106 protein-coding genes and 1 pseudogene (2 of these 107 running past the window's edge) are annotated in these 109,542 nt (G+C 70.2%); 71 read left to right on the forward strand and 36 right to left on the reverse strand.

Features of this window, described 5'->3' with window-relative positions:
- Positions 1-99, reverse strand: partial view of an Lrp/AsnC family transcriptional regulator gene (locus AC07PU_RS21845; protein WP_057589770.1) — the 5' end (the start) only. The gene continues 396 nt to the left of window position 1, outside the view; only the first 99 of its 495 coding nucleotides appear in the window; its start codon is at positions 97-99; the stop codon falls past the left edge of the window.
- A gap of 118 nt (positions 100-217) precedes the next feature.
- Between AC07PU_RS21845 and AC07PU_RS21850 the strand changes: the two genes are divergently transcribed.
- The 16 genes from AC07PU_RS21850 (at position 218) to AC07PU_RS21925 (ending at position 17,677) form a co-directional block, all read left to right on the forward strand.
- Complete coding sequence (locus AC07PU_RS21850; RefSeq protein WP_495320448.1) at positions 218-3,727, forward strand: indolepyruvate ferredoxin oxidoreductase family protein; 3,510 nt, start codon at positions 218-220, stop codon at positions 3,725-3,727.
- Between the two features lie 16 nt (positions 3,728-3,743).
- Complete coding sequence (locus AC07PU_RS21855; RefSeq protein ID WP_495320450.1) at positions 3,744-4,082, forward strand: YciI family protein; 339 nt, start codon at positions 3,744-3,746, stop codon at positions 4,080-4,082.
- A 62-nt stretch (positions 4,083-4,144) separates the two neighbouring features.
- Positions 4,145-4,678: a MarR family winged helix-turn-helix transcriptional regulator gene (locus tag AC07PU_RS21860; RefSeq protein WP_057589773.1), complete on the forward strand. Its 534-nt coding sequence runs from the start codon at positions 4,145-4,147 to the stop codon at positions 4,676-4,678.
- Positions 4,679-4,867: 189 nt separating this feature from the next.
- Entirely contained in the window at positions 4,868-5,872 is a 1,005-nt protein-coding gene (locus AC07PU_RS21865; protein ID WP_495320453.1) for a Bug family tripartite tricarboxylate transporter substrate binding protein, read from the forward strand.
- A gap of 15 nt (positions 5,873-5,887) precedes the next feature.
- Entirely contained in the window at positions 5,888-6,952 is a 1,065-nt protein-coding gene (gene hppD / locus AC07PU_RS21870) for a 4-hydroxyphenylpyruvate dioxygenase (RefSeq protein WP_495320455.1), read from the forward strand.
- A 4-nt stretch (positions 6,953-6,956) separates the two neighbouring features.
- Positions 6,957-7,280 (forward strand): YciI family protein, encoded by a 324-nt coding sequence (locus tag AC07PU_RS21875; RefSeq protein WP_495320457.1) that lies wholly within the window; start codon positions 6,957-6,959, stop codon positions 7,278-7,280.
- A gap of 7 nt (positions 7,281-7,287) precedes the next feature.
- A complete protein-coding gene (locus tag AC07PU_RS21880; RefSeq protein WP_495320459.1) occupies positions 7,288-8,466 on the forward strand; it encodes a homogentisate 1,2-dioxygenase in 1,179 nt (392 codons plus the stop codon).
- Positions 8,463-9,443, forward strand: a complete 981-nt coding sequence (locus AC07PU_RS21885; protein WP_495320461.1) for a fumarylacetoacetate hydrolase family protein — start codon at positions 8,463-8,465, stop codon at positions 9,441-9,443. Before AC07PU_RS21880 ends, AC07PU_RS21885 begins: the two co-directional genes overlap by 4 nt.
- A complete protein-coding gene (locus AC07PU_RS21890; protein WP_495320463.1) occupies positions 9,440-10,819 on the forward strand; it encodes an FAD-binding oxidoreductase in 1,380 nt (459 codons plus the stop codon). The genes AC07PU_RS21885 and AC07PU_RS21890 overlap by 4 nt, the downstream gene beginning before the upstream one ends.
- A 38-nt stretch (positions 10,820-10,857) precedes the next feature.
- On the forward strand, positions 10,858-11,823 hold the full coding sequence (locus AC07PU_RS21895) for an ABC transporter substrate-binding protein (RefSeq protein ID WP_495320630.1): 966 nt from the start codon (positions 10,858-10,860) through the stop codon (positions 11,821-11,823).
- Positions 11,824-11,841: 18 nt separating this feature from the next.
- Entirely contained in the window at positions 11,842-12,768 is a 927-nt protein-coding gene (locus AC07PU_RS21900) for an ABC transporter permease (protein WP_495320465.1), read from the forward strand.
- Positions 12,762-13,556, forward strand: coding sequence for an ABC transporter ATP-binding protein (locus tag AC07PU_RS21905; protein ID WP_203207860.1), 795 nt, complete (start codon positions 12,762-12,764; stop codon positions 13,554-13,556). The genes AC07PU_RS21900 and AC07PU_RS21905 overlap by 7 nt, the downstream gene beginning before the upstream one ends.
- Positions 13,557-13,681: 125 nt before the next feature.
- Positions 13,682-14,857 (forward strand): alpha-hydroxy acid oxidase, encoded by a 1,176-nt coding sequence (locus tag AC07PU_RS21910; protein WP_495320468.1) that lies wholly within the window; start codon positions 13,682-13,684, stop codon positions 14,855-14,857.
- On the forward strand, positions 14,854-15,213 hold the full coding sequence (locus AC07PU_RS21915) for a RidA family protein (RefSeq protein ID WP_495320470.1): 360 nt from the start codon (positions 14,854-14,856) through the stop codon (positions 15,211-15,213). The genes AC07PU_RS21910 and AC07PU_RS21915 overlap by 4 nt, the downstream gene beginning before the upstream one ends.
- Positions 15,214-15,237: 24 nt before the next feature.
- A complete protein-coding gene (locus AC07PU_RS21920) occupies positions 15,238-16,542 on the forward strand; it encodes an MFS transporter (RefSeq protein ID WP_495320472.1) in 1,305 nt (434 codons plus the stop codon).
- A gap of 25 nt (positions 16,543-16,567) precedes the next feature.
- Entirely contained in the window at positions 16,568-17,677 is a 1,110-nt protein-coding gene (locus tag AC07PU_RS21925) for a M14 family metallopeptidase (RefSeq protein ID WP_495320474.1), read from the forward strand.
- Positions 17,678-17,681: 4 nt separating this feature from the next.
- Here AC07PU_RS21925 and AC07PU_RS21930 read toward each other — a convergent pair whose 3' ends face one another.
- On the reverse strand, positions 17,682-18,575 hold the full coding sequence (locus AC07PU_RS21930) for an SDR family oxidoreductase (RefSeq protein WP_495320476.1): 894 nt from the start codon (positions 18,573-18,575) through the stop codon (positions 17,682-17,684).
- A 93-nt stretch (positions 18,576-18,668) separates the two neighbouring features.
- On the opposite strand from AC07PU_RS21930, the gene AC07PU_RS21935 reads away from it, so the two are divergent.
- The gene (locus AC07PU_RS21935; protein ID WP_495320478.1) at positions 18,669-19,505 is read left to right on the forward strand and encodes a helix-turn-helix transcriptional regulator; all 837 of its coding nucleotides are present in this window, start codon (positions 18,669-18,671) and stop codon (positions 19,503-19,505) included.
- Positions 19,506-19,515: 10 nt separating this feature from the next.
- Here the strand turns inward: AC07PU_RS21935 and AC07PU_RS21940 are convergent, their stop codons facing one another.
- Positions 19,516-20,469 carry a LysR family transcriptional regulator gene (locus AC07PU_RS21940; RefSeq protein WP_495320480.1) on the reverse strand — a complete coding sequence of 318 codons (954 nt, stop codon included), beginning with the start codon at positions 20,467-20,469 and terminating at the stop codon, positions 19,516-19,518.
- Between the two features lie 149 nt (positions 20,470-20,618).
- Between AC07PU_RS21940 and AC07PU_RS21945 the strand changes: the two genes are divergently transcribed.
- The 4 genes from AC07PU_RS21945 to AC07PU_RS21960 all read left to right on the forward strand — a co-directional run bounded on the left by AC07PU_RS21945 (position 20,619) and on the right by AC07PU_RS21960 (position 23,165).
- On the forward strand, positions 20,619-21,296 hold the full coding sequence (locus AC07PU_RS21945) for a polysaccharide deacetylase family protein (RefSeq protein ID WP_495320482.1): 678 nt from the start codon (positions 20,619-20,621) through the stop codon (positions 21,294-21,296).
- Between the two features lies 1 nt (position 21,297).
- Positions 21,298-21,762, forward strand: coding sequence for a cupin domain-containing protein (locus tag AC07PU_RS21950; protein WP_495320484.1), 465 nt, complete (start codon positions 21,298-21,300; stop codon positions 21,760-21,762).
- 83 nt (positions 21,763-21,845) lie between these two features.
- Entirely contained in the window at positions 21,846-22,163 is a 318-nt protein-coding gene (locus AC07PU_RS21955; RefSeq protein WP_093353100.1) for an NIPSNAP family protein, read from the forward strand.
- Between the two features lie 27 nt (positions 22,164-22,190).
- Entirely contained in the window at positions 22,191-23,165 is a 975-nt protein-coding gene (locus AC07PU_RS21960) for a Bug family tripartite tricarboxylate transporter substrate binding protein (protein WP_495320487.1), read from the forward strand.
- A gap of 16 nt (positions 23,166-23,181) precedes the next feature.
- On the opposite strand, the gene AC07PU_RS21965 is transcribed toward AC07PU_RS21960, so the two are convergent.
- On the reverse strand, positions 23,182-24,093 hold the full coding sequence (locus tag AC07PU_RS21965; protein ID WP_495320489.1) for a bestrophin family protein: 912 nt from the start codon (positions 24,091-24,093) through the stop codon (positions 23,182-23,184).
- A gap of 128 nt (positions 24,094-24,221) precedes the next feature.
- Here AC07PU_RS21965 and AC07PU_RS21970 point away from each other — a divergent pair, with 128 nt between their 5' ends.
- Complete coding sequence (locus AC07PU_RS21970; RefSeq protein WP_495320491.1) at positions 24,222-24,677, forward strand: hypothetical protein; 456 nt, start codon at positions 24,222-24,224, stop codon at positions 24,675-24,677.
- A gap of 21 nt (positions 24,678-24,698) precedes the next feature.
- Here AC07PU_RS21970 and AC07PU_RS21975 read toward each other — a convergent pair whose 3' ends face one another.
- The 5 genes from AC07PU_RS21975 to AC07PU_RS21995 form a co-directional block, all read right to left on the reverse strand.
- Positions 24,699-24,992, reverse strand: a complete 294-nt coding sequence (locus tag AC07PU_RS21975) for a YciI family protein (protein ID WP_495320493.1) — start codon at positions 24,990-24,992, stop codon at positions 24,699-24,701.
- 13 nt (positions 24,993-25,005) lie between these two features.
- Positions 25,006-25,974, reverse strand: a complete 969-nt coding sequence (locus AC07PU_RS21980; RefSeq protein WP_495320495.1) for a tripartite tricarboxylate transporter substrate binding protein — start codon at positions 25,972-25,974, stop codon at positions 25,006-25,008.
- A gap of 39 nt (positions 25,975-26,013) precedes the next feature.
- Positions 26,014-26,931, reverse strand: a complete 918-nt coding sequence (locus AC07PU_RS21985) for an SMP-30/gluconolactonase/LRE family protein (protein WP_495320497.1) — start codon at positions 26,929-26,931, stop codon at positions 26,014-26,016.
- Positions 26,932-27,093: 162 nt separating this feature from the next.
- Positions 27,094-27,807, reverse strand: a complete 714-nt coding sequence (locus AC07PU_RS21990; RefSeq protein ID WP_495320499.1) for a hypothetical protein — start codon at positions 27,805-27,807, stop codon at positions 27,094-27,096.
- Positions 27,808-27,877: 70 nt separating this feature from the next.
- Positions 27,878-29,377, reverse strand: coding sequence for an MFS transporter (locus AC07PU_RS21995; RefSeq protein WP_495320501.1), 1,500 nt, complete (start codon positions 29,375-29,377; stop codon positions 27,878-27,880).
- 138 nt (positions 29,378-29,515) lie between these two features.
- Between AC07PU_RS21995 and AC07PU_RS22000 the strand changes: the two genes are divergently transcribed.
- Entirely contained in the window at positions 29,516-30,436 is a 921-nt protein-coding gene (locus AC07PU_RS22000; protein WP_495320503.1) for a LysR substrate-binding domain-containing protein, read from the forward strand.
- A 172-nt stretch (positions 30,437-30,608) separates the two neighbouring features.
- Positions 30,609-31,349: an SDR family NAD(P)-dependent oxidoreductase gene (locus AC07PU_RS22005; protein WP_093353122.1), complete on the forward strand. Its 741-nt coding sequence runs from the start codon at positions 30,609-30,611 to the stop codon at positions 31,347-31,349.
- A 3-nt stretch (positions 31,350-31,352) separates the two neighbouring features.
- Here the strand turns inward: AC07PU_RS22005 and AC07PU_RS22010 are convergent, their stop codons facing one another.
- A complete protein-coding gene (locus tag AC07PU_RS22010; RefSeq protein WP_490876173.1) occupies positions 31,353-31,760 on the reverse strand; it encodes a winged helix-turn-helix transcriptional regulator in 408 nt (135 codons plus the stop codon).
- 56 nt (positions 31,761-31,816) lie between these two features.
- On the opposite strand from AC07PU_RS22010, the gene AC07PU_RS22015 reads away from it, so the two are divergent.
- The 5 genes and pseudogenes from AC07PU_RS22015 to AC07PU_RS22035 all read left to right on the forward strand — a co-directional run bounded on the left by AC07PU_RS22015 (position 31,817) and on the right by AC07PU_RS22035 (position 35,356).
- Complete coding sequence (locus tag AC07PU_RS22015) at positions 31,817-32,203, forward strand: YybH family protein (RefSeq protein ID WP_495320506.1); 387 nt, start codon at positions 31,817-31,819, stop codon at positions 32,201-32,203.
- Between the two features lie 307 nt (positions 32,204-32,510).
- Complete coding sequence (locus AC07PU_RS22020) at positions 32,511-33,032, forward strand: hypothetical protein (protein ID WP_495320508.1); 522 nt, start codon at positions 32,511-32,513, stop codon at positions 33,030-33,032.
- Between the two features lie 159 nt (positions 33,033-33,191).
- Positions 33,192-33,427: pseudogene (locus tag AC07PU_RS22025) on the forward strand (5'-nucleotidase C-terminal domain-containing protein); the annotation flags it as partial.
- A 230-nt stretch (positions 33,428-33,657) separates the two neighbouring features.
- Complete coding sequence (gdhA, locus tag AC07PU_RS22030) at positions 33,658-35,001, forward strand: NADP-specific glutamate dehydrogenase (RefSeq protein WP_093353132.1); 1,344 nt, start codon at positions 33,658-33,660, stop codon at positions 34,999-35,001.
- Between the two features lie 67 nt (positions 35,002-35,068).
- Positions 35,069-35,356 (forward strand): type II toxin-antitoxin system Phd/YefM family antitoxin, encoded by a 288-nt coding sequence (locus AC07PU_RS22035; protein ID WP_495320510.1) that lies wholly within the window; start codon positions 35,069-35,071, stop codon positions 35,354-35,356.
- 52 nt (positions 35,357-35,408) lie between these two features.
- Here AC07PU_RS22035 and AC07PU_RS22040 read toward each other — a convergent pair whose 3' ends face one another.
- The 3 genes from AC07PU_RS22040 to AC07PU_RS22050 form a co-directional block, all read right to left on the reverse strand.
- Entirely contained in the window at positions 35,409-35,984 is a 576-nt protein-coding gene (locus tag AC07PU_RS22040) for a dihydrofolate reductase family protein (protein WP_490876170.1), read from the reverse strand.
- A 105-nt stretch (positions 35,985-36,089) separates the two neighbouring features.
- Positions 36,090-36,500 (reverse strand): hypothetical protein, encoded by a 411-nt coding sequence (locus AC07PU_RS22045; RefSeq protein ID WP_495320512.1) that lies wholly within the window; start codon positions 36,498-36,500, stop codon positions 36,090-36,092.
- A gap of 77 nt (positions 36,501-36,577) precedes the next feature.
- A complete protein-coding gene (locus tag AC07PU_RS22050) occupies positions 36,578-37,477 on the reverse strand; it encodes a LysR family transcriptional regulator (RefSeq protein ID WP_495320514.1) in 900 nt (299 codons plus the stop codon).
- A gap of 99 nt (positions 37,478-37,576) precedes the next feature.
- Between AC07PU_RS22050 and AC07PU_RS22055 the strand changes: the two genes are divergently transcribed.
- The 3 genes from AC07PU_RS22055 (at position 37,577) to AC07PU_RS22065 (ending at position 40,281) form a co-directional block, all read left to right on the forward strand.
- A complete protein-coding gene (locus AC07PU_RS22055; RefSeq protein WP_495320516.1) occupies positions 37,577-38,743 on the forward strand; it encodes a mandelate racemase/muconate lactonizing enzyme family protein in 1,167 nt (388 codons plus the stop codon).
- 118 nt (positions 38,744-38,861) lie between these two features.
- Positions 38,862-39,194 (forward strand): hypothetical protein, encoded by a 333-nt coding sequence (locus tag AC07PU_RS22060; RefSeq protein WP_495320518.1) that lies wholly within the window; start codon positions 38,862-38,864, stop codon positions 39,192-39,194.
- A gap of 82 nt (positions 39,195-39,276) precedes the next feature.
- On the forward strand, positions 39,277-40,281 hold the full coding sequence (locus AC07PU_RS22065; protein ID WP_093353164.1) for a LacI family DNA-binding transcriptional regulator: 1,005 nt from the start codon (positions 39,277-39,279) through the stop codon (positions 40,279-40,281).
- Positions 40,282-40,296: 15 nt separating this feature from the next.
- On the opposite strand, the gene AC07PU_RS22070 is transcribed toward AC07PU_RS22065, so the two are convergent.
- The 3 genes from AC07PU_RS22070 to gcvA all read right to left on the reverse strand — a co-directional run bounded on the left by AC07PU_RS22070 (position 40,297) and on the right by gcvA (position 43,170).
- Complete coding sequence (locus AC07PU_RS22070; protein WP_495320520.1) at positions 40,297-41,277, reverse strand: Bug family tripartite tricarboxylate transporter substrate binding protein; 981 nt, start codon at positions 41,275-41,277, stop codon at positions 40,297-40,299.
- Positions 41,274-42,167, reverse strand: a complete 894-nt coding sequence (locus AC07PU_RS22075) for a TauD/TfdA dioxygenase family protein (protein ID WP_296787261.1) — start codon at positions 42,165-42,167, stop codon at positions 41,274-41,276. Before AC07PU_RS22075 ends, AC07PU_RS22070 begins: the two co-directional genes overlap by 4 nt.
- A gap of 106 nt (positions 42,168-42,273) precedes the next feature.
- Entirely contained in the window at positions 42,274-43,170 is an 897-nt protein-coding gene (gcvA, locus tag AC07PU_RS22080; RefSeq protein ID WP_093353172.1) for a transcriptional regulator GcvA, read from the reverse strand.
- A 99-nt stretch (positions 43,171-43,269) separates the two neighbouring features.
- Between gcvA and AC07PU_RS22085 the strand changes: the two genes are divergently transcribed.
- From AC07PU_RS22085 to leuB, 4 genes are read left to right on the forward strand one after another with little or no spacing between them, the layout of a single operon-like run.
- On the forward strand, positions 43,270-44,256 hold the full coding sequence (locus tag AC07PU_RS22085; RefSeq protein ID WP_495320523.1) for a Bug family tripartite tricarboxylate transporter substrate binding protein: 987 nt from the start codon (positions 43,270-43,272) through the stop codon (positions 44,254-44,256).
- Between the two features lie 41 nt (positions 44,257-44,297).
- Positions 44,298-45,722 carry a 3-isopropylmalate dehydratase large subunit gene (gene leuC / locus AC07PU_RS22090; protein WP_495320525.1) on the forward strand — a complete coding sequence of 475 codons (1,425 nt, stop codon included), beginning with the start codon at positions 44,298-44,300 and terminating at the stop codon, positions 45,720-45,722.
- Positions 45,723-45,755: 33 nt separating this feature from the next.
- Positions 45,756-46,373, forward strand: a complete 618-nt coding sequence (leuD, locus tag AC07PU_RS22095) for a 3-isopropylmalate dehydratase small subunit (RefSeq protein ID WP_093353179.1) — start codon at positions 45,756-45,758, stop codon at positions 46,371-46,373.
- A gap of 23 nt (positions 46,374-46,396) precedes the next feature.
- Positions 46,397-47,470, forward strand: a complete 1,074-nt coding sequence (gene leuB, locus AC07PU_RS22100; protein WP_495320527.1) for a 3-isopropylmalate dehydrogenase — start codon at positions 46,397-46,399, stop codon at positions 47,468-47,470.
- 34 nt (positions 47,471-47,504) lie between these two features.
- On the opposite strand, the gene AC07PU_RS22105 is transcribed toward leuB, so the two are convergent.
- Positions 47,505-47,726 (reverse strand): hypothetical protein, encoded by a 222-nt coding sequence (locus AC07PU_RS22105; protein WP_143129320.1) that lies wholly within the window; start codon positions 47,724-47,726, stop codon positions 47,505-47,507.
- 374 nt (positions 47,727-48,100) lie between these two features.
- Between AC07PU_RS22105 and AC07PU_RS22110 the strand changes: the two genes are divergently transcribed.
- From AC07PU_RS22110 to AC07PU_RS22135, 6 genes are read left to right on the forward strand one after another with little or no spacing between them, the layout of a single operon-like run.
- On the forward strand, positions 48,101-48,946 hold the full coding sequence (locus AC07PU_RS22110) for an STAS domain-containing protein (RefSeq protein WP_490877921.1): 846 nt from the start codon (positions 48,101-48,103) through the stop codon (positions 48,944-48,946).
- 11 nt (positions 48,947-48,957) lie between these two features.
- Entirely contained in the window at positions 48,958-49,332 is a 375-nt protein-coding gene (locus AC07PU_RS22115) for an STAS domain-containing protein (protein ID WP_093353189.1), read from the forward strand.
- Positions 49,322-49,726 (forward strand): anti-sigma regulatory factor, encoded by a 405-nt coding sequence (locus AC07PU_RS22120; protein WP_490877919.1) that lies wholly within the window; start codon positions 49,322-49,324, stop codon positions 49,724-49,726. Before AC07PU_RS22115 ends, AC07PU_RS22120 begins: the two co-directional genes overlap by 11 nt.
- The gene (locus AC07PU_RS22125; RefSeq protein ID WP_495320533.1) at positions 49,717-50,754 is read left to right on the forward strand and encodes an ATP-binding protein; all 1,038 of its coding nucleotides are present in this window, start codon (positions 49,717-49,719) and stop codon (positions 50,752-50,754) included. Before AC07PU_RS22120 ends, AC07PU_RS22125 begins: the two co-directional genes overlap by 10 nt.
- The gene (locus AC07PU_RS22130) at positions 50,751-51,713 is read left to right on the forward strand and encodes a sensor histidine kinase (RefSeq protein WP_093353196.1); all 963 of its coding nucleotides are present in this window, start codon (positions 50,751-50,753) and stop codon (positions 51,711-51,713) included. Before AC07PU_RS22125 ends, AC07PU_RS22130 begins: the two co-directional genes overlap by 4 nt.
- Positions 51,710-53,692 carry a response regulator gene (locus AC07PU_RS22135; protein ID WP_495320536.1) on the forward strand — a complete coding sequence of 661 codons (1,983 nt, stop codon included), beginning with the start codon at positions 51,710-51,712 and terminating at the stop codon, positions 53,690-53,692. The genes AC07PU_RS22130 and AC07PU_RS22135 overlap by 4 nt, the downstream gene beginning before the upstream one ends.
- A gap of 10 nt (positions 53,693-53,702) precedes the next feature.
- On the opposite strand, the gene AC07PU_RS22140 is transcribed toward AC07PU_RS22135, so the two are convergent.
- Genes AC07PU_RS22140 through AC07PU_RS22160 form a run of 5 tightly spaced genes read right to left on the reverse strand, consistent with a single transcriptional unit; the run spans position 53,703 to position 58,441 of the window.
- Positions 53,703-54,734 carry a 2Fe-2S iron-sulfur cluster-binding protein gene (locus tag AC07PU_RS22140; RefSeq protein WP_495320538.1) on the reverse strand — a complete coding sequence of 344 codons (1,032 nt, stop codon included), beginning with the start codon at positions 54,732-54,734 and terminating at the stop codon, positions 53,703-53,705.
- Positions 54,731-55,708, reverse strand: coding sequence for a PdxA family dehydrogenase (locus AC07PU_RS22145; protein ID WP_495320540.1), 978 nt, complete (start codon positions 55,706-55,708; stop codon positions 54,731-54,733). Before AC07PU_RS22145 ends, AC07PU_RS22140 begins: the two co-directional genes overlap by 4 nt.
- On the reverse strand, positions 55,705-56,169 hold the full coding sequence (locus tag AC07PU_RS22150; RefSeq protein ID WP_093353204.1) for an aromatic-ring-hydroxylating dioxygenase subunit beta: 465 nt from the start codon (positions 56,167-56,169) through the stop codon (positions 55,705-55,707). Before AC07PU_RS22150 ends, AC07PU_RS22145 begins: the two co-directional genes overlap by 4 nt.
- A gap of 24 nt (positions 56,170-56,193) precedes the next feature.
- Positions 56,194-57,447 carry an aromatic ring-hydroxylating dioxygenase subunit alpha gene (locus AC07PU_RS22155; RefSeq protein ID WP_495320542.1) on the reverse strand — a complete coding sequence of 418 codons (1,254 nt, stop codon included), beginning with the start codon at positions 57,445-57,447 and terminating at the stop codon, positions 56,194-56,196.
- Between the two features lie 7 nt (positions 57,448-57,454).
- On the reverse strand, positions 57,455-58,441 hold the full coding sequence (locus AC07PU_RS22160) for a Bug family tripartite tricarboxylate transporter substrate binding protein (protein WP_495320544.1): 987 nt from the start codon (positions 58,439-58,441) through the stop codon (positions 57,455-57,457).
- 81 nt (positions 58,442-58,522) lie between these two features.
- On the opposite strand from AC07PU_RS22160, the gene AC07PU_RS22165 reads away from it, so the two are divergent.
- Both AC07PU_RS22165 and AC07PU_RS22170 read left to right on the forward strand, forming a co-directional pair.
- Complete coding sequence (locus tag AC07PU_RS22165) at positions 58,523-59,326, forward strand: IclR family transcriptional regulator domain-containing protein (RefSeq protein ID WP_495320546.1); 804 nt, start codon at positions 58,523-58,525, stop codon at positions 59,324-59,326.
- A 26-nt stretch (positions 59,327-59,352) separates the two neighbouring features.
- The gene (locus AC07PU_RS22170) at positions 59,353-59,784 is read left to right on the forward strand and encodes an energy transducer TonB (RefSeq protein WP_495320548.1); all 432 of its coding nucleotides are present in this window, start codon (positions 59,353-59,355) and stop codon (positions 59,782-59,784) included.
- A 12-nt stretch (positions 59,785-59,796) separates the two neighbouring features.
- Here the strand turns inward: AC07PU_RS22170 and AC07PU_RS22175 are convergent, their stop codons facing one another.
- The 3 genes from AC07PU_RS22175 to nikR form a co-directional block, all read right to left on the reverse strand.
- Positions 59,797-62,598: a hybrid sensor histidine kinase/response regulator gene (locus AC07PU_RS22175; protein ID WP_495320550.1), complete on the reverse strand. Its 2,802-nt coding sequence runs from the start codon at positions 62,596-62,598 to the stop codon at positions 59,797-59,799.
- 76 nt (positions 62,599-62,674) lie between these two features.
- The gene (locus AC07PU_RS22180) at positions 62,675-64,759 is read right to left on the reverse strand and encodes a TonB-dependent receptor (RefSeq protein WP_495320552.1); all 2,085 of its coding nucleotides are present in this window, start codon (positions 64,757-64,759) and stop codon (positions 62,675-62,677) included.
- A 93-nt stretch (positions 64,760-64,852) separates the two neighbouring features.
- A complete protein-coding gene (gene nikR / locus AC07PU_RS22185; protein WP_093355885.1) occupies positions 64,853-65,323 on the reverse strand; it encodes a nickel-responsive transcriptional regulator NikR in 471 nt (156 codons plus the stop codon).
- Between the two features lie 235 nt (positions 65,324-65,558).
- Between nikR and AC07PU_RS22190 the strand changes: the two genes are divergently transcribed.
- From AC07PU_RS22190 to AC07PU_RS22245, 12 genes are all read left to right on the forward strand, one after another.
- Positions 65,559-66,821, forward strand: coding sequence for an aminotransferase class III-fold pyridoxal phosphate-dependent enzyme (locus AC07PU_RS22190; protein ID WP_495320555.1), 1,263 nt, complete (start codon positions 65,559-65,561; stop codon positions 66,819-66,821).
- An 84-nt stretch (positions 66,822-66,905) separates the two neighbouring features.
- Positions 66,906-67,655, forward strand: a complete 750-nt coding sequence (locus AC07PU_RS22195; protein ID WP_093355890.1) for a GntR family transcriptional regulator — start codon at positions 66,906-66,908, stop codon at positions 67,653-67,655.
- A complete protein-coding gene (locus AC07PU_RS22200; protein ID WP_495320558.1) occupies positions 67,652-68,539 on the forward strand; it encodes a transketolase in 888 nt (295 codons plus the stop codon). The genes AC07PU_RS22195 and AC07PU_RS22200 overlap by 4 nt, the downstream gene beginning before the upstream one ends.
- Entirely contained in the window at positions 68,536-69,582 is a 1,047-nt protein-coding gene (locus AC07PU_RS22205) for a transketolase family protein (RefSeq protein ID WP_495320560.1), read from the forward strand. The genes AC07PU_RS22200 and AC07PU_RS22205 overlap by 4 nt, the downstream gene beginning before the upstream one ends.
- Positions 69,579-71,036, forward strand: coding sequence for an amidase (locus tag AC07PU_RS22210; protein ID WP_495320562.1), 1,458 nt, complete (start codon positions 69,579-69,581; stop codon positions 71,034-71,036). Before AC07PU_RS22205 ends, AC07PU_RS22210 begins: the two co-directional genes overlap by 4 nt.
- A 52-nt stretch (positions 71,037-71,088) precedes the next feature.
- Positions 71,089-73,359 (forward strand): penicillin acylase family protein, encoded by a 2,271-nt coding sequence (locus tag AC07PU_RS22215; protein ID WP_495320564.1) that lies wholly within the window; start codon positions 71,089-71,091, stop codon positions 73,357-73,359.
- A gap of 208 nt (positions 73,360-73,567) precedes the next feature.
- On the forward strand, positions 73,568-75,166 hold the full coding sequence (locus tag AC07PU_RS22220) for an ABC transporter substrate-binding protein (protein WP_490875576.1): 1,599 nt from the start codon (positions 73,568-73,570) through the stop codon (positions 75,164-75,166).
- 12 nt (positions 75,167-75,178) lie between these two features.
- On the forward strand, positions 75,179-76,114 hold the full coding sequence (locus AC07PU_RS22225) for an ABC transporter permease (protein WP_495320567.1): 936 nt from the start codon (positions 75,179-75,181) through the stop codon (positions 76,112-76,114).
- Between the two features lie 10 nt (positions 76,115-76,124).
- Complete coding sequence (locus tag AC07PU_RS22230; protein ID WP_495320569.1) at positions 76,125-77,000, forward strand: ABC transporter permease; 876 nt, start codon at positions 76,125-76,127, stop codon at positions 76,998-77,000.
- A gap of 10 nt (positions 77,001-77,010) precedes the next feature.
- Entirely contained in the window at positions 77,011-78,093 is a 1,083-nt protein-coding gene (locus AC07PU_RS22235) for an ABC transporter ATP-binding protein (protein WP_495320571.1), read from the forward strand.
- Positions 78,090-79,082 (forward strand): ABC transporter ATP-binding protein, encoded by a 993-nt coding sequence (locus AC07PU_RS22240; protein ID WP_495320573.1) that lies wholly within the window; start codon positions 78,090-78,092, stop codon positions 79,080-79,082. The genes AC07PU_RS22235 and AC07PU_RS22240 overlap by 4 nt, the downstream gene beginning before the upstream one ends.
- Before the next feature lie 34 nt (positions 79,083-79,116).
- Complete coding sequence (locus AC07PU_RS22245) at positions 79,117-80,565, forward strand: amidase (protein WP_495320575.1); 1,449 nt, start codon at positions 79,117-79,119, stop codon at positions 80,563-80,565.
- A 22-nt stretch (positions 80,566-80,587) separates the two neighbouring features.
- On the opposite strand, the gene AC07PU_RS22250 is transcribed toward AC07PU_RS22245, so the two are convergent.
- Positions 80,588-82,750: a LamG-like jellyroll fold domain-containing protein gene (locus tag AC07PU_RS22250; protein WP_495320577.1), complete on the reverse strand. Its 2,163-nt coding sequence runs from the start codon at positions 82,748-82,750 to the stop codon at positions 80,588-80,590.
- Between the two features lie 118 nt (positions 82,751-82,868).
- Positions 82,869-83,702 carry an AraC family transcriptional regulator gene (locus AC07PU_RS22255; protein WP_495320579.1) on the reverse strand — a complete coding sequence of 278 codons (834 nt, stop codon included), beginning with the start codon at positions 83,700-83,702 and terminating at the stop codon, positions 82,869-82,871.
- A 121-nt stretch (positions 83,703-83,823) separates the two neighbouring features.
- On the opposite strand from AC07PU_RS22255, the gene AC07PU_RS22260 reads away from it, so the two are divergent.
- The 5 genes from AC07PU_RS22260 to AC07PU_RS22280 are packed head-to-tail and all read left to right on the forward strand — an operon-like array spanning position 83,824 to position 87,999.
- Positions 83,824-85,482, forward strand: coding sequence for an FAD-dependent monooxygenase (locus AC07PU_RS22260; RefSeq protein ID WP_495320581.1), 1,659 nt, complete (start codon positions 83,824-83,826; stop codon positions 85,480-85,482).
- The gene (locus AC07PU_RS22265) at positions 85,479-85,880 is read left to right on the forward strand and encodes a VOC family protein (RefSeq protein ID WP_495320583.1); all 402 of its coding nucleotides are present in this window, start codon (positions 85,479-85,481) and stop codon (positions 85,878-85,880) included. Before AC07PU_RS22260 ends, AC07PU_RS22265 begins: the two co-directional genes overlap by 4 nt.
- Positions 85,877-86,707, forward strand: a complete 831-nt coding sequence (locus tag AC07PU_RS22270) for an alpha/beta fold hydrolase (RefSeq protein ID WP_495320585.1) — start codon at positions 85,877-85,879, stop codon at positions 86,705-86,707. Before AC07PU_RS22265 ends, AC07PU_RS22270 begins: the two co-directional genes overlap by 4 nt.
- A 12-nt stretch (positions 86,708-86,719) precedes the next feature.
- A complete protein-coding gene (locus tag AC07PU_RS22275) occupies positions 86,720-87,691 on the forward strand; it encodes a Bug family tripartite tricarboxylate transporter substrate binding protein (RefSeq protein ID WP_495320587.1) in 972 nt (323 codons plus the stop codon).
- Positions 87,692-87,693: 2 nt separating this feature from the next.
- Positions 87,694-87,999: a chorismate mutase gene (locus AC07PU_RS22280; protein WP_495320589.1), complete on the forward strand. Its 306-nt coding sequence runs from the start codon at positions 87,694-87,696 to the stop codon at positions 87,997-87,999.
- A gap of 30 nt (positions 88,000-88,029) precedes the next feature.
- On the opposite strand, the gene AC07PU_RS22285 is transcribed toward AC07PU_RS22280, so the two are convergent.
- Together AC07PU_RS22285 and AC07PU_RS22290 are read right to left on the reverse strand one after the other, a co-directional pair.
- Positions 88,030-88,764 carry an SDR family oxidoreductase gene (locus tag AC07PU_RS22285; RefSeq protein WP_495320591.1) on the reverse strand — a complete coding sequence of 245 codons (735 nt, stop codon included), beginning with the start codon at positions 88,762-88,764 and terminating at the stop codon, positions 88,030-88,032.
- A gap of 37 nt (positions 88,765-88,801) precedes the next feature.
- A complete protein-coding gene (locus AC07PU_RS22290; protein WP_208507990.1) occupies positions 88,802-89,056 on the reverse strand; it encodes an Atu4866 domain-containing protein in 255 nt (84 codons plus the stop codon).
- Between the two features lie 222 nt (positions 89,057-89,278).
- Here AC07PU_RS22290 and AC07PU_RS22295 point away from each other — a divergent pair, with 222 nt between their 5' ends.
- On the forward strand, positions 89,279-90,166 hold the full coding sequence (locus AC07PU_RS22295; protein WP_495320594.1) for a LysR family transcriptional regulator: 888 nt from the start codon (positions 89,279-89,281) through the stop codon (positions 90,164-90,166).
- Between the two features lie 88 nt (positions 90,167-90,254).
- Complete coding sequence (locus AC07PU_RS22300; RefSeq protein WP_093355932.1) at positions 90,255-90,803, forward strand: TetR/AcrR family transcriptional regulator; 549 nt, start codon at positions 90,255-90,257, stop codon at positions 90,801-90,803.
- 9 nt (positions 90,804-90,812) lie between these two features.
- Here the strand turns inward: AC07PU_RS22300 and AC07PU_RS22305 are convergent, their stop codons facing one another.
- Positions 90,813-91,670, reverse strand: coding sequence for a LysR family transcriptional regulator (locus AC07PU_RS22305; RefSeq protein ID WP_495320596.1), 858 nt, complete (start codon positions 91,668-91,670; stop codon positions 90,813-90,815).
- Between the two features lie 174 nt (positions 91,671-91,844).
- On the opposite strand from AC07PU_RS22305, the gene AC07PU_RS22310 reads away from it, so the two are divergent.
- The 3 genes from AC07PU_RS22310 (at position 91,845) to AC07PU_RS22320 (ending at position 95,838) form a co-directional block, all read left to right on the forward strand.
- Entirely contained in the window at positions 91,845-92,360 is a 516-nt protein-coding gene (locus AC07PU_RS22310; protein ID WP_490875584.1) for a hypothetical protein, read from the forward strand.
- Between the two features lie 27 nt (positions 92,361-92,387).
- Positions 92,388-93,191 carry a helix-turn-helix domain-containing protein gene (locus AC07PU_RS22315; protein WP_495320599.1) on the forward strand — a complete coding sequence of 268 codons (804 nt, stop codon included), beginning with the start codon at positions 92,388-92,390 and terminating at the stop codon, positions 93,189-93,191.
- 88 nt (positions 93,192-93,279) lie between these two features.
- Entirely contained in the window at positions 93,280-95,838 is a 2,559-nt protein-coding gene (locus tag AC07PU_RS22320) for a penicillin acylase family protein (RefSeq protein ID WP_495320601.1), read from the forward strand.
- A 26-nt stretch (positions 95,839-95,864) separates the two neighbouring features.
- On the opposite strand, the gene AC07PU_RS22325 is transcribed toward AC07PU_RS22320, so the two are convergent.
- A complete protein-coding gene (locus tag AC07PU_RS22325) occupies positions 95,865-96,914 on the reverse strand; it encodes a LacI family DNA-binding transcriptional regulator (protein ID WP_495320603.1) in 1,050 nt (349 codons plus the stop codon).
- A gap of 162 nt (positions 96,915-97,076) precedes the next feature.
- Here AC07PU_RS22325 and AC07PU_RS22330 point away from each other — a divergent pair, with 162 nt between their 5' ends.
- Both AC07PU_RS22330 and AC07PU_RS22335 read left to right on the forward strand, forming a co-directional pair.
- Positions 97,077-98,081 (forward strand): Bug family tripartite tricarboxylate transporter substrate binding protein, encoded by a 1,005-nt coding sequence (locus tag AC07PU_RS22330; RefSeq protein ID WP_296787326.1) that lies wholly within the window; start codon positions 97,077-97,079, stop codon positions 98,079-98,081.
- 17 nt (positions 98,082-98,098) lie between these two features.
- A complete protein-coding gene (locus AC07PU_RS22335; RefSeq protein WP_495320605.1) occupies positions 98,099-99,823 on the forward strand; it encodes an N-acyl-D-amino-acid deacylase family protein in 1,725 nt (574 codons plus the stop codon).
- 15 nt (positions 99,824-99,838) lie between these two features.
- On the opposite strand, the gene AC07PU_RS22340 is transcribed toward AC07PU_RS22335, so the two are convergent.
- From AC07PU_RS22340 to AC07PU_RS22355, 4 genes are read right to left on the reverse strand one after another with little or no spacing between them, the layout of a single operon-like run.
- A complete protein-coding gene (locus AC07PU_RS22340) occupies positions 99,839-101,557 on the reverse strand; it encodes a tannase/feruloyl esterase family alpha/beta hydrolase (RefSeq protein ID WP_495320607.1) in 1,719 nt (572 codons plus the stop codon).
- 41 nt (positions 101,558-101,598) lie between these two features.
- Positions 101,599-102,408 carry an enoyl-CoA hydratase/isomerase family protein gene (locus AC07PU_RS22345; RefSeq protein WP_495320609.1) on the reverse strand — a complete coding sequence of 270 codons (810 nt, stop codon included), beginning with the start codon at positions 102,406-102,408 and terminating at the stop codon, positions 101,599-101,601.
- A complete protein-coding gene (locus tag AC07PU_RS22350) occupies positions 102,405-104,249 on the reverse strand; it encodes an AMP-binding protein (protein WP_495320612.1) in 1,845 nt (614 codons plus the stop codon). Before AC07PU_RS22350 ends, AC07PU_RS22345 begins: the two co-directional genes overlap by 4 nt.
- 38 nt (positions 104,250-104,287) lie before the next feature.
- Positions 104,288-105,268 (reverse strand): Bug family tripartite tricarboxylate transporter substrate binding protein, encoded by a 981-nt coding sequence (locus AC07PU_RS22355; RefSeq protein ID WP_495320614.1) that lies wholly within the window; start codon positions 105,266-105,268, stop codon positions 104,288-104,290.
- 147 nt (positions 105,269-105,415) lie between these two features.
- Here AC07PU_RS22355 and AC07PU_RS22360 point away from each other — a divergent pair, with 147 nt between their 5' ends.
- Entirely contained in the window at positions 105,416-106,201 is a 786-nt protein-coding gene (locus tag AC07PU_RS22360) for a helix-turn-helix transcriptional regulator (RefSeq protein ID WP_490875592.1), read from the forward strand.
- On the opposite strand, the gene AC07PU_RS22365 is transcribed toward AC07PU_RS22360, so the two are convergent.
- Complete coding sequence (locus tag AC07PU_RS22365; RefSeq protein ID WP_495320617.1) at positions 106,198-106,812, reverse strand: DUF4337 domain-containing protein; 615 nt, start codon at positions 106,810-106,812, stop codon at positions 106,198-106,200. The genes AC07PU_RS22360 and AC07PU_RS22365 overlap by 4 nt on opposite strands.
- A 167-nt stretch (positions 106,813-106,979) precedes the next feature.
- On the opposite strand from AC07PU_RS22365, the gene AC07PU_RS22370 reads away from it, so the two are divergent.
- Both AC07PU_RS22370 and AC07PU_RS22375 read left to right on the forward strand, forming a co-directional pair.
- Positions 106,980-107,705 carry a TetR/AcrR family transcriptional regulator gene (locus AC07PU_RS22370; RefSeq protein WP_490875594.1) on the forward strand — a complete coding sequence of 242 codons (726 nt, stop codon included), beginning with the start codon at positions 106,980-106,982 and terminating at the stop codon, positions 107,703-107,705.
- Positions 107,706-107,866: 161 nt separating this feature from the next.
- A protein-coding gene (locus AC07PU_RS22375; RefSeq protein ID WP_495320619.1) for an indolepyruvate ferredoxin oxidoreductase family protein crosses the window boundary here: on the forward strand, positions 107,867-109,542 show its 5' portion. The gene runs 1,852 nt beyond the window's last position; only the first 1,676 of its 3,528 coding nucleotides appear in the window; the start codon lies at positions 107,867-107,869; its stop codon lies off the right edge, out of view.

Here is a 109,542-nt window from a genome sequence, read left to right on the forward strand (position 1 = left end):
GGCCAGCGCCTGCACCGTCATGCGGCCGTCGGCCTGCAGCAGGTCGAGGATGCGGCGCGTGGGCGCGTCGGACAGCGGCGTCGAATCGGTCTTTCCCATAGCGGCGTTCTCCGGAATGAAACATGCCGGGTTGTCACCAACGCCGCATGGATCGCAATTATATATGCTGTCCAGACGGATTAATATTTGATCTTCCCCCGATGGACGGATCCACACCATGCAGACAGAAGAAGCAGCGCCCGCGCTGGAGACAGGCTACCGGCTCGAAGACAACCGCACCGCGCGCGCAGGCCGCGTGTTCCTCACCGGCACGCAGGCGCTGGTGCGCCTGCTGTTCCGTCAGCAGCAGGAGGACAAGGCCCGCGGCTGGAACACCGCCGGCTATGTGAGCGGCTACCGCGGTTCGCCGCTCGCGGGCGTCGACACCGAGCTGTGGCGCGCCAAGTCGGACCTGGCCGAGCACGGCATCCGCTTCCTGCCGGCGATCAACGAGGACCTCGCGGCCACCGCGGTGATGGGCACGCAGCAGGTCGGCCTGGACCCCGAGCGCGAGGTCGATGGCGTGTTCGCCATGTGGTACGGCAAGGGGCCGGGCGTGGACCGCGCGGGCGACGCGATCCGCCACGGCAACGCGGCCGGCACCTCGCGCCGCGGCGGCGTGCTGATGGTGGTGGGCGACGACCATGCGGCCACGTCCTCGTCGATTCCCAATGCCAGCGACCTGTCGCTGATGGGCTGGGGCATCCCGATCGTGCATCCGGCCTCGGTCGACGAGTACGAGGCCTTCGGCCTCTGGGGCTGGGCCGCCTCGCGCCATGCCAGCACCTGGGTCGCGTTCAAGGCGATCTCGGAGACGGTCGAGAGCGCGCGTTCGGTCGAGGCCTCCTCGGGCGCGGCACTCGCATTGCCCGAAGCGTCCGAGTTGCCCGACACCTCCGCGCTCGAATACCGCACCAGCGACTTCCTCACGCCGGCCGTCGAGCTGCGACTGGCCGCCAAGCTCGAGGCCTTCAGCGCCTTCGCGCGCGGCAATCCGCTCGATCGCCTGGTGGTGCCGGCGCCCGGCGCCACGGCCGGCATCGTGGCGGTCGGCAAATCCTTCCATGACCTGATGGAGGTGCTGCAGCGCTGCGGCCTCGGCGCCGACGACCTGCCGGCGCTCGGCCTGCGGCTCTACAAGCCGGGCCTGGTGTTCCCGCTCGATGCCGAGGGCGCCGACCGCTTCTGCGAAGGGCTGTCGCATGTGCTGGTGATCGAGGAGAAGGCCTCGGTGGTCGAGCAGCAGCTCAAGGACCGGGTGTTCAACCGCGCGCGCCGGCCCACGGTCTGCGGCAAGCAGGACCTCGAGGGCCATCCGCTGCTGGCCTGGACCGGCCAGCTCTCGCCCGCGAGCATCGCCGCTGCGCTGCGGACGTGGCTGCGCGCCGTCGACCACCCATTGGCCGCGCGCATCGACAGCGCGCGCTTCGCCGCGCGCGCGGCGCTGTCGAACGAGGCCGACGGCATGCGGCGGCTGCCGTACTTCTGCTCGGGTTGCCCGCACAACAGCTCGACCAAGGTGCCCGAGGGCAGCCAGGCGCAGGCCGGCGTTGGCTGCCACTACATGGCGAGCTGGATGGACCGCGGCACGGGCGGCCTCACGCAGATGGGCGGCGAGGGCACCGACTGGCTCGGGCGCGGCGCCTTCACGCGCGTGCCGCACGTGTTCCAGAACATGGGCGAGGGCACCTACTTCCACTCGGGCTACCTCGCGATCCGGCAGGCGGTGGCGGGCGGTGCCAACATCACCTACAAGATCCTGTTCAACGACGCGGTGGCGATGACCGGCGGCCAGCCCGTCGACGGCCAGACCAGCGTGCCGCAGATCTGCACCCAGGTCGCGAGCGAAGGCGCGCGCAAGGTGGTGGTGGTGACCGACGAACCGCAGCGCTACCACGGCGTGGCGCTGGCCGCGGGCGTGCAGGTGCGGCACCGGCGCGAGCTCGACATGGTGCAGCGCGAGCTGCGCGAGATCGCGGGCGTCACGGTGCTGGTCTACGACCAGACCTGCGCGGCCGAGAAGCGCCGCCGCCGCAAGCGCAAGAGCTATCCCGATCCGGCGCGGCGCGTGCTCATCAACCCCGAGGTCTGCGAAGGCTGTGGCGACTGCGGCACGCAGTCGAACTGCCTGTCGGTCGCGCCGCTCGAGACCTCGTTCGGCCGCAAGCGCCAGATCGACCAGTCGAGCTGCAACAAGGACTTCTCGTGCGCCGAGGGCTTCTGCCCCAGCTTCGTGAGCGTGCTCGGCGGCAGCCTGCGCAAGGGCACGGCGGCCGCGCCCGCGCAGGACCCCGAGGCGCTCGCGGCCGCGCTGCCGCTGCCCGCGCTGCCTTCGCTCGCGCAGCCCTTCGACCTGATGATCGCGGGCGTCGGCGGCACCGGCGTGATCACGCTCGGCGCGCTGATCGCGATGGCCGCGCACCTCGAGGGCAAGGGCATCTCGGTGCTCGACTTCACCGCGCTCGCGCAGAAGGGCGGCTCGGTCGTGAGCCACGTGCGCCTGGCCGACACGCCCGATCGCCTGCATGCGGTGCGTCTGCTGCCGGGCACCGCGCGCACCCTGATCGCCGCCGACCTCGTGGTAGGCGTGCTGCCCGACGTGCTGGGCGTGATCGGCGAGGGCCGCACGCGCGTGGTGGTCAACACCCACCTGCAGACCCTGGCCGAGTTCACGCGCCAGCCCGACCTGCCCTACCGCGAGGACGCGCTGCTCGCCAAGATCGAGGCCGCCGCGGGTGCCGGGCAGGTCGAGCGCATCGATGCGAACGCCACCGCCAAGGCGCTGCTGGGCGACGCCATCGGCGCCAACATGCTGATGCTCGGCCATGCCTGGCAGCAGGGCGGCGTGCCGGTGAGCCTGGCAGCGCTGATGCGCGCGATCGAGCTCAACGGCGTGGCCGTGGCCGCCAACAAGCGCGCCTTCGCGGCCGGCCGGCTCACGGCCGCCGATCCGCAATGGCGCCAGACGCTGATGGGCGACCGGGGCAGCGTCGTCACGCTGAACCTGCCGCAGTCCTTCGAGAAGCTGCTCGACGAGCGCGTGCGCTTCCTCACCGACTACCAGGACGCGCGCTATGCGCGCCGCTACCTCGACACCGTGCGCCGCGTGGAGGCCGCCGAGCGCGCCGTCGCGCTCGGCGCGCGGCGGCCGCGGCTGGCGGAGGCGGTGGCGCGTTCGCTGTTCAAGCTGATGGCCTACAAGGACGAGTACGAGGTCGCGCGGCTGCATGCGCGGCCCGAGTTCCTGCAGAACCTGCGCAGCCAGTTCGAGGGCGACTTCAAGCTGCAATTCCACCTGGCGCCGCCGATCTTCGAGAAGCGCGGTGCGGATGGAAAGGTGCTAAAGCGCAGCTTCGGCGCCTGGATGCTGCCGGTGTTCCGCACGCTCGCGGCGCTGCGCGGCCTGCGCGGCACGCCGCTCGATCCCTTCGGCTGGCTGGCCGAGCGACGCGAGGAGCGTGCGCTGGTGGTCGAGTACGAAGGGCTCGTCGGGCGCCTGCTCGACGGGCTGACGAGCGAGCGCATCGGCAGCGCGGTGGCGGTCGCGGCGCTGCCCGAGAAGATCCGCGGCTACGGGCACGTGAAGGCATGCGGCATCGCCGAGTACCGCCGCAATCTGCCGGTGCTGCTGGCGGCGCACGATGCACCGCCGCCCGCGATGCAGCCGCCCGCGCTGAAGACCGCCTGAGCCAGGAGCGCCCGCCATGCCCATCGCTCTCGATTGCCGCTATCGCCCCGGCGGCGCGCAGGACCGCCTGCCGATCCGCGCGGTCCACCTCGACTACATGATCGCGAACCAGGCGCGCGTGCTGCACGGCGGCCCGTCGCTGGCCGACGGCGAGCTGGTCGGCATGTACCTGCTGCTGGCCACCGACGACCCCGCGCAGGCCGACGACTTCCTGGCCGGCGAGCCCTATGCGCGCGCCGGGCTCTTCGCCGAGGTGCGGCGCACGCTCTTCACGGGCTACCTGCCAGAGCCGCGCGAAGGCTTCCTGCACGAACTGCGGCGCGAGGCGGCGCGCGGGGTCTCGGCATTGGACTGAGGCCGCGCGGCGTGCCTGCGCTAAAGTCCCCGGCCATGCCGTCCAAAGAGAGTGCCTCCCCCATGCCCCGCGATGCCGCCAGCGTTCAACCCGACGGCATCCTGCGCCTGAACGACTGGCTGCCCTACCAGTGCTCGGTCATCACGAACCGCGTGAGCGGCATGCTGGCGCGCATGTACTCGGAGGAACTCGGCATCGGCGTGGTCGAGTGGCGCGTGCTCGCCAACCTGGTCGCGTTCTCGCCGATGTCGGCGACCGAGCTGTCGGAGAGCACGGCCATGGACAAGGTCAGCATCACGCGCGCGCTGAACCTGCTCGTGACCAAGAAGCTGGTCTCGCGCCGCGTCGATGCCAAGGACCGCCGCAAGGTCGTGCTGCGCCTCACCAAGACCGGCGCCGACGCCTACGAGCGCGTGATGCCGCTGGCGCGCGCCATCGAGCAGGAGCTGACCAGCGCGCTCACGCCGCAGGAGCTCAAGACCGTGCAGGCGGCGATGCAGGTGCTGGTGGCGCGCGCCAATGCCACGCTGGACGACACGCGCGACTGGCGCGAGCTCGCGCCGGCCGACGCACTACCGGCGGCCGCGGCAGTCTGAATCCCCGCGCGGCCGGCGCCACGCCTTTCCCCCCGTTGCGATCGATCCGCGCGTCGCGGAGGCACGCGCACGCCCGCTTGCTAGCGAGCCCACGGGCAGAAGCAAGAAATCAATTTCCAAAGGAAACAGTTTCACAATGAAATGAATAGGCCTAGAATCCGGCGCACCCCATAAAAAAGGAGACAAGCCATGATTCGACGCCGCGACATCCTTGCCGGTTCGGCCTGCGCCGCAGCGGGTGCGCTGATCCCGGTCTTCCCCCTGGCGGCCGCCGCCGAAACCCCGCCCACGCTGTCGAAGACGGCGCGCATCGTGATGGGCTTTCCCGCGGGCGGCTCGGGCGATTCCATCGCGCGGCTGCTGGCCGAACGCATCAAGGGCAGCTACGCGCCGGTGGTGCTGGTCGAGAACCGCGTGGGCGCGGGCGGACGCCTCGCGATGGACCACGTGAAGGCGGCGGAGGCCGACGGCAGCGCGCTGGTGCTGGCGCCCGCCTCGGTGATGGTGATCTATCCGCACGTCTACAAGCGGCTGTCGTACGACCCGCTCAAGGACTTCGCGCCGGTGTCGACCGTGTGCACCTTCCAGTTCGGCCTCAGCGTGGGGCCGGCGGTGCCGCCCGAGGTACGCACCGTGCAGCAGTTCGCGCAGTGGTGCAACGCCAATCCCTCGAAGGCCAGCTTCGGCTCGCCGGGCGAGGGCACGATGGCCCACTTCGCGGGCGTGGTGATCGGCAAGGCCGCGGGCATGAACCTCACGCACGTGCCCTACAAGGGCGGCGCGCCCGCCATCCAGGACGTGGTGGGCGGCCAGATCGCGGCCTCGGTCAACGTGCTGAGCGAGCCGTTGCCGTTCGCGAAGGAAGGGCGCATCCGCGTACTGGCCACCACCGGCTCCGCGCGCTCGCCCGATCTGCCCGAGGCGCCCACCATGCGCGAGGCCGGCTTTCGCGACTTCGACATCCAGGAGTACTTCGCCGTCTGGGCGCCCGCCAGGACGCCGCCCGCCGTCGTGAACGCACTGGCCGCGCAGATCCGCGACGCCGTGGCCACGAAGGAACTGCAGGAGGCCTATGCCGCGCGCGCCTTCCTGCCGAGCGCGGTCACGCCGCGCGAACTCGACGCCATGGTGCGCGCCGACCTCGCCAAATGGGCGCCGATCGTGCGGTCCACCGGTTTTTCCATCGACAGCTGAAGCCAGGAGAATTCAATGACCCAGAAGGAACGTGCAGAGGTGCTCGGCACCGCGTTCATGGAGTTCGCAAGTCCCGACCCGCAGGCGCTGGCCGCCGTGCTCGAGCGCATGGGCTTTCGCACCGTCGCGCGGCATCGCGCGGGGCATGCGCTGCTGATGCGGCAGGCCGGTGTCGAGTTCATCGTCGGCACGCGCCAGGATGGGCATGCGATGCGATTCGCCGCCCACCACGGACCGTCGTGCGCAGGCATGGCCTTTCGCGTGGCCGACAGCGCGCGTGCGATGGCGCTGGCCCGCGAGCGCGGCGCGCAGCCGCTCGACGCGGCGGCGACGTCGCTGCTGCCGGACTGCGCGCTGCAGGGCATCGGCGGCAGCGCGCTCTACCTGGTCGACGACGCGGCGCTCGCGGCGCTGCACGCGCAGTTCGACTTCGATCCGGCCGCCGTGCCCGACACCGGCGCGGACTTCGCTCCCTTCGTGCGCGTCGACCACGTCACGCACTGCGTGCACCCGGGCAACATGCCCCAGTGGGTGGACTTCTACAAGAACATCTTCGGCTTCGAGGAAGTGTTCAAGTTCGTCGCCGGCGACGCCAGCAACGGCTTCGACACGATCGCGGTGCGCGACCCCGCGAGCACCGCCTGCGTGACCGTGGTGTCGCCCATGGGCCGCTGCTCGCAGATCCAGGAGTTCATCGACGAGTACAACGGCGAGGGCATCCAGCACATCGCGCTGTTCAGCGACGACCTCTACACCAGCGTGGAGCGGCTGCGCGGTGCCGGCGTGGAGTTCCTGCCCACGCCCTCGGCCTACTACGACGCGCTCGACACCCGGCTGCCGGGCCATGGCGAGGACGTGGCGCGCATGAAGTCGCTGGGCATGCTGCTCGACGGCGCCGCCACCGGCGAGAACCCCGACGCGCGTGCGCGCTTCCTGCTGCAGATCTTCACGCGCAAGATGATCGGGCCGATCTTCTTCGAGGCCATCCAGCGCAAGGGCGACACCTCGTTCGGCGAGGGCAACGCCAAGGCGCTGTTCGAGGCCATCAAGCGCGAGCAGGCCGGCGCGGACGCGCACTGAGACCATGGCCTGGCTCATCCGCTGCCTCTATCGCCCCGGCGGCGCGCAGGACCGCTTGCCGGTGCGCGCCGACCACATCCGCCACATGCTGGCCTGGCTGCCCCGCACCGTGTTCGGCGCGGCGCTGCTCGACGCCGATGCGCGCGAGCCGATCGGCATGGTGGTCGCGCTGTCGGTCGCCTCGCGCGCCGAGGCGCGGCGCTTCATCGACACCGAGCCCTACAGCCGCGCGGGCCTGTTCGCCAGCGTCGAGCTCACGCCGCTGGTCCAGATGACCCCGCCCCACACGCCCGAATTCCTGCAGGCCGAACTGCGCAAGTGCCAGTGAACCGTCCATGAACAAACCCATCGTCCTTCCCATGCGCGCCGGCATCGCCTCGCGCCAGGCCCACGCGGACATCCCGCCCGGCACCTACGAGCGCGAGATCGGCCGCGAGGGCTTCGGCGGCCAGGCCACGCACATGTACCACCGCCATGCGCCCACGGCCTGGCTGCGCTGGGACGGCCCGCACCGCCCGCGCGCCTACGACCTCAACCAGCTGCCCGCCGCCGCGCAAGGCCTCGACTGCCCGCTCGACGCGCCGCTGGTCGCGGGCAATGCCCACATGCGGCTGCGCTGCTGGAAGCCCTCCGCGCCCATGCGCCACCTGGCGCGCAACGCCGACGGCGACGAGCTGCTGTTCGTCCACGAGGGCGGCGGCGATCTCTACTGCGACTACGGCCACCTGCGCCTGCGCGATGGCGACTACCTGCTGCTGCCGCGCGGCACCGCCTGGCGCTACGAGCCCGCGGCACCGTCCTTCCTGCTGCTGCTCGAAGCCACGGGCGACAGCTTCCGCCTGCCCGAGCGCGGGCTGCTCGGCGAGCATGCGCTGTTCGACCCCGGCGTGCTCGACGTGCCGCAGCTCGACGAGGCCTTCGTCGCGCAGCAGCACGCCGCGCCGCGCGAGTGGGCCGTGCGCATCCAGGCGCGGCACCGCGTGTCCACGCTGACCTATCCGCACGACCCGCTCGACGCGCTGGGCTGGAAGGGCACGCTCGCGCCGGTGCGCCTCAACTGGCGCGACATCCGGCCCGTGCTCAGCGCGCGCTACCACCTGCCGCCCTCGGCCCACACCACCTTCCTCACGCAGCGCGTGGCGGTCTGCACCTTCTGCCCGCGGCCGGCCGAGACCGACCCGGGCGCGCTGAAGGTGCCGTTCTTCCATTCGAACGACGACTACGACGAGCTGCTGTTCCTGCACGCGGGCCGCTTCTTCAGCCGCGACGGCATGGGGCCGGGCGCGATGACCTTCCATCCCGCCGGCTTCCCGCACGGGCCGCATCCCGCGGCCTATCGCAACAGCCTGTCGGCACCGCGCACCGAGCTGCACGAGGTCGCCATCAACATCGACGCGCGCGATCCGCTCGACATCGGCCCGGGCATGGCGGCCTTCGAGCGCGCGGAGCATGCCGATTCCTGGCGCGGCTACCTCGATGCGCCCGAAGACAAGACCGAACAGGTGACCGCATGAGGCTCGCGACGCTGAACAACGGCCGGCGCGACGGCCAGCTCGTGGTGGTGTCGGCCGATGCGCGGCGCTGCCTCGCCGTGCCCGAGGCCGCGCCCACCTTGCAGGCCGCGCTCGACGACTGGGAGCATGCGGCGCCGCTGCTGCGCGCGGCCGCGGCCCGGCTCGACGCCGAGCCCGCCGCGGGCCAGCCGCTCGAACTCGCGGCGCTGCTGGCGCCGCTGCCGCGCGCCTACCAGTGGGTCGATGCCAGCGGCTACCTGTCGCACATGGAGCGCGTGCGCCGCGCGCGCGGCGCCGAGATGCCGCCGTCGGCGCGCACCGAGCCCGTCATCTACCAGGGCTTGTCGGACCGCAACCTCGCCTGGTGCGATGACATTCCCGCCGACCCGGCCTGGGGCGCCGACCTCGAGGGCGAACTCGCCGTGATCGTCGGCGACCTGGGCCCCGCGCCCACGCCCGAGCAGGCGCTGGCCCAGGTGCGGCTGCTGGTGCTGGTCAACGATGTCTCGCTGCGCGCGCTGATCCCGGGCGAACTGGCCAAGGGTTTCGGCTTCTTCCACGGCAAGCCCGCGAGTGCCTTCGGCCCCTTCGCCGTCACGCCCGACGAGCTGGGCGCCGACTGGCGCGAGGGCCGCGCCTTCGGCCGCCTGCGCGTCGAGGTCAACGGCCAGGTGCGCGGCGAGCTGCGCACCGGCGATGACCAGGACTTCAGCTTCGTCGACATCCTGCGCTATGCCACCCGCACGCGCGGACTCGGCGTGGGCAGCATCGTCGGCGCCGGCACGGTCTCCAACCGCGATGCTTCGCGCGGCGTGGCCTGCATCGTCGAGCAGCGCACGCTGCAGCAGCTCGCGGGGCAGGGGCCCGATGCGCTGGCGCCGTACCTGGTGCCGGGCGACACCGTGGGCCTGTCGTTTCATACCGACGACGGGCGCGAGCTGTTCGGCCGCATCGAGCAGAAGGCGGTGGCCGCATGAACGACGCGACCCTGGCCTGCATCGACGACCTGCGCGGCTGGCTCGGCGAGCGGCTGTCCACGGCGCCGGCCGTGCGCGACCAGCATGGCCGCGACACCACCTTCCATCCGGTGATGCCGCCCGATGCGGTCGCGTTTCCGCAGACCGTGGCCGAGGTGCAGCGCATCGTCGCCACCTGCGCCGCGCGGCGCGTGCCGCTCGTGGCCTTCGGCACCGGCACCTCCTGCGAGGGCCACATCGCGGCGCTGCGTGGCGGCATCAGCCTGGACACGCGCGGACTCGACCGCATCCGCGACGTTCGCGCGGCCGACATGGACGCGACCGTCGAAGCCGGCGTGACCCGCAAGAGCCTCAATGCGCACCTGCACGGCACCGGCCTGCAGTTCCCGGTCGATCCGGGCGCGGACGCCTCGATCGGCGGCATGGTGTCCACGCGCGCCTCGGGCACCAACGCCATGCGCTACGGCACCATGCGCGAGAACGTGATGGCGCTCGAGGTGGTGCTGCCCGACGGCGAACTGATCCGCACCGGCACGCGCGCGCGCAAGTCCGCGGCCGGCTACGACCTCACGCGCCTGTTCGTCGGCGCCGAGGGCACGCTCGGCATCGTGACGGCGGCGACCGTGCGCCTGCATGCGCTGCCCGAGCACGTGGCGGCCGCCACCTGCGCCTTCGGCACCTTGCGCGCCGCGGTCGACACCGTGATCGAGACGCTGCAGGGCGGCGTGCAGCTCGGCCGCGTCGAACTGCTCGACGCGCTGCAGGTGGAGGCCGTGAACCGCTATTCGCGGCTCGGCATGGCGGTCGCGCCCACGCTGTTCTTCGAGTTCCACGGCAGCGAGCCCGAGGTCGCGCACCAGGTGAAGGTGGTGCGCGAGATCGCGGCCTCGCACGGCGGCCAGGACTTCGCATGGGCGCACCGGCCCGAGGACCGCAGCCGGCTGTGGCAGGCGCGGCACGACATCTGGTGGGCCAACAAGGGCCTGCGCCCGGGCGCCGAAGGCCTGCCCACCGACGTCTGCGTGCCGATCTCCGAGCTGGCCGACCAGATCGAGGCCGCGCAGCAGGACGTGCGGGCCGAAGGACTGATCGCGCCGATCTGCGGCCATGTCGGCGATGGGAACTTCCACCTGTGCTTCATGGTAGACCCGTCGGACGCCGCCGAGATCGCGCGCGTGAAGGCCGCCTATGCGCGGATGATTCGGCGCGCGCTCGCGGTCGGCGGCACCTGCACCGGCGAGCACGGCATCGGCCACGGCAAGGTCGAGTTCCTGCGCGAGGAGGCCGGCGGGGGCTTTCGCGTCATGCAGGCGCTGCGCGCCGCGCTCGATCCGCTCGGCATCCTGAATCCCGGCAAGGTCACCGGGTTCTTCTGAGTTCGTCGACCCCCTCAACCCCTGGAGATCCTCCCATGATGAAACGCCCCTTCCGGGTGGCGCTGCTCGCGCTCGTCCTCGCTCCTTTCGCCGCGCTGCCGGCCCACGCCGCCGATGCGCGTGTCAGCGTCACGGCCATCGTCGACCACCCCGCGCTCGATGCGGCGCGCCAAGGCATCGTCGAGGAGCTCGCCGCGGCCGGCTACGTGGTCGGAAAGAACTTGCGGCTCGACTACCAGAGCGCGCAAGGCAACACCGCGACCGCGGCCCAGATCGCGCGCAAGTTCGTCGGTGACCGGCCCGACGTGATCGTCGCGATGTCCACGCCCTCGGCGCAGACCGTGGTCGCGGCGACGCGCGAGATCCCCATCGTGTTCAGCGCCGTGACCGATCCGGTCGCCGCGAAGCTGGTCAAGTCGTGGGAGGCCACGGGCGGCAACGTCACGGGCGTGTCGGACCTGCCGCTGCTGGACAAGCACCTGGCCCTGCTGCGCCAGGCGCTGCCGGCCGCCAGGCGCATCGGCGTGGTCTACAACCCCGGCGAGGCCAACTCCGTCGCCGCGATCGCGCAGCTGAAGAAGCTCGCGCAGCCGGCTGGCCTTAGCGTGCTCGAAGGTGCCGCGCCGCGCACCGTGGACGTGGCGAGCGCGGCCCAGAGCCTGGTGGGCAAGGTCGATGCGATCTACGCGCCGACCGACAACAACGTGACCTCGGCCTTCGAGGCCCTGGCCAAGGTGGCGGACCAGGGCCGGGTGCCGCTGATCGCGGCCGACCCCTCGCTCGCGGCGCGCGGCGCGGCGCTGGGCATCGGCACCAACTACCACGACCTCGGCCGCCAGTCGGGCAAGCTGGTGGTGCGTGTGCTCAAGGGCGAGTCGCCCGGCAGCATCGCATCGCAGGTCAGCCCGACGCTGGAGCTGCTCGTGAACCAGGCCGCGGCGCGGCGGCAGGGGCTGGCGCTGTCCGATGCGCTGCTCAAGTCCGCGACCCGCGTGATCGACTGAGCACCGGCCGGAGCATCGATGTCCCTCATCGCTTTCCAGGGCTCGCTCGAGGTGGGCCTGATCTTCGCGCTGGTCGCGCTCGGCGTCTTCATCTCGTTCAGGGTCGTGAACTTCCCCGACCTGACCGTCGACGGCAGCTTCCCGCTCGGCGGCGCGGTGGCCGCGACCCTGCTGGTGGGCGGCTGGCATCCGCTGGCCGCGACGGCGGCCGCCTTCGCCGCGGGCGCGCTCGCGGGCCTCACGACCGGCTGGCTGCACGTCAAGCTCAAGATCATGCAGCTGCTCGCGGGCATCCTCGTGATGATCGCGCTCTACTCGATCAACCTGCGCGTGATGGGCAAGCCCAATGAGCCCTTGCTGGGTGCGTCGACGGTGTTCAACACGCCGCCGCTCGAGGCGCTGCCGGGGCCGTGGACCACCGCGCTGGTGCTGCTGGCCGTCACCTTGGCGGTCAAGTTCGCGCTCGACCGCTACTTCGGATCGGAGGCCGGCCTGGCCATGCGCGCCACCGGTGGCAACGCGCGGATGGCGCGCGCGCTGGGCGTGTCGACCGACCGGCTGTCGCTGTTCGCGCTCGCGCTGTCCAACGGCATCGTGGCGCTGGCGGGCGCGCTGTTCGCGCAATCGCAGGGCGGGGCCGACGTGTCGATGGGCATCGGCACCATCGTGATCGGGCTGGCGGCCGTGATCATCGGCGAGACCCTGCTGCCCATGCGCAGCATCGCCTGGGCCACGCTCGGCTGCGTCGTCGGCGCGGTGCTCTACCGCATGCTGGTGGCGCTGGCGCTCAACAGCGAATTCATCGGCCTGAAGGCGCAGGACCTCAACCTCGTCACGGCCGTGCTGGTGACGCTCGCGCTCGTGATGCCGGCCTCGAAGCGCTTCCTGGCCCGGCGGCGCGGCGCCCTCGGCGCATCGAAGAAGAAGGAGGCCGGCGCATGCTGAAGGCACTGGACCTGCGCGTGACCTTCCATGCGGGCACGCCGATGGAGAACCGCGCGCTGCGCGGGCTCGACCTGACGATTCCGCGCGGCGAGTTCGTCACCGTCATCGGCTCGAACGGCGCCGGCAAGTCGACCTTGCTTAATGCGCTCAGCGGCGACCTGCTGGTCGACAGCGGCCGCATCTTCATCGACGAGGTGGAGGTCACGCGCCTGAGCGCCTGGCAGCGCAGCGCGCTCGTGGCGCGCGTGTTCCAGGACCCGATGGCCGGCACCTGCGAGGCGCTGACCATCGAGGAGAACCTCGCGCTGGCCTGGCGGCGCGGCGAGCGGCGCGGACTGCGCGCGGCGCTGCGAGGCGAACTGCGCGAGCTGTTCCGCGACCGGCTGCGCAGCCTCGACCTGGGGCTCGAGCAGCGGTTGAACGACCGCATGGGCCTGCTGTCGGGCGGGCAGCGGCAGGCCGTGAGCCTGCTGATGGCATCGCTCAAGCCCTCGCGCATCCTGCTGCTCGACGAGCACACGGCCGCGCTCGATCCGAAGACCGCGGCCTTCGTGCTCGCGCTCACGCAGCGGATCGTGGAGGAACAGCAGCTCACCGCGATGATGGTCACGCACAGCATGCGGCAGGCCCTGAGCCATGGCTCGCGCACGCTGATGCTGCACGAGGGCCGCGTCGTGCTCGACGTGAGCGGGCCGCAGCGCGCCGGCATGGACGTGCCCGACCTGCTGCAGCTGTTCGAGCGCACGCGCGGCGAGACGGTGGCCGACGACGCGCTGCTGCTCGGATGAACCCTGCGCGCATCGGGCTTTCGCGCGCCGCCGGCGCGGCGCATGAAACATGCCGCGGCTTCCTCGGCGACGCCCAAAGCGCCATTAAATATGCCGACTGGACGGCTTAATATTTTCCTTCGACCATGACCCACTACCTGCAAGCGCACTGCATCGACGACTTCCGCGAACTGGCCCGGCGCGCGCTGCCGCGCATGGTGTTCGACTACATCGATGGCGGCGCGGGCTCCGAGTCGAGCGTGCGCGGCAACCGCAGCGCCTTCGACCGCATCCGGCTGCTCGGGTCCGCGCCGGTCGACGTCTCGCAGCGCAGCACCGCGATGCGGCTGTTCGGTCGCTCGTGGACCCTGCCGCTGATCATCGGGCCCACCGGGCTGGCGGGCGCGGCCTGGCCGGGCGCGGACCGCTGCCTGGCGCGGGCCGCCCGCGCCTTCGGCATTCCGTTCGTGATGAGCACGGCCGCCACCGCGACCATGGAAGCCGTGGCCGAGGCGGCGCAGGGCAACGCCTGGTTCCAGCTCTACGTGTTCCGCGACCGCGCGATGAGCGCGCGCCTGATCGACCGGGCGCGCGACCTCGACTTCGCGGCGCTCGAGGTGACCGTGGACAACCCCGTCGCGGGCCGGCGGCTGCGCGACGAGCGCAACGGCTTCAGCCTGCCGCTGCGCTGGACCCCGCGCAAGCTCGCGAGCGTGCTCGCGCGGCCCGGCTGGGCCTGGCGCTCGCTGCGAGCCGGCGCGCCACGGCTCGAGCTGATGGCCGGCGAGCTCGGCCTGCAGGCCACCCACACCATCGCGCAGACCATGCAGGCCCAGCTCGATCCCTCGCTGGGCTGGGACGACATCGCCTGGGTGCGCGAGCGCTGGCCCGGCAAGCTGATCGTCAAGGGCCTGCTCGATCCCGCGCAGGGCCGCCGCGCGCAGCAGCTCGGCGTCGATGCCATCGTGATCAGCAACCATGGCGGGCGGCAGCTCGACGGCGCCGTCGCGCCGATCGAGATCCTGCCCGAGTTCGCGAGCGAGACCGGTGGCCGCCTCCCGCTGCTGCTCGACAGCGGCGTGCGCACCGGCAGCGACATCGCGCGCGCGCTCGCGCTCGGCGCCACCGCCGTGCAGATCGGGCGGCCCACGCTCTACGCGGTCTCCTCGGGCGGCGAGCCGGCCGTTGCCAGGGCGCTGGCCCTGCTCAAGGAGGAATTCGAGGTCTGCCAGTGCCTGATGGGCGCCGGCAGCGTGGCGTCGATCGGCGCCCACATGGTGCGCGGGGCCGCGCCCGTGGCGCCGCAAAAGGAGACGGCATGAACATCGAGCGACTGCACACCGACGAACGCATGAGCCAGGCCGTGGTGCATGGCGGCATCGTCTATCTCTCCGGCCAGGTGGACCTGGTGCAGCCCGCGGCGACCGTGGGCGAGCAGATGGCGCGCATCCTGCGGCGCATCGACACGCTCTTGGCGGAGGCAGGTTCGGGCAAGTCGAGGCTGCTGAGCGCGACCATCTGGCTCGCCGACACCGACGACTTCGCCGAGATGAACCGCGTGTGGACCGACTGGCTGCCACCGGGGTGCGCACCGGCGCGCGCGACCGTGGGTGCGCGACTCGCGCTGCCCGCGCTGCTGGTCGAGGTGGCCGTGATCGCCGCCACCGGCACCGACTGACATTCCTTCCCTCCCTCGACGCCCATGAGCACAACCCCCGCGCATACCGCCATCAGCCGGCGCCAGACCATCGTCGCCACCACCATCGGCAACGGCCTCGAGATCTTCGACTTCACCGTCTACGGTTTTCTCGCGCTGGTGATCGGCAAGCTGTTCTTTCCCACCTTCAGCGGCTACGGCCAGCTGCTGCTCACGGTCGCGACCTTCGGCGTCGGCTTCATCATGCGGCCGCTGGGCGGCATCGTGATCGGCGCCTATGCCGACCGCGCGGGCCGCAAGAAGGCGATGACGCTCACCATCTTCCTGATGGCGCTGGGCTGCGCAGTGATCGCCTTCACGCCCACCTACGCGAGCATCGGCGTCGCGGCGCCGGTGCTGATCGTGCTGGCGCGGCTGATCCAGGGCTTCTCGGCCGGCGGCGAGGTCGGTGCTTCCACCACGCTGCTGGTGGAGCACGCCACGCCGCGCAACCGCGGCTACATGGCGAGCTGGCAGTTCGCGAGCCAGGGCCTGGGCGTGATGCTCGGCGCGGTGGTGGTGGGCACGCTGACCTTCACGCTGTCGCCGCAATCCATGGAAAGCTGGGGCTGGCGCGTGCCCTTCTTCATCGGCATGCTGATCGCGCCGGTGGGCATGTACATCCGCCGCCACCTTCACGAGTCGCTCGAGATCGCGCCCGATGCGAGCGCGAAGCCGCGCGAGAGCAGCCTGCGGATCGTCTGCACGCAGCATGGCGGCACGGTGCTCGCGGCCATCCTCACCATGGTGGGCGGCACCACGGCCGCCTACGTGATCACCTTCTACATGCCGACCTATGCGGTGCGCGAGCTGGGGCTCGCGCCCTCGGTGGCGCTGTTCGGCGCGGCGATCACGGGCCTGATCCTGTTCGTGGTGTCGCCGCTGGTCGGTGCGCTGTCCGACCGCGTGGGGCGCAAGCCGCTGATCCTGTGGAGCCGTGTCTTCCTCGTGCTGCTGATCTACCCGGGCTTCCTCTGGCTCAATGCCTCGCCCACGCCGGCGGTGTTGTTCACCGTGCTCGGCGTGCTGAGCCTGGGCCTCGTGGGCCAGACCGCGCCGAGCATCACGATGTTGCCCGAGATGTTCCCGAAGGCGGTGCGCGCCAGCGGCATGTCGCTGGTCTACAGCGTGGGCGTGGCGCTGTTCGGCGGCTTCGCGCCCTTCATCAGCACCTGGCTGCTCAACGCCACCGGCAGCAAGCTCGCGCCGGCCTGGTACCTGGTCGCGATGACCGCCGTCTCCTTGCTGGGGCTGATCTGGCTGCGCGACCATACGGGTCGCGACATCGACGCGGCCGGTGCGCACGCCTGAACGATCGCCTCTTCCGAAGCTTTCCATGACCATCTCCAATCACAGCAGCGCCGCCACGCGGCATTTCTCGGGCACCTACGTCGAGGCTCGCGCCAAATTCCTCGAGGCCGCGCGCGCTCGCGGCGCTTCGATCGAGTCCTTCGTCAATGAAGCGCATCGCGGCGCGCTCGGCGAGGAACTCGCGACCGACGTCGCGCTGCTCGGCGCCATCGACGCGAAGAAGCTGCTGCTCGTGACCTCGGGCACGCACGGCCCCGAAGGCTTCTGCGGCTCGGGCACGCAGGTCGCGACCCTGCACGACGAGGACCTGCTCGCGCGCCTGCAGCAGGCCGGCGTGGCGCTGCTGCTGGTGCATGCCGTCAATCCGCACGGCTTCTCGCACCTGCACCGCACCAACGAGGACAACATCGACCTCAACCGCAACCACATCGACTTCGGCGCGCCGCTGCCGGTGAATGCCGAGTACACCGATGTCGAACCGCTGGTGCTGCCCGCAAGCTGGCCGCCGACGCCGGCCGACGAGGCGGCCGTGGCCGCCTACATCGACAAGCACGGCATGCGCGCCTTCCGCGCCGCCGTCACCAAGGGCCAGTACGTTTCGCCCGACGGCCTGTTCTACGGCGGCACCGCGCCTTCGTGGAGCAACAGGACCATCCGGTCGATCCTGCGCAAGTACGCGGCCTCGGCCACGCACATCGGCTGGATCGACGTGCACACGGGCCTGGGCCCCTACGGCCACGGCGAGAAGATCTACCCGGGCCGCAACACGCCCGAGGACCTCGCGCTCGCGCGCGCCTGGTGGGGTGCCGACGTCTTCGCGCTGTTCGGCGAGGACTCCGTGTCCGCGCATGTGTCGGGGCCGGTGGTTTCCGCCGCCTACGACGAATGCCCACGGGCGCGCATCGCGCCCATGGGCCTCGAGTTCGGCACCATCCCCATCGACGACATGCTGTTGCGGCTGAGCGCCGACACTTGGCTGCGTCGCCATCCGGAAGCGACCGAGTCGCAGCGGCGAGAGATCCGCCAGCAGCTGCGCGATGCCTTCTACTGCGACAACGACGAGTGGAAGGGCATGGTGCTGGGGCAAACGCGCGTGGTGCTGCTGCAGACCTTGCAGGGCTTGCGCAAGGCCTGATCGTTCAGGCCGTCCGCAGCCGCTCCAGGTCGGCGATCAGCGTCGGCCCCGACGGTTGCCATCCCAGGGTCTCGCGCGTCCACGCGCTCGAGGCGGGCAGGTCCATCCCCGCGAACATCGCGAGCCAGCCGAAGAAGCCCGGTGCTTCGTCGGCCGTGAGGGAGCGGACCGGCAGTTGCAGCCGACGCCCGAGCGCCTCGGCGATCTCGCGCATCGCCACGCCTTCCTCGGCCACCGCGTGGTACTTCGCGCCCGGCGCGGCCTTCTCGAGAGCGAGCCTGAAGAGCCGCGCCACGTCGAGCACATGCGCCGCGGGCCAGCGGTTGAGGCCGTCGCCGACATAGGCGCAGGCGCCCTTGTCGCGGTACATCTCGATCAGCGGGCTGATCAGGCCCTGGCGCGCCGTGTCATGCACCTGCGGCAGCCGCACGATCGACACGTTCATGCCATGCGCCTTGGCGGCGGTATTGGCCGCTTCCTCCGAGGCCGCGCGCGGATGCGTGTCGGCGCCCACGGTCGGATGGTCTTCCTTCGCCGGCTGGCCCGCCACCGTGTTGGCGATGCCGGTGCCGGAAGTCACGACCAGCGGCCGCTCGGAGCCCGCGAGCGCCGCGGCCAGCGCATCGATGACCCGGCGGTCGTCCTCGCAGTTCTGCACGAAGCGCGAGAAGTCGTGGTTGAAGGCCAGGTGGATCACCCCGTCGGCGCGCTCCACGCCGGCGCGCAGGCTGCCGGCGTCCTCCAGGGTGCCGTGCAGCACCTCGGCGCCGGCGGCCTTCAAGGCGGCCGCCTTCTCCTGTGAGCGGCTCAGGCCGATCACCTGGTGGCCGGCCGCCACCAGTTCCTTGACGACGGGCAGGCCGATGAAACCGGTCGCGCCGGTGACGAACACTCGCATGGGAAAGATCTCCAGGTTGGGTTGGAGGCCAGTCTCGGACCGCGAGCCATCCCGGTAAAGTAGTGACGTTATCGTGGTATGGCGGCTAACAGCATGAGCGCAATGGCAAACGGCAATCCGGCAGACGGCAATGCCCTGGGCAACTACCTGAAGGATCGCCGCGCCCGGCTCGATCCAACGGTCTTCGGCTATTCGCCAGACCGTCGTCGCACGCCTGGCCTGCGCCGCGAGGAGGTCGCGCAGCGCGCCCACATCAGCGCCACCTGGTACACCTGGCTCGAGCAGGGCCGTGGCGGCGCGCCTTCGGCCGAGGTGCTCGAGCGCATCGCCCAGGCGCTGATGCTCACCGAGATCGAGCGCGAGCACCTCTACCTGCTGGGCCTGGGCCGGCCGCCCGAGGTGCGCTATCGCCAGCCCGAGGGCGTCACGCCGCGGCTGCAGCGCGTGCTCGATGCGCTGCATCCCTGTCCCGCGCTGATGCGCACCGCGACCTGGGACGTGGTGGCATGGAACCGCGCCTCGAGCGTGATGCTGGTGGACTACGGCCTGCTGCCGCCCGGGCAGCGCAACATCCTGCGCTTCATCTTCCTCGACCCGCGCGCACGTGCCGCGCAGTACGACTGGCAGAGCGTGGCGCGCTTCGCGCTCGGAGCCTTCCGCGCCGACGCCACCCGCGCCGGCGCCGCGGCGCTGGTGCAGCCGCTGGTCGAGGAGCTGTGCCGGCTGAGTCCCGAGTTCGACGCGATGTGGCGCGACAACGACGTGGTCGGCGTGCACGGCGAGGCGGTCAAGCACATCCGCCATCCGGTGCTCGGGCCGCTGGCCTTCGAGTACTCGTCGTTCGCGGTCGATGGGCGGCCGGACCTCAGCCTGGTGGTCTACAACCCGACGACGCCGGGGGATGCGCAGAGGATCGGGGCGTTGGTCTGAAGGGGCGGCTTCATCGCGCGGCTGCGGAGCGAGGCTTCCTGCGCGGCGGCTGCGTGTCCTGCAAGGCCTGCTCGACGGCCTCGCGCACGAAGGCTGTGAAGCTGCGCACCAGGGGCCGGATCATGCTGCGGTGGGGCAGCACCGCGTAGATCGTCTTGGCGCGCAGCGGGTTCCGGGGCAGTACCTCCACGAGCGTGCCGCGCGCCAGATGCTCGGCCACATGGAAGCGGTAGAAGTTGCCGATGCCCGCGCCGGCCACGCAGGCGCTGCGCAGCGCATCGCCGTTGTCGGACAGCAGCACGGCCTGCGGCCGGATCGATTGCCACTGCCCCTTGACATCGAGGTGCCAGGTCTCTGCGACCTCCGAGAAGCGCGGGCACAGGCAGCGATGCCGCGCGAGATCGTCGACCGAGCGCGGCGTGCCGTGCGACTTCAGGTACTGGGGCGATGCGCACAGGACCTGCGGGCTCTGGGCCAGTACCAGCTGCGCCTGCTTGGTCGGCAGCTCCTCGCCGATGAACAGCGCGAGGTCGACCCGCTCGCGCACGAGATCGGGCACGTTGCTGTTGACCACCAGGTCCACGGTGGCCCCGGGATGGCTCTCGAGGAATTTAGGCAGGGCCGGCGCGACGACCGCGGAGGCGAAGGAGGGCGGTGCCGTCACGCGCAGGTGGCCGCCGGCGGCCTGCTCGCCCGCGATACCGGCCACGGCGCCCTCGAGCTGCTCGAGGATGTCCACGCAGCGCGCGTAGAAGGCCTCGCCCGCATCGGTGACGCTGATGCGCCGCGTGGTGCGGTGAACCAGCGCGGCGCCGGTCGCGCGCTCTAGGAGTTGCAGATGCTTGGTGACCGAAGAGGGCACCATGCGCAATTGGCGCGCGGCGGTCGTGAAGCTGTTGGCGTTCACCACCGCCACGAAGCAGCGCAGCGACAGCACGCTGGCCTGGTTCAGGAAGTCGGGCATGGCCGATCATTGCATCGAATCTGGAAAAAGTATCTTCTTTCGTTTCCATATTGTGCGGAACGAGCCCGATGCCGATCATTGCGCCAGCTTCCCCGCGATACCGAAGGAGACAAGAGATTGAACCCCCACCGCGCATGCGCGCCCGGCCGATGAGCCGCTCGATCACGCTCACGTTCGACAACGGCCCGGCCTCGGCCGTGACGCCGCACGTGCTGGACGTGCTGGCGCGCCACGGCATCCGCGCGACCTTCTTCGTGCTCGGCCAGAACCTGGCCTCGAAGGAAGGCCGTGCGCTCGCCTGCCGGGCGAGGGAGGAAGGCCACTGGATCGGCAACCACACCTACACGCACGATGTCCCGCTCGGCGCATCGTCCGACTCGTTCGCGCCGCGGCAGGAGATCGGCCGCACGCAGGACCTGATCGGCGAGCTGTCGCATCCCGACAGGCTGTTCCGGCCCTTCGGCGGCGGCGGCGTCCTCGGGCCCCATCTGCTGAGCCGCGCGGCACTCGCGTTCCTGCGCGAGGGGCGATTCACCTGCGTGCTCTGGAACTCGATCCCGCGCGACTGGGACGACCCCGAGGGCTGGCCGCGGACGGCGCTCGCGCAGGCACGCGAACAGGACTGGACCCTCAGCGTGCTGCACGACTACGAGACGGGCGCGATGACGCAGCTGGAGCCCTACATCGAACAGGCCCTGGCCGAAGGCTTCCGCTTCCGGCAGGAGTTTCCGCCGGACTGCGTGCCGCTGGTGCGGGGCGTGCCCGTGCATTCCATGGAGGCCTTCGTGTCGAACGGCCAGCCCTCTTCATTTCCCCAGGAGACATGACATGCAGAACGAACCCTTGAAGACCGGCGCGGTCATCGTCACGCCCGAGGAGGCCGAGGCGATCCGTCCCTTCGGCCTCGACATGCAGGTGCTGCTCGGCAGCGAACAGACGGGCGGCAGGCTCTCGGTGATCATGGCCTGCCACGGGCCTGGCGAGGGCCCGCCCGACCATCTGCACTTCACGCAGGAAGAGTGCTTCTTCATCGTCGAAGGCAGCTACGAAGTGACCGCTGGCGACACCACGCGCACGGTCGGCGCCGGCACCATCGTCTATCTGCCGCGCGGCGTCGTCCATCGCTTCCGGAACGTCGGAACCACCACGGCGCGCATGCTCGACTGGAGCGTGCCGGGCGGGCAGGAGCGCTACTTCAGGGAAATCTCCGCGCTGGCGGGCCCCGGCTTTTCGGGCGAGAAGGTCGCGCTGATCAGCGAGAAGCACGACACCAACTTCCCCGCCCCGCACTGACGCAACCCGCGTCGTCCCTGCAGCGATGCCAGGCCTCGCGCCGGCGTCGCCGGGACACGCACGCCCCGAGAAAAGGACCACCGATGATCGTCGAACAACGCACCTACCGCGTGCGCGCGGGCACCGTGCGCGACTACCTCCACACCTACGAGCACGAGGGTGGACTGGCGCTGCAGCGCCAGCACCTGGGCCGCATGGTCGGTTACTTCCACACCGAGTTCGGACCGCTCAACGAGATCGTCCACCTGTGGGCCTACGACGACCTCGCGGACCGCGACCGGCGCCGCGCCGCCCTGTCGGCCGATCCGCAGTGGCAGGCGTACGCGCCGAAGATCTTCCGCTTCATCGAGACGCAGGAGTCGAAGCTCCTGAAACCCGCGGCATTCAGCCCGAGCTATTGAGCGGCCACCAGAGCCCAGGAGACAGACATGAGCCATTCCCTTTCCATTCGGCGGCTGCTGGTCGTGGGCGTGCTCGCGCTGGCGAGCGTCACGGCCGCCGCCCAGGCGAACTGGCCGACACGGCCCATCCGCATCGTCATCGGCCTGCCCGCCGGCCTGGCCGCGGACGTCATCGCGCGCATGTACGGCGAGAAGCTGTCGAAGGCGCTCGGGCAACCGGTGGTGGTGGACAACAAGCCCGGCGCCACCGGCAACATCGCGCAGGACACGGTGGCCAAGGCGCCGGCAGACGGCTACACGCTGCTCTACGCGGTCTCGAATTCCTTCGTGAGCAACCCCCACGCCTTCGCCAGGCTGCCCTTCGATGTCGACAAGGACTTCGCGCCCGTCGCGCAGACGGTGCGCAACGGCCTGTACCTCGTGACCGCCAAGGACTTCCCGGGCAGGACGCTGCAGGAAGCGATGGCGCTGGCGCGCGCGGCGCCCGGCAAATACAGCTACGCCTCGTACGGGCTCGGTGGCTTTCCGCACCTGGTCATGGAGCTGGTGCTGGCGCAGGAGAAGGTCGAGATGCTCCACGTGCCCTACAAGGGCGGCGCGCTGACCGACGTGGCGGCCGGCACCGTTCCGCTGGTCTGGGAGCCGGCCGCGAATGCCATCCCTTTTATGAAGGAGGGCCGCGTGCGGGCGCTGGCGGTCTGGGGCTACGGCCAGCGAAACCCCGCGACGCCCGAGGTGCCGAACATCGCCGAGCTCGTGCCCGGTGCCGACGTCGCGAGCTTCCAGGGCTTCTGGGCGCCCGCGAAGACACCGCGCGAGATCATCGTCCGCCTGAACGAGGAGATCACCCGGGCGAGCCGCGATCCCGCGCTGATCGAGAAGCTCCGGCTCGCCTATGCCGAGCCCGTGGTCTCGACGCCCGAGCAGATGGCGGCGGAGGTCCGGCGCGAGTCGGTGCGCTGGCGCCAGCTGATCCGCGACAAGAACATCCGCCTCGATTGAGCGAAGGGCCCGTCGCTTAGGTCTGCACGTACCCGGTGCCCTTCGCGCTCGGCACCGGCAGCGTCTCGCCCATCATCTCGCGCACGCTCGCCTCGATGGTGTGCGACATCGCATCGAGCGCGAGGTCGTTGGGTTCCATGCCGAAGGGCTCCTCGATCTCCGCGCCGAGCGCCTCGAGCGCGAAGAAGGTATAGGCGATGAAGGCCACCACCACCGGCGTCATCGCGCCGATCGCATCGACCAGCCCGAAGGGCAGCAGCACGCAATAGAGGTAGATGGTGCGGTGGATGATGACCGCATAGGTGAACGGGATCGGCGTGCCCGCGATGCGCTCGCAGCCGCCGAGCGCCTCGGTGAGCCGGCCCAGCGGCAGCTCGATGGCCTGCGCGAGCTCGGGCGCGAGCCGGCCCTGCAGGCGCTGCGCCTGCAGCCATTCGCCGACCATCAGCAGCAGCACGGCGGGCTTGAAGCGCACCGTTCGCAGGCGTGCGCAGTCCTCTTCCGGCAGCAGGCGTGCGAGGTCGGCCGCGGCATCGGTGCCGCGCAGCTGATGCCGCAGCGCATGCACGAAGGCGATGAGCCGCGCGACCGGCAGCGCGATGCCTTCGCGCGAAGGCAGCAGCGTGATCAACTGGCGCACCAGCGTGCGCGTTTCGTTGAGCAGCGTGCCCCAGAGCGTGCGCGCCTCCCAGTAGCGCGCGTAGCTCGTGCCGTTGCGAAAGCCCAGGAAGATGGCGAGCGTGAGGCCGATCAGCGAGAAGGGCACGAAGTTCAGCGGCACCTTCCACTGGAACAGCCGGCCATGCAGCACGGTCACGAGGATCGCGAAGCCGGTGGTCCACAACAGCTGCGGCACGATCGACGACAGCACCGAGCCGTGCCAGACGAACAGCATGCGCAGCCAGTGGGGACGGGGGCGGACGATCATGGGGCGGCCATTATCGCCAGCGCCGCGGCCCGTGCGTCGTCGGCCTACAGGCGGCCCGCGGGGTGTTTGCAAGAATGCACCCGGCGATCTGTTCGTCGACCGATGAATGAACCAGGAGGAAGATTCGCATGCAACACCGTCTCTCATGGCCGGTTTCCGGCCTCGCCCTGCTCGGCGCTCTCGTCGCCGTCCAGGCCCGCGCGCAAAGCGATGCCCAGGTCTATGACAACGCGATCGAGCAGGCGGGGCTCGTGTGTCCGGGCCACTCCGCCGAGCGCACCCGGCCCGGCATCCGCGCCGTGGGCGTCGGTGCCTTGCGTGTGCTCGCGCAGCGCCGCATCACGATGTGCCCCGACCGCCGCCTCGACGCCGCCACGCCGGTGGTCTGGTATGGCCGTGCGGGCGTCTTCGCGTGGAATCCCGAGGTCAAGGAGGCCGTGGCGCTGGTCGCGTCCAGGGTCGATGCGATGACGCGCAAGGACGAGTTCCCGGCCGACACGCTGGTGTGGAAGGCCGACGGCAGCGAGGCCAAGGGCGTGACGGTGCCGATGTTCGAGCGCAGGGCGCGGCCTGCGGGCGGCTGAGGCGCCGCGCGTTCTCGAATCTCACTTCGTGCGGCGCCGGTCGAAGAAGGCCTGCCGCCAGGGCATGACGCGCACCGAGGCGAACAGGCCGCCCTGTGCGAAGGGATCGTCGCCGATGAAGCGTTCCGCGTCCGCGCGGTCGTCGGCGTCCACGATGATCAGCGCGCCGATCGCGCGGCCGTGCTCGTCGAGCACCGCGCCGCCGGCCAGCATGCGCTGCTGCCGCTCGCTCAGGTAGTCGAGGTGCGCCGGCTTGAGCGATTCGCGCAGCGCCTGTGCGTCGGGCTGGTCGAGCGCGAGGATGACGTAGGGCATGCGACGCTCCGGCTCAGCTCGGCGTGATGCCGGCCTTGGCGATGATCTCGCCCCAGGTCTTCATCTCGCGCGCGATGAAGGCCTGGAACTCCGCGGGCGTGCTGCCCACCGGCTCGGCGCCGTTGACCGTCAGCGCCTCGCGCGTGGCACGGGTCTGCAGGGCCTTGCGCACCTCGGCGCTCAGGCGTTCCACGATGGCCGCGTCGGTGCCCGCGGGCGCGAGCACGCCGGTCCAGGCGCTGACGTCGAAGGGCTTGCCCGTGGCCTCGGCGACGGTACGCACCTCGGGCAGCGAGGGCGAGCGCCGCGCGGTCGACGCGGCCAGCGCGCGCAGCTTTCCCGACTTCACGAGCGGCGCCGCCGCGACCACGTTCGCGAACATCAGGTCGACGTGGCCGCCCATCAGGTCGGCCAGCGCGGGGCCGGTGCCCTTGTAGGGCACGTGCGTCATCGTCACGCCCGACTGCAGCGCCAGCAGCTCCATCGACAGGTGGTCGGCCGTGCCGCTGCCGGTGGAGGCGAAGGACAGGCGCTTGGAGCGCGCCGCCGCGAGCGCGTCGTCGAAGGACTGGATCGACGAGGTGGACGAGGCCACCATGATGAACGGCGACTGCACCGCGAGGCCGATCGGCGCGAAGGCCTTCGCGGTGTCGAAGGGCATGCTCTTCATCATCCACGGGTTGGTGGCATGCGGCACGCTCGCGACCAGCAGCGTGTAGCCGTCGGGCGCCGCCTTGGCCACCAGCTCCGAGCCGATCAAGGTGCTGGCACCGGGCTTGTTGTCGACGAAGAAGGACTGGCCCATCGACTCCGACAGCCCCATCGCGATCGCGCGCGCCACCACGTCGGTGCCGCCACCCGCGGTGAACGGTACGACCACGCGCACCTGACGGCTCGGATAGGGCGCCGCGGCGCGTGCCGGCGGCAGGGCGGTGGCAGCGCAGGCGCTGGCCAGGGTGACGATGAATTCGCGGCGGATCATGGGAGTCTCCAGGGATGTTCTGGTGCGCGTGCCTCGGGGCTACGCGTTGAAATGCAGCCGCAGGCCCGGCGCGGTCCAGGGCAGCGAGACGAGCTGTCCGGTGCCCGACAGCGTGACGTAGGCGGTCTGCATGTCCGGCCCGCCGAAGCAGAGGTTGGTGACGTAGCTGTCGGGGAAGATCACCTGCCGCAGCAGCGCGCCGTCGGGCGCGATGACCGAGACCGCGCCGGTGATCAGCGTGGCGACGCAGATGTTGCCGCCGGCCTCGAGCGCGAGGCTGTCGAAGCGCTGGAAGCCCGGCAACCCGCAGACGATGCGCCCGCCATGCGGCGAGGGAAAGGGATGCTTGCGCACCACGCCGGGCTCGACGATGTCGAAGGCCCACAGCCGCGCCGTCTCGGTCTCGGCCACGTAGAGCACGCGCGCGTCGGGCGAGAGGCCGATGCCGTTCGGCGACAGCAGCGGATAGGCCACCTCGACGATGCGCGAGCCGTCGGGCAGCGCGTAGTAGACGCCGCCGTAGTCGCGCAGCCGCGCGTGCTTCTTGCCGAAGTCGGTGAAGTAGAAGCCGCCGTGCGCATCGAAGACGAGGTCGTTGGGCGACGACAGCCGATGGCCGTCGCAGTGCGTGTAGAGCAGCGTGTGCTCGCCCGTGCGCAGGTCGAAGCGGCGGATGCTGCCGCCCTCGTAGTCGGCCGCGGGCCCGGTCGAGGTGAAGCGGCCCGGCACATAGGCGCTGCCGCCGTTGTCGCAGACATAGAGCGCGCCATCGGGCCCGATCGCCGCGCCGTTCGGACCACCGCCGCAGTCGGCGACGACGTGGCGCTCGCCATCGGGCGAGATTCGCACGACGAGGCCCGCGCGCATCTCGACCAGCAGCACCGAGCCGTCGCCCAGCGCCACCGGCCCTTCAGGAAATTGCAGACCCTCGGCCAGAATCCTCATGCGTTCCTTCATGCCGCTTTCGATGCCATGCGGCTCGAAAGGGGCTTGTCTCTCAATGATTCGAGCGCTGAAGATACGTGAGGGGCCGTGGCGGCTCAATCACAATTAACTCATGCGAGAAATGATCAAAAGTCATTGCTCGCGGGCGCGAGCCGGGGCGCTCGGACGGCGCGTTCAGGCGGTGCGGATCCAGCGGCCGGACGCGGGGTCCGGCGTCGCCGCTTCGCCGTTCACCAGCACCTGCTCTTCCGTCAGCCGCGATGTCGTCGACGGATCGACATCGAAGCGGATCCCCAGCGCACGGACCAGCGCCTCGTCCTCGATCGGCAGCTCCCAGGTCAGGAACACCTGCAGGGTGTCGCGCTCCGCGCCGAAGTCCGCCGCATCGAAGCCCTTGCCGTCGCGCCAGATGACGGCATGCGGCTGGCAGGTGTCGAACAGCATGACCGTGCCGCGCGCGAGCGGAAGGCGCACGCCGGCCGAGGGAAAGTGCACGTCGAGGCCGAGGTCCTCGCCGAGGAAGAGATTGCAGAAGGCCGCACCGCCGTACTGCGCGCCGTCGTGGTGGTAGCGCGCGCCGCGGCAGGCCATCAGCGCCACGTCGGCGTCGCCCGGCAGGCCGGGCAGACCCTGCGTGCGCGCCCAGTCGGCCACCGCCTGCACGCATTGGCCGTACGCGGGCCAGCGCGTTCTCGCGCGTGCCAGCGACAGCGGTTCGACATCGCCGGGCTCGAGCATCAGCTGCGTGCTCGCGTCACGCCGCCAGTCGGCCACCAGGCGCGCCGGCGGCTCGGGAATCTCCAGCCTCGACGCGAGCACGACCGGGCTCACGCTGCGGCTGCGCAGGGCATCGCCGCGCCAGAAGTACGAGGTCAGACGCTCAGGCATGGCGAGGCGGGAAGGGACGGGAGCCATCGGCCGGCAGTGTAGGGCTCGATGGATTGAGGGGCCGCCGCCTTCAAGGTCGCTCGGCGCGCCACCAGGCCAGAACGGCACCGAGCAGCACCAGCACGGCCAGCACCGCGGGCACGGCCGCGATCGCACCGCGGAACGCCTCGGCCGCCGCCGCGCCGCCCGAGGCCAGCGCGCCGAACTGCCCGGCCGCCACGGCATTGAGCAGCTCGCGCGTCACGGGCTCGCCGATGGCGGCCGCGAGCCGCGGCGCCAGGGCCTGCACCAGCACCGCGCCCGGCACGATGGCGCCGAGCGCATCGCCGAGCAGCCGCAGCACGTTGAAGGCGGCCGATCCGGTGCCGGCCAGCGCGTTCGGCAGGCTGGCCATCGCGAGGTAGTCGAGCAGGCCGTAGAGGCAGCCGGCACCGCTGCCGCAAATGGCGAGCGCCAGCCATTCGAGCGCCGCGGGACGCGAGAGATCGGTCCATGCCAGATACAACAGGCCCAGGCCGATCGCCATCGCGAGGCAGCCGCCGACCAGCACGGCCCGCGTGCCGATGCGCACGGCCAGGCGCGAGGCGAGGGCCGGCATCACCATCGCGGGCATCAGCAGCGCGAGCAGGGTGCGCCCCGCGCTGTCCGCGTCGTGGCCGCGCGCGGCCTGCTGGTGCAGCGGCACGTAGATGAACATCGCGACCCACACCGTGGTGAACAGCAAGGTCAGCAGGCAGGCGAACACGAAGCCGCGGTTGCGCAGCAGCGCGGGCGGCAGCAGCGGCGCCGGATGCCGGCGCTGCGAGTGCGCGAACAGCGATCCCGCGACCAGCGCGAGTGCCAGGCAGGCGAGCACGGCGCTCGCGCCCCAGCCACGCTCGGCACCGAGGATGCCGAAGGCCATCGCTGACGCAATGGCGATGAAGCCCAGCACGGCGCCCACGAGATCGAAACGCGCGTGCACCGCCCGGCCCGCATGGCCGCGGAAATTCCACAGCGCCAGCGCGAGCGCGGCCAGCACCAGCGGCAGATGGATCGCGAGCGCCGCGCGCCAGCCGCCCTGCGCGGCCGCGGCGCCCGACAGCAGCGCGCCCAGCGTGAGGCCGACACCGCCGCAGCTGCCGAGCCAGCCGAAGGCGCGCTTGCGTTCGGCCTCGCCATGGAACACGGCCGTGAGCGCGGCCGGACCGCTGGCCGCGAGCAGCGCGCCGCCGGCGCCCTGCAGGAAGCGCGCGGCCAGCAGCCATTCGGTGCGCGTGGCCAGCACGGCCATCAACGTGAAGGCGCTGAAGATCGCGCCGCCCGCGATGAAGCTGCGGCGCTGGCCGATGCGATCGGCGAGCGCGCCGGCCGGCAGCAGGAAGGCGGCGAAGCTCAGCACGAACAGGTTGAGCACCCATTGCAGCGCGCCGAAGCCGATGCCGAAGGCCGCGCCGATCGGCACCAGCGCCACGCCCGCGGCCGTGATCGACATCGCGATCGCGGCCATCGAGAGGCAGGCCGCGGCCAGGGTGGCGCCGCGCGTGGCGGCATCGGCCGGCGTTGGGGTGGTGAGAATGGAGGTCGGCATCGGCACGCGCATCGTCAAACCGCCCAGGCTACGCAATCGCGACCGCGGCCGCGATACCAGCGCTGGCACGCCGCGTTGCAGCCGTGGAACGCGGCGCCGCGCCACGCTCGAGGGAAACGCAAGAAAGGCATCGACAGCATGGTGGAAGACCTCAACGACCTGCTCCTGTTCGCCCGCGTGGTCGAGGCGGGCGGCTTCTCGGCGGCCGAGCGCGAGACCGGCACGCCCAAGTCGCGCCTGAGCCGGCGCGTGGGCGCGCTCGAGAAGCAGCTCGGCGTGCGGCTGATCCAGCGCTCGGCGCACCGCTTCCAGGTCACCGACGTGGGCGAACGCGTCTACCGCCACGCGCGCAGCATGGCCGACGAGGCGCAGGCGGTGCGCGCCACCGTCGACGAGACGCTGGGCGAGCCCGCGGGCCCGGTGCGCATCAGCGCCTCGCCGGTGTCGGGCGAGCTGCTGCTCGGCGGCTGGCTCGGCGAGTTCAGCCTGCGGCATCCGAAGGTGCGCATCACGCTCGACCTGTCGAACCGCTTCGTCGACCTGCTGGGTGAGCGCATCGACCTCGCGATCCGCTATGCGAGCCAGCCGCTGGCCTCGGCCGACATCGTCGCGCGGCCGATCGGCGTGGGGCACATGGAACTGGTGGGCGCGCCCTCGCTGCTGGCGGCGCATGGCGAACCCACCGAGCCGGCCGACCTGCATCGCTTTCCCGCGCTGGGCCAGGGCGGCGGGCCCGACAGCGTGCGGCCCTGGGCGCTGGTCGATGGCGACGGCCGGACGCTGCTGCACCATCCGCAGCCGCTCTTGATCAGCGACAACTACCAGGCCCTGCGCGAGGCCGCGCTGCGCGGCGCGGGCCTGGTGCAGCTGCCGATCGAGGCCTGCCGCGATGCGCTGGCCGACGGCCGGCTGCGCCGCGTGCTGCCGGCCTGGCCCTCGCTGGCCACGCAGGCCTATGTGCTGTATCCGAGCCGCAAGGGCATGAGCTCCGCGGTGCGCGCGGTGCTGGCGCTGCTCGAGACGAAGTACCGCGAACTCGAGCCACCCGGAGCGGGTTGACGAGGGCGTTGGCACCACCTGCTTTTTCGGGGCGGGAACAGCCCCTTGTCCCCCCCCCCCCCCCCCCCCCCCCCCCCCGCCCCGTTGCGCCCGCACGGCTCGTGCAACGCGCCGCGCGGCCCTACCTTCGAAGCTTCCTTGTCATCCCTGTTCGCAGAGAAAGAAGCTTCCCATGAACACACCGAACCAGAAGATCGCCGTCGTCTCCGGCGGCTCGCGCGGCATCGGCGCCGCCGTGGCGCGCCGCCTCGCGCGCGACGGCATCACCGTCGCGCTGCTGCACCGGAGCAATGCCGCCGCAGCCGAGGCCGTGGTGCGCGGCATCGTGGCCGAAGGCGGGCGCGCATCCGCGTTCCAGGCCGACGTCACCGACGAGGCCGCGGCGAACGCGGCCGTGGCCGCCATCGCCGAGGCCTACGGCCACATCGACATCCTCGTGCATGCGGCCGGCACCTTCGTCGCGGCGCCGGTGGGCGAGCTCACGCGCGCCATGTTCGTCGAGCAGATGGACACCCATGCCTGGAGCACCATCGTGCTGACGCAGGCCGTGCTGCCGCACATCCCGAAGGCGGGCGGCGCCATCGTCAACGTGTCGACCGACCTGGTCCACATCCCCGGCGGCGGCACCGCGCTGTACTCCGCGGCCAAGGGCGCGGTCGAGGTGCTGACCAAGGGCTTCGCGATGGAGCTCGGCGCGCGCAACATCCGCGTCAACGCGGTGGCGCCCGCGATCACGCGCACCGACATGACCTCGGGCATCCCGGCCGATCACCTGCGCGAGGAGACCGCGCTCACGCCGCTGGGCCGGCTGGCCGAGCCCGAGGACATCGCCGACGTGGTGGCGTTCCTCGCGTCGAACGATGCGCGCTGGGTGACGGGGCGCACGGTGCTGACGGACGGCGGGCGGATCTAGGCTTCAGCGCTCCAGCAGCAATTGGTCGAGCCTGGGCGACTGCGTGCGGTCCAGCGAGGCCGACCAAGCTTCGAGTTGGTCGAGCACTTGCTTGAGGCGCTGTCCCGCCTCGCTGAGGCCGTACAGCGCATGCGCACCGCCCGCCTCGTCGTCATGCCGCTGCACCAGCCGCGCCGCCGCGAGTTCGGCGAGCCGCTCGCCGAGTACCTTGGCGGACACGCCCGGCAGCCGGCGCGCGAGCTCGCCATGCCGCAGCGGCGCCGCGGCCAGGTGCCAGAGGATCAGCGCGCTCCAGCGATGGCCCAGCAGCGCGAGCCAGTGCTCGACCGGGCATTCGGCGGGCAGGCGCGGCTGCGGTGGCGTCGGGGCGCGGGCGCCGTGGATCTCTTCGACGACGGGTGCGGTTTCCATTTGGTAAGTCTCGCCGGGCAATGCTCGAATGATGCCCGTCATCGAGGAGCATCGACATGCCTGCCGTCACCCATCCCGCCGAACTCAACCCGCGCTTCGCCGCGCTCTACAACGCACGCGACCTGGCGGGCCTGCTGTCGCTCTACGAGCAGGATGCCGCGCATCACAACGCGCAGACCACCGCGACCGACCATGGCCTCGCGGCCATCGAGGCTTCGCTTCGGGCGCTGCTCGCGCTCGGCGGCACCATGACCTCGGTCAACAACTTCTGCGTGGTCAGCGGCGAGCTCGCGCTGCTGCGCGCGGACTGGACCGTTCGCGCGGCGGACGGCGGCGTGGTCGCGCAGGGCAGTTCGGCCGAGATCGCGCGGCGGCAGGACGATGGGGGCTGGAAGAGCGTGATCGATCATGCGGTCGGTGCGAGCCTGGCGCGCGTGGATTGAGGCACGCTCCATAAATGTGGATGGCAGGCCTGTTAGTTTCGTGCCAGACGTGATAAATCCAATTGAGCTGAAGAATTAAATTGGTACGCCATCGATTTTCGATGTGCGATTTTTCAAAGCTCGACGAACGAATTCTGAAGCTGGGGTGGTGAGAATGGGCGGGCGATTTTTTTGACTTGGTGGAAAAATGAGATATAACCTGGAGCTAAGATCCATTGCTCGAGAGAACGAGAGCATTCCGGCTAAGCATTCTCGTTTTCTTGAGGGCTTGGCGGGAATTCCGGCGCCTTGGGGGCTCAGGAGCTCGATGCCTGCGCCCGATCCTGGAAGTGCGTTGAATGCATATCTCAAGTTGTCAAAGCTCGTCGGTCCGGAAATAAAAGGAGAAGTGGTTTATCAATTCCGAAGGCCGTTCTCCAATAAGGCCAGTGATGATGACTGGGTAAACTCTTCTTTTAATCCCGCCAAGGTGAGTTTGGAGGAGATCGCCTACGTGGTCTTCCCTCGATATATTGCGGCCTTTGATGCGTACTATGCCGAAATTTCAGATGACGAATTCATCTTCTTGGACTATCCGGAGCGGTCGCGGCGGAAAATTGAAAAGCGCAATAGTCTTTTCAGGTTGCCGCCGATCGCGTTTCTGGATGCTGGATTATGTTCCCGCGCTTTGAACAAGACGATTGAGCAAGTCGTTGAGAAGTTGACCGGTAAAGTCGAAAAAGTCGAGGAATTGCATGGGGGCGTGTTCATCATTTTGTCCTCCAAGCCTCAGCCAACCGATGTGATGGACAAAGTTTGTTGGGCTGCGAGAGCGCTTTTGGACGAATGAACTTTGTCATGTGATGCGATTGCCGCCATGGCTTGATTTGCAAGAAGACGAGGTAGTCAATATTTGCTTCGAACTCGAACGGTGCGCTGTGTTAACCATGCATCGATTCGGGTGCCGTCCAAAGACGCGCGTGTTCTGTGCCCAGAGGACGCGGTTTGGCGTTGCGTCTATGGCCCCGGCGGTTCGACCGGCCCGTATCCCTACACCGGCAACCTTCGCTTCGACGTGAACGCGACCAGGGCCGAGGGCAGCCGCGTCACAAGCATCGAGGCGCGCAATGCCGCCGCCAACAGCTGGGGCCCGCTGGACCAGACGAAGACCTACAAGCTCTTCGTCTGAGCTTCAATGCCACGGGCGGCGACGGCTACAAGACCCTGGCGGCCATTCCCGCGTCGTACGTGCAGCCCTGACGGGCCGAACCAGCGGGCCGCAGGGCGCGGCTCGCCTCCCCAGCTTCGCCGCCAGCGGATGGACGTCCGCTGGCGGCGAATTCGTTTTCAATCCAAGTTGGTGCGAATTCGAACCTTATCCTTACGATTCTCATTACTTTGGTGCATAACTTTGAGCCATTCGTGCATGAGAATGCACGGTTTTGGTCAGAACGCACCTTTTTGGAGATAGAGGAATGAAGCACGCCAGCGCCCAAGACTTCCTGGCCCATGTGGCCCAGCGCAATCCCGGGCAGCCCGAATACCTGCAGGCCGTGACGGAGGTCATCCAGAGCCTGTGGCCCTTCATCGCACAGCATCCGCGCTACCAGACGCAGGCGCTGCTGGAGCGGCTGGTGGAGCCCGAGCGCGTGATCACCTTCCGTGTCTGCTGGACCGACGACCACGGCGACGTGCAGGTCAACCGCGGCTACCGCATCCAGCACAGCCTGGCCATCGGCCCGTACAAGGGCGGCCTGCGCTTCCATCCGTCCGTGAACCTGTCGATCCTGAAGTTCCTGGCCTTCGAGCAGACCTTCAAGAACGCGCTGACCACGCTGCCGATGGGCGGCGGCAAGGGCGGTTCCGACTTCGATCCCAAGGGCCGCAGCCAGGGCGAGGTCATGCGCTTCTGCCAGGCCTTCGCCACCGAGCTGTTCCGCCACGTGGGCGCCTACACCGACGTGCCGGCGGGCGACATCGGCGTGGGCGGCCGCGAGGTGGGCTACCTCACCGGCATGGTCAAGAAGCTCACCAACCGCGCCGACTGCGTGTTCACCGGCAAGGGTCTCTCGTTCGGCGGCTCGCTGATCCGGCCCGAGGCCACGGGCTACGGCAACGTCTATTTCGCGCAGGAGATGCTGCAGACGCGCGGGCGCAGCTTCGAGGGCCTGCGCGTGTCGGTCTCGGGCGCGGGCAACGTCGCCCAGTACACCATCGAGAAAGCCATGGCGCTCGGGGCCAAGGTGATCACGGTGTCCGACTCCAGCGGCACCGTGGTCGACGAGTCGGGCTTCACCGCCGAGAAGCTCGCGGTGCTGATGGACGTGAAGAACCACCACTACGGCCGCGTGAGCGACTACGCCGAGCGCGTCGGCGCGAAGTTCGTCGCCGGTGCCACGCCGTGGCATGTGCCGGTGGACGTGGCGCTGCCCAGCGCGACCCAGAACGAGCTCGACGTCGAGGACGCGAAGACGCTGGTGAAGAACGGCGTGGTCTGCGTGGCCGAGGGCGCGAACATGCCCTCCACCATCGAGGCGGTCAAGGTGTTCGAGGCGGCCGACGTGCTGTATGCGCCCGGCAAGGCCAGCAATGCAGGCGGCGTCGCCACCTCGGGCCTGGAGATGAGCCAGAACGCCGCGCGCCTGTCATGGCCGCGCGAGGAGGTCGACGCGCGCCTGCTGCAGATCATGCGCAGCATCCACGAGGCTTGCCTGGCTCATGGGCGCCGCGAGGACGGTCGCGTGAGCTATGTTGACGGCGCGAACGTGGCGGGCTTCGTCAAGGTGGCGGATGCGATGCTGGCGCAGGGTGTGGTTTGAGAGACAGGGTTGAGAGACTTCATTCAGTTCAGAATGGATCCTTCGTGTTCGCGGAAGAGCCACTCCGATGAAGTTCTCGACCCAAGTCAAACCCATCAGCTATCTCAAGGACCACGCAACGGATATCGTCAAGGACATCTCGGAGAGTCGCGAACCGCTGCTGATCACGCAAGACGGGGAAGCGAAGCTCGTGGTGATGGATGTTCGCAGCTATGAGGAACGCGAAAAGACGATCGCGTTGCTGAAGCTCCTGGCATTGGGACATCGCGAGATCGAGCAAGGGCGGTTTCGCGATGCCGACGAAGTGTTCGCTGATCTGGGTGGAGACAACCAAGGACAAGGCCTGTTTTCGTGAGCCTTCGAAATTTGACCGTCCTTGTCGATCGGAACGCTGCGCCGCTTGACCATCAAGTCTTCAAAGCACCAGCGAACCTGTAGCTGCCGAGCACCAACCCCGATGGCGTCGTCTTGCTGCCAACCAGCTCGAAGGCCCGCGCCGGCAACCCCTGCGCGAACAGGCGCTTGCCGGTGCCGAGCAGCACCGGATAGACGATCAGCATCATCTCGTCGACCAGCCCGTGCTCGAGCAGCGTCGATGTCAGCGTGGAGCTGCCCCAGAGCACGAGGTCCGGGCCGGCGCTCGACTTGAGGCGGCCGACGCTCTCGGCGATGTCCGGTCCGAGGCCTTCGAACGGGCCCCATGCCAGGCTTTCGGGGCGATGGGTCACGACGTACTTGGTCGCCGCATTCAGGCCGTCCGCCATCGGCCCGCCCGGAGCCTTGGGCCAGAAGCCAGACCACAGGTCGTAGGTGCGGCGGCCCAGCAGCAGGTCGAAGCGTTCGCCGTGCGCGGCGAGAACTTCGTCGCGGCCCTCGGGCGTGCGGTAGGGCGCGGTCCAGTCGCCGTGCGGGAAGCCGTCCTCGCTGGAGGACTGGATCACGCCGTCGAGCGATACGTGTTCCATGATCTTGAGCTTTCTCATGCGGGTCTCCTTGCTGGGGTTGGAGATTCAGGGGTGGCCGGAGTTTGACATCCAGGGCCTGCGCACGCTTCTGGGCCGATTCCTGCTGCTGCCTGCAAGAGATGCTCAGAACGAGCGCGTGCCGCCGCCGAAATTCCACGTCGGCGGCCAGCGGTCGATCGTGTCCATCTTTCGCTGCCATGTGTAGCGGTGATTGCCCACCAACTCGGTTTCCAGATGCACGACCGCCGTGATGCCATCGAGGCTTGCAAGCAGCCGCTCGAACTTGACGAGCCATGCCTCCCATTCCAGTTCGATCGCCTTGAACGATGCACCGAAGTGAATGACTCGGAAGGTATAGGCCACGCTGACATCCACGCTCGAGGTCATGCTGAACATCGAACGAACGAGGAAGGGCCACTCATCTTGCTCGGGGAGTGCCAGGAGTGCGGCCTCGTTGAGGGCGTCCGCGTCCGGTTTGCTCGGTCGCGAATGAAACACTTCGATTGCGCCGTATACGAGAGTCTGGTGGCCCATGGTGTGGATCTCGATCTGTTTCTATGAAGCTGTGGCTCTGGCAAACGATGCTCGTCGGGCATGATGAGCGACGCGTCTCAACGCGGATGCGCCGCCTTCCAGAACGCCTCGACCGCCGTGCCCATCGGCGCGCGTCCGCGGTACAGCCGCACCTGCAGCGGCACGATCCATTCCTCGCCACCGGCCGCCACCAGCGTGCCCGCCGCGAGGTCCTCGTCGACCAAGGTCCTCGGCAGCCAAGCAATCCCCCGCCCATCGAGCGCCATGGTCCGCAGCACCGAGGCCAGGTGCGCGGTGAACACTACCTTCGGCGCCAGCGCATCGAGCCGGCGGCCCAGCACGGCCTGCGCGATCCGTCCCAGTCCCGATTCCTGGCTGTAGGCGAGCAGCGGCACGGGCGCGGTGGCGCTCTTGCCCAGCACGTGCCGCGCGCGGCCCCTGGCACCGCGCGCGCTGACCGGCACCAGCGCATCGGCGCCGACCTGCGTCGACAGCGCGTCCGAGCCATCGAGCGAGTTCGCGGCCTCGGGATGCGCATGGCTCAGCACGAACTGCACCTTGCCCTGTGACAGCAGCAGTTCGCAGCGCGGCAGCAGGTCGGACATGAGCTGCACCGGGCCCAGCGCCACGCGCGACTCGAGCGTGCGCAGCCAGCGCGGCAGGAAGGTGAACGAGAGCGCGTGCGTGGCGGCGAGCCGCAGGGTGGCGGCATCGGCTTCGTTGACGGCACGCGCATCGGCCGGAATGCGGTCGACGCGCGCACGCAGCTCGCGCGCGACCGTGCCGAACCATTCGCCCGCGGGCGTGAGCGTGGCGGGCTGGCCGCTGCGGTCGAACAGCTCGGTGCCCAGCCATTCCTCGAGTGCGCGCACGCGGCGGCTGAAGGCCGGCTGGGTCAGGTGGCGCTCCTCGGCCGCGCGCGAGAAGTTGCCCGTTTCGGCCAGCACCAGGAAGTCGTCGAGCCAGAGGAAATTCATGGCGGTGCTTTCAAGGCATCGAAGTCTAGAAAAAGGGCATTGGCCGGATCGGCGCCGCGCGGCCACCATCGGGTCTTCCTCAGCTCCTGGAGACCTCCCGTGAAGATCGTCGAGATCCGCGAACAGACCATCCCGATCAGTTCGCCCATCCGCAATGCGTACATCGACTTTAGCAAGATGACCCTGAGCCTCGTGGCGGTGATCACCGATGTGATTCGCGACAGCAAGCCGGTGGTCGGCTACGGCTTCAATTCGAACGGCCGCTACGGCCAGGGCACGCTGATGCGCGAGCGCTTCATTCCGCGCATTCTCGAAGCGCAGCCCGACACGCTGCTCGACGCGAGCGGCCGCAACCTCGATCCGCACAAGGTGTGGGACACGATGTTCAAGAACGAGAAGCCCGGCGGCCACGGCGAGCGCTCGGTGGCCATCGGCACCATCGACATGGCGGTGTGGGACGCGGTGGCGAAGATCGAGGGCAAGCCGCTGTTCCAGCTGCTGGCCGAGCGCTACGGCAACGGCACGCCGAACCCGAAGGTCTTCGTCTACGCGGCCGGCGGCTACTACTACCCGGGCCAGGACCACGGCAAGCTCAAGGACGAGATGCGCAGCTACATCGACCGCGGCTACACGGTGGTCAAGAAGAAGATCGGCGGCGATTCGCTCGACGAGGACCTGCGCCGCATCGACTCGATCCTCGGCGTGCTGCAGGACGGCCAGAAGCTGTGCGTGGACGCGAACGGCCGCTTCGACCTCGACACGGCGATCGCCTATGCCAAGGCGCTGTCGCAATACGACCTGTTCTGGTACGAGGAGGCCGGCGATCCGCTCGACTTCGAACTGCAGGCCACGCTGCGCAACTACTACGCCAACCCGATGGCCACGGGCGAGAACCTGTTCTCGATGCAGGACGCGCGCAACCTGATCCGTCATGGCGGCATGCGGCCCGACCGCGACTGGCTGCAGTTCGACTGCGCGCTCAGCTACGGCCTGGTCGAGTACCTGCGCACGCTCGACATGCTGAAGCAGCACGGCTGGTCCGCGAGCCGCTGCATCCCGCATGGTGGCCACCAGATGTCGCTCAACATCGCGGCCGGCCTGGGGCTCGGCGGCAACGAGTCCTACCCCGACCTGTTCCAGCCCTTCGGCGGCTTTCCCGACGGCGTGAAGGTGGAGAACGGCCACGTCACGCTGCCGCCGCTGCCGGGCATCGGCTTCGAGGGCAAGGCCGACCTGTACGCGCGGATGCGGGCGCTGTCGGATTGAGTGTCGGACTGAAGGGGCGATCGAGCGCGCGACCCGTGCGTCCGCTATATTCCGCCGGCCCCATCGCGGCCGGCGGGAGCGCAAGCCGTTGCGTCTCGCAACCCCTCAGGAGATCGAAGTGCATCCAAAGTTTTGCGGCCTCGTGGCCATCGTCGTGGCGCTGTCGGGCTGCAGCCTGTGGCCGAAGTCCGGCCCGTCCAGGGATGCGCCGAAGGCCGCGGCACCGAGCGAGACCTACCACTCGGACCGGCCGAAGTCCTTCACCAACACCGCGGGCGTGTCGGTGCCCGAGAACCTGATGCTGCTGTGCCAGTACCGCGTGGGCAAGACGCTGGCGGAGCAGGACGAGAAGAACCGGCAGTCGACCACGCCGCAGCGGCTCGAGTACGGCACGGGCGCGAGCGCGCCGCTGAAGGCCTGCCTGTCGGCTTACGGCTACCTGGAGCGCTGAGCGTTCCGAGGCCCGGCGCGCCGGCCGGCGAGCGGGGACCCCACCCCTAGAATCTTCCGATGGCATCTCCAGCGGCTTCTTCATGATCGGTTCCGGCGGCAAGCCCACCAGCAGGGACGTCGCGCGGCTCGCGGGGGTATCGCAGGCGACGGTGTCGCGCGTGCTGCAGAACTCGCCGCTGGTGCAGCCGGCCACGCGCCAGGCGGTGCTCGATGCGATCGCGCAATCGGGCTACGCGCCCAACGCGGCCGCGCGCTGGATGCGCACCAAGCGCACCGGCATCATCGCGCTGGTGGTCGCCAACCTCGCGGTCAATCCGCTCTATCCGGCGATGCTGCAGTTGCTCTCGGCCGCGCTGCGCAAGCGCGGCCTCTCGGCCTCGGTCTACGAGGAAGAAGACTTCAGCGACGCGACCATGCGCGTGATGGTCGAGAGCGGCGTGGACGGCGTCATCACCACCACGGCCACCGAGGCCTCGCTGCCGCTCCTGGAACGCATCGCCCAGAAGGTGCCGCTGGTGCTGCTGCACCGCACGGTGGGCTCCGATGCCTTCGACCAGTTCTCGAGCGACAACCGCGCGAGCGGCGCCTCGACCGCGGGCTTCTTCGTGGACCACGGGCGCACGCGGATCGGCCTGATCTCGGGCCACGACCTGCCGAGCACCTTGCGCGAGCGCGAGCAGGGCTTCGTCGAGGAGCTCGCGCGGCGCGGCGTCGCGCTGAGCCCGGGCGCTGTGGCGCGGGTGCCGAAGTTCTCCTATGCCGCGGGCCAGGATGCAGCGCGCGCGATCCTGCAGTCGGGCCGCGTCGATGCGATCTTCGGCGTCAACGACATCGTGGCGATCGGCGCGCTCGACGGCGTGCGCTCGCAGGGGCTCGCGGTGCCGCGCGATGTCTGGGTCGTGGGCCACGACGACGTGCCGATGGCCGCCTGGGACAGCATCGCGCTCACGACGGTCTCGCAGTCGCGCGAGGCGATGGTGGAAGCCGCCGTCGCGCGGCTGTGCGCGCGGCTCGACAACCAGCAGATGGAGCCGGCACGCGTGGTGCTGCCGCACGCGTTCATCGTGCGGGGCACGGCCGGCTGATCGACGCCTCGCGGCTCAGTCCAACGTGATGTTGTTCTCGTGGGCCACCTTGCCCCACTTCGCGACCTCGTTCTTCAGGTAGCTCGCGAACTCCTCCGGCGTCGAGCCGACGATGTCGGCACCCATCGAGGTGAGCTTGGCGGCCGTCTCCGGCTGCTTGAGGATCTTCACGATCTCGGTGTTGAGCCGCGCGACGATCTCGGGCGGCAGGTTGGCCGGTCCCATCACGCCGCCCCACGAGTTGGCCTCGAAGTTCGGGATGCCGCCTTCGGCCACCGTGGGCACGGAGGCCAGCGCCGAGGAGCGCTTGGCACCGGTCACCGCGATCGGCTTGAGCAGCCCGCTCTTGATCTGCGACATGCCGCCGATCACGGTCGGGAAGATCACGCTCACGTTGCCCGCGATGGTGTCCTGCAGGCCGGGCGCATCGCCCTTGTAGGGCACGTGGACCATCTTGAAGCTCGCCATCGACTTCATCATCTCGCCCGCGAGATGGTTGGCCGATCCGTTGCCGGCCGAGGCATAGGTCAGCTTGTCGGGGTGTGCCTTGGCATAGGCGATCAGCTCCTTCATCGAGTTGACCGGCATCGTGGGCTGCACCAGCACCACCAGCGGCACCACCGAGGTCAGCGTGATCGGCGTGAAGTCCTTGATCGCGTCGTAGGGCAGCTTGCGGTAGACGGCCGGGTTGATCGCGTTGGGTCCGAGGTTCGCCATCAGCAGCGTGTAGCCGTCGGGTGCCGCCTTGGCCACGTACTCGAGCGCGATCAGGCCGTTGGCACCGGGCCGGTTCTCGACCACGAAGGCCTGGCCCAGCGCCTCGGTGAGCTTCACGCTGAGCAGGCGCGCGGTCACGTCGGAGGCACCGCCGGGCGGGTAGGGCACGACGAAGCGCACGGGCTGCTTCGATGGCCAGGCCTGGGCCAGCGCGGCGGCCGACACCACGAGCGAGGCCACGCACAGGCCCGCGGCGCGCCACAGGGAACGCGCCTTCATGCGGCCACCGTCGCGGTCGAGGTTGCGGGCAGCGGCAGGTCCAGCGTCGTGGTGCGCCGCAGCTCGCGCCGGTACTTCTTGTCGTCGAAGGGCCGCGCGCGGTGCATGGTGGTGCGGTTGTCCCAGATCACGAAGTCGTGCACCCGCCATTCGTGGCGGTAGATGAACTGCGGCTGCGTCGCGTGCTCGCTGAGGTCGCGCAGGATCAGCCGGCCCTCGGGCACGGCCATGTCGACGATGTGCGAGGCATGCGAGGCGAGGTAGAGCGAGCGCCGCCCGGTGCGCGGCAGGGTGCGCGCCAGCGGATGCACCGCGCCCTTGAGCCGCTGCTTCTCTTCCTCGGAGAACTCGAAGCCCATGATCTGGCGCGAGTAGGCGATCGAATGGAAGACCTGCAGCCCTTCGATGGCGGCCTTCGTCGCGTCGTCGAGCGCGTCGTAGGCGGCGCGCATGTCGGCGAACTCGGTGTCGGCCCGCACCGGCGGCACCACGCGCGCCGACAGCATCGAGTAGCGGCCGGGCGGGTTCTCGAACGAGGCGTCGGTGTGCCACAGCCGGTTGCTGATGGTGCTCATGCGCAGGCGGTGGTCGGCCGGCAGGATCTGGCCGTCGGCGCCGACGTTGGAGATGTCGGTCAGGGCCTCGTTGCCGAAGCGGTTCTTGGCGAGCACCGCGACCGAGGTCTTGCTGTGCAGCGTGCCGTCGAAGCGCTCGGCGAAGGCGAGCTGCTCCTCGTTCTCGAGCGGCTGGTCGCGAAAGACCAGCACCGCGTGCTCGTCCATGCCGGCGCGCAACTGCGCGAGCGTGTCGGGGTCGGTCAGGGTGCGCAGGCTGATGCCGGTCACCTCGGCGCCCAGCACCGAAGGGAGTTTCTGGATGTGCAGTGTCATGGTGGAGTCGTTTTTGGGTACGTATTCATGAATACGTAGTCATTTTTGGCCGCATGGCCACGACGGCGCATCGGGGAAAGCCCGCGGCCCGGTCGGAACCCTTGTTTCAGCCTTCGGCGGCCGCCACTTCCTCGGCCATCCAGTGCTCGAAGTCGCGCACCCGCTGCGGCACCGGCCGGTCGGCGCGCCAGGCCATGAAGTAGCCGCCCTCGGTCGGCAGCCGCAGCGCGAGCGGCGCCACCAGCCGGCCGCTCGCGAGGTCGTCGCGCACGAAGGCCAGCAAACCCATCATCACGCCCAGCCCCTCGGCCGCCGCCTGGTAGGCCATGGCGGCGTTCTCGAACTTGAGGCCGCGATGGATGTCGAGACCGCTCAGCCCCGCGGCCTCGAGCCAGGCCGGCCAGTCCTGCGGCCGGTTCAGCGAGCTCAGCAGCGCGTGCTGCGCGAGGTCGGCCGGCTGCGCGAGCGGTGGATCGCGTTGCAGCAGCGCCGGCGCACACACCGGCAGCAGCGTCTCGCGGAACAGCAGCCGGTAGCCCGGGCCCTCGGGCGGGCTGGGCTCGGAATGGATGCTCACGTCCACGTCGTCGCGCTCGAAATCGGTCGGCTTGTGCGAGGTGGTGATCTGCACGTCGATGCGCGGATGCTTGGCATGGAAGCGCGCCAGCCGCGGAATCAGCCAGCGGATTGCGAAGGTCGGCGGCAGCTTGATGCGCAGCAGCCACTCGTCGGGGCTCTGCTGCAGCTGCCGCGTGCCGAGCTCGATCTGGTCGAAGGCCACCCGCATGCTCGCGTGGTAGCTCTGGCCCGCGGGCGTGAGCCGGATGCCGTGGCGGCCGCGCTCGAACAGCTGCACCTCGAGCCAGGCCTCGAGCGTGGCGATGTGGCGGCTCACCGCGCCCTGGGTCACGCAGAGCTCGTGCGCGGCGCGCGTGAAGTTGCCGCAGCGCGCGGCGGCCTCGAAGGCGCGCAGGGCATTGAGCGGCGGCAGGCGGCGTGTCATGGGGTCTGACTTTAGCTCATGCCTGCATGCGTTAATTGTGATTGCGGCGCCTTCCTCTGCAGGCCTAGGATTCGGCCACTACAAGACAGGAGACGCGCAATGATGAAGAAACTGCATGCCTGCACGATGGCCGCGGTGCTGTTCGCGGGCTTCGGCCCCGCGCTGGTGCCGGCCCAGGACGCGGCCGCCAACTACCCCAGCCAGCCGATCAAGCTCATGGTGCCCTGGCCCGCGGGCGGCGGCGTCGACACCACGGCACGCATCGTGTCCGACATGCTGGGCCACCGGCTCGGCCATCCCTTCGTGATCGACAACCGCGCGGGCGCCGGCGGCAACATCGGCACCGAGCTCGCGGCGCGGCAGAAGCCCGATGGCTACAACCTGCTGATGTCCTCGATCAGCCCGAACGCGGTCAACGCCAGCCTCTACAGCAAGCTCGGTTTCGATCCGGTCAAGGACTTCGAGCCGGTGATCTACGTGTCGGCGGTGCCGAACATCCTGGTGGTGCCCGGCGACTCGCCGTTCAAGACCGCGAAGGACGTGATCGACGCCGCGCGCGCCAACCCCGGCAAGCTCAACTACGCCTCGGGCGGCATCGGTTCCTCGCAGCACCTGGCGGCGGTGCAGTTCGCCAGCGCGGCCAAGATCGACATCGTGCACGTGCCCTACAAGGGCACGGCGCCGGCCGAGGCCGACCTCGCGGCGGGCCATGTCTCGCTGATGCTCGACACCACCACCTGCCTGCCCTTCGTCGCCAGCGGCAAGATGCGCGCGCTCGCGGTGGCTTCGAAGAAGCGCAACCCCGCGCTGCCCGACGTGCCCACCTTCGACGAGGTGGGGCTGTCCGGCGTCTATGCCTCCTCGTGGTACGGCCTGTCGGCGCCGGCCGGCACGCCCAAGGCCATCATCGCCAAGCTCAATGCCGAGGCCAACGCGGTGCTCAAGTCGCCCGAGTTCCAGAAGCGCATGCTGGCCTTCGGCGCCGAGGTCGGCGGCGGCACGCCCGAGGAGTACGGCCGCTTCATGGCCAGCGAGACCAGGCGCTATGCCGAGATCGTGCGCATCTCGGGCGTGAAGCTCGATTGAACGCCGGCCCTTTCCCTTCTTCCCACGCTCCCGACGATTCCATGTCCGCTTCCTCCGCTCCCCGCACCCTGTTCGACAAGATCTGGGAGGCGCATGTCGTGATGCAGCGCGACGACGGCCAGAGCCTGCTGTACGTCGACCGCCACCTGGTGCAGGACGGCTCTGCGCCGGCCTTCGAGATGCTGCGCCAGCGGCAGCTGCCGGTGCGCCGGCCCGAACGCGCCTTCGCCACGCCCGACCACTACGTGCCCACCGGCTCGCGCGTGCTGGCCGACATCGCCGATGCCGAGAAGCGCGCGATGGCGCAGGCGCTGCACGACGACAGCGCGGCCGCGGGCATCCGCTTCTTCGGCCTCGACGACATCCGCCAGGGCATCGTGCACGTGGTCGGCCCCGAGCAGGGCCTGAGCCTGCCGGGCAGCGTGATCGTCTGCGGCGACAGCCACACGGCCACGCACGGCGCGCTCGGTGCGCTGGCCTTCGGCATCGGCGCCTCGGAAGTGGCGCACGTGCTGGCCACGCAGACGCTGTGGCAGCGCAAGCCGCGCACGCTGCGCGTGACCATCGACGGCCGGCTTGGCGCGGGCGTGTCGGCCAAGGACATCATCCTGGCCGTGATCGCGCGCATCGGCGCCGCCGGCGGCACCGGCCACGTGATCGAGTACGCGGGCGAGGCGATCCGTGCGCTCTCGATGGCGGGCCGCATGACGGTGTGCAACATGTCGATCGAGGCCGGCGCGCGCGCGGGCATGGTGGCGCCCGACGACACCACCTTCGAATGGCTGGCCGGCCGGCCCGAGGTGCCGCGCGGCGCGGCCTGGGACGCGGCATTGGCCATGTGGCGCCGGCTGCCGAGCGACGAGGGCGCGGCCTTCGACAGCGAAATACGGCTGCAGGCCGCCGACATCGCCCCCATGGTCACCTGGGGCAACAGCCCCGAGGACGCGCTGCCGATCACCGGCCGCGTGCCCGATCCCGCGCAGGCGGCCAGCGCCGAACGCCGCGAGGCGATGCGGCGCACGCTGGACTACATGGGCCTGGCACCGGGCCAGGCGCTGACCGATCTCGCGGTCGACCGCGTCTTCATTGGCTCGTGCACCAACGGCCGCATCGAGGACATGCGCAGCGCCGCCGAGGTGGTGCGCGGCCGGCGCGTGGCCGCGGGCGTGGAAGCCTGGGTCGTGCCCGGCTCGGGGCTCGTGAAGCAGCAGGCCGAGGCCGAGGGTCTCGATGCGGTGTTCCGCGATGCCGGCCTGCAATGGCGCCATGCCGGTTGCTCGATGTGCCTGGGCACCAATGGCGACCAGGTGGCCGCGGGCCAGCGCTGCGCCTCGACCTCGAACCGCAACTTCGTCGGCCGCCAGGGGCCGGGCTCGCGCACGCACCTGATGAGCCCGGCGATGGCCGCAGCCGCCGCCATCACCGGCCGGCTGACCGACGTGCGCGCCATCCCGCCGGCGCGCTGAAGCGCCGCTGCCACGAAACCACGCCCCGAACCCATGGAAGCCTTCATCTCCCTCGACGCGGTCGCCGCGCCGCTCGCGCGCATCAATGTCGACACCGACCAGATCGTGCCCGCGCTCTACCTGCAGAAGCCGCGTTCGGACGACTTCGGCGACTACCTGTTCCACGACGTGCGCCACGATGCCGCGGGCGCGCGCCGCGGCGACTTCGTGCTCAACGACCCCGTGTATGCGCAGGCGCGCATCCTCGTGGCGGGCCGCAACTTCGGTTGCGGTTCCTCGCGCGAGCATGCGGTGTGGGCGCTGCACGACGGCGGCTTTCGCACCGTGATCGCCCCGAGCTTCGGCGATATCTTCTTCTCGAACGCGCTCAAGAACGGCCTGTTGCCCGTGCGCCTGCCCGAGGACACGGTGCAGTCGATGCTGGCCGAACTCGCCGCAGCGCCCGGCGCGCGCATGCGCGTGGACCTGCGCGCGCAGACCGTCACGCGGCCCGGCGGCGAGGTCGAGTCCTTCGCCATCGATCCCTTCGCGCGGCACTGCCTGCTCGAAGGCCTCGACGAGATCGATTACACGCTGACCCAGCGCGCGCGCATCGAGGACTTCGAGCGGCGCCGCGCCGCCGATGCCGCGCTGTCCCATTCCACCCTCTGAACAGCTAGAAAAGGTTCCCAGACATGAAGATCGCAGTGATGCCGGGCGACGGCATTGGCCCCGAGGTGACCGCCCAGGCATTGAAGGTGCTGAAGGCCGTGGTGGGCACGGCCCAGCCGCTGGAACTCGCGCATGCCGCGATCGGCCAGGCCGGCATCGACAGCGCGGGCGACCCGCTGCCCGCGGCCACCAGCGAGATCGCGCGCAAGGCCGACGCCATCCTGTTCGGCTCGGCCGGCATGCCTGGCGACGAAGCCATCCCGTTCATGATGCGGCCCGGCGCGAGCCTGCTGCGCCTGCGCAAGGAGCTGGGCCTGTTCGCGAACTTCAGGCCGGCCTTCCTGTTCCCCGAGCTGATCGGCGCCTCCACGCTCAAGCCCGAGGTGGTCGAGGGGCTCGACCTGCTGATCCTGCGCGAGCTCACGGGCGACGTCTATTTCGGCGAGCCGCGCGGCAGCGGCGTCAATGCCGCGGGCGAGCGCGAGGCCTTCAACACCATGCGCTATTCCGAGCCCGAGGTCGAGCGCATCGCGCACGTGGCCTTCCGCACGGCGCGCGCGCGCAAGGGCCGGCTGTGCTCGGTCGACAAGGCCAACGTGCTCGAGGTGATGCAGCTGTGGCGCGAGGTGGTCACGCGCGTGGGCGCCGAGTATCCCGACGTGGAACTCACGCACCTGTTCGTCGATGCCGCCGCGATGCAGCTGATGCGCGCGCCCAAGCAGTTCGACGTGATCGTCACCGGCAACATCTTCGGCGACATCCTGTCCGACGCGGCCGCGATGCTCACGGGCTCGATCGGCATGCTGCCCTCGGCCTCGATGGCGGCCGGCAGCTTCGGCCTCTACGAGCCGGTGCACGGCACCGCGCCCGACATCGCCGGTCGCAACCTCGCGAACCCGCTGGCCGCGATCCTGTCGATGGCGATGATGCTGCGCTTCTCCTTCGGCCAGGCGGCGAACGCCGATCGCGTCGAGCAGGCGGTGCGCCGCGTGCTGGCCGACGGTTTGCGCACCGGCGACATCTACCAGGCCGGCAGCACGCGCGTGGGCACCGAGGAAATGGGCGACGCGGTGGTCGCGGCCCTGGGAAAGAACTGAAGGAACCCGATGGAGGGCGGGGCGAAAGCCCTGCCTACCAGAGCTTCCACCAGCGCGGTGGCGGCTTGCGAAGTTCGAGCGGGCGGGTGTCGAGCTCCAGGCCCGCCACCGGCATCGAGGGCAGGCGCCGGCGCAGCGTGCGCTCCAGCTCATGCGCCATGCCGCGCGCCCGCGCGTCGCCGCGCAGGGCGCGACGGCGCCATTCCGCGGCCTCTGCGGCCAGTGCATCCATGTCCATGTTGCTGATCTCCACCATGGCGCGATTGTCCCGCGCCGGCGCGCCCCGCATGTAGGCGCAAGCAGTACGTCGACGTACGAATGGATACGCAGCGCGGCCTGCATCCCACATCCAGGCAACAAGAAATCCGCCGCTATGTCAAAAGACATTGCGCGCCGATCCGAATCCGGGCCAAGTCGAGGCCCCGACCCGCTGATCCCGAGTGTGGGACACGGCCTACGCGAGGACGCGGCATCGCTTGACCGACGCCGCTTCGGCCGCACCCGGCCGGGGGATACGATCCCCCACGCGAAACCAAATACTCAAAGAGGGACGGAGTCGCCGCGCGCATCATCGATGCGCGTGGCGATCGGTGGTGGGACCGGGAACCGTGCAAATACCGAGAGGAATCCATGAAGAACGACCATGAAGCGCTGCGCGCGACGCTGCGCGAGGAAGAGAACGACGTCATCGAGGGCTGGCTGGACGAAGCCCGTGTGAAAGAGCCGGGCGCGCGCCGCGCGGCGAGGGCGGAAACCGCCGATGTGCTGCGCCTGCTCGATGGCTTGCTGGCCGCGGGCGGCGATGCCCAGCGCTTCGAAGCCGCCGAATGGGTGCCGCTGCGCGACGCGCTGGCCAACCTCTCGCGCACCCGTGCGGCCAAGGGCGAATCGGCCGGCGACACCAGCCTGTTCGTGCTCGCGCTCAAGAAGCCGCTGTTCGCCGCGCTGCAGCGCCGGCTGGCGAGCGACCCCGCCGCCATGGCGGCCGCGCTGTGGACCCTGTCGGCCACCGTCGACCAGTTGGCGCAGCACACGGTCAGCACCTTCCAGCAGGCGCGCGAGGACATCATCCGCCGCCAGCAGGAAGAGCTGCTCGAGCTCTCGACCCCGGTCGTGAAACTGTGGGAAGGCGTGCTGGCCGTGCCGATGATCGGCGTGCTCGACAGCAGCCGCACGCAGATGGTGATGGAGGCGCTGCTGCAGCGCATCGTCGAGACCGGCTCCGGCATCGCGATCATCGACATCACGGGCGTGCCCACGGTCGACACCCTGGTGGCCCAGCATCTGCTCAAGACCGTGACCGCGATCCGCCTGATGGGTGCCGACTGCATCATCAGCGGCATCCGGCCGCAGATCGCCCAGACCATCGTGCACCTGGGCATCGACCTGCAGGGCGTGCAGACCAAGGCCACGCTGGCCGACGCGCTCTCGCTGGCGCTCAAGCAGGCGGGCTGGCGCATCGAGCGCGCGGCCTGAGCGGAGTCGTCATGGACCGCATTCCCATCCTGCGCATGGGCGACATCCTGCTGGTGACCATCCAGGTCGACATGCAGGACCAGACCGCGCTGCAGCTGCAGGACGACCTGGCCGGCCAGATCGCCAAGACCGGCGCCTCGGGCGTGATGATCGACATCTCCGCGCTCGAGATCGTCGACTCCTTCGTCGGCCGCATGCTGACCAGCATCTCGGGCATCGCCCGCATCCTGTCTGCCACCACGGTGGTGGTCGGCATGCAGCCGGCGGTGGCGATCACGCTGGTCGAACTCGGGCTGTCGCTCGATGGCGTGAAGACGGCGCTCAACGTCGAGCGCGGCATGGAGATGCTGCGCCGCGCGCGCCTGGAGAACGCTCTTGGCCGCTGACCCCACGGGCACGTTGCCGCTGCTGTCCGAGCAGAACATCGTGGCCAGCCGGCAGATGGTGCGCGCGCTGTGCCAGGAGCTCAAGCTGTCGCTGGTCGACCAGACCAAGATGATCACGGCCGCCAGCGAGCTGTCGCGCAACGCGCTGATCCACGGCGGGGGCGGGCGCATGCGCTGGGAGTTCGTCGAGCGCAACGGCCGGCGCGGACTGCAGCTGCATTTCGAGGACGAGGGCCGCGGCATCGAGGACATCGCGCTGGCGCTGACCGACGGCTGGACCAGCGGCACCGGCATGGGCCTGGGGCTGCCCGGCAGCAAGCGGCTGGTCAACGACTTCGAGATCCAGTCGGCGCCCGGCGCCGGCACGCGCGTGAGCATCACCAAGTGGAAGTGATCGCGGGCTGGACCCACAAGGCGTTTCCGATCGACGATGCGAGCCGTGTCGGCGAGGCGCGCCGGCATGCGGCGCAGGCCGTGGCCGACATGGCCTGGAACGAGGTCGACGCGGGCCGGGTCGCGCTGGTGGTCACCGAGCTCGGCACCAACCTGCTGCGGCATGCGAACAAGGGCCGGCTGCTGATCGCCGCGCGGCCGCAGATGCACGAGATCGAGATCGTTTCGATCGACGAGGGACCGGGCATCGAGAACCTCGCGCTGTCGATGCAGGACGGCCACTCCTCGGGCAGCACGCCCGGCACCGGCCTGGGTGCGGTGCGGCGGCTGGCCGACGAGTTCGACATCCACTCCGCCGTGCCCGAGGGCACGGTCTGCGTGGCGCGCGTGCGCGAGGCGCGTGGCCGCGGCGCGGGCGAGACGCCGGGTGCGCAGCGGCTGCAGATCGGTGCGCTGTGCCTGCCGGCACCGTACGAATCCGTCAGCGGCGATGCCTGGGCCGCCACGGTCTCGGACCAGGGCGACGCGTTCTGGGTGCTGCTCGCCGACGGCCTGGGCCATGGACCCGAGGCGGCCAAGGCGGGGCAGGCCGCGGCCGAGGTTTTCGCCGAAACGCCGCAGCGCGACCTGCGCGACACGCTGCAGCAGATCCACCAACGGCTGCAGACCACGCGCGGCGCGGCCGTGTGCGTGCTGAGCCTCGATACGGAGAGCGGGCGCATCGCCTGGTCCGGCGCCGGCAACGTCGTCGGGCGCGTGCTTTCGGGCACCTTCGACAAGTCCATCGTGACCCAGCACGGCACCGCCGGCATGCAGATCCGCAAGCCCGAGACCGCCACGCTGGAGCTGCCGCCGCATGCGCTGGTGGTGCTGCACAGCGACGGCATCGAGATGCGCTGGCAGGCCGACCGCATCCGGCCATTGCTGCAAAAGGACCCCACGCTGGTGGCAGCCGTGCTTTTGCGCGACCATACGCGTCACCGCGACGATGCGACGGTCGTGGTTCTGCGGCGAAAGGAATGGCAATGAGCAGCAGCGAACCCGGAACCGCGCACGACACCGATGCCTCGGCACTGACGCGTCAGCTGGCCGAGAGCCGCCAGGAGAGCGACGACCTGCGCGCCGAACTCGAGGAAACCAACCGCGGCGTGGTGGCGCTCTACGCCGAGCTCGATGCGCAGGCCGAGCAGCTCAAGAAGGCCACCGAGCTCAAGAGCCGCTTCCTGGCCTACATGAGCCACGAGTTCCGCACGCCGATCAATGCGATTCGCAGCATCACGCGCATCCTCAACGACCGCATGGACGGCCCGCTCACGGCCGAGCAGGAAAAGCAGGTCGGCTTCGTCGAGACCATGGCCTCGGAGCTCGCCGAGATGGTCGACGACCTGCTCGACCTGGCCAAGATCGAGGCCGGCCGCGTGGAGATCTCGCCGGCCTGGTTCGAGATGGTCGACCTGTTCTCGGCGCTGCGCGGCATGTTCCGCCCGGTGCTGGGCAACCCGGCCACCGCGCTGATCTTCGAGGAGCCCGAGGGGCTGCCCAAGCTCTATACCGACGACCGCAAGCTGTCGCAGATCCTGCGCAACTTCATCTCGAACGCGCTCAAGTTCACGCCCGAGGGCGAGGTGCGCGTGACCGCGATGCGCGTGGGCGACGACCGCGTGCGCTTCTCGGTGGCCGACACCGGCATCGGCATCGCGCCCGAGCACCATGCGGCCGTCTTCGACGACTACTCGCAGGTCGATTCGCCGGTGCAGAAGCGGCTGCGCGGTACCGGCCTCGGGCTGTCGCTGAGCAAGCAGCTCGCCACGCTGCTCGGCGGCCACGTCGAGCTCGAGAGCGCGCTCGGCGAGGGCTCGACCTTCTCGGTCACGCTGCCGGTGCAGCTGCGGCGCCGGCCCGGCACCGAGGCGCAGGGCGGCGAGGACGGTTGGGGCTGGAACGGACAGGGCGGCCCCGGGAACGAACAACACGCGGGGCAGGCATGAACATCGACCCCGTCATCAACATCACCATCGACCGTTCGCAGCACACGGTGCTGGTGGTCGACGACAACCCCACCACCCGCTACGCCACCGCGCGCGTGGTGCGCGCGGCCGGCTTCCATACCCAGGAGGCCGGCACCGGCGGCGAGGCCGTGCGGCTGGCGCCGAAGAACATCTCGGCCGTGGTGCTCGACGTGCACCTGCCCGACTTCAGCGGCTTCGAGGTCTGCCAGCAGCTGCGCCAGCGGCCCGAGACCTCGACCTTGCCGGTGGTGCACCTGTCGGCGACCTTCGTGCGCAACGAGCACAAGGTGGCCGGCCTCAATGCGGGCGCCGATGCCTACCTGGTGCACCCGGTCGAACCGCCGGTGCTGATCGCCACCTTGCAGGCGCTGATCCGCGCGCGGCTGGCCGAGGAAAAGCAGCGCGCGAGCGAGGCGCGCTTTCGCGCCATCTACGACCAGGCGCCGCTGGGCATCGCGCTGGTCGACGCCCTGGGGCGCTTCGCCGACGTCAATCCCGCGATGGTCGGCATGCTGGGCCGGCCGCGCGAGACGCTGATCGGCCAGGCGGTCAGCGCCTTCGCGCCGCCCGACTGGACCGCGTTCGTGCACGACCACACCGTCGAGAACGACGATCCGCTGCGGCCCCTGGCGACCTGGACCGGCGAGTTCCCGCTGCTGCGCCAGGACGGCCGCTGGACCCGCCTCGAATGGACCATGTCCACGGCGATCGAACCGGGCCTGCGCGTGGGCATCGCGCTCGACGTGTCCGAGCGATTCGAGCTCGAGACGCGCCGGCGCGAGGTGCTCGAGCGCGAACAGGCGGCGCGTGCCGCGGCCGAGCGCCTGAGCCGCACCAAGGACGACTTCGTGGCCGTGCTCTCGCACGAACTGCGCAACCCGCTCAACGCCATCGGCGGCTGGGTGCATCTGCTGAAGGTCGGCAACCGCGCGCCCGAGCAGATGGAGAAGGGGCTCAATGCCATCGACCGCAGCGTGAAGGCGCAGGCGCGACTGATCTCCGACATCCTCGACGTCTCGCGCATCAGCTCGGGCAAGCTGCGGCTGCACCGCGAATGGGTGGACCCGGCCGCGCTGGTGAGCGCCTCGATCGAGGCCTCGAACGCGGCCGTGGCCGCGAAGAAGCTGCTCATCCACTTCAACCAGGAAGGCGCCGAGCAGGCCGCCTGGCTCGATGGCACGCGCTTCCAGCAGATCGTGTGGAACCTGCTGTCGAACGCGATCAAGTTCTCGAACGAAGGCGGCCGCATCGTGGTCGACCTGGTGCGCAGCGGCGACCGGCTCCAGCTGTCGGTGCAGGATTTCGGCCGCGGCATCGCGAACGATTTCGTGCCGCACCTGTTCGACCGCTTCTCGCAGAGCGACTCGCCCGACAACCGCTTCCACGGCGGCCTCGGCCTCGGGCTGTCGATCGTCAAGAACCTCGCCGAGCTGCATGGCGGGCAGGTCTCGGCGCACAGCGAGGGCGAGGGCAAGGGCGCCACCTTGCGCGTGTCGCTCGGCGTGGTGCCCGACGGCGACGGCGGGATCATCCTGCTCGATGCGCGTCAGTCGTCCGCCGATTCGCCGTCGGACCACCTGCTCGCGGGGCTCGAGGTGCTGGTGGTCGAGGACAACGCGGACGCCAGTGAGATCCTGGCCGTGGTGCTGTCCGACGCGGGCGCGCTGGTGCGCATCGCGCCCGACGTGGACGTGGCGCTGCAGCTGCTCGACCAGAAGTGGCCCGACGTGCTGGTGAGCGACATCGGCCTGCCGGGGCGCGACGGCTACGACCTGATCCGCGAACTGCGGCTGCTCCAGGTCGAGCGCGGCAAGCCGCGGGTCTTCGCGATCGCGCACACGGCCTTCACCCGGCCGCAGGACCACGGCAAGGCGACCGAGGCCGGCTTCGACGTGCACCTGGGCAAGCCGCTGCAGCCGCATGCGCTGATCACGCTGATCAACCAGCGCCCCGGCTGAGCGCCGCCTCCTAGGCCGCCGGGCCCTCCACGAACACATCGGAATGGAAGTCGTCGGCATCGAGGCCGCAGCGCGCGAGCGCGGCCTCGCGCACCGCCGCCACCATCGCGGGCGAACCGCAGCAGTACAACGCGTGCCCGCGCAGGTCGGGGCAGGCCTGCACCAGGGCCTCGTCGGCCCGGCCGCGGACCTGCTCGGTGCGCAGGCTGTCAGCTACCGTGGCGTCTTCGTCGCTCAGCGCCGCGATGAAACGCAACGACGGCCACTGCCGCTGCCAGCGCGCGATCGCGGCGGGCAGATAGATGTCCTGCGCCCGGCGCGCGCCCCAGAGCAGCGTGATCGGTCGGTCGACGCGGCGTTTCATCAGGTCGTCGAGGATGGACTTGACCGGTGCGAAGCCGGTGCCGCCGACCACGAAGACCAGCGGGCCGGTGTCCTCGCTGCCACCGGACAGCGAGAAGGCGCCGAACGGCAGCTCCACCTCGAGCAGCTCGCCGCTCGCGAGCTGCGGCACGCGCGCGCTGAAGGCACCGCCCGGCACGTGGCGCACATGCAGCGTCAGCGTGTCGCTCTCGTGCGGCGGATTCGCCATCGAGTAGCAGCGCGTGCTGCCGTCGTCGAGTTTCAGCTGCAGGTACTGGCCGGCCTGGAAGCGCGCGCGCTGGCCCGCGGGCAGCCGAAGCTGCAGCAGCGAGACGTCGGGCGCCGCGAGCTGGTGGCGGAACACCTTGGCCGCGAAGCGCTTGCGCGCCGCGGGATCGACGCGCCGCCACGAAATGGGCCGGATCTCGAGCGCCGGACTCGCGGCCGTGCACATGCAGAACAGCACTTGGCCCGGCCCGCAGGTCTCATTGACCAGCGCGCCACGGCCCGCGGACGCGACCTCGCCGTGCGCGACCGTGCCCGCGCAGTTGCCGCACACGCCCTTGCGGCACGAATGGGGCAGCTCGATGCCGGCGCGCAATGCGGCGTCGAGCACGGTCTCGCCCTCGTTGCCGTCGAAGGCCAGGTCGCTGTCGGCGATGGCGATGCGGTGGCTCATGGCACGACCTCGCCGGGCACGGTCGGCAGGCCCGACAACAGCGCGATGGTGCGCAGCACGGCCTCGGGGTTCGCGATGCCGCGGCCCGCGATGTCCATCGCGCTGCCGTGGCCCACGCTCGACAGCAGCGCATCGGCGCCGATGCTCAGGGCGCTCGCGGCGCGCGGCGCCAGCAGCTTGACGGGGATGTGGCCCTGGTCGTGGAACATCGCGACATAGAGGTCGTGCGCGCGATCGGCGAGCAGCAGGTCGGCGCCCGCGGGGCCGTCCACGCGCAGGCCCTCGGCACGCGCGGCCTCGACCGCTGGGGCGACGATCGCCGCATCCTCGGGCCCGAACAGCCCGCCCTCGGATGCATGCGGGTTGATGCCGAACACGCCGATCGAGGGCTGCGTCACGCCGAGCGTTGCACAGGCCCGCGCGCCGGCGCGGATGGCCTCGGCCACCAGCGCGGGCGTCATGCGCTCGAGCGCGGTGCGCACGCTCTCGTGCAGCGTTGCATGCACGATGCGCAGCCCGCCGCTCACGAGCATCAGGAACACGCGGTCCTCGGCCATGCCGCAGACGCGCGCCACCAGCGAGGGATAGCCGCTGAAGGCGATGCCGGCGCGGTGGATCGCGGTCTCGTGGTGCGGGCAGGCGACGACCGCATCGACCTCGCCGCGCCGGCAGGCTTGCAGCGCGGCCGTGGCCGACGCGACCGCGGAGGCTCCCGCTGCGGCGTCGATGTGTCCGGGGCGCACCTCGAAATCATCGGTCGCGACCAGCCTGGCGTCGCGCAACAGCGCATCGAGGCCGAGCTGCGCCGCCGTGCGTTCGAACACGTTGGCGGGACCGTACAGCACGATGCGTTCGCGGTCTTCGCGCGGCAGCGCGGCCAATGCCTTCAGCGCGATCTCGGGCCCGATGCCGTTGGGATCGCCCGCCGTGAGCGCGAGCCGGCGTGGCGTTCGAAGAGAAGACTCGGCGTTCACAGCGGCAGCGCGAGAAGGGTGTCGGTCACCGTGCTGTCGCACACGGCCACGCGCGACTGCAGCAGCAGGCGGCCCTCGCGCCGCACGAAGCGGTCCTCGTAGCTGCCGGTGGCGAACATCTCGGTCTGTCCCGTGGCCATGATGCGCGCCACCATGAAGGGCGTGCGCGCGCGTGCCGTATCGGCTTCGGCCTCGAGCAGCAGCGGCATGCCCAGCAGGTGGCGGTAGCGCTGGCGCTCGTAGATGTTGGCCTCGCGCAGCGCGGCGATGCGGTCCTCGAGCATCGCGCGCGAGTCGGCGTAGACGATGCCCGCGGGCAGTCCCTCGCGCTCGTTCTCGACGTGGGTGATGCGGTAATGGCAGTCGTCGGCGAAGAAGTCGGGCCAGCGCTCGAGCGCATCGCTGTCGATGGCATCGGCATAGGCCGCGTTGAAGGCGCACAGCGCCAGCAGGTCGATCATGGGTGTTCTTTCCTCGTCGGGTGCTCAAGCGCCCATGTGCTGCCGATAGGCCTTCCAGAAGCCGCGCACCGAGGCCTCGGTCGCGCGGCCCTCGCTCGAGACGGCACCGTCGCCGCCCATCTCGACGATGGCCTCGTGGTCGGCCGCGCCCGCGATGCCGCGCTGCACGAAGCCGCCGACCGCGCCGTCCTCCATCGAGATGAAGCCCGCGGGCCCGACCAGGTTCGACTGCTTGAGCCGCACGCGGCGCTGCGCGGGCGTGTCGTCGACATAGCCGATGTAGGTCCAGTTGAGCTCGGTGCGCGCGCTGCCCTTGGGCAGCACCTGGCGCACCGCGAGGCAGTTCTGGATCTGCTGCAGCACGAAGCCCGGGAACACCGAGAGGATCTGCAAGGTCACGCCGTCGTCGTACTCCTTGAAGCCCGCGAGCACGCTCGGGTCCTTCAGGCGGTAGCGGTCGTTGTCGGAGCGCAGCGCCTGTTCCTTGTACGAGGCATCCTTTTCCGCGGCCGCGTCGATCATCGAGTAGCTCACGTGGTGGCCACCGCTCTCGTCGACGATCACGCCGCCCTTCTGCGACAGGCGGTTGAGTTCGAAGGTGGTGAAGAACAGGTGCAGCAGGCTCGCGTGGTAGCTGTCCTTCACGTTCTCGACGTAGAGTTTCCAGTTGTTGGGCAACGCCTGCGTGAAGCGGCCGATCACCTCCACCGGCTTGTGCAGCACGCGCTCGATGCGCGCGCAGATCTCGTCGCCGAGGTACTCCTCGATCGAGGGCACGTCTTCGGAGAAGCTGCCGAACACCAGCCCGCAGAAGCGCGCGATGCGCAGCTTGCGCGGCCCGTGCGCCTCCTTGCAGAAGCTCGCGGGCATGCCACCCTGGCCCTTCACGCCCTTCTCGAAGGCCACGCCCTTCAGGTCGCCCTGGCGGTTGTAGCTCCAGGCGTGGTAGACGCACTGGAAGTTCTCGCTGCGGCCCGACTTCTCGAGCGCGATCAGCGCGCCGCGGTGCGCGCAGCGGTTCTCGAAGGCGTAGATCTCGTCGTCGTCGTCGCGCACCACCACCACCGGCGTCTCGCCCGCGAAGGTGGTGCGGTAGCTGCCACCCTCGGGCAGCTCGGCCTCGAGGCACAGGTAGTTCCAGGTCTCGCCGCGGAAGATGCGTGCCTGCTCGTCGGCGGCCAGTTGCGCGTCGCTGTAGACGCCGAACGGGATGCGCGTGAGGCCGGGCCCGGACCAATGGATCGGTTGCGCGGGCGCGGTGGATGAAGCGATGGACATGGCGGGCTTACTCGAGGGTGACGTTGGCGCTCTGGATGACCTTGTGCCACTTGGCGGACTCGGCCTGGATGAACTGGCCGGTGCGGGCACTGTCCCAGCCGCGCGGCTCGGCGCCCTGCTCGGCGAACTTCTGCTTCACGTCGGGCAGCGCGAGCGCGGTGGCGATGGCCTTCTGCGTCGAAGCCACGATCGGTGTCGGCGTGCCCGGCGGCGCGACCACCGCGAACCAGGTCACGGCATTCATCGCGGGCAGCTTCTGCTCGGCGAAGGTCGGCGCCTCGGGCAGCGCGGGGCTGCGGTGCTCGTCGGCCACCGCGAGGATGCGGACCTTGCCGGTGCGCGCGAACTGCAGCGAGGAGGAGATGTTGTCGAAGAACACGTCGACCTGGCCGCCGATCAGGTCGACCAGCGCGGGCGCCGTGCCCTTGTATGGAACGTGCGTCATCTCGGTGCCGGTGAGCTGCATGAACAGGCTGGCCGTGAGGTGCGAGGTGGTGCCGTTGCCCTGCGAGGCGAAGCTCACCTTGCCGGGGTTGGCCTTGAGGTAGGCGATGAACTCGGCCACGTTGTGCACCGGCAGCTTCGGGTTCACCACCAGCACGTTGGGCACCGTCGCGAGCACCGTCACCGGCACCCAGCGCGTGGGATCGAAGCCAAGCTTCTTGTAGAGGTGCTGGTTGATCGCGATCGGCGCGGGTGGCGAGGCCAGCAGGGTCTTGCCGTCGGGCTCGGCGCGGTAGACCACGTCGGCGCCGATGTTGCCGCCGGCGCCCGTGCGGTTCTCGATCACCAGGCCGCCGGGGAACTGGTCGCGCAGCTTGTCGGCCACCACGCGCGGCAGGATGTCGGCGGTGCCGCCGGCGGGGAAGGGCACGATCATGCGCGCGACCTTCTCGTTGGCGGTCTGTGCCTGCGCGGCGGGCAGCAGCGCGGGCAGCATCAGCGCGGCCAGGGCCGCCAGGCCGAGCGTGCGCGCGGCGAGTCTGTGGAACATCGTGTGTCTCCGTCTTGTTCGTGCATCGAGGGGTTTTCAGTGTCCTTGCGAGCCGGTGGCCGGACAAGCTAGATTTGCGCTATGCGCAAAAACGAAACCACCGACCCGGGCGAGGACGAGGCCGTCCCCGACAAGAACTTCGTCGCCTCGCTCGAGAAGGGGCTGGCCGTGCTGACCTGCTTCGGCCGCCAGCACAGCCGGCTCAACGTGTCGGAGGTCGCGCGGCTCACGATGAGCACGCCGGCCTCGGCGCGGCGCTCGCTGCTGACCCTGCGCGCGCTCGGCTACCTCGACAGCGACGGCAAGCGCTTCTGGCTGCTGCCGAAGGCGCTGCTGGTGGCGCATGCCTATCTGGCCTCGCGGCCCGAGCCTTCGGTGGCGCAGCCGCTGCTCGACGCGCTGTCGGAGCGCACGCGCGAGTCGGCCTCGCTCGCGCTGCTGCAGGACGACGACGCGATCATCATCGCGCGCTCCACCGCGCGGCGCAGCCTCAGCACCGGCCTGGGCATCGGCTCGCGCCTGCCGGCCTATTGCGCGGCACTGGGCCGCGTGCTGCTCGCGAGCCTGCCGCCCGAGGAGGCCGAGCGCCGCATCCGCGCCATGCCGCGCCCGCGGCTCTCGCCGCGCACCGTCACCGACGCAGCCGAGGTGCTGGCCATCGTCGCGCGCTGCCGGCGCGAGGGCTACGCCAGCAACGACGGCGAACTCGAACTCGGCGTGCGCTCCATGGCCGTGCCGGTGCGCGATCGCGCGCAGCAGGTGGTGGCGGCGATGAGCATTGCTGTGCGCACCGAGCGCATGACGCTGGTCGAATTCCGCGAGGCTTTCCTGCCGGCGCTGCAGAAGGCGAGTGCAAGCCTGAGCGCGCGCCTGTATCCGGGATGATGCGAAGCCGCCACCGGCAGGCGGCGATGCAGAATGCCCCCGTCGCCAGCGACCACAACCACGACAACAGCCTCATGAACCTGTGTTCCTCTTTCGCTCGCACCCTTCTCGCGGGCGCGACCCTTGCCCTGCTGGCCGCCTGCGCCGCGAACCCGCCCGCGGACCCCGGCGAATGGAAACCCAACCCGCCCAATCCCAATGCGCCGTATCCCGCCGAGTCGCGCACGAATGGCGAGCAGGGCATGGTGATGCTGCGCGTGCGCACCACGCCGGCGGGCAAGCCAGCCGCGATCGAGGTGCAGACATCGAGCGGCTATCCGCGCCTGGACCGCTCGGCGGTCGAGACGGTGTGGAAGTGGCAGTTCAAGCCCACGCCCGACGACGGCACCGTGGTGTGGCGCGAGGTGCCGATCCGCTTCTTCATCACCTCGCTGCCGCAGCAACAAAGGCTCGACTGAAAGTGCCGCCGCTCAGGCGGTGGCCGGCGCATCGTCCGTGAGCTGGCGCAGCGCCTCGCGCAGCTTGCCGAGGTCGGCCGGCTTCGAGAAGTGGGCGTCGAAGCCCGCCTCGAGCGCCTGGCGCCGGTCCGATTCCTGGCCATAGCCGGTCAGCGCGATCAGCGCCATCCGGCGTGTGCCCGATTCGCGCTCTCGCTCGCGCACGCGTCGCGCGAGTTCATGTCCGCTCATGCCGGGCAGGCCGATGTCGAAGATGCCCGCGTCCACGGGCCCGGCCTCGAGCAGTTGCAGCGCCTCCTCGGCGCTGCCGGCCTTGCGCACCGCGTGCCCTTCGAGCGCGAACCACTCGGCCAGCACATCGAGCGCATCGAGGTTGTCGTCGACCAGCAGCAGGCGCAGCGTGGGCGCGCCGATGGCGGCGGCGTCGGCGGGTGCCTCGGGTTCGGTGGCCGCGGCGCCGGCCAGCGGCAGGCGCACGATGAAACGGCTGCCCTGTCCCGCGCCGGCGCTCTGCGCCTCGATCAACCCGCCGTGCAGCTTCGCGAGGCTCTGCGCGATGGCCAGGCCCAGGCCCAGGCCGCCGGCGGCGCGCTGCAACTGCTGCGCGCCCTGCACGAAGCGCTCGAACACGTGAGGCAACAACTCGGGCGCGATGCCGATGCCTTCGTCGGCGACCGACAGTTCGGCCTGGCCGTCGACCGTGCGCAGGTCCAGCGCGATGTCGTCGGTGGGCTGGGTGAACTTGGCGGCGTTGTTGAGCAGGTTGCACACGATCTGCACCAGCCGCAGCGGATCGCCGAGCACCGGCACCGGCTGGTCGGGCAGGCTCAGCCGCGGCATGCGCGCGCGCGGCTGCAGCGCGGGCTGCGTGAGCTCGATCGCCTTGGCGGCCACGTCGCGCAGGTCGACCGGTTCGGGCCGCAGCACGATCTTTCCCGACACGATGCGCGAGATGTCGAGCAGGTCGTCGACCAGCCGCGACAGGTGGCGCACCTGGCGCTCGATGATCTGGCGCTCGCGCGGAAAGGCCTTCTCGTCCTTGCGCTCGATCAGCGTGAGCGCGAGCGAGATCGGCGCCAGCGGGTTGCGCAGCTCGTGGCCCAGCATGGCGAGGAACTCGTCCTTGGCCTGGCTCGCCACCTCGGCCTGGGTCTGCGCCTTGCGGGCGCGCGCGAGCAGGCGCACGTTGTCCAGGGCCAGCGCGGCACGCTGCGCGAGCTCGCCGATCAGGGCGCCGTCGGCCGGCGAGAAGCGCCGCTTCGAGCGGTCCTGCAGGATCGCCATCGCGCCGATGGTGCGGCCGCGCGCCACCAGCGGCACCACGCAGCCGGCCGTGATGCCCAGCATCTGCACGAAGCCGCGCAGCTGCGGGTCGAGCAGCTCGAAATCGCCGGGACGGTCGAGGTTGCCGATGAAGGTCTGGCCGCTGGCGATGGCCCAGGGGAACGAGCCCGGGCCCGTGGTCGGGGCCGCGCTGTTGTCCACGAACTTCGCGATCTCGGCGCTGCGCGCGGGGTCGGCATGGTGGGTGAGCTTGCGCTCGAGCACGTCGTGCTCGTCGAGCAGGTCGATGCGGCAGAGGTCGGCCACGTGCGGCACGATGATGCCGGCGATGGCCTGCAGGGTCGACTCCTCCTCCAGCGAGCGCGACAGCACCGCGCTCGCGCTCACCAGCCGCTCGAGCTGGGTCTGCGCCGCCTGCGCCACGGTGCGCGCCTCGCGCTCGGCGTTCAGCAGGCTGTCGCGTTCGGCCTCGTGCTCGGTGCGCTGCGTGGCGGCATCGGCCAGCGCATGCGCCACGGCGTCGATCTCGGCGATGCCCGAGGCATGGGGCGAGACCGGCAGGCCGTGCCCGAGCGCGTCGGCGCTGCGGCGCAGGCGCGCCATCGGCCGCGTGATCGAGCGCGACATCCACCAGGCCACGAGCGCGCCGAGCAGCAGCGACACCAGCAGGCCGCCGCCATAGGCGACCAGGGTGCGGCGCAGCGCGTCGTCGGCCACCGCGGTGGGCGCGCCGAGCGCGACGATCCAGGGCGTGACGTCGATGCGCGCCACGGCCGTTTGCACCTCGGTGCCGTCGACGTTGCGCGTGGTGCCCACGTATTCGCGCCGGTCCTTCATCGTCTGCAGCAGCGCGCGCAGGCTGTCGCTGGGCGCGCGGCCGCGAAAGCGCTCGTCCTCGCGCGAGCGCGCCACGCGCGTCAGCGCCGAATCGAAGACCGAGACCGTCCAGCCTTCGGGCACGCGCTGGCGCGCCAGCACGGCGCCGATCGCCTCGGGCCGCACGATGGCGGTGAGCACGTAGCGCACCGTGTCGTCGCGTATCACCGGCACCCGCACCGCGAAGGCCAGGTTGCCGCGCGGTCCCGGCGTCAGCGCGCCGATGCCGGGCTGGCGCGTGCGGATCACCTCGGCCAGGCTGGCGGCTTCGACCACCTCGCCGTCGGGTCCGGCCACCGAGCCCTCGCTGCTGAAGACCACCTTGCCCGAGGGCGCGATCAGCAGCACGCCGCGCCACTCGGGATGCGTGGCGCGCAGCGCCTTGGCGAGCACCAGCGCGTCGATCAGGCCGCTGTCCTCGCTGGCGCCCAGCGGCTCGGCCAGCGCCAGCGCCTGCAGCGCCGAGATCGTGAGCCGCAGCTCGCTGTCGACCGAGGTGGCGAGCGCGCGCGCCACGCCCATGGTGGAGGTCTGGGTCTGCGCGCGCTGGGCCTGCAGCAGGCCGTTGAGCGCGAAGCCGCAGACGACGGCGAGCGGCAGCAGGGCCGCCGAGGCGACCAGCAGGAGCCGGACCGAGAGGGAGGGAGCGCGCATTCGCCTGAGGAGATCAACCGCGGAAGCGGTGATTGTTGCTCAGCCGGCGCGGGCGGCCATCCCGGGTTTTCGGTAGCTAGAAGGTCCAGCGTGCGCTGACCCGCGCGCTGCGCGGCTCCATCGGATGGATGTGGCGCCCGTCGATGCCGTCGCCGCAGGCACCGCGCGCTACTTCGCCCGCGCTGCACGAGGCATAGAAGTACTCGATGTCGTTGCCCTTGCGGCCCGCGAGGTTGAACACGTCGAGGCCCAAGGTGAGCTGCTTGTTGACCGCATAGCGCGCGCCGAAGTTCAGCAGCGTGGTGGCACGCGAACGCACCGTGTTCAGCGTGTCGAGCGCGCGCGGGCCCATGTAGCGCAGGCGAAGGGAGGCCGTCAGCGGGCCCTCGGTGTAGATGATGCCGGCCGCGAACACGCGCTCCACCGCGTTGTCGATGTAGTTGCCTTCGCTCTCGGGCGCCAGGCCTCGGAAGCGCGCGCGCGAGATCGCCGCATCGGCCTCGAAGCGCCAGCGCGAACCGAGCTTCCAGCGCAGCGTGGCCTCGATGCCGCGACGGCTGCTGGCGCGACCGGGCTCGGTGGTGCCGGCGTCGCCGACATACACCAGCTCCGAGTCGAGCCGCAGCTGCCACAGCGCCGTGGTGAGGCTGAAGTCTTCATCGGGCTGGAAGCGCCAGCCGATCTCGGCACCGCGCCCCTTCACGAGCGCGGGCACGCGCTCGGCGGGCAGGCCGCTCGTCGGATCGACGTTGATCGTCGCGCCGCGCACGTCGTTGCTGTGGAAGCCCGTGCCGACGTTGAGGTAGAGCTCGTGGGCCGGCGTCACGGTGAAGGCCAGGCCGGCTTTCGGGCTCACGAGCGAATCGTGGCCGCGTCCGCTGTTGACCGGGCCATACAGCGGCTCGCGCCCTTGCACGTCGTAGCGCAGCAGGTCGCCGCGCAGGCCCACGTAGCCGCGCCAGCGCTCGCTGAAGTTCACGAGCTGCTGGGCGTGAACGGAGAACAGGTCTTGTTGCACCTTGTCGTTGCGGACCGTCGAGATCCGTTCGCGGGTCACCGTGTTGTACAGCCCGACCTCGCCGATGCGGTCACCGCGCCAACTGCCTCCGAAGCTCAGGACGCCGTCCAGCCCCCCGATCGAGTTAGGCCGGCTGTGCGTGCCCTGCAGCCCGAAGACCCGACGACGATCGGTCTGCTCGAACTGGTCGCCCTGCTCGGGGTTGTTGAGAAAGTAGGTGAAGTCGGAGAACAGATCGAAGCGGTAATCGATGACATAGCCACTCAGTTGCGTCTGCCCCTCGGGGCTGTTGTCGAACCATTTGCCCGACAGGCTGAGGCGGCGCGTCTTGCCGCCGTCGGTGGTGTTGAGCGAGCCGAAGCGCGAGAGCTCGCCGCTGTCGACCAGTCGCTCGGGGATCTGGTCGGTGGAGTTCCAGCGGCTCTGGTAGGCCATGGCCGTGAGGCTGAGGCCGCGCACTGGCGAGCCTTGCGAGTAGCGCAGCACGGCATTGGCCTTGCGCAGGCGCTCGGGCGTGTCCCAGGGCCCGTTGTTGCCCTCGAGCTCGATGGCTCCGAGCCAGGTCTGGTCCTGCACGGTGCGCGAGCCGGCCGCGAGCAGTCGGCGGAAACTGTTCGCGCCCAGCGTGACCTCGGCGAAGGGCGCATCGAGCGCGCTCACATAGTCGAGCGAGGCAGTGCCCGCGAGCGCGAAGTCGCCGCCGTCGGCGAAGTAGGGGCCCTTGCGGTAGCGCACGCCCGAGACGAGGTCGGGGATCAGGAAGTTGAGGTCCGCGAAGCCCTGGCCGTGGCCGTGCGATGGCATGTTGACGGGCATGCCGTCGACCGTGACCGCGAAGTCGGTGCCGTGATCGAGGTTGAAGCCGCGCAGGAAGTACTGGTTGGCCTTGCCGTCGCCCGAGTGCTGCGTGGCGACCACGCCGGGCACGGCCTCGACGATGTCGCCGGGGCGCAGCTTGGGGCGGGCCTGGAACGAGGCTTTCTCCACCGCGCCTTCGCTGGCGCTGTCGGCGGTGCCGATGGCCGCATCGCGCGGACCACTCACTTCAATGGGCGGCAGGTGGACGGGCTGGGCCCAGGCCGGAACACCGGCAAGCATCGCCGTGGCGAACAGGCACGGGGAGCGCCGCGGGAGGATGCGCATGGGTCCCTCTTCTTTTGTATGAACAACTTTGAATTATTCATACGACAGGGCGCGAAACCATACGCCAATCGGCGCACGCGGCCGGCGCGGCGCTCAGTTCAGCGGCTTCAGGTGGCGGTGTGGCCTGGCGTTGCCATGGGCATGGGACTCGCCCGCGTCGAGCGGCACGAGGTGCACGTTGCCATGGCGCACCCCGCGCAGCGCCACCAGCTGTTCGGCGCAGGCGCGCACCGCGGCGGTGGGACCGCGCAGCACGACGGTCTCGAGGCAGTGGTCGTGGTCGAGGTGGGTGTGCAGGCTGGTGATCACCAGGTCGTGGTGGTCGTGCTGCAGGTCGAGCACCCGCGTGGTCACGGTCTGCTCGTGGTGGTCGTAGACATAGCTGACGTTGGCCACGCACCAGTTCGAGCGCTTCGCCGCGGGCTTGTCGAGCGAGGCACTGCCCAGGCGCGAGCGGATCAGGTCGCGCACGGCCTCCGAGCGGTTGACGTAGCCCTTGGCGGCGATGAAGGCATCGAACTGGGCCGCGAGTTCGTCGTCGAGGGAAATGGTGAAGCGTTGCATGGCGCGGGCGGGAAGGGGAGGGCGCCCGCATCATAGGAGCAGCGCGTGCCGATGCGGTCGATCCGCCCCGTGCCAGCCCATGCCGAAAAGCCCTCGATCCTGCGAAGGACCGAGGGCTTTTTCATGGGCGAAACCCGCGCGCCGGAGGCGCCGCGAACGCGATCCATCGGGTTTGCACTACATCAAACATGATATATCATGTGTCAAACTTCGAAAAAGCAGCCAAGGATCCCGCATGCCGTCCGTGTCTTCCGCCGCCTCTTCCCCTTTGTCGAACCGTCACGATCTCCAGCTCCGGCAGCGCGCCGCCAAGGTCGTGCCCGGCGGCATGACGGGGCACCTGAATGCGGCCTCGCTGCCCGCGGGCTATCCGCAGTTCTTCGAGCGCGGCCAGGGCTGCCGCGTCTGGGACGTCGACGGCAACGAATACATCGACTTCATGTGCAGCTGGGGTCCGAACCTGCTGGGCCATCACCATCCGGTGGTCGATGAGGCGGCGCGCAGGCAGCAGGCCCTGGGCGACTGTCTCGACGGCCCCACGGCGCGCTTCGTCGAACTGGCAGAGCGCTTCGTCGCGCGCAGCGCCCATGCCGACTGGGTGCTGTTCCAGAAGAACGGCACCGATGCCACCACCGTGTGCCTGATGGTGGCGCGCGCGGCCACGGGCAAGCGCAAGGTGCTGGTCGCGACCAAGGCCTATCACGGTGCCGATCCCTGGTGCACGCCGATCCCCCAGGGCATCACGCCCGAGGACCGCGCGCACCTGATCCACTACACCTACAACGACATCGCGAGTCTCGAGGCGGCTGTGGCCCAGGCGGGTTCGGACCTCGCCGCCATCGTCTGCGCGGCCTTCAAGCACGACCTGGGCATCGACCAGGAGCTGCCCACGCCCGCGTTCGCGCGCCGTGCCCGCGAACTCTGCGACCAGGCCGGCGCCGCGCTGATCCTCGACGAGGTACGCGCGGGCTTTCGCGTGCATGCGGGCGGCAGCTGGGAGACCGTGGGCGTGCGCCCCGACCTCAGCGCCTGGAGCAAGTCGATCGCCAATGGCTATGCACTCGCGGCCGTGACCGGTGTCGATGCGCTGCGCGAAGCGGCCACGCGCATCTACACCACGGGCTCGTTCTGGTCGGGCGGCGTGGCGATGGCCGCGGGCCTCGCGACGATCGAAGTGGCCGATGCACAGGACGTGGTGGGCCATGTGCGGGCCATGGGCCAGCGTTTCCGCGACGGCATCGCCGCGCAGGCCGCGAGCCATGGCGTGCCGGTGCGCCAGACGGGTCCGGCGGCGCTGCCGCTGATCCTGTTCGACGAAGACCCGGGCTTCGACAAGGGGGCGGTGTTCACGGTCGAGGCACTGCGCCGCGGCGTCTACCTGCATCCCAAGCACAACATGTTCCTGTCGCTGGCACACACCGTGCAAGACATCGATCGGGCCCTGCAGGCCACCGACGCGGCCTTCGCCGCCGTCGCAGCGCGCTTCGGCCACCGCTGAGCCACTCCCCCGTGTGAGTCCCTGAAACGCCGACGCCACAATAGCCGCGCGATTCACGCACCCGCACTCAAGGAGAGAGAAGCCATGGCAACCCCCGTCATCAACGTGGTCGAACGCACCAACCTCGCGAGCCAGATCTACGAGCATCTGCGTGAGCAGCTGATGTCGGCCACCTTCCAGCCGGGCCAGCGCCTGAAGATCCGCGACCTGGCCAAGACCATGGGCACCAGCGAGACGCCGGTGCGCGAGGCCCTGATCCAGCTCGTGCGCGACCGCGCGCTCGAGATGAAGGAGGGCTACTTCATCCGTGTGCGCCAGCTCACGCTGGCCGAGTACCTCGAGCTGCGCGACATCCGCTTCGCGCTCGAGCCGCTGGCGGCCGAGCGCGCCGTGCCCTTGCTCGACAACGCCACGATCAAGCAGCTGACGGAAAGCCATCGCCTGTTGGTGCGCGCGGAGAAGACCAAGGACTACCGCGCGGCCCTGCAGCACAACTTCGATTTCCATTTCGGCATCTACCGCCACTCGGGCATGCCGCAGCTCACCGAGCTGCTGGACCGCATCTGGGTGCAGGTCGGACCGATGCTGAACTTCCTCTACCCGCACGGCCATCCGACCTACGACGCCGAGCACCAGCACGTGAACGTGCTGCGCGGGCTGCAGCAGCGCGACACGGCGATGGTGCGCAAGGCCATCGAGGACGACCTGATCGAGGGCGGCCGCGACTTCGTGCGCGTGCTGAAGGAAATCGACGCCAATCCCGCGCGCGCCGAGGAACTGCTCGCGCTGCGCAACCAGCCACCCCCTTCCAGCAGAAAGAAAAGCCCGACATGACGGACCCCGGCAGCGCCCTGCACCCCACGGCATTCCCTCCCGACTGGCAACGCCGCGACCGCCTCGCGCTGCCCGTGCCGCAACTCCGGCGCGTGGCGCACACCTTGCGCCGCCAGGTCATCGAGCTCGTGCGCCGCCATGGCCAGGGCTATGTGCAGCAGGGCCTGGGCGCCGCCGAGATCTTCGCGATCCTCTACTTCCACGAGGCGCGCATCGACCCCGCCGACGCACGCTGGGAGGAGCGCGACCGCTGCATCCTCTCGACCGCGCACAACTCTGCGCTGTTCCATGCGGCGCTCGCGCTGCGCGGCATGATCCCCTCGGCCTCGCTCGACGACTACGTGAAGGACGGTTCGGCGCTCGAGATCAACGTCTCCGAGCGGCTCGGCCCCGTGGTCGAAGGCACCTTCGGCTCGCTGGGCCAGGGCATGTCGGTGGCCGCCGGCATGGCGCTGGCCTCGCGCATCCGCGGCATCGGCTACCGCGTGAACGTGGTGCTCGGCGACGGCGAGCTCGAGGAGGGCCAGGTCTGGGAGGCCGCGATGCTCGCGGGCTCCGAGGGCCTGCACAACCTCTGCGTGGTGCTCGACCTCAACTGGATGCAGGTCGAGGGCCACACCGACAGCGTGCTGCGCCTCTCGCCCATCGCTGACAAGTTCCGCGCCTTCAACTGGCAGGTGATCGAGCTCGACGGCCACGACCTCGAGGCGCTGCTCGCGGCCTTCGCGGCCGCGCGCGGGCAGACCGCGCGGCCGACCATGATCGTCGCCACCACGGTGCCCGGCAAGGGCGTGAGCCTGCTCGAGGGCGTGATCAGCCACAACGCGAAGCTGCCGGCCGAGGTGGCCGACGCGGCGCTGCGCGAACTGGGAGAGATGGCATGAACGCGAACATCAAGGCGCCGGCGCGCACGCTCGAGGTCGAGGACTTCACGCAGGGCGGTGCCCACACCGCGATGTCGGCCGCGCAGTCGACGGGCGCATCTTCGGTGCCGCGCTACTACGGCGAGGCGCTGCTGGCACTCGCGCGCGAACGCCGGAATATCGTCGCCCTGTCGGCCGACCTCACCTCGTCGACCGAGACCGACATCTTCCGCGACACTTTCCCCGAGCGCTTCCTGAACCCCGGCATCGCCGAGGCCAACATGTTGGGCGTGGCCGGCGGCCTCGCGCGCAGCGGGCTGCAGGCCTGGGTCCACACCTTCTGCGTGTTCGCCACGCGCCGGCCCTTCGACCAGATCGCGATGCAGGTCGCCTACCCGCGCACCGACGTCAAGATCGTCGGCTTCCTGCCGGGCCTGTCGACCATCCTCGGCGTGAGTCACCAGGCGATCGACGACATCGCGCTGATGCGCGCGCTGCCGAACATGACGGTGATCGAGCCCTCGGGCCCGGCGCAGGTACCGGCCGCGGTGCGTGCCGCGGCCGACCACAAGGGGCCGGTGTACCTGCGGCTGCTGCGCGCGTCCGCGGCCCTGCCCGAAGGCACGCCCTGGGAGCCGCTCGAGCTCGGCCGCATCCAGCCGCTGGACGACGGCGATGGCGAGGCGCTGATCGTCGCGAGCGGCCTGATGGTCGAGCCCGCGAAGGCGGCGGCGCGCGCGCTGCGCGCGCAGGGCATCGCGGTCGCCGTGGCCAACGCGCACACGCTCAAGCCTTTCGACGAGGCCTTCATCCAGCGGCAACTCGCGCGCCGGCGCCTGATCGTGACGGTGGAGAACCACTCGATCGTCGGCGGCCTGGGCTCGGCCGTGGCCGAGGTGCTGGCCGAGGCCGGTGCCGGCACGCGGCTGGTGCGTCTGGGCGTGCGCGACCGTTTCGCGCAGGGCGCGTCGATGCCCTGGCTGTTCGAGCGCCACGGCCTCACGGCGCAAGGCATCGCCGACGCGGTGCGTGAGGCATTGGCGTCGGGCGAGAAGACGCGATGAGCGACACCGTGCTGGTGCCCGAGCTCTGCCGGCTGCCCGCGCGCGAGCTGGCCGCGCTGATCCGGCGCCGCGCGCTGTCGTCGCGCGAGGTGGTGAGCGCCTTCCTGCAGCAGGTCGATGCGCTCAATCCGCGCTTCAACGCGATCGTCTCGCGCGTCGAGCGCGAGCAGGTGCTGGCCGAGGCCGACGCGGCCGATGCGGCGGTGGCGCGCGGCGACGCGCTGGGCGCGCTGCATGGCCTGCCGCAGGCGATCAAGGACACGGCGCCGGTGCGCGGCCTGCGCTCCACCTTCGGTTCGCCGCTGTTCGCCGAGCACCTGCCGGCGGCCGACGCGATCATGGTCGAGCGCATGCGCGCGGCCGGCGCCATCTTCATCGGCAAGACCAACGTGCCCGAGTTCGGCCTGGGCTCGCACACCTACAACCCGGTGTTCGGCGCCACCGGCAATGCCTGGGACCCGCGCTTCAGCGCCGGCGGCTCCAGCGGCGGCACCGCGGTGGCGCTCGCGCTGCGCATGCTGCCGGTGGCCGATGGCGCCGACATGGGCGGCTCGCTGCGCAACCCGGCGGCCTTCAACAACGTGCTGGGGCTGCGGCCCTCGCAGGGGCGGGTGCCGTTCTGGCCGCGCGGCGATGCCTTCGCCGGGCAACTGACCACCGAGGGCCCGATGGGCCGCAGCGCCGACGACCTGGCGCTGCTGCTGTCGGTGCAGTCGGGCTACGACGCGCGTGCGCCGCTGTCGCTCGACGGCGCGGTGCCTGACTGGCACGACCGCCTCGAACGAGATTTCGCCGGTGCGCGCATCGGCTGGCTCGGCGACCTCGGCGGCCACCTGCCGTTCGAGCCCGGCATCCTCGCGCTGTGCGAAGCGGCGCTCGCGCGTTTCGGCGATGCGGGCCTGCGGGTCGAACCGGTGCGTACCGACTTCGACTGGGAGCGCGTCTGGCACGCCTTCACCGTGCTGCGCCAGTTCATCATCGGCGGCAAGCATGGCGCGCACTACGACGTGCCGGCCTCGCGCGCGCTGCAGAAGCCCGAGCTGCAATGGGAGATCGAGCAGTACCGCCGGCTCTCGGCCGACGACCTCTACCGCGCCGCGCTCGACCGCACCGCCTGGTACGACTGCCTGCTGGGCCTGTTCGAGCGGCACGACTTCCTCGCGCTGCCGACCGCGCAGGTCTTTCCCTTCGCGATCGAAGAGCACTGGCCGCGCGAGATCGCGGGCCGTGCCATGAGCAGCTACCACCGCTGGATGGAGGTGGTCACGCCCGGCACGCTGTCGGGCTGCCCGGTCATCAGCCTGCCCGTGGGCTTCGATGCGCGCGGCCTGCCGATGGGCATGCAGATCATCGGCCGCCCGCGCGACGACCTGTCGGTGCTGCAGCTCACCCACCTCTACGAAAGCCTCAGTCCCTTCCTGCGGATGGCGCCGCCCGCGCTGCGCATGGATTGAGGGGCGGGCTCCCGCACACACACAGAACGAACGAGACAAGGAGCGCCACCCGATGAACCCGACCCGCCCGCTCAAGGGACTGCACGCCCCGGTGGACCTGTGGCGCGATGCCTGGGGCATTCCGCATCTGCGCGCCGCCAATGCCGACGACGCCTTCTTCGCGCTTGGCCATGTGCATGCGAGCGACCGCCTGTGGCAGATGGACGCGCTGCGCCGCCGCGCGATCGGCCGCTATGCCGAATGGATCGGCCCGGCCGCGCTGCCGATGGACATGCTGGTGCGCCGGCTCGGCCTGGCCGAGTGCAGCCGCCGCGACCTCGCCGCGCTCGGCGCGCCCGCGCGCGCGATGCTCACGGCCTACACCGCGGGCGTGAACGCCTTCATCGCCGAGGGCCAGCTGTCGCCCGAGTACGCGCTGCTCGGCGAGACGCCCGAGCCCTGGGAGGAATGGCACAGCATCGCGGTGCTGCGCCAGACCGGGCTGCTGCTGAACTCGGTCTATCCGAAGCTGTGGCGCGCCATCGCGCTGCCGGTGATCGGCGCCGAGGCGATCGACCGCCTGCGCATGGACGACGGCGGCGAGGAGCTGGTCTGCCTGCCGCCCGGTTCGCTGGCCGGGCGCCTGTCGCCCGACATGGCCGAGCTGGCCGATGCCATCTCGGCCTTCATCGGCGAGGCCGACACCGAAGCGGCCGGCGGCGGCAGCAACAACTGGGCGGTGCACGGCAGCCGCACGCGCAGCGGCCGGCCGCTGGTGGCCGGCGATCCGCACCGTGTGCTCGACATGCCCAACATGTACCTGCAGTGCCACCTGGCCTGCGATGCCTTCGACGTGATCGGCCTGACCTCGCCGGGCGTGCCGGGCTTTCCGCACTTCGCGCACAACCCCGACGTGGCGTGGTGCGTGACGGTGGCCTTCGTCGACACGGCCGACGTCTACCTCGAGCGCTTCGCGGACGAGGGCCGGCGCTACCTGCGCAGCGACGCGCCCGGCGGCGGCGATGCGCAATGGGCCGAGGTCGAGCGCCGCGTGGAACGCATCCGCGTGCGCGGCCAGGCCGACGTGGACTGCGAGATCCTCGTGACCGCGCGCGGCCCGGTGGTGGCCGGCGATGCGAAGAGCGGCAGCGCGCTGGTGCTGCGCCACTCGGCCGACGTGGAGGCCGACCGCTCGCTCGACTGCATGCGCCCGATGATGGAGGCGCGCAGCGTCGATGCGCTGTTCGAGTCGGTGCGCGGCTGGGGCCTGGTCGACCACAACCTGGTGGCCGGCGACACGCAGGGCCACATCGGCCACCATGTGCGCGCCAAGGTGCCGCGGCGCGCGGCCGCCAATGGCTGGCTGCCGGTGCCGGGCTGGCTCGACCGCCATGCCTGGAAAGGCTGGATCGACTGGGAACGCATGCCGCGCCAGATCGATCCCGAAGCGGGCCTCATCGTCACCGCCAACAACCGCGTGGTCGAGCGCCACGACGACTATCTCTGCACCGACTGCCATCCGCCGCATCGCGCGCAGCGCATCTGGCAGCTGCTGGCGGCGATGGAAGCGGCCGATGTCGCCGGCATGGAGGCCGTGCACCGCGACACGCTGAGCCTGCCGGCGCGCGAAATCTGTGCGCGGCTCGCACCGTTGGCGCTGGCCGATGCCCCGTCGCGTGCATTGCGCGACCGCCTCGTGGCCTGGGACGCGCGCCTCGAGGCCGACTCGCAGGAAGCCGATGCCTATGTTTCGCTGCGCATGGCGCTGGCGCGCGCGGTGGCGCGGCGCAGCGGGCTCGCCGCGCTCGACGTGAGCCGGCAGCGCACCGTGCCGCCCGGCCTCGCGATCGACTACCAGCTCGGCTGGTGCGTGCCGCAGTTGCTGCGTGCCGACGATCGCGCGCTGCTCGGCGGCGCGGGCTGGGACGAGGTGCTGACAGAGGCCCTGGCCGAGGTCGCGCGCCTGCCGGTGGCGGCATGGGGCGAGCGGCACCGGCTCGAGCTGCGCCATCCGCTGGCGCCGGTGTTCCCCGCCGAGCCCTTGGTGGCGCCGCGCGACATGGGCGCGATCGGCGGCGACAACGAAACCGTCTTCACCACCGGCTACCTGCCGCACCTGGGCCTGCACGCGCACTACGCCTCGCTGGCGCGCTACGTGTTCGACGTGGGGCAGTGGGAGGCCTGCCGCTGGATCGTGTTCCACGGCGCGGCCGGCGATCCGCGCGATGCGCACTACGCCGACCAGAGCGACACCTGGCGGCGCGCGGAAACGGTGCCGATGCACTACGACTGGCGCACCGTCGCGGCCGAGGCCGCTTCGCACACGCGGCTCACACCGGCCTGAAGCCGCGGCGCGCGAGCGCCGCCGGCATCGCGAGCACGGCGCCTGCCGCAAGGTCGGCGCAAAAAAGAGAAAGCGCGCACAGCTCTTGCATGGGAGATGCCCGGATTGTCTTCGTTTGACACATGATATATCGTGTATCAAATTTCATATCGAGAGATTTCCAGCGTTTTTCCACGAACCCTCGAAGCCCCTGAAAGGAACCCGGCTCATGAAGAATTCCCCTCCCCTGTACGCACGGCTCGCCGGCTGGGCGGTGGCATGCGCGATGGGCGCGGCCGCGACCGCCGTGTGCGCGCAGAACGCACCCGCGCCGGCCAAGACCCTGCGCATGGCGATCAACAACGACCTCAAGGTGGTCGACCCGCTGTTCAGCAACACCTACGTGACGCGCGACTACGGCTACATGGCCTTCGACACGCTGTTCTCGCGCGACAGCAAGGGCGAGCCCAAGCCGCAGATGCTCGAGCGCTTCACGCAGTCGCCCGACAACAAGGCCTGGACCTTCACGCTGCGCCCGAGCCTGAAGTTCTCCGATGGCAGCGCCGTGACATCGGCCGACGTGGTGGCCACGCTGCAGCGCTGGGCCAAGCGCGCGACCATGGGCCTGCTGCTGGCCGATTCGGGCGCGGAGTGGAAGGTGGTCGACGACAAGACCTTCTCGCTGCAGCTCAAGGAAGGCATGGGCCAGGTGCCGCTGATCCTCGCCGCCAAGACGCTGTTCATCGTGCCCGAGAAGCAGGCCAAGGCCTTCCCCGACGCGCCGATCCCCGAACCCATCGGCTCGGGCCCGTTCATCTTCAAGCGCGACGAATGGATCCCCGGCAACCGCATGGTGTTCGTGCGCAATCCCAACTACGTGCCGCGCAGCGAGCCGGCCGACGGCCTGGCCGGCGGCAAGCGCGTGAAGCTCGACCGCGTCGAGTGGCGCTACATGCCCGATGCCAACACCTCCACCTCGGCGCTGAAGAACGGCGAGGTCGACATCGTCAACGTGGTGCCGCCCGACTACCAGGCCGCGCTGCGCACCGACGCCAACGTGCGGCTGGCGCAGACCGGCATCTGGCAGCCGTTCATGGTGGCCAACACGCTGGCGCCGCCGTTCAACAACCCGAAGGCGCGCGCGGCGCTGATGCACCTGGTGAACCAGGAGGAGATCCTCGCGGGCATGGGCTTCACGCCCGAGCCCGGCAAGTCCTTCTACTGCCCGGCCGTGTTCATGTGCGGCGCGCCCAACGAGACCGCCGCGGGCGCCGAGACGTTCAGGAAGCAGGACTTCGAGAAGGCCAAGGCGCTGCTCAAGGAGGCCGGCTACAAGGGCGAGAAGATCGTGTTCCTGCAGCCCACCGACGGCACGCAGTCGATGGCCGCGCTGATCTGGATCCAGTACCTCAAGAAGGCCGGCCTGAACCTCGACGTGCAGGTGATGGACCAGTCCTCGGTGCTGGCGCGCGTCTACAAGAAGGAAGGCCCGGCGCAAGGCGGCTGGAGCCTCTACCTCACGGCCTCGAAGAATGCCGACGTCGACACGCCGCTGACCAACGGCTGGGTGCTCTCGTCGTGCAAGGGCAGCGTGGTGCCGGGCTGGCCCTGCGACGCCAAGATCGACGAACTGCGCGACGCCTGGATCCGCGAGGGCGATGCCGCCAAGCGCAAGCAGCTGGTCGACAACCTGCAGCGCCGCTTCTATGAAGCGCCGCCCTACATCCCCTACGGCCAGTACCCGGCCACCTTCGCGGCGCGCAAGGACGTGAAGGGCACCGAGCTGTTCGGCATGGGCATCCCGATCATGTGGAACGTCGAGAAGTAAGGGGACCGCGGCATGGAATATGTGATCCGGCGCGTGCTCGCCACGGTGCCGGTGATGCTGGTGGTGTCGGTGATCGTGTTCCTGCTGATCCACCTCGCCCCCGGCGACCCGGTGCTGCTGATCGTCGGCGACTTCGCCACGCCCGAGCAGATCGCGCAGACGCGCGCCGCCCTGGGGCTGGACCAGCCGCTGTGGCACCAGTTCGTGGTCTGGGTCGGCAACGTGGTGCGCGGCGACTTCGGCGTCTCGCTGTTCAACCAGATGCCGGTGTCGCAGCTGCTGGGCCAGCGCATCGGCGCCACGCTGTCGATCGCCTTCTTCACCATCCTGGTGGCGGTGCTGCTGTCGATCCCGCTGGGCGTGCTCGCGGCCTACCGCGCCGGCAGCTGGATCGACCGGCTGGTGATGGTGTTCGCGGTGTGTGCGTTCTCGATGCCGGTGTTCCTCACCGGCTACCTGCTGGTCTACACCTTCGCGCTCAAGCTGCAGTGGCTGCCGGTGCAGGGCTACCGCGGCATCGCCGAGGGCGTGCTGCCCTGGCTCAGGCACCTGGTGCTGCCGTGCCTGAACCTCGGGCTGCTCTACACCGCGCTGCTCACGCGCATGACGCGCGCCTCGATGCTCGAGGTGCTGCACGAGGACTACATCCGCACCGCGCGGGCCAAGGGCCTGGGCGTGCTGCCGGTGCTGGGCCATGCGCTGCGCAACGCGGCGATTCCGATCGTCACCACCATCGGCGTGGGCATCGCGCTGCTGCTGGGCGGCGTGGTGGTCACCGAGACCGTGTTCTCGATCCCCGGACTCGGCAGCCTGGTGGTCGACGCGGTGCAGCACCACGACTACCCGGTGATCCAGAGCCTGCTGCTGCTGTCGGCGGCGGCCTATGTGCTGATCAACCTGCTGGTCGACCTGAGCTACAGCCTGTTCGACCCGCGCATCCGCTATTGAGGCCCCGCGAATGACCGAAGCCATCCTGAACCCCGGCGCCGCGCGGCGCCCTCCCTCGCCGGCGCTGCGGCTGCTGCGCAAGCACTACACGCTGATCCTCGGCGTGCTGATCCTGCTGGTGGTGGTCACGGCCGCGCTGGGCGCGCCGTGGATCGCGACCCACGATCCGCAGGCCATCAACCCGATTGCGCGCATGAAGCCGCCGTCGGCCGACCACTACTTCGGCACCGACGCGCTCGGGCGCGACACCTTCAGCCGCGCCGTCTGGGGCGCGCGCGTCTCGCTCGTGACCGGCGCCTCGGTGGCGCTGCTGGCCACGCTGCTGGGCGTGCTGCTCGGCCTGCTGGCGGGCTTCGTGCGCTGGACCGACGGGCCGATCATGCGCGTGATGGACGGCCTGATGGCGATCCCCGGCATCCTGCTGGCGATCGCGCTGATGGCGCTCACCAAGGCCAGCCTGACGACGGTGATCGTCGCCATCACCGTGCCCGAGGTGCCGCGCATGGTGCGGCTGGTGCGCGCGCTCTCGCTGTCGCTGCGCGAGCGGCTCTACGTGGAGGCCGCGCATGCGCTGGGCACGCGGCTGCGCACCATCCTGTGGCGGCACGTGCTGCCCAACATCCTGGCGCCGCTGCTGGTGCAGGCCACCTTCATCGCCGCGTCGGCCGTGCTGGCCGAGGCCGCGCTGTCCTTCCTCGGCGTCGGCGTGCCGCCGCAGGTGCCGAGCTGGGGCAACATGATCTCGGAAGGCCGCAACCTGATCGCGATCGTGTTCTATCCCATCGTGTTCCCGGGCCTGCTGCTCGGTCTCACGGTGCTGGCGATCAACCTGCTGGGCGACGGCCTGCGCGATGCGCTCGACCCGCACGTGGCACGCCAGCTCTGAGGACATGTCCATGAACGACACCCCCCTGGCCGCCAAGGGCGCGGCGCACCGCGCGGGCGATGCGCCGCTGCTCGAGATCGACGGCCTGCACACCTACTTCGACACCCTGGCCGGCGAGGTGCGCTCGGTCCACGGCGTCTCCTACCGCGTCGAGGCCGGCCAGACGGTCGGCGTGGTCGGCGAGTCGGGCTGCGGCAAGAGCGTGACGGCGCTGTCCGTGATGCGGCTGATCCAGACCCCGCCCGGGCGCTTCGCCGGCGGCGCCATCCGCTACCGCGGCACCGACCTGCTGAAACTCGGCGAGGCCGAGATGCGCCGCATTCGCGGCAACCGCATCTCGATGATCTTCCAGGAACCGATGACCTCGCTGAACCCGGTGCTGACCGTGGGCCGGCAGATCGCCGAGACCGTGATGCTGCACCAGCAGGTGGGCCGTCGCGAGGCGCTGGCGCGCGCCACCGAGATGCTGCGGCTGGTGCAGATCCCCGAGCCGCAGCGGCGCGTGAACGAGTACCCGCACCAGCTCTCGGGCGGCATGCGCCAGCGCGTGATGATCGCGCTGGCCCTGGCCTGCCATCCCGAGCTGCTGATCGCCGACGAGCCGACCACCGCGCTCGACGTGACGATCCAGGCCCAGATCCTCGAGCTGCTGCGCGGCCTGCAGCGCGAGCTCGGCATGGGCATCGTGATGATCACGCACGACCTCGGCGTGGTGGCCGAATGCTGCGACCGCGTGGTCGTGATGTATGCGGGGCGCAAGGTGGAGGAGGCCGACGTGCTCGACCTGTTCGAGCGGCCGCTGCATCCCTACACGCGCGCGCTGATGGCCTCGATGCCCTCGATGAACACCCACAGCGCGCGGCTGACCGAGATCCCCGGCATCGTGCCCTCGCCGCACGAGGCGGTGCACGGCTGCGCCTTCGCGCCGCGCTGCGGCTTCGCGAGCGAGCGCTGCCGCAACGAGGTGCCACCGCTCGAGGAACACGGCGCGGGCGCGTCGCACCTGTCGGCCTGTTTCCATGTCGAGGAGCTGGTGCGCCAGACCGAAGTACCGACGGCCCAGGCTGTCTTGCTGCAGGAGGCCGGCGCATGAGCACGAACGCGACAACCGAGGCGGGCACGCCCCTGCTCGAGGTGCGCGACCTGCGCAAGCACTACCAGTCGCCGGGCTCGTGGATCTCGCGGCGCAAGGCCTCGAAGGTCTATGCGGTCGATGGCGTGTCCTTCTCGGTGGCCGCGGGCGAGACGCTGGCGCTGGTCGGCGAGTCGGGCTGCGGCAAGACCACCACCGGCAAGTCGATCCTGCGGCTGATCGAGCCGACCTCGGGCACGGTGCGGCTCAACGGCCGCGACCTGCTCTCGCTCGACGCGGGCGCGATGCGCGAGCAGCGGCGTGAGATGCAGATCATCTTCCAGGACCCCTACGCCTCGCTCAATCCGCGCATGACCGCCGGCGAGCTGGTGGCGGAGCCGCTGCGCAACTTCGGCGAGTCGAACGGCGCGCAGCGCAACGAGCGCGTGGCCTGGCTGTTCTCGAAGGTCGGCCTGCGGCCCGAGGCCATGAAGAAGCTGCCGCACGAGTTCTCGGGCGGCCAGCGCCAGCGCCTGGGCATCGCGCGCGCCCTGGCGCTGAACCCGAAGCTGATCGTCTGCGACGAGCCGGTGTCGGCGCTCGACGTGTCGGTGCAGGCGCAGGTGATCAACTTGCTGACCGACCTGCAGGCCGAGTTCGGCATCGCCTACCTGTTCGTCGCGCACGACCTCGCGGTGGTGCGCCACATCAGCCACCGCGTGGCCGTGATGTACCTCGGCAAGATCGTCGAGATCGCCGGGCGCGACACGCTGTTCAGCGCGCCGCTGCACCCCTACACCGAGATCCTGCTGTCGGCGGTGCCCGTGCCCGATCCGCGCGTGCGCACGCAGCGCCGGCTGCTCAAGGGCGATCCGCCCAACCCGGCCGCGCCGCCCTCGGGCTGCCGCTTCCACACGCGCTGCCCGATGGCGCAGGCGCGCTGCGCCGAGGAGGAGCCGGTGCTCGAACAAAAGACGGCGGGCCAATGGGTGGCCTGCCATTTCCGCTGACTGCAAATCCACTCACACAAGGAAAGCGATACCGATGATTGCCGAATACGACAAGCTCGATGCCGTGGCCATGGCCGACCTGGTCCGCCGCCGCGAGCTCAAGGCCGAGGAACTGCTCGACGAGGCCATTGCCCGCACCGAGGCGCGCGACACCGTGCTCAACGCCGTCACCACGCGCTTCTTCGATCTCGCGCGCGACCGCATCGCGCAGGGCCTGCCCGACGGCCCGCTGCGCGGCGTGCCCTTCCTGCTCAAGGACCTGGGCGTGTTCTACGCCGGCACCAAGACCACCAGCGCCTCGCGCCTGTTCGCCGACTTCAGCTCGCCGATCGACAGCACCCTGGCCGAGCGCTACGTGCGCGCCGGCCTCGTGATCTTCGGCAAGTCGAGTCTCTCGGAGTTCGGCATCAGCGCCACCAACGAGCCCGAGATGTTCGGCCCCTGCCGCAACCCGTGGAGCCTGGAGCACACCACGGGCGGTTCGAGCGGCGGCGCGGCCGCGGCCGTGGCCGGCGGCATCATCCCGAGCGCGCACGCGGCCGACGGCGGCGGTTCGATCCGCATCCCCGCTTCGCACTGCGGCCTGTTCGGCCTCAAGCCCACGCGCGCGCGCGTGCCGCTCGGCCCGCACATCAGCGAGAGCTGGGCCGGCATGACCATCCACCACGTGGTGACGCGCTCGGTGCGCGACAGCGCGGTGCTGCTCGACGTCTCGCAGGGCGCCGCGCCCGGCGATCCCTACTGGGCACCGCCGCCCGCGGCCTCGTATCTCGAGCTGACGAAGCGCGATCCGCAGCGCCTGCGCATCGCCGTCTCGCTCAAGTCCTTCGAGGCCGTGACGCTCGATCCGCAGGTGCGCGCCGGCGTCGAGAACGCGGCGAAGCTGTGCGAATCGCTGGGCCACCAGGTCGAGTGGGTCGATCCTGCGCTGGATGACGTGATCTCCGACGACGAGTACCTGCAGTGCCGCGCCGACATCATCCACGCCAGCATGTACACCTCGCTGCTGCGCCGCAACCGGCAGCTCGGCCGCGATTTCAGCGGCCGCGACCTGCAGCGCGTGACCGCGCTGTTCGCCGAGGCCGGCCGCGAGGTGAGCGCGCAGACCTACCTCAACGCCATCCAGACCCTGCAGCGCGCGAGCCGCGCGCTGGGCCAGCAGTTCGAGAAGTGGGACGTGCTGCTCGGACCCGTCTGCGCCACGCCGCCGCACAAGCTCGGCGAGGTCGACATGGAGAGCACCGACCTCGCGACCTACAAGGCCATCGCGCGCAGCCACACGGGCTACACCTCGATCTGGAACGTGGCCGGCAACCCCGCGATGTCGGTGCCGCTGCACTGGTCAAAGGAAGGCCTGCCGATCGGCGTGCAGTTCACGGGGCGCTTCGGCGCGGAGGACACGCTGTACCAGCTCGCGGGGCAGATCGAGCGCGAGGCGCCGTGGGCGGACCGCAGGCCGGAAGCGTTTCCGGCCACGGCCTGAGGTCGTCTCGCGCCCGTAGCGCCTAGCGCCGCGCGGTGAGCCACTGCGACGGCGTCAATGCCGCCGCGACCACGCGCACCTCGCCGATGTTGCCGAAGAAGCCATCGGCGCGGTCGCCGTCCCACGAGCCGCCGCCCACCACCCAGGGCGAGCTCGCCGACAGCGTGGCCAGGCCGGGGATCGCGGCGGCGTTGCGCAGCACCGGTGCGCCCTCGACGTACATGGTGGTGTCGTGCGAGACCGGGTCGTTCACGATGGCGATGTGCACCCAGCGGTCGGCGATCACCTCGCCCGACCAGTTGGCCTTGGGCTCGCGCCGGCCCGCGGGGCTCGGCACCACCTCCCACTGCACTTCGCGCAGGCTCGAGATCGCGAACAGCATCGGCGGCGATTCGCCGTCGCCGCCCGCATAGCCCGCGAGGTCGCCGCGGCGGCCGTCGCGCGTCATGATGTTCATCCACGCCTGGTTGCCGCTGGTCCAGCTCTTGTCGATCTTGACGAAGGCCTCGACCGTGTAGCCGTTCTCCAGCGTCTGCGCATTGATCGGCGCGCTGGCGTCGGTGAGGAAGTAGCTCAGGCGCGGCGTGTTCTTGTTGGTGTTGAGGAAACGCACCGAGCCCGGCGCCGCCGACAGGTGATGCCGGTCGTCGGTCCAGACCACGTCGCCATTGGCCGCGCCCTTCACGCCGCCCTGGTCGAGCGCATCGCGGTGCAGCGGGTTGTTGCCCGTGACGTCGGCCACCACCGTGCCCGGCAGCACCGGCTGGTTGAGCGCGCCGCCGAAGAAGCGCCAGTGCGCCAGCGTGTTCGCGACCTTCGGATAGTCCTCCGCGTCGGCGGCGGGGCGCTGCGCGACGGTCTCGGGATCCTTGTAGTTGGCGAGGATCATCGCGCGCGCCTTGTCGACCAGCGAACCCTCGATGACCGCGCTGCCGCTGCCGAAGGTCTTGTTGAAGCCGGCGAAGCGCTGCGCGAAATCCATTTCGATCTCAAAGGCCTCGTTGGGCGTGGTCAGCACCGCCTGGTCGAAGGTGTTGAGCGTGGCGGCCGGCTTCTGCGGTACCCACGGCGAGAACGACAGCACCTTGATCTTCTTGTTCGTCAGGTCGAACTCGTAGAGGCGCATCAGGCCGTTGCCGCCCTGGTAGGCCATCTGGTAGTCCACCACCATCTCCTCGACCTTGTGGCCGAAGTCGTTGGTCTTCGTGAGGTGCGCGGCGCCGTGGTGGTGGCCGTTGAGCGTCATGAAGATCTGGTCGTTGTCGCGGATCAGCTTCTCCCACAGCATCTTGCCGTAGTCGGTCTCGAGCGGGCTGGTGCCGTCGGCATCGATGTTGAGCAGCTGGTGGTTCGACAGGATCACCGGCAGGGTCGGGTTCTTCGCGATCACCTGGCGCGCCCAGGCGATGCCCGCGGCGGAGATGCGCCAAGACAGCGACAGCACCATGAACTTCTGGCCCTGCGCCTCGAACACGTGGTACTCGTGGAAACCGCTCGGGTCGCGTCCGCCGAAGGTGGCCTGCTTCTTCGCGCGCTCGGTGCCGAACCACTGGATGTAGGGCTCCTTGCTCGGGTCGCGGTCGGCGTCGGTGCCGCCGACCGGATCGACGCCGTAGTCGACGTCGCGCAGCACGTCGTGGTTGCCGGCCAGCACGCTGTAGGGCAGCTTCGCGTCCTCGAGCAGCTTCATCGCCGCATCGGCCACCTTCCACTGGTCGGGCTTGCCGACCTGGTCGACCACGTCGCCGAGATGGATGGTGAAGGGGATGTTGAGCGCCTTGGCGTTGTCGGCGATCCACTTCGTCTGCGCGGCGAAGGGCGCGCTGCCGAAGCGCTTGTCGTACTGGTCGCTCTCGGCCGCGGTGGCGTAGCGCGCGTAGAACTGGGTGTCGGGCATCACGGCCAGCGCGAAGCTCGAGATCTTCGCGGCGACCGCTGGCGCCGGTGCCGGCGCGGGGGCTGCCGGGGCGGGCGCGGGCAGGGCGCCCAGCACCGGCGAACCGCCGCCGCCACCGCAGGCGGCGAGCAGCGCGCCGCTGCCGCCGAGGGTCAGCAGCGAGGCGCCGAGCTTGAGCAGGTCGCGCCGCGGCGGCGTGGTGGATTCGGGAGCGGGGGCCGGATGCGGCGTGGAAGGCGAGGCGTCGCGCGGCGAGGTCGTACCGCGCGGATCGTCGGAGAAATTCATTGCAAGCTGAACGAAAGGATGAAGGCGCGCAGCGTAGGAAGACGGGGTGACGTGGGCGTGTCAGCGGCGTGACGCTTGCGGCTGTCATGAAGATCGCGCCAGGCTGGCGACGCGGGTCTTACTGGGCCTTGATGTAGCGCGCCGGCGGCACGCCGAAGTGCCTGCGGAACATCGCGATGAAGCTGCTGGGCGTGGCATAGCCGAGCGCATCGGCGACGCTGCCCACGCTGGCGCCTTGGGTCAGTTGCTCCATGGCGGCCATCAGCACCGCCTGCTCGCGCCAGTGGGCGAAGCTGATCTGCACCTCCTCCTGGAACAGCCGGCTCAGCGTTCGCGCGGACAGGCCCGCCCATGCGGCCCACTGCTCGCGCGTGCGCGGATCGGCCGGGTCGTCGAGGATCGCCGCGGCAATCCGTTGCAGCCGGCGGTCGCGCGGCATCGGCAGCTGCATGCGGTCGTGCGGCGCCGCGGCCAGTTCATCGATCAGCACGGCCATCAGCCGGCCCTGCGCGGCGGACAGGGCCGGTTGCGAGGTCCACTCGACGGCGCGCGCCACGATGCTTTCGACGAGATCGTTGACCTCGATGACGCACGGCCTGTCGGGCAGGACCTTGCTCGCCGCGGGCGACAGGTAGAGGTTCCAGGTGTGGGTGACGCCGTTGCTGTTGACGGCATGCCGCTCGCCGGGAGGCACCCAGGCCGCGCGCCGCGGCGGCACGGCCCAGGCGCCGCGTTCGGTGCGCACCTGGAGCAGGCCGTCGGCAATGCACATCAGCTGGCCGCGGTGGTGCTGGTGCCAGCGCCCCTCGTGCTTGGCGTTGCGGCCCGAGAACGAGGGCATGTTGGCGGCCGAGATGGCGAGCACGCGATGGCCGCCGCGGCGGTCGCCGAGTTCGTTGAGCGCCTGCCTGTAGGCGAGCAGGGTCGGAAACGACAGAGGCGCACCATTCATGGCCCGATCTCGCTATTTGTTTGCAGCCCCACGCTACCGCGGGATGCACTGCCGGTGAGAGATTCCATCTGTCCTGCGGGAACGCAGGCAGATGTTCCACCCGTTATAGCGAATTCGAGCCATGAAACCCATCCCCCTCGCGCCAGCACCGAACACCACGGCCGTCTTCATCGTCGGGGGCGGGCCGAGCGGCCTGGCCATGGCGCTGCTGATGGACCGCTTCGAGATCCCCTTCGTGCTCGTGGAGCGCAATGCCGGCCTGACCGATCATCCGCGCGCCCGCGGCGCCTGGGTGCGCACGATGGAGCTGTTTCGCCAATGGGGCATCGAGCGCGCGGTCAAGGCCCGGGGCCTGCCCGACGACGCGAACGGCTTCGCCTTCGTGACGTCGATCGCCGGCCACGAGTACGGGCGCGTTCCGCGCGAGATCGACCTCGGCCAGACCCCGGCCTGGAAATGCACGGTGTCGCAGGACGTGGTGGAGGACGAGCTGTTCCAGGTGGTGCGTCGCTCGCGCTGGGGGCGCGTCTGCCACGGCACCGAGTTCCTGCGGCACGAGGAGGTCGCGGAGGGCATCCATGCCTTCACGCGCGACACGGCCACCGGCGAGGAGACGCGCTGGTCGGCGCGCTATCTGGTCGCGGCCGATGGCGCAGGCAGTGGCCTGCGCCGCCAGATGGACATCGCCATGACTGGGCCCGCGAGCCTGGCGATCATGAACAACGACTACTGGCAGGGCGATCTGTCGCACCTGCCCAGCGTGCGGCAGGTCGGCGTGTTCCGGATCATGCCGGACGCGCCGGACGTCGTGCCCGCCAGCGTGCTCAACACCAACGGCGCGGACCGCTGGCTGACGGTGACGAGGGTGGGCGAGGGGCACGACCAGACCCCGCCGCAGCGCAGCGACGACGAGGTCGTGCGGCTCGCGCGCGCCCACTCCGGCATCCCCAACCTGGACGTCAAGATCATCAACCGTTCGGTCTGGCGCGTGAGCAAGCAGGTCGCCGCCAGCTATGCACGCGGGCGCGCCTTCCTGATCGGCGACGCGGCGCACCGCTTTCCTCCCACCGGTGGCTATGGCATGAACACCGGCATCCAGGATGCGCACAACCTCGCCTGGAAGCTCGCGCTGGTGCTGCGCGAGCAGGCGGGCGAGCGCCTGCTCGACAGCTACGACGCCGAGCGGCGCCCGATCGGCCAGGCCAACGCCAACTTCAGCCATGGCAACACCGTGCGCTTCATGAAGATGGAGGAGGCCTTCCAGGCGCGCAATCTCCAGGCCATCAACTTCTGGATCAAGGACGTGGTGCACCACAGCCACAGCATCGGGCTGGGCCTGGGATTCGCCTACGAGGACGGCGCGCTGGTGCCCGACGGCACGGCCTCGCGCGGCCTCACGCTGGGCCGCTACGACCCGTCGGACCGGCCCGGTGGCCGCTTCCCGCACCTGTGGCTGGACCTCGCGCGGCAGCGCTCGACGCTGGACCTGTTCGATCGCGACTTCGTGATCGTGCACGGTCCCCGGTCCGCCGACTGGGCCGCGGCTGCCCTGGACGTGGGCCGGCGCCTGGGTGTCACGGTGCGCACCTTCCAGCTCGATGCCGTGGATCCGCGCGATGGACTGGACATGAGCCTCCATGGCGCGGTGCTGGTGCGCCCCGACGGCCATGTCGCCTGGCGCATGCCGTGGGTGCCGCAGGACCCCGCGGCCAGCCTGGCGCAGGCGCTGGCGCGCATCCTCGCCCTCGGCGATGCCACCGCGTTGCGGAGGGTGGCATGAACGCGCTCGTGCATGGGCTGCACCACTTCACCTTGCGCTGCGATGCCGAGGATCTGGACGGGCTGCGCGACTTCTACGTGCGCGCGCTGGGCCTCGTGCCGGGCGCGCGTCCGGACCTGAAGTTCGCGGGCTGCTGGCTGTACGCCGCAGGCCGGCCCGTCGTGCATCTCTATGCCTCTGGCCGGGCCGCGAGTCCGGAGGCCGTTGCACTGGACCACATCGCGTTTCGCGCCAGCGGGCTCGCCGCGACCCGGCGCCGGCTGAATGTCGAAGGCATCGGCTACACGGAGGCCCCGGTGCCGGGATGGACCCTGCATCAGCTGTTCATCCGCGATCCGCTCGGCCTCAAGCTCGAGTTGACCTTCGACCTAGCCGAAGAGGCGGGGGATGCGCCATGACGCGGTTCGCGGATCTGCGAGCCTCGCGCACCGCCTACGAGATCCAGGGCAGCGGCAGCGCGATCCTGCTCGTTCATGGCGCCGAGGCCAACCGCGAAAGCTTCTCGGCGTTGTCGCTGGCGCTGTCGTCGCAAACAGAGGTGCCGCTGTGCGTGGTCAGCTACGACCAGCGCGAGTGCGGCGACACCGTGAGCGATGGTGGCCCGCACGGCATTCCGGACCTTGCAAGCGACGGCGTGGAACTGATGGCCCGCCTGGGTTTCGAGCGCTTCGCCGTGATGGGCACCTCGCTCGGCGGCCGGATCGCACAGGCATTGGCCATCGCCTTCCCGGAGCGGGTCGAGGCACTGTGCCTGGTCAATACCTGGCCGCTCGACCGAACGCTGGCGCAACTGAGCCCCGCGGGGGTGGATCGCCTGCGCAGGCTTCGCGAGGGGCTGCCCGCCACGGCACTGGAGCTTGCCGCGATGTTCTACACGCCGGCGCATGCGGCCCGGCATCCCGCCCTGGCCCGGCGCTTCGCGCATCCGAAGAGCGGATCGCGCCGCGGCGCGCTCGCGCTCGAGGTTCACGCGCTCGCGCCCGCAAGGATCGGGGCTCCGACACTGTGCATCGCCGGGGAAGAAGACCAGGTGGTGCCGATCGCCGTGATGCGCGCGCTGGCCGATCGCATCGGCCATGCGGCATTCGAGGCCGTGCCGGACGTCGGGCATTCGATGGCGGTGCAGGCGCCGGATGCGCTCGCCGCGCTGATCGCGCACTTCCTCTCGCGGCAGCAGGCCGGCGCCCGTTCGCCCGATGCAACCGATTCGTCCCGCAACTCCTGAAAGGTCCAGCCCATGTCCACGTTCGCATCGAGTCGCCGCAGTCTCGTCAACGCACTCGCCTGCCTGGCGCTCGCGGCGCCGTTCGCCGAGGCGACGGCCCAGCAGACGGTGCGCGTCGTCGTGCCCTTCGCGGCGGGCAGTTCGACCGACCAGCTGGCGCGGCAACTGACCGAGGCATTGCGCGAGGTCAACGGCAACCGCTATCTCGTCGAGAACAAGCCGGGCGCGAGCGGCATCATCGGCTCGTCCGACGTCCACAAGGCCGTGCCGGACGGCACCACGCTGCTCATGACCACCGGCGGCCACGCCACCAATGCCGTGCTGTACGAGAAGCTGCCCTACGATTCGCTCAAGGGCTTCACGCCGATCTCGCAGCTCACCGTGACCGCCGGCTTCCTGCTGATGGTGCCGGCCGGTTCGCCGTACCGAACGCTCGAGGAACTGGTGGCCGCCGCCAAGGCCGGTCCCGGCACGATCAGCTATGGCTCCGCGGGGAACGGCAACACGACCCATCTGGTGGGCGCACTGTTCGAGAAGGCGGCGGGCATCAAGCTGATCCACGTCCCCTACAAGAGCACGCCGATGAACGACCTCATCGCGGGACACATCGACCTGCTGTTCTGGGGCTCCGGTTTCGCGACGCCGATCATCCAGCAGGGCAAGGCGCGCGCGCTCGCGCTGGCCGGAGACAGGCGCGTGGACGAACTGCCCGAGGTGCCGACGCTCGGCGAGAAGGGCTTGCGCGGTGTCGACGTTCCGGCCTGGGCCGGGTTGTTCGGTCCTCCGGGCATGTCCGCGGAAACGGCCGACAGGATCCAGCGCGAGGTGGCGAAGGCGATGCAGAGCCCGACATTCGTGAAAGCCTTCAACACGCCCGGCACGTTCAAGCTGGCATCGACGCCGACCCAGTTCGGCGACTCGCTGGGCAAGGAGATCGTGCGGTTGCGCCGCGACATCGCGCCGCTGGGCATCCGGATGGACTAGCCGTGCACGACGTGGACGCCGAACTCGCGCGGCTGCGCGGCGAGATCGATGCCATCGATGAACAGGTGGGCGCCTTGCTCGCGCATCGGTTCGCCAGGACCGATGCGCTCGGTGCCTTCAAGGCGCTGGCTGGTGAGGCGGCCGTCGATCCGCGGCGCCAGTTGCAGCGCAGGCAGCTGCTCCACGAGATGGCCGGTCGGCATCGGTTGCCGCTGGATCTCGTGGTCGGCCTCTTCGACAGGATCAAGGAAGAAGTGGTGCGCCGCCATCGGGCGGCCGGGTGCGGCGATCGCGCGCCGGACGCCTGAAGCGGCGCCCGGCGCGCGTCGAAGCGACGCTCAATGCGCGCTGGCAGTGGGCCGAATGACGATCTCGCTCGTATCCACGTCCTCCGGCTGCGAGATCGCGAAGTCGATGGCGCGCGCGATCGCCGATGCGCTGATCGCCACCTTCCTGAACTCCTTCATCTCCTCGCGGCCCTTCTGGTCCGAGATGGTGTCGGCCAGTTCCGACTCGGTCACGCCCGGGCTGATCGTCGTGACGCGGATGTCCTGATGCTCCTGCCGCAGGCCCTCGGAGAGGGCCCAGACCGCGTACTTGGTCGCGCAATAGACGGCGGCCGTGGGCGAGACGGCGTGCGCCCCGATCGACGCGACGTTGACCACGTGGCCCGCGCCCTGCTTCTGCATCGTGGGCAGCACGGCGGCAATGCCGTGCAGCACGCCGCGGATGTTGACGTCGATCATCCGGTCCCACTCGTCGAGCTTGAGCGAGGCGAGCGGCGACAGGGGCATGACGCCGGCGTTGTTGACGATGACGTCGATGCGGCCGAAGCGCGCGATGGCGTGGGCCGCGAAGGCCTGCACGTCCTCGCGCCGCGTCACGTCGAGTGCGCGCGCCTCGGCGATGCCGCCGGCGGCGACGATGTCCGCGACGATCCGGTCCAGCCGCTCGGTGCGGCGGGCGCCGAGCAGCACGGTGGCGCCGTTCTTCGCGAGCAGGCGGGCGGTGGCTTCGCCGATGCCGCTGCTGGCGCCGGTGATGAGGACGATCCTGGAAGTCTTGGCGTTCATGGTTGGGTCTTTCTAAGGTTGGAAACGAGGGTTCGGGTCATCGGGTGCTGGCAGGCGCGCCGCGCCGCAGCACCATCCCGCCGTGATGCAGCACGCCGTCGATGAAGTCGCCATCGGCCGTGAAGCCCGTGTCGTCGACGTACTCGATGTGGTTGCCTTCGACGACGTAGCGGCCGCGGTAGGCGCTCTCGCGGCTGCCGCGCGCCTCGTCGTAGCGGCCGTTGGGCAGCAGCTGATGGCGCACGTGGCCGTCGCCGGTCACCCACATGCCGAGGTAGGGATGGGTTGTCATGTCCGATTCCTTTGGAGATCGAGCCTGGGCTCGGTAAGGGGCGGCGAGGGCCGTGCCAAGGGCCAGGAGCCCGAGGGCCAGCAGACCGCGCCGCGTGGGTTTCCGGCGGTTGCGAGCCGCTGGAGAAAGGGTGGTTCGTGAAGTCATGGGCGGACTTTAGGAAGGCGCGACGGTTAGGAGAACTCCCCGAGCGCTGACTGCGCCGGTTAGCATTACTAACCAATGGATGCCGACTTCAACCTGTTGCGCTTCTTCCTCGCGGTCGCGAAGGAGCAGAACTTCCGCGCCGCGGCGGACCATCTGGGCGTGACGCGTTCGGCCGTCAGCCAGGGCATCCGGCGGCTCGAAGACAGCCTGGGCATCGCGCTGGTCCAGCGCTCGACGCGCCACGTGCGCCTGACCGAGGCGGGCGAAGCGCTGCACCGGCAGATTGCCGAGCCCCTGTCGACGGTCGGCGCGGCGCTGGAAGAGGCCGCGGTCGAAGGCCCTTCGCGCGGCGTGCTCCGGGTCGCCGTGACCTCGATCGCCGAGCGCTTCCTCTCGGGTCCGCTGATCAGCACTTTCGCGACGGCCCATCCCGGCGTGACGCTCGACGTGACCGTGACCGACGACGAGTCGGACATCGTCGCCGCGGGCTTCGATGCCGGCGTGCGGCTGGGCGAGGTCATCGAGCAGGACATGGTGGCGGTCCCGCTCACCGGGCCGCAGCGCCAGATGGTCGTGGCGAGTCCGGCCTACCTGGCCGCGTACGGCGTGCCGACGCATCCGCGCGAGCTGCTCGCGCACTGCTGCATCGGATGGCGGCGTTCGCCCAAGGAAGCGCCGTACCGCTGGGAGTTCCGCGAGGACGGGCGCGACTTCGCGCTGACGGTGGCGCCGAGGATCACGACCAACGACATGCTGCTGATGATCCGCACCGCGCTGGCGGACACCGGCATCACGATCGGCATGGAGGAGACCTTCCGGCCCTACATCGAGCGTGGCGAGCTGGTCTCGGTGCTCGACGATTTCCTGCCGAGCTTCGCGGGCTTCTTCCTGTACTTTCCGAGCCGCCGGAACCAGCCGCGCAAGCTGCGCGCGCTGGTCGATCACGTGAAGTCGTTCGCGTAGCACTGAGCGCGGCGGGGCATCGGTCGGGTCTGTACCGACTCGAACGGAAGTCGACTGCTTCGGTCGGACCCTGCGCTAGACTGCCCGCATGCTCAGGCCGACCAAGTCCCAGATGAATGCCCGGATCGTCGATTGCGCCGCCGGCCTGTTCGCCAAGCATGGGTTCGAGAACACCTCGCTGCAGCAGATCGCGGATGCGATCGGCTATTCGAAGACGGGGCTGCTCTATCGCTACCCGAGCAAGAAGGCGATCTACGAGGCGGGCTTCCAGGCCGGGCGCGACCACGTGACGGCGTTGCTGGCCAGCGTCGAAGGCATGCGCCCCGGCATCCGGCGCGACCGCACCGTCGTCGCTTCCTATGTCGACTTCACCTTCGAATGGCCGGGCGTGTCGGCCTTCGCCAACCGGCTCTCGGGCGCCGAGGAGAGCACCGAGCCGCAGCTCATGGAGATCGCGCTGCTGATCTACCAGGCGCTCGGCACCGATCCGTTCAAGGCCAAGGCGCAGCGCATCGTGCGCATCACGCTCGCGTTCTCCGGCCTGGGCATCGCGGCGATCTCGGCCGTTCGCCTGGGTCAGCAGAAGGAATGGCGCGACGACATCATCGCGTCGGCGATGAATGCGCTGGGCCACTGAGCACGGTCGCTAGAGCGTCGGCAATGTCGCTCGCAGGTGATCGGCGAATGCCGCCGCCATGGCCGTCGCGGGCTCGAGGCTGAATTCGACCGCCAGCCCGATCGTGGGCAGCGCGGGCAGCACATCGCCGGTCTCCAGAATCTGCAGGTCCGGCGGCACGGCGGACCGGGTGAGCACCGCGATGGCCTGGCCCGAGCGCACGATGGCCAGCAGGCCCGAGATGCTGGCGCTGGCATAGGCCAGCCGGTAGCGGCGCCCGGCGGCATCGAGTTGCTCGCAGGCCACGCGATGGTCCAGCGTGTCGGGGTCGGACAGCGCGAGCTGCAGCGGCTCGCACGCCGCCGCGAGGTCATGCCGCAGGCCGACCCACACCAGCGCTTCGTGGCGAATCACGGGAAGCTTGCGCTCTGCGCCGATGGTGGAGACCAGCGCGAGGTCGAGCGTGTGCTTCCTGAGCTGGTCGTCGAGCCGGGCGGTCGGCGCGCAGAACACCTCCACACGCACCTGGGGATGCCGGTCCGCGAAGCCGCGCAGGATCTGCGGCAGGAAGGCGACGGCGTAGTCCTCGGGGCAGCCGAAGCGCAGCGTGCCCGACAGCGTCGCGCCCGAGATTTCGGCCAGCGCCGCATCGTGATGCTGGAGGATCGTGCGCGCATGGCCCAGCAGGCGTTCCCCGTGCAGCGTGGGCACCACGCCGCGGCCGGTGCGGTGCAGCAGCGGCTGGTTCAGCGTCTCCTCGAGCTTCTTGACCTGCATGCTCACCGCGGCCTGCGTGCGGCCGATGCGGGCCGCGGCCTGGCCGAGCGTGCGCGCCTGCGCAATCGCCACGAAGGTGCGCAGCAGGTCGATGTCGAGATGGCGGTTCAAGGCATGGCGATTTCTGGGGTGCGCGATTTTCGTACCGATTCGGTCTGATTGCAACCACAGTGGTCTGTGAGCTCGCTGCCGCAACCGGCGCTGATAGCTGGAATAAGAAATATTGGCTTGGCGCGCGCCCCCCGTGTTCCTAGACTTCGCGGCCTCGAACAAAGGGAGCTCTCCATGTCTTGCGGCGTCGATTCCGCCTTCTGGGCCAATACCCGCCGGCACCTGATCCGGTACGGCCGCGCCGGCGTGATGGTCGGCATCGATGGCGATGCACCCGACCTTCATGCGCTGTCGCAGGCGCTCAGCGTCGAACTGCCGCTGGCGGCGTGGCTGACACCGGGGCAGACCGCGGAGGGCCGTCACGCCGGCGGCTTCTTCTATCTGCCTCGCGCGGGCGATGGGGTCGCCGCGGTACTTCCGCGACGGCTCGAAGTGGCGGTGCGCGCCGATGCCTGGCCCGACAGCGGCCTGCACGCCTTGCGGCGATCCTTCGACAGCGACGAGGCCGGGAATGCACCGGGCCGCGGACTGCTGCTGGGCATCGAGATCGTGCAGGCGCGCGAACGCGCGACGCTGGGCCTGCGCATGGACGTGGTCGCGCTGCATGGCCGGCACGGCGTCCAGGCGAGCGAAGCGGAGGCCGAGCTCGGCACGAGGCTGCTGAAGCAGGCCGTCGCGCACGGCGCGTAGCCGCAAGAGCGTTGCGCTTCGTTCGCCATGGGTACGCAGAACTATCTCCACCTGTGGGATGACCGCTTCCTCTACATCACGCCGGCCATCCGCTCGGGCCTGACGGCCCGCCCCTCGGCCACGCTGCTGGTGTCGGCCAGCGGGCGGCCCTTCGCGCTCGAAGGGATGGACGGCACGCGCGTGCGCTGCACCGCGGCGCTCGTGGCACCGCACGTGCCGCGCCGGCTCGATGTCGACGGCTGCGGCCTGCTGTCGCTCAACATGGAGCCGTCTTCCAACGTGGCGCGCATGCTCGAGGGCGTGCAGGGCGATCGCGGCATCCAGGTCATCGATGCCCAATGCTTCGGCCGCCTGCGCGAGCGCTTCGAGGCCGCGCTGCAGGGCGAACTGCGCGACAGCCAGCTGCGCGAACTCAGCACGCGCATGGTCGAGGCCGTGGCCGGCCGTCCGCTGCGGCATGTGCCGCTGGACCCGCGCATCGAGCGCGTGCTGGAGCGCGCGCGCACCCATGTCGGCCCGCTGCCGCTGCGCGACCTGTCGGCCGAGGCCTGCCTCTCGCCCGATCGGCTGACGCATCTGTTTCGCCAGCAACTGGGGCTGTCGATCAAGCGCTATCTGCTGTGGACCAAGGTGCGGCGCACGGTCCAGCAGTTCGCGGGCCGCAGCGGCCCGCTGGCGGACATCGCCCACAAGGGCGGCTTCACGGACATGGCCCACATGAGCCGCACCTACCAGCGCTGCTTCGGCCTGGTGCCTTCCTTCCTCGCCAACGGCGCGCAGGTGCAGGTGCGCTCCGATGTCGGTGCGTTGCACACCTGGGGTCCACCCTGAGCAAGACGGCGGGTGCGTACAACGGGCGCGCGGCTGCCGTCCCTAAGCTCCTCGCCACTCCCCCGCGGAGTGATTCACAGGAGACACGATGCAACAACGACAACTCTGGCGCGCCAGCAGGCCGCTCGGCCTGCTGGCCATCGCAGCCACGCTCGCCGCATGCGGCGGGGGCGGTGGCAACAACGGCTTTTCCTTCGCCGGCACGGCACCGCCCGCGCCCGGCAACCCGGCGCCTCCGAGCACTGGCGCTCCCGCTTTCAAGGCCGAGATCCGCCGCACCGCGATGGGCGTGCCGCACATCAAGGCGGCCGACTGGGGCGGCGTGGGCTACGGCTATGGCTATGCGCAGGCGCAGGACAACCTCTGCACCATGGCCGATGCCTTCCTCACCTACCGCGGCGAGCGGTCGAAGAACTTCGGCGCCGATGCGCTGCTCGTGTACCCGGGAACGATCGGCCGGCCGAAGAACATCGAATCCGATTTCTTTCACAAGCATGTGTTCTCGAGCGAGGCGGTCGACGCCTTCGCGCAGGCGCAGCCCGACAAGCTGAAGAAGCTGGTCGAAGGCTTCGCGGCGGGCTACAGCCGCTATGTGCGCGACCTGAAGGGCGGTGGCGAAGCCGGCGCGCATGCGGCCTGCCGCGGCGAAGCCTGGGTGGCGCCCATCGCGTCGGGGGATATCTGGCGCCGTCTCTACGCGGCCAACCTCACGGCCGGCTACGGCAATTTCGTGACGCAGATCGCGAGCGCGGTCGCGCCCGCATCGACGGCCGGGCAGGCGCAGGCATCGGCGCGCGCATTGCGCCGCGCGCAAGGCACGCAACTCGCCGCGCTGCGCACGCAGCCCCCGAAGGCGCCCGCCCTCGAGGTGGGAGGCAAGCATGGCGTGGGCAGCAACATGTACGCCTTCGGCACCGCGGGCACGGGCGACGACAGCGCGCTGCAGTTCGGCAACCCGCACTGGTACTGGCGCGGCCCCGACCGCTTCTACCAGGCCCAGCTCACCATTCCGGGCGAACTCGATGTGAGCGGCGCTTCCTTCCTCGGCGTCCCGCTGATCCTGATCGGCTTCAACCAGAACGTGGCCTGGAGCCACACCGTCTCGGCCGCGCGGCGCTTCGGCCTCTATGAACTCGCGCTGGCCGAGGGCGACCCGACCAGCTACCTGCGCGACGGCAAGGCGGTGAAGATGAAGCCCAGCACCATCGCCGTCGACGTCAAGGGCGGCCCCGCGCAGACCCGCACGCTCTACAAGAGCGAGTACGGCCCCCTCATCAACCTCGCGGGCATGAGTCCCGCGCTGGCCTGGAGCCCGCGCACGGCCTTCGCGATCCGGGACATCAACGCCGACAACTTCCGCGCCTTCCGGACCTGGCTGCGCTGGGACCAGGCGAAATCACTCGACGAGTTCATCGCCATCCAGCGCGAGGAGGCGGGGATCCCGTGGGTCAACACCACCGCCGTGGGGCGCGGCAGCGCCAAGGCCTGGTACGCCGACATCACGGCCGTGCCGAACGTCTCGCCGCAACAGACCGCGCGCTGCACCACGGCCGTGGGCCAGTTGCTGGCCGTGGCATTGGAACGCGTGCCGGTCTTCGACGGATCGCGCAGCGAGTGCGATTGGCAGACCGACCCCGACTCGGTGCAGAAGGGCGCCGTCGGACCGTCGCGCATGCCCAGCCTGCTGCGCGACGACTACGTGGCCAACATGAACGCGAGCGCCTGGCTCACCAACCCGAACGAGCGGCTCACCGGCTATCCGGCCATCTTCGGTGGCGTCGAGACCGGGTTCACCACCCGCTCTCGTCTCGGCCACCTGATGGCGCAGGGCCGGCTGAGCGGCACCGACGGCTATGCGGGCAGGACGGCCACCGCGGCGACGGTGCAGCGGATGGTGCTCGACAGCCGGGTCTACACCGCGGAGCGCTTCAAGGCGCAGGTGTTGGCGCTGGTGTGCGCGGTGCCCCGCATCGATGTGGCGGCCGCCAACGATCCCTACCTGGGTGACACGCCCGCGGGCAGCGTCCGGACCGCCGAGGCCTGCGCCGCGCTGCGTGCCTGGGACGACACCGACAACATCGATGCGCGCGGCGCGCATGTCTGGGACGAGTTCTGGGGCCGCGTGGAGAACGCGATTCCCAAGAGCGATCTCTATGCCGTGCCCTTCTCCACCGAGGATCCGCTCAACACGCCGCGCGAGATCCGGGGCAGCGCGAGCGATGCGTTGCGCCAGGCTTTCGGCGCCGCGCTGATGCGCATCGAGGCCAGCCCCTATCCGGTGAACGCGCCGCGCGGCGACTACCTGTTCGTCACGCGCAACGGCCGCAAGATTCCGCTGTTCGGCGGCATGAGCGACCTCACGGGTGTCTTCACCACCACCGCCACCTTCAACCGGCTCGACCGCGGCGGCTACAGCCTGGATGGCGATTCCGTCATCGCCAACAGCTACATGCAGATCGTCCGCTTCCCGGCCGGCAAGGTGGAGGCCGACACCTTCCTGACCTACTCGCTCTCGGACGACCCGGCCTCGGCGCACCATGCCGACTACACGCGGGCCTACAGCGCCAAGCAGTGGCTGCGTGTTCCCTACACGGAGGCGGAGATCGCCGCGGACCCGGCGTACCGGAGCGTCGCTCTGAGCGAGTGAGATGGGTGGGTGCCGACGCCGTGCCTTCAGCGCGGCGCCGGCCCCGTGCTCGCGCGTTCCATCAGCCGGACCGGCAGCGCGACGGGTGCCGTCGCGCTGCCCGCGCCCAGCCGCGCCAGCAACTGCCGTCCCGCCTGTTCGCCGATCTCGCGGATCGGCAGGTGCACGGTGGTCAGCGGCGGGTGCAGATAGGGCGCGAAGTCGTTGTCGTTGAAGCTCGCGACCGACAGCCGGCGCGGCACCTCGATGCCGGCCTGGTCGAGCGCGGCCAGCGCGCCGGCCGCGAGGTAGTCGCTGCCGCAGACGATGGCGCTCACGGGCGGCTCGCGGCGCGCGATGGCCTGCATGGCTTCGAAGCCTTCGCGAAAGCCATGGTCGGTCTCGATGACGGCCTCGGCGCGCAGCACGAGCGAGCGCTCGGCCATGGCGAGCTTCAGGTCGCGCAGGCGGCGCCTGGCGCGCTCGCTGTCCGCGGTGCGCCCGCCGATGTAGCCGAGGCTGCGATGGCCGAGCGTACGCAGGTGCTCGACGATCAGCACCGCCGCCGCCTTCTCGTCGAAGCCGATGCTGCTGCCGCTGGCGTCGGGTGGCGCCCACATGCACACGAAGGGCGTGCGGCTCGCGCCGAGCATGGCGAGCACCTGTTGCGGCTGCTCGGCGCCGAGCAGCGCCACCGCGTCGACGCCGCGCTCGAGCAAGGCGCGCAGGATGCTCGTGTCGGTGGCGGGCCGCGGCTCGGGCGCGGACAGCAGCAGCGTGTAGCCGCCGGCCGCCAGCGTCGACTCGAGCGCCTGCACCAGCGCCGGGAACGACGAACTGCCGAAGCGCGGCACGATCGCGCCGACGGTCATGGTGCGGCGCATCGCGAGCGCGCGCGCGGTGCCGTTGGCCACATAGCCGAGCCGGTCGACCGCATCCATCACGCGCAGCCGCGTCGCCTCGCTGATCATGTTCGGCCGGCTCAGCACGCGGGACACGGTGCCGGTCGACACGCCCGCGAGCGCCGCGACATCGGCCAGCGAGGCGGCGCGGGCACCGGGCGTGGGAAGAGGGGAGGACGGGCGCGAGGCGGTCATGGAGGGGCGATGGACAGCGCATGTTAGCCGCCCCGTGCAAGCGCATGCAGGCCTAGGTGCTAACCCCGGGGTCACGTGGATTCGATTGCTCCTATGCTTCGTGCAAGCGCTTGCATAAACCGCCTGGAACGCGCTGGCGGGCCCACGAATGGAGACAGTCCGATGCATCCGATCCCCACGCTTCGCCGCGCGCTGCTCGCTGCCGCGGTGCTCGCCGCCACCTGCACGATGGCGCCGCTCGCGCTGGCACAGCCCGCGGCATGGCCGGTTCCCGGCAAGCCGGTGCGCATCGTCGTGCCGTTCCCCGCGGGCTCGGGCTCCGATGCCACGGCCCGGGTGATCGCCAAGCTGATGACCGACGAACTCGGCGGCGCCCCCGTGATCGTCGACAACAAGCCCGGTGCCGGCACCTTCATCGGCGCGCAGGAGGTGGCGCGCTCGCCGGCCGACGGGCATACGCTGCTCTACACCATCGTCATCACGCACACGCAGAACCCGCACCTCTACGCGAAGCTGCCCTACGACCCGGTCAGGGACTTCACGCCGCTGGCGCAGATGGTGAAGTCGGCCACGGTGCTGATCGCGCCGCCCGATGCGCCGTTCAGGAACATCGGCGAACTCGTGGCCTATGCCAAGGCGAACCCGGGCAAGCTCAACTACGCCTCGTTCTCGCAGGGCTCCACGTCCCACCTGAACGGCGAGCTGCTGCAGATGCGCACCGGCACGAAGATGACGCACGTGCCCTACAAGGGCACGGCCGATGCCTCGCGCGCGCTGGTCGCGGGCGAGGTGCAGCTGTACTTCGACGGCACCGCCACGGCGGTGCAATTGATCAAGGCCGGCAAGGCCATCGGCCTCGGCACGGCCACGCCGGCGCGCGTGCCGGTGCTGCCCGACATGCCGACCATCGCCGAGCAGGGCGTCAAGGGCCTGGACATCGTGGGCTGGCAGGGCATCTTCGGCCCCGGAAACATGGACCCGGCCGTCGCGAAGAAGATCGGCGACCTGCTCGCGAAGATCGCGCGCTCGCCCGAGATGCTCAAGCTGATCGAGACGCAGGGCAACGAACCATCGGGCGCCTCGGGCCCCGCCTTCGCCGCCATCGTGAAGAACGACAGCGAGCGCTGGGGCGAGGTCATCAAGGCCGCCAACATCAAGCTCGACTGAGCGCAGGAGACATCGGAATGTTCGACACCATCATCCGCGGCGGCACGCTGGTCGACGGCAACGGCGGCCCGCGCTTCACGGGCGACATCGGCATCGCCGGCGGACGCATCGCCGAGGTCGGCGGCAAGCTGGGCGCCGCGCATCGCGAGATCGACGCCAGCGGCGCCATCGTCACGCCGGGCTGGGTCGACGTGCACACGCACTACGACGGCCAGGTGACCTGGGACCCCTACCTCAGTCCCTCCACCGACCATGGCGTGACCAGCGTCGTGATGGGCAACTGCGGCGTCGGCTTCGCGCCGGTGCACCGCGACAAGCGCGAATGGCTCATCAGCGTGATGGAGGGCGTGGAGGACATTCCGGGCACCGTGCTGGCCGAGGGCATCGACTGGCAGTGGGAGAGCTTTCCCGAGTACCTCGACGCGCTCGAGCGCATGCCGCGCGCGCTCGACGTCGGCGCGCAGATTCCGCACTCGGCGCTGCGCACCTACGTGATGGGCGAGCGCGGCATCACGCACGACGAGGCCACGCCCGCCGACATCCAGGCCATGGTGCAACTGGTGCGCGAAGGCATGCGGGCCGGCGCGCTGGGCTTCTCGACCAGCCGCACCATCATCCACAAGTACCAGGGCCGCAAGTACCCGCCGGGCACCTTCGCCTCGCCCGACGAGATCCTCGGCATCGCGCGCGCGCTCGGCGAGGTCGGCCATGGCGTCTTCCAGATGACGTCGAACCACTACCAGATGGAGACCGAGCTGCCGTGGATGACGCAGCTCGCGCGCGAGAACAACCTGCCGGTGGCCTTCGCGCTGGTGCAGACCGACCAGACGCCCGACACCTGGAAGCGCCTGCTGGCCGCGCTCGACGAGACCCACCGGCAGAACGTGCCGCTCTATGGCGCGGTGGCGGGCCGGCCCGCCGGCATCCTGATGGCGTGGCTCGGTTCCACCCATCCGTTCATGGCGCATCCGCTGTGGCAGCAGATCGCGCCGCTGCCGTGGGCCGAGAAGCTCGCGCGCCTGCGCGACCCGGCGGTGCGTGCGCAACTGACCGACATGGATGCGCTGACAGGCTCGGCTCGGCATGACAGCCGCATGGCCTACCTGACGCAGAGCTTCCACAAGATGTATGCGCTGGGCGCCGAGCCCGACTACGAGCCGCCGCAGGAATGCAGCGTGGCCGCGATCGCGCAGCGCGACGGACGCACGCCGCTGGAGGTGGTCTACGACATGCTGATGGACCTCGACGGCAAGGGCATCGTCTACTTCCCGAGCTTCAACTACGCCTACAACGACCTGAGCCAGCTGCATGCCGAGCTGCAGCATCCGCGCACGATGATGAGCCTGGCCGATGGCGGCGCGCACTGTGGCTACATCTGCGACGTGAGCATGCCGACCTACATGCTCACGCACTGGGCGCGCGACCGCAGTCGCGGGCCGACGCTGCCGCTCGAGCTGATGGTGCAGCGGCAGACGCGCGACACCGCGCGCATCTACGGTCTGGAGGACCGCGGGCTGCTGCAGCCGGGCTACCTGGCCGACATCAACATCATCGATTTCGACCGGCTGCGCATTCCGCCGCCCTATGTCGCCTTCGATCTGCCGGCCGGCGGACGGCGGCTGGTGCAGACCGCCGAGGGCTATCGCGCGACGCTCAAGGCGGGGCAGACCATCATGGAGAACGGGGAGCGCACGGGGGCGCTGCCCGGGAAGCTGATGCGGGGACCGCAGCGCCGCGCGTGAGGGCGCCGTGGGATGTCAGCGCACGCAAGTGAAGCTGCTGGCGAGATCGACGTCGCCCGTCCCGTCGTAGCGCGGCCAGGCCGGGTACTCGCACAGCGGACGGGTGCGGCCGTTGTTGCCGGCGTTGGCATCGGTCACCGTGAGCTTGGAGGGCGCCACGCCCTGCTCGACCCAGCGTTCGAGCGCATCGACCGCGTCGAAGCGCACGTCGTAGGCGCCGCCGCCATGCCCGTAGCCGGGCACCTCGTAGTACTTGAGGAAGGCGCCGACCCGTTCGCTGCCCATCGCCGCGACGGCGCGCCGGTGGAACTCCTCGGACGAGCCCGCGGGAATGAGCGGATCGGCCATGCCGTGCACGATCAACACCTTGCCGCCCTTGTTCGCGAACGCGCTCAGGTCGGGGTTGACGTCCAGCCGCGACGAGATGTAGCGCAGCCGCTGCTGGACGTAGCCGTTGGCATCGACGGCGAACAGGAAGGGGTCGTAGCTGGCATCGCGGTAGACCATGTACTTCACGAAGGACTCGCCGATGTAGGTCGCGAACGCCATGTCGAAGCGCGAGGGCGTGGCCGGTGCGCTGCTGCCCATCGCGGGAATGACGCCGCCATCGAAGATATTGAGTGCGGCATAGCCATCGGTGCCGTTCGCCAGCAGGTAGGGCAGCTTCAATGGCGTGGCATAGGCACGAAAGCCCCCGATCTGGGCCGTCGACAGGCAGCCGTCGCCGCTGTCGGCGCCGCCCGGGCAGGCGAGGGTCGCGGGATCGAAGGTGCAGGCCGAGACCTTGGCGATCACGCCGTCCGTCGCGCCATCGAGTGCGTCGCAGGCCGCGATCACCGAGCGGGTCAGCAGCTGCTGCTTCGCCGGGTTCGACCAGGCGCCGGGCGCGACGAGCGCCTTCGAGGTGATCGCGTAGTTGGTCAGCATGCCCGTCAGCGACCAGGCGGGAAAGTAGGCGATGACACCGTCGTAGAGCGCGGGCCAGCGGTCCGCTACGTAGAGCGCCTCGCGGCCGCCGCCGGAGCCGCCGGCCGCATAGGTGCGCGCGGGCGCCGCGCCGTAGCGCCGCGCGATCAGTTTCACCGCGACGTCGCGCGTCTTGCGCAGCTGGTCGCCGAAGTAGTTCTCGAGCGCCTCGTCGTTGAGCGCGAAGCTGGCCTCGGCGGCGCTGCCGCTGTGGCCCGAATCGCTGCCGAAGGCGGCATAGCCGCGCGCCAGCGGCGTGGCGAGGCCCGAGGCGCCGGGCGCATTGTCGTTGCCCGCGATCACGCTGCCGTCGTAGCCGCCGCCCGTGAGCTGCATGGCCTTGCGGTTCCAGGCGGTCGGCAGGGCCAGGTCGAACTGGATCGGGGGTGCGCTGGCGTCGACCGGTGCGATCGATCCGGTGACGCGGCAGTACTCGCCGACCGCGGTCGATCCGCTGCCCGCCGGTGCGACGAGCGTGGTGCTGGAGACCACGGCGCCCGAGGTCGGCAACGCGATGTCGGCGGCGGGGATGCTGAGCCCGTTCAGGGCGGCGCAGGCCTCGGCCGCGCTCAGCGCGGGTGCGGGAGGTGGTGCGGGCGTATCGGAGGCCGGCGCGGGAGCGCCTGCCAGGCCCGAAGCCACCGGGGCGAATCCGCTGCCTCCGCCGCCACCACCGCATCCGGCCTGCACCGCGAGCGCGATGACCGAGGCCGCGAGCGAGATCCTTCGCTTCGAAACATGGGTCGTGGGGTTGTAGCTTTTGTTCATCTCGTCGTCTCCTGCGTCCGTGTTGGAAATTCCTGTCGGCCTCATCGCCCGCGATAGACCGGCGGGCGCTTCTCCATGAAGGCACGCGGCCCTTCGCGCGCGTCCTCGCTGGCGAGCACGCTGGCCTTGGCCTGGTTCTCGAGCGCGAAGCCTTCGGCGAGCGACAGCCCGCTCGCGGCGCGCGCGGTGCGCTTGATCGCCTGCAGCGCGAGCGGCCCGTTGCGCGCGATGCGTTCGGCCAGCGCGCGTGCCTCGGCCATCAGCGCCGCGCCCGGCACCACGCGATTGACCAGGCCGATCTCGCGCGCCCGCGCGGCGTCGATGGGCTCGCCGCTCAGCATCAGTTCCATGGCCAGCGGCCACGGCAACTGCCGCGGCAGCCGCACCATCGAGCCCGCGAAGGGAATCAGCGCGCGCGTGGCCTCGGGCAGGCCGAATCGGGCGTGCGCGGCGGCGATGCGCAGGTCCGTTCCGAGCATCAGCTCGAAGCCCGCGGCCATGCACACGCCGTTGATGGCGGCGATCACGGGCTTGTCGAGTTCGAAGTCGCGCAGCCCCGAGGCCGCGAGCACGCGCGGGTCGGACAGCAAGCGGTGGTCCCATGCGTCCTGCGGCGCGCGGGCTCCGCTCATCAGCGGCAGCGTGAGCGACAGGTCGCCGCCGGCGCAGAAGGCGCGCTCGCCGGTCGCCGTGACGATGGCCACGCGCAAGGCGTCGTCGGCCGCGAAGCGCATCACCGCATCCGCGAGCAGGCACAGCATGCGCGGCGTCAGCGCGTGGTGCGTGGCGGGGGCATCGAGCGTGATGGTGGCGATCGCGCCGTCGATGTCGAGGCGCACCGGCGGGCTCATGCGCCGCCTCCGGTGCGATCGTCGATCTCGTAAGGGATCGCGAACGCGCGCATGAGCGCGTGCAGGCGTTCGGCGTCGGGTGCGGCATCCGCCGCGGCGCGTCGGCGAAAGCGCGCATGCAGCCCGCGCGCGCCGTCTTCCACCGCGACCGCCACGCCATCGAGCAGGCCGGCGTCGCGCAGGCGCTGCGTCAAGGCATGCTCGCAGGCCAGCGCCCGCAGCCGCGGCTTGTAGACCTTGCCGACGGCGGTCAGCGGGATCGCCGCAAGGATCTCGATGCGCTTCGGGAACGCGGGCCGCTCCGGAATGCGTGCGTTGGCGAAGGCCGAGAGCGCCTCGGCATCGATCCGCGAACCCGGCCGCAGCGACACGTAGGCCACCGGCAGTTCGCCCGCGTACTCGTCGGGCTCGCCCACGGCCGCGGCCAGTTCGACCTCGGGATGCTGGAGCAGCGCCGCTTCGATCACCTGCGGATCGATGTTGTGGCTGCTGCGGATGATCAGGTCCTTGGCGCGCCCGGTCACGAACACGCGGCGCTGCGCATCGACGTGGCCGATGTCGCCGGTGATCAGCCAGCCGTCCTCGAAGGTGCCGGCGTTGCGGTGCGCTTCGGTGTAGCCAGGGCCCACGTTGGGGCCGCGCAGGCGCAGCACGCCGCTCTCGCCCGGCGCGCAGTCGCGGCCGTCGTGCGACACGGCCTTGACCTCGGTGAACGGCAGCGGAATGCCGCAGGAGCCGTGCACGCGCGGCGCGAGAAAGGGTTCGATGCTGACCACGCCCGCGCACTCGGTCATGCCGAGGATGTTGCGCACCGGGATGCCGAATTTCTGCTCGAAGGCGTTGGCCAGTTCGTTGGGCAGCGGCGAGCCGCCGGTGAGCAGGGCTCGGACGCGGGCGCGGTCCGCGGGTTCGGCCTCGAGGCCGAGCAGCGTCGCGATCACGGTGGGCACTGCGGCCAGCAGGCTCACGTCGTGTTGCCGCACGACGCTCCAGTAGCGCCGCATCAGTGCCGTGTTGCGCAGCCCGAGCAGGGTCGGCAGCACGATGCGCGCGCCGCTCAGCAGCGCCGAGAGGCCGTAGACGAAGGAGCCGGCGACATGGAACAGCGGGAAGCCGTTGAGGATCACGTCGTACTCGCGCATCGCGTAGAGCTGGGCTGCGCTCCAGGCGGCGTGCAGCTGGTTGCGATGCGTGTGCTGCGCGAGCTTGGGCGCGCCGGTCGTGCCGCCCGTGTGGAAGAGGGCGGCCAGTCCGTCGGCGGAGCGCAGTGGCAGCGCGTTCGGTGCATCCGGCGGCATCCGCGACAAGGCCGCGTCGAAGTCGATTGCGCCCGGCGCGCCGCCGACGGCGAGCACCTGGCGCAGCGCGGGGCAGGCGTCGGCCAGTGTCGCGGCGCGCGACCAGATGTCGAGCTCCGGATGCGGCCCCAGCGCCACCAGGATGTTCGCGCCCGAGGCCCGCACGAGTTCGGCCATGTGCGCGGCGTCGAGCAGGTAGTTGATCGGACAGACGATGCCCGCGGTCTCGGCGCCGAGCAGCGTCAGCCAGGCCTGCGGGATGGCCGGCAGCAGCATCGCGACGCGCGGCGTGTCGCCGGGCACGAGGCTGGCGAAGAGATTTGCCGCGCGGCGGATGTCGGCGAGCAGGTCGGCGTAGCGCCAGTGCCGCGGCGGCGTTTCGGGATCGGCATCGAGCAGGTAGCTGAGCGCGATGCGCGTGGGGTGCAGGGCCGCGACCTCGCACAGCGCGTCGTACACATGGTCGTGGGCCATGAAGGAGGCGTAGGGCCGCGCTTCGATGCGCGCGAGGTCCTCCGCGTCGCGGATCCGGTGGTGTTGCATGGGTCGATGGGGCGCGGTCGGCGCCCGCTTCCTTGTTCTCAGTCGCCGCGGAACCCGGAGGCCTTCACGACCGCGGCCCAGCGTGCCGCTTCCTCGCGCAGCATGCGGTCGGTGTCGGCGCGGCCCGCCCCCACGATGCTGAAGCCGGCTTCCACGAGCCGGGCGCGCGCGTCCTCGGGCTGGACGGCCTTCACGGCCTCGGCACCGAGCAGGTCGAGGAGGGCCGGCGGCGTGCCCTGGGGTGCCATCAGCGCGAACCAGGAGGAGATGTCGATCTTCGGATAGCCCGACTCGGCCATGGTCGGCACCTCGGGCAGCAGCGGCGAGCGCCGCGGCGCGGTGGTGGCGAGCGCGCGCATCTTGCCGCCCTTGATCTGGGCGTTGCCGAGCGCCGTGGAAACGAAGGCGGCTGATACGTCGCCCGAGAGGATGGCCGTGACCGCGTCGCCCGTGGTCCGGTAGTGCACCGGCTCGACCTGGAAGCCGGCCGCCTCGCCGAACAGCTCGGCCCCGAAGTGGCCCGAGGTGCCGGCGCCGAAGGTGCCGAAGTTGAGCCGGCCGGTCTGCGCACGCGCCGCCTTGACGAAGTCCGCCACCGTCCTGTGCGGCGAGTTCGCGGGCACGGCCAGCAGGAAGTCGACCCGCGCGACCTCGCTGATGCCGGTGAGCTCGCGGCTCGGCGCGTAGCCGAGCTTGCCGAAGGCGGCCGGCGCGATCGAGATCGAGCCGACTTCGCCGAGCAGCAGCGTGTAGCCGTCGGGCACCGCCTTGGCGACCGTCAGCGCCGCGATCTGCCCGCCGGCGCCGGGCTTGTTGTCGACCACCACCTGCTGCTTGAGCAGCTCCGACAGCCGGATCGCGAACAGCCGCGCCAGCACGTCGGGCGCCGTGCCGGGCGCATAGCCCACGGCCAGGCGGATCGGGCGGTCGGGATAGGCCTGCGCGCGAGCGGCGAGCGGCCACTGCGCGAGGGTGGGCACCAGGGAGGCGGCCAGCAGGGTGCGGCGTGAGAACGTCATGGGGGATTCCTTTGGCCGCCAGTGTCGCGATGGGGGCGTTTTCGTCTGTCCCCTGCGATGTAGACAGGGCGCGCCCTGAGGGGGAAAACCCGGTGCGGCCGGAAGGCGCCGCGCCGATAGGCTCCGTGCATCCCATCGGCCGTGTCCATGCAGCTCATCCCCCTTTCGTCCGCCACGCCCGCGCTCGCCACCAGCGCGGACGGACGCGCCGTGGACGCCATGGCGGGACTGATCGCCTGCATCGGCGCCCACGGCTTCGCCAACGACGCGCTGGCGCAGCTCAACCGCTGGCTGCCCGTCTCATGGCTGTCGGTGTTCCGGCTGTCCGACCATGCGCCGCCGCGCATGCCGGCGTCGGGCAGCTACCGCGCGCCCGACGGCACCGCGGAATCGTGGGCGGTGTACCGGTCTTCGCTGTACCGGCAGGACCAGACCTTCCTCGCGGCGCGCGAGCAGATCGGCCAGGCCCGCTGCACGCTCGTGCACTGGCATGCGAAGGAGATCCCCGCCGCGCATCGCGAGCGCATCTACACGCGGCATGGCCTGCGCGAGCGGCTCTCGGTGGTCTGCAAGGACAAGGACGACGGCCTGCTGGCGATCAACCTCTATCGGCACGAGAGCCTGCCGCTCTTCACGGGCGAGGAGATCGAGTGGGTCGGCATGGGCGCGCCGATCCTGACCTCCTGCGTGCAGCGCCACCTCGATCTCGCCGGTGCGCGCGAGCAATCCTTCGACGCCAGGCTGTCGGTGCTCACGCGCAGGGAGCGCGAGGTCTGCGAGCGCATGCTCAAGGGCTGGACCTACGAGGGCATCGCCAACGACCTCGGCATTTCCGCCGGCACGGTCAAGACCTTCAGGGACCGGGCCTTCGATCGCCTGGGCATTCACCACCGCAACGAGCTGTTCGCGCTGGTGCTGGTGAACACGCCCTAGATGTGCAGCGCCGCGAGCGCGCCGATCGAGATGCCGGCGAGCGCCACGCCATACATGGCGCGCTCGAGCCACTTCCTGCGGGTCAGCAGCGCGATGGCCGCGAGGGCGATCGACACCTGCAGCACCGTGGTGGCTTGCGCCCAGCGGTGGTGCTGGTGCATCTGCTCCTCGGAGGCCGTGTCCCAGCGGACGGATTCGTCCTCGAGCTTCTTCGCCGCGGCCTGGATCTCGCCCTTCTCCTGCTCGTAGCGCGTGACCTTCACCTGCCAGCCTTGGCGGCGACCGTCATCGGTGGCGGTGTCGCGCGCGAACTCGGCCAGCGCCTGTTTGGTGCTCTTCGACTGGAAGTAATTCCACTGGTTCGAGGCCTCGGTCTTCTTGATGGCTGCGTTGTTCTTGTAGAGCCCGGCGTTGGCCTGCGTGGCGCCGCCCATGTACGCGAAGATCGCGCCGATGGTGGCAATGGCCGCGGTGCAGACGGCGATCTTTCCCGTGACGCTCATGCCGGCGCCTTCGGCCGCATCGCCGTGGCCATGGCCGTGACCGCCGGTAGCGGCATGTTCGAGTTCGTGGTCGTGCGGGCCGTGCACGTGAAATCCGTGTCCTGACATGGGGTCCTTTGTTTTCAGAAAGATCTGGACGGCGCGGGAGTATGCACGGGCGCGACGTGGTTGCGGCCTTGGGGAAAGTCCTGTCGGCTGGGGCTGCCCGTCAGGGGCGGCCGCGGGTTCACTTCCATAATGGCGGCCAGTCCAGCTCTCTCGAAAACCCCGCAGACATGTCCGTCACCAAAGCCGCCACGCCGCGTCGCGCCCCCCGGGGCGAAAAATCCGAGCGCACCCAGGCGAGCCTGCTGGCGGCGGCGCGCGAGGTCTTCGCCGAGCGCGGTTTCGAGCGCTCGACGACTTCGGAGATCGCCCAGCGCGCGGGCGTGTCGGAGGCGACGCTGTTCACCTACTTCGAGAGCAAGCGGCGCCTGTGCATCGACGTGGTGGGCCGCTGGTACGACGAGATCAGCATCGAGCTCGAGGAACAGGTGCCGGCGATCGCCGGCTTCGAGGCCAGGCTGCGCTTCGTGATCCAGCGGCATCTGACCCATCTGATGGGCGACGGCATCGGGCTGTGCGCGCTGGTCCTCGGCGAAGGGCGGATGGTCGATGCCGAGTTCTCCGGGCTCATCGCCGAGCTCAAGCGGCGCTACACATCGCCCTTCATGGCCGCGCTGAGCGAGGCGCGCGAACTCGGCGAGGTGCGCGGCGACGTGCCGCTGCGCCTGATGCGCGACATGGTGTACGGCTCGATGGAACACGTTCTGTGGGATTACGTGACCACGGGCACCAAGCCCTCGATCGCATCGACGGCCTCGCAGCTGACCGCGATGCTGATGGCGGCGTTCGCGCTCGAGGCGCCGCCGGCGCGCGCGGCCCGCCGCTTCCAGTCCGATGTGCTCGCGGCGGTGCGCCGGCTCGAGCGCGACGCGGGCTCGGCCGAAGACGCCGCCTAGCGGATCGGCCTGGCGGCCCCGGCCCAAGATCGGCGCCGTCCTCTAGAAAATGAGTAAGACTCAAGCCGCGCATGCGCGTCTGGCAGAGGTGTGCCTGTTGCCAACCTCGGAACTGCGCATGTATAGTTGAGCAACACTCAATTTAAGGTGCGGAGACCACGATGGGACACGGTGACCCGGAGATCCAGCGCGCATTGCGCTCGGTTTCGCTCGATGACAAGTACGACGGCGGCAGCGGCGTGGCCTACCTGAACGGCACTCAGGCGCTGGTCCGGCTGCTGCTCAACCAAGGGGAGCGGGATCGCCGCGCGGGGTTGCGCACGGGCGGCTTCGTCAGCGGCTACCGTGGCTCGCCGCTGTCGGGGCTCGACCAGGCGCTGTGGGGCGCGCAGGCCCGGCTCGAGGCGCGGGACATCCGGTTCCAGCCGGCGATCAACGAGGACCTGGCCGCCACGGCCTGCTGGGGTTCGCAACAGCTCGCGCTGTTTCCCGAGGAGGCCAGGGTCGATGGCGTCTTCGCCCTGTGGTACGGCAAGGGGCCCGGCGTCGACCGCAGCGGCGACGCGCTCAAGCACGGCAACGGCGCCGGCACCTCGCGGCTCGGCGGCGTGCTGGTGCTGGCGGCCGACGACCACACGGCCAAGTCCTCGACCTTCGGCCACCAGAGCGAGCAGGCGCTGGTGGCGGCGTTCATCCCGGTGCTGTATCCCAGCAGCGTGCAGGAATACCTCGACCTCGGCGTGCATGGCTGGGCGATGAGCCGCCACAGCGGCCTGTGGGTGGGCATGAAATGCGTGTCGGACGTGGTGGAGACCACGGCCGTCGCCGACGTGGACCCGCAACGGGTGACGGTGAGGCTGCCGGACGCGGGCGAAGCGCCGCCGCAGGACCTGCATATCCGTTGGCCCGACGTGTGGGCCGAGCAGGAGCCGCGCATCGTGCGGCACAAGCTGCCCGCCGCGCTCGCCTACTGTCGCGCCAACGGGCTCAACACGATCGCGCTCAAGACGACTTCGTCGAGGCTCGGCATCGTGTGCGCGGGCAAGAGCTACAACGACGTGCGCGAAGCCTTGCGCCTGCTGGGATGGACCGACGCGCAGGCCGCCGAGCGCGGCGTGGCGGTGCTCAAGCTCGGCATGGTCTGGCCGCTCGAGCCGGAGATCGTGCGCGAGTTCGCGCGCGGTCTCGACGAGCTGCTCGTGGTCGAGGAGAAGCGCCCGTTGATCGAGCAGCAGCTCAAGGACGAGCTCTATGCGGACGCGGTCGAGGGCCGCAAGGCCATCCGCATCTCGGGCAAGAGCCGCGGCGGCATCGGCGGGGAGTGGAGCGTGGGCGCCGAAGAGCGCCTGCTGCGCAGCGACTACGAGCTCACGCCGCCGGAGATCGCCGCCGCGATCGCGGAGCGCCTGGGCCTTCCGGTGAATGCCTTCGAGGCCGACCCGCGTGCCGTGGCGCATGGGGCACCGGCGGCGCCGGCCGCGGTGCGCAAGCCCTATTTCTGCTCGGGCTGCCCGCACAACACCTCCACCGTGGTGCCCGAAGGATCGCGCGCCATGGCCGGCATCGGCTGCCACTACATGGCGAACTGGATGGACCGCGATACCAAGGCCTACACCCACATGGGCGCCGAGGGCGTGCCGTGGATCGCGCAGCGCCTGTTCTCGACGCGCAGGCACATCTTCGTGAACCTCGGCGACGGCACCTACTTCCATTCGGGCTCGCTGGCGATCCGGCAAGCGGTGGCAGCCGATGCCTGCGTGACCTACAAGGTCCTGTTCAACGACGCGGTCGCGATGACGGGCGGGCAGCCGGTGGAAGGCCAGCTCACGGTGTCGCG

Source organism: Variovorax sp. GW821-FHT10D07, from assembly GCF_059415325.1.

What these genes read in the sequence shown, in the direction of transcription:
- AC07PU_RS21940 (WP_495320480.1), bottom strand. Translation starts at nt 20,469, where the DNA reads ATGCCCGACTTCCTGAACCAGGCCAGCGTGCTGTCGCTGCGCTGCTTC.
- AC07PU_RS21905 (WP_203207860.1), top strand. Translation starts at nt 12,762, where the DNA reads ATGCTGAAGGCACTGGACCTGCGCGTGACCTTCCATGCGGGCACGCCG.
- AC07PU_RS22215 (WP_495320564.1), top strand. Translation starts at nt 71,089, where the DNA reads ATGAACCCGACCCGCCCGCTCAAGGGACTGCACGCCCCGGTGGACCTG.
- AC07PU_RS22085 (WP_495320523.1), top strand. Translation starts at nt 43,270, where the DNA reads ATGATGAAGAAACTGCATGCCTGCACGATGGCCGCGGTGCTGTTCGCG.
- AC07PU_RS22350 (WP_495320612.1), bottom strand. Translation starts at nt 104,249, where the DNA reads ATGCAACACCACCGGATCCGCGACGCGGAGGACCTCGCGCGCATCGAA.
- AC07PU_RS21965 (WP_495320489.1), bottom strand. Translation starts at nt 24,093, where the DNA reads ATGATCGTCCGCCCCCGTCCCCACTGGCTGCGCATGCTGTTCGTCTGG.
- AC07PU_RS22000 (WP_495320503.1), top strand. Translation starts at nt 29,516, where the DNA reads ATGGTGGAAGACCTCAACGACCTGCTCCTGTTCGCCCGCGTGGTCGAG.
- AC07PU_RS22065 (WP_093353164.1), top strand. Translation starts at nt 39,277, where the DNA reads ATGATCGGTTCCGGCGGCAAGCCCACCAGCAGGGACGTCGCGCGGCTC.
- AC07PU_RS22045 (WP_495320512.1), bottom strand. Translation starts at nt 36,500, where the DNA reads ATGGGCCACCAGACTCTCGTATACGGCGCAATCGAAGTGTTTCATTCG.
- AC07PU_RS22110 (WP_490877921.1), top strand. Translation starts at nt 48,101, where the DNA reads ATGAAGAACGACCATGAAGCGCTGCGCGCGACGCTGCGCGAGGAAGAG.
- AC07PU_RS22255 (WP_495320579.1), bottom strand. Translation starts at nt 83,702, where the DNA reads ATGAATGGTGCGCCTCTGTCGTTTCCGACCCTGCTCGCCTACAGGCAG.
- AC07PU_RS22310 (WP_490875584.1), top strand. Translation starts at nt 91,845, where the DNA reads ATGTCTTGCGGCGTCGATTCCGCCTTCTGGGCCAATACCCGCCGGCAC.
- AC07PU_RS22205 (WP_495320560.1), top strand. Translation starts at nt 68,536, where the DNA reads ATGAACGCGAACATCAAGGCGCCGGCGCGCACGCTCGAGGTCGAGGAC.
- AC07PU_RS22150 (WP_093353204.1), bottom strand. Translation starts at nt 56,169, where the DNA reads ATGATCGACCTGCTGGCGCTGTGCGCCTTCAACGCGGCCTATGCCGAT.
- AC07PU_RS22075 (WP_296787261.1), bottom strand. Translation starts at nt 42,167, where the DNA reads ATGACACTGCACATCCAGAAACTCCCTTCGGTGCTGGGCGCCGAGGTG.
- AC07PU_RS21960 (WP_495320487.1), top strand. Translation starts at nt 22,191, where the DNA reads ATGAGCCATTCCCTTTCCATTCGGCGGCTGCTGGTCGTGGGCGTGCTC.
- AC07PU_RS22050 (WP_495320514.1), bottom strand. Translation starts at nt 37,477, where the DNA reads ATGAATTTCCTCTGGCTCGACGACTTCCTGGTGCTGGCCGAAACGGGC.
- AC07PU_RS21945 (WP_495320482.1), top strand. Translation starts at nt 20,619, where the DNA reads ATGAGCCGCTCGATCACGCTCACGTTCGACAACGGCCCGGCCTCGGCC.
- AC07PU_RS22105 (WP_143129320.1), bottom strand. Translation starts at nt 47,726, where the DNA reads ATGGTGGAGATCAGCAACATGGACATGGATGCACTGGCCGCAGAGGCC.
- AC07PU_RS22355 (WP_495320614.1), bottom strand. Translation starts at nt 105,268, where the DNA reads ATGACGTTCTCACGCCGCACCCTGCTGGCCGCCTCCCTGGTGCCCACC.
- AC07PU_RS22315 (WP_495320599.1), top strand. Translation starts at nt 92,388, where the DNA reads ATGGGTACGCAGAACTATCTCCACCTGTGGGATGACCGCTTCCTCTAC.
- AC07PU_RS22040 (WP_490876170.1), bottom strand. Translation starts at nt 35,984, where the DNA reads ATGAGAAAGCTCAAGATCATGGAACACGTATCGCTCGACGGCGTGATC.
- AC07PU_RS22005 (WP_093353122.1), top strand. Translation starts at nt 30,609, where the DNA reads ATGAACACACCGAACCAGAAGATCGCCGTCGTCTCCGGCGGCTCGCGC.
- AC07PU_RS22295 (WP_495320594.1), top strand. Translation starts at nt 89,279, where the DNA reads ATGGATGCCGACTTCAACCTGTTGCGCTTCTTCCTCGCGGTCGCGAAG.
- AC07PU_RS22250 (WP_495320577.1), bottom strand. Translation starts at nt 82,750, where the DNA reads ATGAATTTCTCCGACGATCCGCGCGGTACGACCTCGCCGCGCGACGCC.
- leuC (WP_495320525.1), top strand. Translation starts at nt 44,298, where the DNA reads ATGTCCGCTTCCTCCGCTCCCCGCACCCTGTTCGACAAGATCTGGGAG.
- AC07PU_RS22190 (WP_495320555.1), top strand. Translation starts at nt 65,559, where the DNA reads ATGCCGTCCGTGTCTTCCGCCGCCTCTTCCCCTTTGTCGAACCGTCAC.
- AC07PU_RS21850 (WP_495320448.1), top strand. Translation starts at nt 218, where the DNA reads ATGCAGACAGAAGAAGCAGCGCCCGCGCTGGAGACAGGCTACCGGCTC.
- AC07PU_RS22020 (WP_495320508.1), top strand. Translation starts at nt 32,511, where the DNA reads ATGCCTGCGCCCGATCCTGGAAGTGCGTTGAATGCATATCTCAAGTTG.
- AC07PU_RS21895 (WP_495320630.1), top strand. Translation starts at nt 10,858, where the DNA reads ATGAAACGCCCCTTCCGGGTGGCGCTGCTCGCGCTCGTCCTCGCTCCT.
- AC07PU_RS22210 (WP_495320562.1), top strand. Translation starts at nt 69,579, where the DNA reads ATGAGCGACACCGTGCTGGTGCCCGAGCTCTGCCGGCTGCCCGCGCGC.
- AC07PU_RS22275 (WP_495320587.1), top strand. Translation starts at nt 86,720, where the DNA reads ATGTCCACGTTCGCATCGAGTCGCCGCAGTCTCGTCAACGCACTCGCC.
- AC07PU_RS22370 (WP_490875594.1), top strand. Translation starts at nt 106,980, where the DNA reads ATGTCCGTCACCAAAGCCGCCACGCCGCGTCGCGCCCCCCGGGGCGAA.
- AC07PU_RS21975 (WP_495320493.1), bottom strand. Translation starts at nt 24,992, where the DNA reads ATGCCCTACGTCATCCTCGCGCTCGACCAGCCCGACGCACAGGCGCTG.
- AC07PU_RS22245 (WP_495320575.1), top strand. Translation starts at nt 79,117, where the DNA reads ATGATTGCCGAATACGACAAGCTCGATGCCGTGGCCATGGCCGACCTG.
- AC07PU_RS22285 (WP_495320591.1), bottom strand. Translation starts at nt 88,764, where the DNA reads ATGAACGCCAAGACTTCCAGGATCGTCCTCATCACCGGCGCCAGCAGC.
- AC07PU_RS22265 (WP_495320583.1), top strand. Translation starts at nt 85,479, where the DNA reads ATGAACGCGCTCGTGCATGGGCTGCACCACTTCACCTTGCGCTGCGAT.
- AC07PU_RS22180 (WP_495320552.1), bottom strand. Translation starts at nt 64,759, where the DNA reads ATGCGCATCCTCCCGCGGCGCTCCCCGTGCCTGTTCGCCACGGCGATG.
- AC07PU_RS21910 (WP_495320468.1), top strand. Translation starts at nt 13,682, where the DNA reads ATGACCCACTACCTGCAAGCGCACTGCATCGACGACTTCCGCGAACTG.
- AC07PU_RS21915 (WP_495320470.1), top strand. Translation starts at nt 14,854, where the DNA reads ATGAACATCGAGCGACTGCACACCGACGAACGCATGAGCCAGGCCGTG.
- AC07PU_RS21935 (WP_495320478.1), top strand. Translation starts at nt 18,669, where the DNA reads ATGAGCGCAATGGCAAACGGCAATCCGGCAGACGGCAATGCCCTGGGC.
- AC07PU_RS22165 (WP_495320546.1), top strand. Translation starts at nt 58,523, where the DNA reads ATGCGCAAAAACGAAACCACCGACCCGGGCGAGGACGAGGCCGTCCCC.
- AC07PU_RS21855 (WP_495320450.1), top strand. Translation starts at nt 3,744, where the DNA reads ATGCCCATCGCTCTCGATTGCCGCTATCGCCCCGGCGGCGCGCAGGAC.
- AC07PU_RS22335 (WP_495320605.1), top strand. Translation starts at nt 98,099, where the DNA reads ATGTTCGACACCATCATCCGCGGCGGCACGCTGGTCGACGGCAACGGC.
- AC07PU_RS21865 (WP_495320453.1), top strand. Translation starts at nt 4,868, where the DNA reads ATGATTCGACGCCGCGACATCCTTGCCGGTTCGGCCTGCGCCGCAGCG.
- AC07PU_RS22160 (WP_495320544.1), bottom strand. Translation starts at nt 58,441, where the DNA reads ATGTTCCACAGACTCGCCGCGCGCACGCTCGGCCTGGCGGCCCTGGCC.
- AC07PU_RS22220 (WP_490875576.1), top strand. Translation starts at nt 73,568, where the DNA reads ATGAAGAATTCCCCTCCCCTGTACGCACGGCTCGCCGGCTGGGCGGTG.
- gcvA (WP_093353172.1), bottom strand. Translation starts at nt 43,170, where the DNA reads ATGACACGCCGCCTGCCGCCGCTCAATGCCCTGCGCGCCTTCGAGGCC.
- AC07PU_RS21995 (WP_495320501.1), bottom strand. Translation starts at nt 29,377, where the DNA reads ATGCCGACCTCCATTCTCACCACCCCAACGCCGGCCGATGCCGCCACG.
- leuD (WP_093353179.1), top strand. Translation starts at nt 45,756, where the DNA reads ATGGAAGCCTTCATCTCCCTCGACGCGGTCGCCGCGCCGCTCGCGCGC.
- AC07PU_RS21990 (WP_495320499.1), bottom strand. Translation starts at nt 27,807, where the DNA reads ATGCCTGAGCGTCTGACCTCGTACTTCTGGCGCGGCGATGCCCTGCGC.
- AC07PU_RS22175 (WP_495320550.1), bottom strand. Translation starts at nt 62,598, where the DNA reads ATGCGCGCTCCCTCCCTCTCGGTCCGGCTCCTGCTGGTCGCCTCGGCG.
- AC07PU_RS22320 (WP_495320601.1), top strand. Translation starts at nt 93,280, where the DNA reads ATGCAACAACGACAACTCTGGCGCGCCAGCAGGCCGCTCGGCCTGCTG.
- AC07PU_RS21955 (WP_093353100.1), top strand. Translation starts at nt 21,846, where the DNA reads ATGATCGTCGAACAACGCACCTACCGCGTGCGCGCGGGCACCGTGCGC.
- gdhA (WP_093353132.1), top strand. Translation starts at nt 33,658, where the DNA reads ATGAAGCACGCCAGCGCCCAAGACTTCCTGGCCCATGTGGCCCAGCGC.
- AC07PU_RS22130 (WP_093353196.1), top strand. Translation starts at nt 50,751, where the DNA reads ATGAGCAGCAGCGAACCCGGAACCGCGCACGACACCGATGCCTCGGCA.
- AC07PU_RS22365 (WP_495320617.1), bottom strand. Translation starts at nt 106,812, where the DNA reads ATGTCAGGACACGGATTTCACGTGCACGGCCCGCACGACCACGAACTC.
- AC07PU_RS22230 (WP_495320569.1), top strand. Translation starts at nt 76,125, where the DNA reads ATGACCGAAGCCATCCTGAACCCCGGCGCCGCGCGGCGCCCTCCCTCG.
- AC07PU_RS22345 (WP_495320609.1), bottom strand. Translation starts at nt 102,408, where the DNA reads ATGAGCCCGCCGGTGCGCCTCGACATCGACGGCGCGATCGCCACCATC.
- AC07PU_RS22010 (WP_490876173.1), bottom strand. Translation starts at nt 31,760, where the DNA reads ATGGAAACCGCACCCGTCGTCGAAGAGATCCACGGCGCCCGCGCCCCG.
- AC07PU_RS22270 (WP_495320585.1), top strand. Translation starts at nt 85,877, where the DNA reads ATGACGCGGTTCGCGGATCTGCGAGCCTCGCGCACCGCCTACGAGATC.
- AC07PU_RS22225 (WP_495320567.1), top strand. Translation starts at nt 75,179, where the DNA reads ATGGAATATGTGATCCGGCGCGTGCTCGCCACGGTGCCGGTGATGCTG.
- leuB (WP_495320527.1), top strand. Translation starts at nt 46,397, where the DNA reads ATGAAGATCGCAGTGATGCCGGGCGACGGCATTGGCCCCGAGGTGACC.
- AC07PU_RS21900 (WP_495320465.1), top strand. Translation starts at nt 11,842, where the DNA reads ATGTCCCTCATCGCTTTCCAGGGCTCGCTCGAGGTGGGCCTGATCTTC.
- AC07PU_RS22330 (WP_296787326.1), top strand. Translation starts at nt 97,077, where the DNA reads ATGCATCCGATCCCCACGCTTCGCCGCGCGCTGCTCGCTGCCGCGGTG.
- AC07PU_RS22140 (WP_495320538.1), bottom strand. Translation starts at nt 54,734, where the DNA reads ATGAGCCACCGCATCGCCATCGCCGACAGCGACCTGGCCTTCGACGGC.
- AC07PU_RS22300 (WP_093355932.1), top strand. Translation starts at nt 90,255, where the DNA reads ATGCTCAGGCCGACCAAGTCCCAGATGAATGCCCGGATCGTCGATTGC.
- AC07PU_RS21950 (WP_495320484.1), top strand. Translation starts at nt 21,298, where the DNA reads ATGCAGAACGAACCCTTGAAGACCGGCGCGGTCATCGTCACGCCCGAG.
- AC07PU_RS21885 (WP_495320461.1), top strand. Translation starts at nt 8,463, where the DNA reads ATGAGGCTCGCGACGCTGAACAACGGCCGGCGCGACGGCCAGCTCGTG.
- AC07PU_RS22035 (WP_495320510.1), top strand. Translation starts at nt 35,069, where the DNA reads ATGAAGTTCTCGACCCAAGTCAAACCCATCAGCTATCTCAAGGACCAC.
- AC07PU_RS22135 (WP_495320536.1), top strand. Translation starts at nt 51,710, where the DNA reads ATGAACATCGACCCCGTCATCAACATCACCATCGACCGTTCGCAGCAC.
- AC07PU_RS21920 (WP_495320472.1), top strand. Translation starts at nt 15,238, where the DNA reads ATGAGCACAACCCCCGCGCATACCGCCATCAGCCGGCGCCAGACCATC.
- AC07PU_RS22155 (WP_495320542.1), bottom strand. Translation starts at nt 57,447, where the DNA reads ATGTCCATCGCTTCATCCACCGCGCCCGCGCAACCGATCCATTGGTCC.
- AC07PU_RS22240 (WP_495320573.1), top strand. Translation starts at nt 78,090, where the DNA reads ATGAGCACGAACGCGACAACCGAGGCGGGCACGCCCCTGCTCGAGGTG.
- AC07PU_RS21890 (WP_495320463.1), top strand. Translation starts at nt 9,440, where the DNA reads ATGAACGACGCGACCCTGGCCTGCATCGACGACCTGCGCGGCTGGCTC.
- AC07PU_RS21880 (WP_495320459.1), top strand. Translation starts at nt 7,288, where the DNA reads ATGAACAAACCCATCGTCCTTCCCATGCGCGCCGGCATCGCCTCGCGC.
- AC07PU_RS22360 (WP_490875592.1), top strand. Translation starts at nt 105,416, where the DNA reads ATGCAGCTCATCCCCCTTTCGTCCGCCACGCCCGCGCTCGCCACCAGC.
- hppD (WP_495320455.1), top strand. Translation starts at nt 5,888, where the DNA reads ATGACCCAGAAGGAACGTGCAGAGGTGCTCGGCACCGCGTTCATGGAG.
- AC07PU_RS22200 (WP_495320558.1), top strand. Translation starts at nt 67,652, where the DNA reads ATGACGGACCCCGGCAGCGCCCTGCACCCCACGGCATTCCCTCCCGAC.
- AC07PU_RS22325 (WP_495320603.1), bottom strand. Translation starts at nt 96,914, where the DNA reads ATGACCGCCTCGCGCCCGTCCTCCCCTCTTCCCACGCCCGGTGCCCGC.
- AC07PU_RS21980 (WP_495320495.1), bottom strand. Translation starts at nt 25,974, where the DNA reads ATGATCCGCCGCGAATTCATCGTCACCCTGGCCAGCGCCTGCGCTGCC.
- AC07PU_RS22070 (WP_495320520.1), bottom strand. Translation starts at nt 41,277, where the DNA reads ATGAAGGCGCGTTCCCTGTGGCGCGCCGCGGGCCTGTGCGTGGCCTCG.
- AC07PU_RS21860 (WP_057589773.1), top strand. Translation starts at nt 4,145, where the DNA reads ATGCCCCGCGATGCCGCCAGCGTTCAACCCGACGGCATCCTGCGCCTG.
- AC07PU_RS22170 (WP_495320548.1), top strand. Translation starts at nt 59,353, where the DNA reads ATGCAGAATGCCCCCGTCGCCAGCGACCACAACCACGACAACAGCCTC.
- AC07PU_RS22195 (WP_093355890.1), top strand. Translation starts at nt 66,906, where the DNA reads ATGGCAACCCCCGTCATCAACGTGGTCGAACGCACCAACCTCGCGAGC.
- AC07PU_RS22015 (WP_495320506.1), top strand. Translation starts at nt 31,817, where the DNA reads ATGCCTGCCGTCACCCATCCCGCCGAACTCAACCCGCGCTTCGCCGCG.
- AC07PU_RS21930 (WP_495320476.1), bottom strand. Translation starts at nt 18,575, where the DNA reads ATGCGAGTGTTCGTCACCGGCGCGACCGGTTTCATCGGCCTGCCCGTC.
- AC07PU_RS22260 (WP_495320581.1), top strand. Translation starts at nt 83,824, where the DNA reads ATGAAACCCATCCCCCTCGCGCCAGCACCGAACACCACGGCCGTCTTC.
- AC07PU_RS21925 (WP_495320474.1), top strand. Translation starts at nt 16,568, where the DNA reads ATGACCATCTCCAATCACAGCAGCGCCGCCACGCGGCATTTCTCGGGC.
- AC07PU_RS21970 (WP_495320491.1), top strand. Translation starts at nt 24,222, where the DNA reads ATGCAACACCGTCTCTCATGGCCGGTTTCCGGCCTCGCCCTGCTCGGC.
- AC07PU_RS22235 (WP_495320571.1), top strand. Translation starts at nt 77,011, where the DNA reads ATGAACGACACCCCCCTGGCCGCCAAGGGCGCGGCGCACCGCGCGGGC.
- AC07PU_RS22115 (WP_093353189.1), top strand. Translation starts at nt 48,958, where the DNA reads ATGGACCGCATTCCCATCCTGCGCATGGGCGACATCCTGCTGGTGACC.
- AC07PU_RS22290 (WP_208507990.1), bottom strand. Translation starts at nt 89,056, where the DNA reads ATGACAACCCATCCCTACCTCGGCATGTGGGTGACCGGCGACGGCCAC.
- AC07PU_RS21875 (WP_495320457.1), top strand. Translation starts at nt 6,957, where the DNA reads ATGGCCTGGCTCATCCGCTGCCTCTATCGCCCCGGCGGCGCGCAGGAC.
- nikR (WP_093355885.1), bottom strand. Translation starts at nt 65,323, where the DNA reads ATGCAACGCTTCACCATTTCCCTCGACGACGAACTCGCGGCCCAGTTC.
- AC07PU_RS21985 (WP_495320497.1), bottom strand. Translation starts at nt 26,931, where the DNA reads ATGAAGGAACGCATGAGGATTCTGGCCGAGGGTCTGCAATTTCCTGAA.
- AC07PU_RS22340 (WP_495320607.1), bottom strand. Translation starts at nt 101,557, where the DNA reads ATGAACAAAAGCTACAACCCCACGACCCATGTTTCGAAGCGAAGGATC.